Annotated in this window: 94 protein-coding genes and 2 tRNA genes; 38 read left to right on the top strand and 58 right to left on the bottom strand. The window is 68.7% G+C overall.

Translation table 11 applies throughout. The features are described 5' to 3' along the window. Nucleotides 1–143: 143 nt before the first annotated feature. Together ACZ3HL_RS13875 and ACZ3HL_RS13870 are read right to left on the bottom strand one after the other, a co-directional pair. Nucleotides 144–779: an MBL fold metallo-hydrolase gene (locus tag ACZ3HL_RS13875; protein WP_465531167.1), complete on the bottom strand. Its 636-nt coding sequence runs from the start codon at nt 777–779 to the stop codon at nt 144–146. A gap of 33 nt (nt 780–812) precedes the next feature. Further along, complete coding sequence (locus ACZ3HL_RS13870; protein WP_465531165.1) at nt 813–1,757, bottom strand: ArsR/SmtB family transcription factor; 945 nt, start codon at nt 1,755–1,757, stop codon at nt 813–815. Between the two features lie 61 nt (nt 1,758–1,818). Between ACZ3HL_RS13870 and ACZ3HL_RS13865 the strand changes: the two genes are divergently transcribed. Further along, nucleotides 1,819–2,961 carry an MFS transporter gene (locus ACZ3HL_RS13865; protein ID WP_465531163.1) on the top strand — a complete coding sequence of 381 codons (1,143 nt, stop codon included), beginning with the start codon at nt 1,819–1,821 and terminating at the stop codon, nt 2,959–2,961. Between the two features lie 33 nt (nt 2,962–2,994). Next, nucleotides 2,995–4,497 carry an aldehyde dehydrogenase family protein gene (locus ACZ3HL_RS13860; RefSeq protein WP_465410291.1) on the top strand — a complete coding sequence of 501 codons (1,503 nt, stop codon included), beginning with the start codon at nt 2,995–2,997 and terminating at the stop codon, nt 4,495–4,497. Between the two features lie 63 nt (nt 4,498–4,560). Here the strand turns inward: ACZ3HL_RS13860 and ACZ3HL_RS13855 are convergent, their stop codons facing one another. Then, complete coding sequence (locus ACZ3HL_RS13855; protein WP_465531161.1) at nt 4,561–6,141, bottom strand: GMC family oxidoreductase; 1,581 nt, start codon at nt 6,139–6,141, stop codon at nt 4,561–4,563. 102 nt (nt 6,142–6,243) lie between these two features. After that, nucleotides 6,244–7,017: a hypothetical protein gene (locus ACZ3HL_RS13850; protein WP_465410293.1), complete on the bottom strand. Its 774-nt coding sequence runs from the start codon at nt 7,015–7,017 to the stop codon at nt 6,244–6,246. Between the two features lie 66 nt (nt 7,018–7,083). On the opposite strand from ACZ3HL_RS13850, the gene purS reads away from it, so the two are divergent. Both purS and purQ read left to right on the top strand, forming a co-directional pair. Beyond that, on the top strand, nt 7,084–7,323 hold the full coding sequence (gene purS, locus ACZ3HL_RS13845; RefSeq protein ID WP_125784867.1) for a phosphoribosylformylglycinamidine synthase subunit PurS: 240 nt from the start codon (nt 7,084–7,086) through the stop codon (nt 7,321–7,323). Next, nucleotides 7,320–7,997: a phosphoribosylformylglycinamidine synthase subunit PurQ gene (gene purQ / locus ACZ3HL_RS13840; protein WP_007032539.1), complete on the top strand. Its 678-nt coding sequence runs from the start codon at nt 7,320–7,322 to the stop codon at nt 7,995–7,997. Before purS ends, purQ begins: the two co-directional genes overlap by 4 nt. A 57-nt stretch (nt 7,998–8,054) precedes the next feature. Here purQ and ACZ3HL_RS13835 read toward each other — a convergent pair whose 3' ends face one another. Both ACZ3HL_RS13835 and ACZ3HL_RS13830 read right to left on the bottom strand, forming a co-directional pair. Then, a complete protein-coding gene (locus ACZ3HL_RS13835; protein WP_465531159.1) occupies nt 8,055–9,782 on the bottom strand; it encodes an ABC transporter ATP-binding protein in 1,728 nt (575 codons plus the stop codon). Between the two features lie 61 nt (nt 9,783–9,843). Further along, nucleotides 9,844–11,469 carry an ABC transporter ATP-binding protein gene (locus ACZ3HL_RS13830; RefSeq protein ID WP_465531157.1) on the bottom strand — a complete coding sequence of 542 codons (1,626 nt, stop codon included), beginning with the start codon at nt 11,467–11,469 and terminating at the stop codon, nt 9,844–9,846. A gap of 174 nt (nt 11,470–11,643) precedes the next feature. On the opposite strand from ACZ3HL_RS13830, the gene purL reads away from it, so the two are divergent. Further along, nucleotides 11,644–13,926, top strand: coding sequence for a phosphoribosylformylglycinamidine synthase subunit PurL (gene purL, locus ACZ3HL_RS13825; protein WP_465531615.1), 2,283 nt, complete (start codon nt 11,644–11,646; stop codon nt 13,924–13,926). 301 nt (nt 13,927–14,227) lie between these two features. On the opposite strand, the gene ACZ3HL_RS13820 is transcribed toward purL, so the two are convergent. The 6 genes from ACZ3HL_RS13820 to ACZ3HL_RS13795 form a co-directional block, all read right to left on the bottom strand. Further along, nucleotides 14,228–15,064, bottom strand: a complete 837-nt coding sequence (locus ACZ3HL_RS13820; protein ID WP_465410296.1) for a hypothetical protein — start codon at nt 15,062–15,064, stop codon at nt 14,228–14,230. After that, nucleotides 15,061–16,170, bottom strand: a complete 1,110-nt coding sequence (locus ACZ3HL_RS13815; protein ID WP_465531155.1) for a pentapeptide repeat-containing protein — start codon at nt 16,168–16,170, stop codon at nt 15,061–15,063. Before ACZ3HL_RS13815 ends, ACZ3HL_RS13820 begins: the two co-directional genes overlap by 4 nt. Nucleotides 16,171–16,174: 4 nt before the next feature. Continuing rightward, a complete protein-coding gene (locus ACZ3HL_RS13810; protein WP_465531153.1) occupies nt 16,175–16,984 on the bottom strand; it encodes a Twin-arginine translocation protein TatA in 810 nt (269 codons plus the stop codon). 175 nt (nt 16,985–17,159) lie between these two features. Continuing rightward, nucleotides 17,160–18,005: a lysozyme gene (locus ACZ3HL_RS13805; RefSeq protein ID WP_465410300.1), complete on the bottom strand. Its 846-nt coding sequence runs from the start codon at nt 18,003–18,005 to the stop codon at nt 17,160–17,162. Between the two features lie 192 nt (nt 18,006–18,197). After that, a complete protein-coding gene (locus ACZ3HL_RS13800; protein ID WP_465531151.1) occupies nt 18,198–19,013 on the bottom strand; it encodes a lysozyme in 816 nt (271 codons plus the stop codon). Nucleotides 19,014–19,117: 104 nt separating this feature from the next. Further along, entirely contained in the window at nt 19,118–19,744 is a 627-nt protein-coding gene (locus ACZ3HL_RS13795; protein ID WP_465411178.1) for a type VII secretion system-associated protein, read from the bottom strand. Between the two features lie 53 nt (nt 19,745–19,797). On the opposite strand from ACZ3HL_RS13795, the gene ACZ3HL_RS13790 reads away from it, so the two are divergent. After that, nucleotides 19,798–20,178: a sterol carrier family protein gene (locus tag ACZ3HL_RS13790; protein ID WP_126736229.1), complete on the top strand. Its 381-nt coding sequence runs from the start codon at nt 19,798–19,800 to the stop codon at nt 20,176–20,178. A 69-nt stretch (nt 20,179–20,247) separates the two neighbouring features. Here ACZ3HL_RS13790 and ACZ3HL_RS13785 read toward each other — a convergent pair whose 3' ends face one another. After that, nucleotides 20,248–21,045: an SAM-dependent methyltransferase gene (locus ACZ3HL_RS13785; RefSeq protein WP_465411179.1), complete on the bottom strand. Its 798-nt coding sequence runs from the start codon at nt 21,043–21,045 to the stop codon at nt 20,248–20,250. A 201-nt stretch (nt 21,046–21,246) separates the two neighbouring features. Between ACZ3HL_RS13785 and ACZ3HL_RS13780 the strand changes: the two genes are divergently transcribed. The 6 genes from ACZ3HL_RS13780 to arfB all read left to right on the top strand — a co-directional run bounded on the left by ACZ3HL_RS13780 (nt 21,247) and on the right by arfB (nt 26,342). Next, the gene (locus ACZ3HL_RS13780; RefSeq protein WP_465410303.1) at nt 21,247–22,125 is read left to right on the top strand and encodes a helix-turn-helix domain-containing protein; all 879 of its coding nucleotides are present in this window, start codon (nt 21,247–21,249) and stop codon (nt 22,123–22,125) included. 284 nt (nt 22,126–22,409) lie between these two features. Next, entirely contained in the window at nt 22,410–22,649 is a 240-nt protein-coding gene (locus tag ACZ3HL_RS13775; protein ID WP_005152616.1) for a DUF397 domain-containing protein, read from the top strand. Further along, nucleotides 22,633–23,034 carry a hypothetical protein gene (locus ACZ3HL_RS13770; RefSeq protein WP_378440579.1) on the top strand — a complete coding sequence of 134 codons (402 nt, stop codon included), beginning with the start codon at nt 22,633–22,635 and terminating at the stop codon, nt 23,032–23,034. Before ACZ3HL_RS13775 ends, ACZ3HL_RS13770 begins: the two co-directional genes overlap by 17 nt. 204 nt (nt 23,035–23,238) lie before the next feature. Continuing rightward, nucleotides 23,239–24,777 carry an amidophosphoribosyltransferase gene (purF, locus tag ACZ3HL_RS13765; protein ID WP_007032554.1) on the top strand — a complete coding sequence of 513 codons (1,539 nt, stop codon included), beginning with the start codon at nt 23,239–23,241 and terminating at the stop codon, nt 24,775–24,777. A 30-nt stretch (nt 24,778–24,807) separates the two neighbouring features. Continuing rightward, on the top strand, nt 24,808–25,878 hold the full coding sequence (gene purM / locus ACZ3HL_RS13760) for a phosphoribosylformylglycinamidine cyclo-ligase (RefSeq protein ID WP_465531149.1): 1,071 nt from the start codon (nt 24,808–24,810) through the stop codon (nt 25,876–25,878). Nucleotides 25,879–25,910: 32 nt separating this feature from the next. Next, nucleotides 25,911–26,342: an alternative ribosome rescue aminoacyl-tRNA hydrolase ArfB gene (gene arfB, locus ACZ3HL_RS13755; protein ID WP_465531147.1), complete on the top strand. Its 432-nt coding sequence runs from the start codon at nt 25,911–25,913 to the stop codon at nt 26,340–26,342. On the opposite strand, the gene ACZ3HL_RS13750 is transcribed toward arfB, so the two are convergent. The 3 genes from ACZ3HL_RS13750 to ACZ3HL_RS13740 form a co-directional block, all read right to left on the bottom strand. Continuing rightward, on the bottom strand, nt 26,331–27,089 hold the full coding sequence (locus tag ACZ3HL_RS13750) for a GNAT family N-acetyltransferase (protein ID WP_465531145.1): 759 nt from the start codon (nt 27,087–27,089) through the stop codon (nt 26,331–26,333). The genes arfB and ACZ3HL_RS13750 overlap by 12 nt on opposite strands. A gap of 178 nt (nt 27,090–27,267) precedes the next feature. Then, on the bottom strand, nt 27,268–27,918 hold the full coding sequence (locus ACZ3HL_RS13745; protein ID WP_465531143.1) for a VanZ family protein: 651 nt from the start codon (nt 27,916–27,918) through the stop codon (nt 27,268–27,270). 222 nt (nt 27,919–28,140) lie between these two features. Further along, complete coding sequence (locus ACZ3HL_RS13740; RefSeq protein ID WP_465531141.1) at nt 28,141–29,040, bottom strand: Gfo/Idh/MocA family protein; 900 nt, start codon at nt 29,038–29,040, stop codon at nt 28,141–28,143. Nucleotides 29,041–29,162: 122 nt separating this feature from the next. On the opposite strand from ACZ3HL_RS13740, the gene ACZ3HL_RS13735 reads away from it, so the two are divergent. Both ACZ3HL_RS13735 and ACZ3HL_RS13730 read left to right on the top strand, forming a co-directional pair. Continuing rightward, nucleotides 29,163–29,618, top strand: coding sequence for an excisionase family DNA-binding protein (locus tag ACZ3HL_RS13735; RefSeq protein ID WP_465410307.1), 456 nt, complete (start codon nt 29,163–29,165; stop codon nt 29,616–29,618). A gap of 12 nt (nt 29,619–29,630) precedes the next feature. Then, entirely contained in the window at nt 29,631–30,194 is a 564-nt protein-coding gene (locus tag ACZ3HL_RS13730; protein ID WP_465410309.1) for a PIN domain-containing protein, read from the top strand. Here the strand turns inward: ACZ3HL_RS13730 and ACZ3HL_RS13725 are convergent. Both ACZ3HL_RS13725 and ACZ3HL_RS13720 read right to left on the bottom strand, forming a co-directional pair. Next, nucleotides 30,185–31,045, bottom strand: a complete 861-nt coding sequence (locus ACZ3HL_RS13725) for a 3-hydroxybutyryl-CoA dehydrogenase (protein WP_395875975.1) — start codon at nt 31,043–31,045, stop codon at nt 30,185–30,187. The two genes, ACZ3HL_RS13730 and ACZ3HL_RS13725, sit on opposite strands and share 10 nt — an antisense overlap. An 88-nt stretch (nt 31,046–31,133) precedes the next feature. After that, nucleotides 31,134–31,319 carry a DUF3073 domain-containing protein gene (locus ACZ3HL_RS13720; protein WP_007032561.1) on the bottom strand — a complete coding sequence of 62 codons (186 nt, stop codon included), beginning with the start codon at nt 31,317–31,319 and terminating at the stop codon, nt 31,134–31,136. Between the two features lie 207 nt (nt 31,320–31,526). On the opposite strand from ACZ3HL_RS13720, the gene ACZ3HL_RS13715 reads away from it, so the two are divergent. After that, nucleotides 31,527–32,426 (top strand): DUF8083 family protein, encoded by a 900-nt coding sequence (locus tag ACZ3HL_RS13715; protein ID WP_465410310.1) that lies wholly within the window; start codon nt 31,527–31,529, stop codon nt 32,424–32,426. Here ACZ3HL_RS13715 and ACZ3HL_RS13710 read toward each other — a convergent pair. From ACZ3HL_RS13710 to ygfZ, 3 genes are all read right to left on the bottom strand, one after another. Continuing rightward, the gene (locus ACZ3HL_RS13710; RefSeq protein ID WP_465531139.1) at nt 32,423–33,370 is read right to left on the bottom strand and encodes an asparaginase; all 948 of its coding nucleotides are present in this window, start codon (nt 33,368–33,370) and stop codon (nt 32,423–32,425) included. The two genes, ACZ3HL_RS13715 and ACZ3HL_RS13710, sit on opposite strands and share 4 nt — an antisense overlap. Continuing rightward, nucleotides 33,367–33,930, bottom strand: coding sequence for an RsiG family protein (locus tag ACZ3HL_RS13705; protein ID WP_465410312.1), 564 nt, complete (start codon nt 33,928–33,930; stop codon nt 33,367–33,369). The genes ACZ3HL_RS13710 and ACZ3HL_RS13705 overlap by 4 nt, the downstream gene beginning before the upstream one ends. 549 nt (nt 33,931–34,479) lie before the next feature. Further along, nucleotides 34,480–35,607 carry a CAF17-like 4Fe-4S cluster assembly/insertion protein YgfZ gene (ygfZ, locus tag ACZ3HL_RS13700; RefSeq protein ID WP_465531137.1) on the bottom strand — a complete coding sequence of 376 codons (1,128 nt, stop codon included), beginning with the start codon at nt 35,605–35,607 and terminating at the stop codon, nt 34,480–34,482. 30 nt (nt 35,608–35,637) lie between these two features. Here ygfZ and ACZ3HL_RS13695 point away from each other — a divergent pair, with 30 nt between their 5' ends. Continuing rightward, nucleotides 35,638–36,492 carry an aminodeoxychorismate lyase gene (locus ACZ3HL_RS13695; RefSeq protein WP_465531135.1) on the top strand — a complete coding sequence of 285 codons (855 nt, stop codon included), beginning with the start codon at nt 35,638–35,640 and terminating at the stop codon, nt 36,490–36,492. On the opposite strand, the gene ACZ3HL_RS13690 is transcribed toward ACZ3HL_RS13695, so the two are convergent. The 10 genes from ACZ3HL_RS13690 to ACZ3HL_RS13645 all read right to left on the bottom strand — a co-directional run bounded on the left by ACZ3HL_RS13690 (nt 36,485) and on the right by ACZ3HL_RS13645 (nt 42,837). Further along, nucleotides 36,485–36,916 carry a TFIIB-type zinc ribbon-containing protein gene (locus ACZ3HL_RS13690; RefSeq protein WP_465531133.1) on the bottom strand — a complete coding sequence of 144 codons (432 nt, stop codon included), beginning with the start codon at nt 36,914–36,916 and terminating at the stop codon, nt 36,485–36,487. The two genes, ACZ3HL_RS13695 and ACZ3HL_RS13690, sit on opposite strands and share 8 nt — an antisense overlap. After that, complete coding sequence (locus tag ACZ3HL_RS13685) at nt 36,916–37,368, bottom strand: hypothetical protein (RefSeq protein ID WP_465531131.1); 453 nt, start codon at nt 37,366–37,368, stop codon at nt 36,916–36,918. The genes ACZ3HL_RS13690 and ACZ3HL_RS13685 overlap by 1 nt, the downstream gene beginning before the upstream one ends. Further along, nucleotides 37,356–38,228, bottom strand: coding sequence for a 5-oxoprolinase subunit C family protein (locus tag ACZ3HL_RS13680; protein ID WP_465531129.1), 873 nt, complete (start codon nt 38,226–38,228; stop codon nt 37,356–37,358). The genes ACZ3HL_RS13685 and ACZ3HL_RS13680 overlap by 13 nt, the downstream gene beginning before the upstream one ends. Then, complete coding sequence (gene pxpB, locus ACZ3HL_RS13675) at nt 38,225–38,836, bottom strand: 5-oxoprolinase subunit PxpB (protein WP_465531127.1); 612 nt, start codon at nt 38,834–38,836, stop codon at nt 38,225–38,227. Before pxpB ends, ACZ3HL_RS13680 begins: the two co-directional genes overlap by 4 nt. 10 nt (nt 38,837–38,846) lie before the next feature. Then, nucleotides 38,847–39,470 carry a heme-binding beta-barrel domain-containing protein gene (locus ACZ3HL_RS13670; protein ID WP_465454203.1) on the bottom strand — a complete coding sequence of 208 codons (624 nt, stop codon included), beginning with the start codon at nt 39,468–39,470 and terminating at the stop codon, nt 38,847–38,849. A gap of 229 nt (nt 39,471–39,699) precedes the next feature. After that, nucleotides 39,700–40,008: a DUF1416 domain-containing protein gene (locus tag ACZ3HL_RS13665; protein ID WP_034312617.1), complete on the bottom strand. Its 309-nt coding sequence runs from the start codon at nt 40,006–40,008 to the stop codon at nt 39,700–39,702. Beyond that, on the bottom strand, nt 40,008–40,844 hold the full coding sequence (locus ACZ3HL_RS13660) for a sulfurtransferase (RefSeq protein WP_465410318.1): 837 nt from the start codon (nt 40,842–40,844) through the stop codon (nt 40,008–40,010). Before ACZ3HL_RS13660 ends, ACZ3HL_RS13665 begins: the two co-directional genes overlap by 1 nt. Before the next feature lie 22 nt (nt 40,845–40,866). After that, nucleotides 40,867–41,301, bottom strand: a complete 435-nt coding sequence (locus tag ACZ3HL_RS13655) for a DUF4395 domain-containing protein (protein WP_465410319.1) — start codon at nt 41,299–41,301, stop codon at nt 40,867–40,869. Nucleotides 41,302–41,495: 194 nt separating this feature from the next. Beyond that, on the bottom strand, nt 41,496–41,936 hold the full coding sequence (locus ACZ3HL_RS13650; RefSeq protein ID WP_465410320.1) for a TlpA family protein disulfide reductase: 441 nt from the start codon (nt 41,934–41,936) through the stop codon (nt 41,496–41,498). Nucleotides 41,937–41,943: 7 nt separating this feature from the next. Next, nucleotides 41,944–42,837 carry an LmeA family phospholipid-binding protein gene (locus ACZ3HL_RS13645; RefSeq protein WP_465410321.1) on the bottom strand — a complete coding sequence of 298 codons (894 nt, stop codon included), beginning with the start codon at nt 42,835–42,837 and terminating at the stop codon, nt 41,944–41,946. Between the two features lie 144 nt (nt 42,838–42,981). On the opposite strand from ACZ3HL_RS13645, the gene ACZ3HL_RS13640 reads away from it, so the two are divergent. The 6 genes from ACZ3HL_RS13640 (at nt 42,982) to pstB (ending at nt 48,869) form a co-directional block, all read left to right on the top strand. Beyond that, entirely contained in the window at nt 42,982–43,737 is a 756-nt protein-coding gene (locus ACZ3HL_RS13640; RefSeq protein ID WP_465531125.1) for a response regulator transcription factor, read from the top strand. 63 nt (nt 43,738–43,800) lie between these two features. Beyond that, nucleotides 43,801–44,676, top strand: coding sequence for a mycothiol synthase (mshD, locus tag ACZ3HL_RS13635; protein WP_465410323.1), 876 nt, complete (start codon nt 43,801–43,803; stop codon nt 44,674–44,676). 228 nt (nt 44,677–44,904) lie between these two features. After that, the gene (pstS, locus tag ACZ3HL_RS13630) at nt 44,905–46,032 is read left to right on the top strand and encodes a phosphate ABC transporter substrate-binding protein PstS (protein ID WP_465410325.1); all 1,128 of its coding nucleotides are present in this window, start codon (nt 44,905–44,907) and stop codon (nt 46,030–46,032) included. Between the two features lie 212 nt (nt 46,033–46,244). Next, a complete protein-coding gene (gene pstC, locus ACZ3HL_RS13625; protein ID WP_465531613.1) occupies nt 46,245–47,162 on the top strand; it encodes a phosphate ABC transporter permease subunit PstC in 918 nt (305 codons plus the stop codon). A gap of 2 nt (nt 47,163–47,164) precedes the next feature. Next, the gene (pstA, locus tag ACZ3HL_RS13620) at nt 47,165–48,082 is read left to right on the top strand and encodes a phosphate ABC transporter permease PstA (protein ID WP_465410326.1); all 918 of its coding nucleotides are present in this window, start codon (nt 47,165–47,167) and stop codon (nt 48,080–48,082) included. 10 nt (nt 48,083–48,092) lie between these two features. Further along, complete coding sequence (pstB, locus tag ACZ3HL_RS13615) at nt 48,093–48,869, top strand: phosphate ABC transporter ATP-binding protein PstB (RefSeq protein ID WP_016338000.1); 777 nt, start codon at nt 48,093–48,095, stop codon at nt 48,867–48,869. A 564-nt stretch (nt 48,870–49,433) separates the two neighbouring features. Here pstB and phoU read toward each other — a convergent pair. From phoU to ACZ3HL_RS13575, 8 genes are all read right to left on the bottom strand, one after another. Continuing rightward, the gene (gene phoU / locus ACZ3HL_RS13610; RefSeq protein WP_016337999.1) at nt 49,434–50,096 is read right to left on the bottom strand and encodes a phosphate signaling complex protein PhoU; all 663 of its coding nucleotides are present in this window, start codon (nt 50,094–50,096) and stop codon (nt 49,434–49,436) included. Nucleotides 50,097–50,176: 80 nt separating this feature from the next. Continuing rightward, a complete protein-coding gene (locus ACZ3HL_RS13605; RefSeq protein ID WP_465531611.1) occupies nt 50,177–51,580 on the bottom strand; it encodes an LCP family protein in 1,404 nt (467 codons plus the stop codon). Between the two features lie 796 nt (nt 51,581–52,376). Further along, on the bottom strand, nt 52,377–53,105 hold the full coding sequence (locus ACZ3HL_RS13600; RefSeq protein ID WP_465410329.1) for a GGDEF domain-containing protein: 729 nt from the start codon (nt 53,103–53,105) through the stop codon (nt 52,377–52,379). 65 nt (nt 53,106–53,170) lie between these two features. Next, nucleotides 53,171–53,782: an isopentenyl-diphosphate Delta-isomerase gene (gene idi / locus ACZ3HL_RS13595; RefSeq protein WP_465410330.1), complete on the bottom strand. Its 612-nt coding sequence runs from the start codon at nt 53,780–53,782 to the stop codon at nt 53,171–53,173. A 58-nt stretch (nt 53,783–53,840) separates the two neighbouring features. Further along, on the bottom strand, nt 53,841–54,674 hold the full coding sequence (locus ACZ3HL_RS13590) for an alpha/beta fold hydrolase (protein ID WP_465410331.1): 834 nt from the start codon (nt 54,672–54,674) through the stop codon (nt 53,841–53,843). Nucleotides 54,675–54,696: 22 nt separating this feature from the next. Further along, the gene (gene dusB, locus ACZ3HL_RS13585) at nt 54,697–55,842 is read right to left on the bottom strand and encodes a tRNA dihydrouridine synthase DusB (RefSeq protein WP_465531123.1); all 1,146 of its coding nucleotides are present in this window, start codon (nt 55,840–55,842) and stop codon (nt 54,697–54,699) included. 106 nt (nt 55,843–55,948) lie between these two features. After that, complete coding sequence (locus tag ACZ3HL_RS13580; RefSeq protein ID WP_465410332.1) at nt 55,949–56,326, bottom strand: hypothetical protein; 378 nt, start codon at nt 56,324–56,326, stop codon at nt 55,949–55,951. Further along, nucleotides 56,323–56,538, bottom strand: a complete 216-nt coding sequence (locus tag ACZ3HL_RS13575) for a hypothetical protein (protein ID WP_465410333.1) — start codon at nt 56,536–56,538, stop codon at nt 56,323–56,325. Before ACZ3HL_RS13575 ends, ACZ3HL_RS13580 begins: the two co-directional genes overlap by 4 nt. A gap of 212 nt (nt 56,539–56,750) precedes the next feature. On the opposite strand from ACZ3HL_RS13575, the gene ACZ3HL_RS13570 reads away from it, so the two are divergent. Further along, a complete protein-coding gene (locus ACZ3HL_RS13570; RefSeq protein ID WP_465531121.1) occupies nt 56,751–58,742 on the top strand; it encodes a DUF2339 domain-containing protein in 1,992 nt (663 codons plus the stop codon). Between the two features lie 43 nt (nt 58,743–58,785). Next, nucleotides 58,786–59,187: a TIGR03667 family PPOX class F420-dependent oxidoreductase gene (locus ACZ3HL_RS13565; protein WP_465531119.1), complete on the top strand. Its 402-nt coding sequence runs from the start codon at nt 58,786–58,788 to the stop codon at nt 59,185–59,187. On the opposite strand, the gene ACZ3HL_RS13560 is transcribed toward ACZ3HL_RS13565, so the two are convergent. After that, nucleotides 59,184–59,735 (bottom strand): superoxide dismutase, encoded by a 552-nt coding sequence (locus ACZ3HL_RS13560; protein ID WP_465410336.1) that lies wholly within the window; start codon nt 59,733–59,735, stop codon nt 59,184–59,186. The two genes, ACZ3HL_RS13565 and ACZ3HL_RS13560, sit on opposite strands and share 4 nt — an antisense overlap. Before the next feature lie 124 nt (nt 59,736–59,859). On the opposite strand from ACZ3HL_RS13560, the gene ACZ3HL_RS13555 reads away from it, so the two are divergent. After that, on the top strand, nt 59,860–60,834 hold the full coding sequence (locus ACZ3HL_RS13555; protein WP_465531117.1) for a DMT family transporter: 975 nt from the start codon (nt 59,860–59,862) through the stop codon (nt 60,832–60,834). Continuing rightward, nucleotides 60,779–61,243: a DUF6328 family protein gene (locus ACZ3HL_RS13550; protein ID WP_465410338.1), complete on the top strand. Its 465-nt coding sequence runs from the start codon at nt 60,779–60,781 to the stop codon at nt 61,241–61,243. The genes ACZ3HL_RS13555 and ACZ3HL_RS13550 overlap by 56 nt, the downstream gene beginning before the upstream one ends. On the opposite strand, the gene ACZ3HL_RS13545 is transcribed toward ACZ3HL_RS13550, so the two are convergent. After that, nucleotides 61,244–61,771 (bottom strand): hypothetical protein, encoded by a 528-nt coding sequence (locus tag ACZ3HL_RS13545; RefSeq protein WP_465410339.1) that lies wholly within the window; start codon nt 61,769–61,771, stop codon nt 61,244–61,246. A 77-nt stretch (nt 61,772–61,848) separates the two neighbouring features. Here ACZ3HL_RS13545 and ACZ3HL_RS13540 point away from each other — a divergent pair, with 77 nt between their 5' ends. Beyond that, the gene (locus ACZ3HL_RS13540; protein WP_465531115.1) at nt 61,849–63,663 is read left to right on the top strand and encodes a LamG-like jellyroll fold domain-containing protein; all 1,815 of its coding nucleotides are present in this window, start codon (nt 61,849–61,851) and stop codon (nt 63,661–63,663) included. A 173-nt stretch (nt 63,664–63,836) separates the two neighbouring features. After that, nucleotides 63,837–66,041 carry an RNA polymerase recycling motor ATPase HelR gene (helR, locus tag ACZ3HL_RS13535; RefSeq protein ID WP_465531113.1) on the top strand — a complete coding sequence of 735 codons (2,205 nt, stop codon included), beginning with the start codon at nt 63,837–63,839 and terminating at the stop codon, nt 66,039–66,041. 79 nt (nt 66,042–66,120) lie between these two features. Here helR and ACZ3HL_RS13530 read toward each other — a convergent pair whose 3' ends face one another. The 7 genes from ACZ3HL_RS13530 to ACZ3HL_RS13500 all read right to left on the bottom strand — a co-directional run bounded on the left by ACZ3HL_RS13530 (nt 66,121) and on the right by ACZ3HL_RS13500 (nt 72,807). Beyond that, nucleotides 66,121–66,615: an Lrp/AsnC family transcriptional regulator gene (locus ACZ3HL_RS13530; RefSeq protein WP_005167158.1), complete on the bottom strand. Its 495-nt coding sequence runs from the start codon at nt 66,613–66,615 to the stop codon at nt 66,121–66,123. Between the two features lie 168 nt (nt 66,616–66,783). After that, on the bottom strand, nt 66,784–68,127 hold the full coding sequence (lysA, locus tag ACZ3HL_RS13525; RefSeq protein WP_465531111.1) for a diaminopimelate decarboxylase: 1,344 nt from the start codon (nt 68,125–68,127) through the stop codon (nt 66,784–66,786). A gap of 141 nt (nt 68,128–68,268) precedes the next feature. Continuing rightward, nucleotides 68,269–68,427, bottom strand: coding sequence for a DUF6307 family protein (locus ACZ3HL_RS13520; protein WP_167551730.1), 159 nt, complete (start codon nt 68,425–68,427; stop codon nt 68,269–68,271). A 184-nt stretch (nt 68,428–68,611) separates the two neighbouring features. Next, the gene (locus ACZ3HL_RS13515) at nt 68,612–69,637 is read right to left on the bottom strand and encodes a fatty acid desaturase family protein (RefSeq protein ID WP_465410344.1); all 1,026 of its coding nucleotides are present in this window, start codon (nt 69,635–69,637) and stop codon (nt 68,612–68,614) included. 434 nt (nt 69,638–70,071) lie between these two features. Continuing rightward, on the bottom strand, nt 70,072–70,986 hold the full coding sequence (locus ACZ3HL_RS13510; RefSeq protein ID WP_465531109.1) for a dihydrodipicolinate synthase family protein: 915 nt from the start codon (nt 70,984–70,986) through the stop codon (nt 70,072–70,074). Nucleotides 70,987–71,073: 87 nt separating this feature from the next. Next, nucleotides 71,074–71,544, bottom strand: coding sequence for a heme-degrading domain-containing protein (locus ACZ3HL_RS13505; protein ID WP_465531107.1), 471 nt, complete (start codon nt 71,542–71,544; stop codon nt 71,074–71,076). A gap of 33 nt (nt 71,545–71,577) precedes the next feature. Next, nucleotides 71,578–72,807, bottom strand: a complete 1,230-nt coding sequence (locus ACZ3HL_RS13500) for a M20 metallopeptidase family protein (RefSeq protein WP_465531105.1) — start codon at nt 72,805–72,807, stop codon at nt 71,578–71,580. 76 nt (nt 72,808–72,883) lie between these two features. On the opposite strand from ACZ3HL_RS13500, the gene ACZ3HL_RS13495 reads away from it, so the two are divergent. From ACZ3HL_RS13495 to ACZ3HL_RS13485, 3 genes are all read left to right on the top strand, one after another. After that, on the top strand, nt 72,884–73,366 hold the full coding sequence (locus ACZ3HL_RS13495; RefSeq protein WP_200865852.1) for a tRNA adenosine deaminase-associated protein: 483 nt from the start codon (nt 72,884–72,886) through the stop codon (nt 73,364–73,366). Between the two features lie 23 nt (nt 73,367–73,389). Then, nucleotides 73,390–73,842 (top strand): nucleoside deaminase, encoded by a 453-nt coding sequence (locus ACZ3HL_RS13490; protein WP_465411182.1) that lies wholly within the window; start codon nt 73,390–73,392, stop codon nt 73,840–73,842. A gap of 85 nt (nt 73,843–73,927) precedes the next feature. Next, entirely contained in the window at nt 73,928–74,134 is a 207-nt protein-coding gene (locus ACZ3HL_RS13485; RefSeq protein ID WP_034314526.1) for a CsbD family protein, read from the top strand. Between the two features lie 46 nt (nt 74,135–74,180). On the opposite strand, the gene ACZ3HL_RS13480 is transcribed toward ACZ3HL_RS13485, so the two are convergent. Both ACZ3HL_RS13480 and ACZ3HL_RS13475 read right to left on the bottom strand, forming a co-directional pair. Continuing rightward, a tRNA-Ser gene (locus ACZ3HL_RS13480) sits at nt 74,181–74,268 on the bottom strand. Nucleotides 74,269–74,310: 42 nt separating this feature from the next. Continuing rightward, entirely contained in the window at nt 74,311–74,856 is a 546-nt protein-coding gene (locus ACZ3HL_RS13475; RefSeq protein ID WP_465531103.1) for a DUF305 domain-containing protein, read from the bottom strand. A gap of 94 nt (nt 74,857–74,950) precedes the next feature. Between ACZ3HL_RS13475 and ACZ3HL_RS13470 the strand changes: the two genes are divergently transcribed. After that, nucleotides 74,951–75,379, top strand: a complete 429-nt coding sequence (locus tag ACZ3HL_RS13470; protein WP_465531101.1) for a limonene-1,2-epoxide hydrolase family protein — start codon at nt 74,951–74,953, stop codon at nt 75,377–75,379. A gap of 267 nt (nt 75,380–75,646) precedes the next feature. On the opposite strand, the gene ACZ3HL_RS13465 is transcribed toward ACZ3HL_RS13470, so the two are convergent. Together ACZ3HL_RS13465 and ACZ3HL_RS13460 are read right to left on the bottom strand one after the other, a co-directional pair. Next, nucleotides 75,647–75,808 carry a hypothetical protein gene (locus ACZ3HL_RS13465; protein ID WP_465531099.1) on the bottom strand — a complete coding sequence of 54 codons (162 nt, stop codon included), beginning with the start codon at nt 75,806–75,808 and terminating at the stop codon, nt 75,647–75,649. 126 nt (nt 75,809–75,934) lie between these two features. Beyond that, nucleotides 75,935–77,263 (bottom strand): BNR-4 repeat-containing protein, encoded by a 1,329-nt coding sequence (locus ACZ3HL_RS13460; RefSeq protein ID WP_465531097.1) that lies wholly within the window; start codon nt 77,261–77,263, stop codon nt 75,935–75,937. Between the two features lie 173 nt (nt 77,264–77,436). Between ACZ3HL_RS13460 and ACZ3HL_RS13455 the strand changes: the two genes are divergently transcribed. Beyond that, nucleotides 77,437–79,914 (top strand): endonuclease/exonuclease/phosphatase family protein, encoded by a 2,478-nt coding sequence (locus ACZ3HL_RS13455; RefSeq protein WP_465531095.1) that lies wholly within the window; start codon nt 77,437–77,439, stop codon nt 79,912–79,914. Between the two features lie 312 nt (nt 79,915–80,226). Here the strand turns inward: ACZ3HL_RS13455 and ACZ3HL_RS13450 are convergent, their stop codons facing one another. The 6 genes from ACZ3HL_RS13450 to ACZ3HL_RS13425 form a co-directional block, all read right to left on the bottom strand. Next, nucleotides 80,227–80,598, bottom strand: coding sequence for a hypothetical protein (locus tag ACZ3HL_RS13450; protein WP_465531093.1), 372 nt, complete (start codon nt 80,596–80,598; stop codon nt 80,227–80,229). Next, nucleotides 80,591–83,332 carry an FtsK/SpoIIIE domain-containing protein gene (locus ACZ3HL_RS13445; protein WP_465531091.1) on the bottom strand — a complete coding sequence of 914 codons (2,742 nt, stop codon included), beginning with the start codon at nt 83,330–83,332 and terminating at the stop codon, nt 80,591–80,593. The genes ACZ3HL_RS13450 and ACZ3HL_RS13445 overlap by 8 nt, the downstream gene beginning before the upstream one ends. Before the next feature lie 15 nt (nt 83,333–83,347). Next, nucleotides 83,348–83,593 (bottom strand): hypothetical protein, encoded by a 246-nt coding sequence (locus ACZ3HL_RS13440; RefSeq protein WP_016337967.1) that lies wholly within the window; start codon nt 83,591–83,593, stop codon nt 83,348–83,350. A gap of 1 nt (nt 83,594) precedes the next feature. After that, nucleotides 83,595–83,855 (bottom strand): hypothetical protein, encoded by a 261-nt coding sequence (locus tag ACZ3HL_RS13435; RefSeq protein ID WP_005167132.1) that lies wholly within the window; start codon nt 83,853–83,855, stop codon nt 83,595–83,597. Nucleotides 83,856–83,995: 140 nt separating this feature from the next. Continuing rightward, a tRNA-Ser gene (locus ACZ3HL_RS13430) sits at nt 83,996–84,080 on the bottom strand. Between the two features lie 64 nt (nt 84,081–84,144). Further along, on the bottom strand, nt 84,145–84,909 hold the full coding sequence (locus tag ACZ3HL_RS13425; RefSeq protein ID WP_465531089.1) for a PP2C family protein-serine/threonine phosphatase: 765 nt from the start codon (nt 84,907–84,909) through the stop codon (nt 84,145–84,147). A gap of 77 nt (nt 84,910–84,986) precedes the next feature. On the opposite strand from ACZ3HL_RS13425, the gene ACZ3HL_RS13420 reads away from it, so the two are divergent. The 5 genes from ACZ3HL_RS13420 to ACZ3HL_RS13400 all read left to right on the top strand — a co-directional run bounded on the left by ACZ3HL_RS13420 (nt 84,987) and on the right by ACZ3HL_RS13400 (nt 94,107). Beyond that, nucleotides 84,987–86,627 carry an N-6 DNA methylase gene (locus ACZ3HL_RS13420; RefSeq protein WP_465531087.1) on the top strand — a complete coding sequence of 547 codons (1,641 nt, stop codon included), beginning with the start codon at nt 84,987–84,989 and terminating at the stop codon, nt 86,625–86,627. Between the two features lies 1 nt (nt 86,628). After that, nucleotides 86,629–87,513 carry a serine/threonine-protein kinase gene (locus ACZ3HL_RS13415; protein ID WP_465410356.1) on the top strand — a complete coding sequence of 295 codons (885 nt, stop codon included), beginning with the start codon at nt 86,629–86,631 and terminating at the stop codon, nt 87,511–87,513. Nucleotides 87,514–87,607: 94 nt separating this feature from the next. Continuing rightward, complete coding sequence (locus ACZ3HL_RS13410; RefSeq protein WP_465531085.1) at nt 87,608–88,249, top strand: L,D-transpeptidase; 642 nt, start codon at nt 87,608–87,610, stop codon at nt 88,247–88,249. 122 nt (nt 88,250–88,371) lie between these two features. After that, entirely contained in the window at nt 88,372–91,194 is a 2,823-nt protein-coding gene (locus ACZ3HL_RS13405; RefSeq protein ID WP_465531083.1) for a PQQ-dependent sugar dehydrogenase, read from the top strand. Between the two features lie 87 nt (nt 91,195–91,281). Next, nucleotides 91,282–94,107: a PQQ-dependent sugar dehydrogenase gene (locus tag ACZ3HL_RS13400; protein ID WP_465531081.1), complete on the top strand. Its 2,826-nt coding sequence runs from the start codon at nt 91,282–91,284 to the stop codon at nt 94,105–94,107. The last annotated feature ends 119 nt before the right edge of the window (nt 94,108–94,226 follow it).

Raw genomic sequence — 94,226 nt, 5'->3', positions numbered from 1 at the left:
CCTACCTGGGCTCCCCCGACCTGGGCGCCCACCCCCTCCGGCCACCGGCCGCCAAGTGGCTTTGCCAACCCCACTTCCCCAACATACACGGTTGCTAATGGGGATTCCCCAACGCCATCGGGGGCGGCGCTGGCGTACCGGAGCTAAAGCTTCACCGGCTCCCCGACGTCGAGCACCTTCACCTCGGTGCCTTCCGGCGCCAGATTCGCGAACAGGCCGTAGTGCATCTGCGGCCGCGCGAGGACGGCTTCGTGGATCGGGACGGCGAGGCGCGGCGACACCGCACGCAGGTAGTCGACCGCCTCGCCTGCCTTGAGCCACGGGGCGCCGGTGGGCAGGCCGAGCACGTCGATCTTCTGTTCCGGCACGAAGAACGAGTCGCCGGGGTGGTAGAACGCGCCGTGGTCGACGAGGTAGCCGACGTTCGGGATCACCGGGATCTCCTCGTGGATCACCGCGTGCTCACCGCCGACGACGTTGACGGCGCTGGAGCCGATTTCGAAGGCGTCGCCGGGGTTCGCGATCTGGAACTCGGTGCCGAGCTTCCCCACCGCCTCGGCGGAACCCGGGTCGACGATCAGCCGCACGCCGGGGTTCGCCGCCAGCAGCGCGGGCAGCCTGTCCAGGTCGAGGTGGTCGAAATGCTGGTGGGTGATCAGGATGGCGTCCAGTTCGCGCTCACCCTCGAAGCCCGCCGAGAAGGTGCCGGGGTCGATCAGAATCCGCGCGCCTTCGGTCTCCAGAAGGGTGCAGGCGTGTCCAAAATGGACAATACGCATCGGTGTTCTCCTTCGCGCTAGCTCGATTCCAGCCTATGCCCGGAGCAGGGCGTCGCCAAGTTCGGTGCGCCGGTAGCGGACTTCGCGGCCGCGCCGCCGGGTTTCGAGCAGGCCCGCAGCGCGCATCGCGGTCAGATGCTGCGAGACCGTCGGTGCCGCGAAGCCCAGCCTGCGCGCCAGTTCGGTGGTACTCGCGGGTTCGTTGAGCGTCGTGAGCAGCGCGGCCTTCGTCCTGCCGAGTACTCCCGCCAGCGCATCGGGCGGACGTTCGGGGTCCGACCAGAGTTCGGCCACCCCGCGGGCCGGGTACAGCAGCGACGGCTGCCACGGCTCCATCGTGATCACCCCGACCGAAGGCCACGCGAAGACGCCAGGGATGAGCAGCAGTCCGCGTCGGTCGAGGTGGACGCGGCCGCGTTCCTTCATTTCGATCACCAGGACGTCGTCGACCAGCCGCACCCGTGGGTGGATGTCTTCGAGTACCAGTGCGATCCCGCCGGCGGCCAGCCGACGTGAGCGTTCCTCGATGTCGGCGACCAGGAACCGGCGCATCCTCGGCCAATGCGGTTCGACCAGTTCGGTCCAGGCGATCTCCATCTGGCTCGCCAGCAGATCCCTCGCCTCGGCGGGATCTTCCGGCAGCCCGCTCAGGTCGGCGTCTACTTTGGACAGTTCGTGGGCGGCCTGCCCCGGCGGCGTGCGGCGGATTTCGGCGAGCTGGGCGGACGCGGTGGTCTCCGGGCCGCTCGGCGGCGGGCTGAGGAAATCGGTGATGTAGTGCCGTGCGCTCATCACCTTCGCGAAGCCGTCGATGGGCAGGTCCGGCAGTTTCGCGGCGGCCTCGCGCAGCCACGGCAGATGACTCGGGTGCCCGCGCCGTCCGAGCAGCGTCTGCATCGCGCCCATGGTCTCGTCGAGCGGGGAGATGCCGAAGCGGACGCGGTTGGCGCTCTCGGCGGTCAGGACCAGCTCGATCACTGGATTAGGTTATTCCCTAATCAATGGTCCTCGCCAGCCCGGGTTCGGCAGTGTTCGCGACATGACGTTGCTGCGTAATTCCGGGTATTGGCGCTGGTCGGCGGGGGTGCAGCTGAACCGGCTGCCCGGCATGATGGCGCCGCTGGCCTTCACCGTGCTGACCACCGCGACGACCGGCTCGTACCGGCTCGGCGGGATCATGATGGCCGTCTTCGTCGCCGCCGAGATGGTCGGCGCCGTGCCGACCGGACGGCTGCTCGACCGCGTCGGCCCCGCACGCGGCCTCGTCGTGTTGCTTCCTCTGGTCGCCGCGGGACTGTTCCTGCTGGCCGCGGTCGCTTCCGCCGGAGCCCCGGACTGGGTGCTGCTCGCGCTGGCGATCCCGCCCGGCCTGGTCGCGGGCGGGCTGAACGGCGGTTTCCGGACGCTGCTCGCCGCGACGGTGACCGAGGACGAACTGCCGAGGGCCGTTTCGGTGGACGCGATGATCCTGGAGGGCGTCATCGTCGGCGGGCCGCTGCTGGTGGCGCTCCTGGCGACGTCCGGTCCGGTCGTCCCGATCCTCGCGATGGCCGTCGTCGCCCTGCTCGCGGCGCTGCTCGTACCGCGGCGAAACGCCCCGAGCGCTCCACAAAGGACAGTCGAGCGCCAGTCGATCCCGGTCGCCGCGTGTGTGCCCTGGCTGGCGGGGCTGTTCACCGTCGGGCTCCTGCTGTCGACCATCGAGGTCGGGCTGCTGCCGCTCGTCCAGCGCCTCGGCGCGCCCGGCTCGGCGACGGCGATCGTCATCGTGGTGCTGTGCGCCGCGAGCTTCACCGGGAGCGCGCTCTACGCGGCGCGGGGCAAGGCCGGCGATCCGCGGCTGTTCCTGGCCGGTTTCGTGGTCGGCGGGGTCGTGGTTTCGGCGGGCTTCGGCTGGGCCGGGCTGGTCGGTGGGGTCGCGCTGATCGGGCTCTGCACCGGCCCGCTGATGGCCGTCTCGTCGGTCAACCTGCAGAAGCTGCTGCCCGAGCGCCGCCGGTCGGAGGGGTTCTCGCTGGCCTTCACCGTGCAGGCGTCGGGCTTCGGGCTGGGGTCGCTGGCGATCGGGATACTGCCGGTCTGGCTGGCCCCGCTTCTCGGTGTCCTTGCGGCCCTCGTCTCCTGTGCGATGCTGGTGGCACGCCCCAGGCGAGCTATTGGCACGCCGTCAGTAACGTCGTAGCCTGGGCTTTGAGCCGAGACACGGGAGAAGTCGATGACCGCAGTCCAGCCGAAGCCGACCGCGCACAGCGTGGGGGAGACCTTCGATTCCCTCAGCCCGGCGACCGACGAGGTCGTCGGCACCTACCCGGTGCACAGCAAGGAGGACGTCCGCGCCGCCATCGCCCGCGCGAAGGACGCCGCCGAATGGTGGGCCGGGCTCGGTTACGACGGTCGCGCCGAACGCTTGCGCCGGTGGAAGGGCGTCATCACCCGCAGGCTGCCCCAGCTGTGCCAGGTCGTGCGCGACGAGACCGGGAAGCCGATCGCCGACGCGCAGCTGGAGAGCGTCCTCGCCATCGAACACATCGCGTGGGCGGGCAAGCACGCGCGCAAGATCCTCGGCAAGCAGCGCCGCGCGGCCGGGCTGATGATGTCGAACCAGGCGGCGACGGTGGAGTACCAGCCGCTCGGCGTCGTGGGCGTGATCGGCCCGTGGAACTACCCCGTCTTCACGCCGCTCGGCTCCATCGCGTACGCCCTCGCCGCCGGGAACACCGTCGTCTTCAAGCCGAGCGAGTACACGCCCGGCGTCGGGAAATGGCTGGTCGACGCCTTCAACGAGGTCGTCCCGGAATGGCCGGTGCTGCAGCTGATCACCGGTTTCGGCGAGACCGGCGCTTCGCTCGTCACGGGAGGCGTCGACAAGATCGCCTTCACCGGTTCGACCGGCACGGGCAAGAAGATCATGGCCGCGGCCGCCGAGACGCTGACCCCGGTGATCATCGAGGCGGGTGGCAAGGACGCCGTCCTCGTCGACGCGGACGCCGACCTCGAAGCCGCCGCCGACGCGACCGTCTGGGGCGCGTTCTCCAACTCGGGCCAGACCTGCATCGGCGTCGAGCGCGTGTACGTCCACGAGCGCGTGCACGACGAGTTCGTCGCGAAGGTCGTCGAGAAGTCGAAGGACGTGCGGGCAGGCTCGGACGCGGCCGCGCAGTACGGCCCGGTGACGATGCCTTCGCAGCTCTCGGTGATCAAGCGCCACATCGCGGACGCCATCGAGCGCGGCGGTAAGGCGCTGGTCGGTGGCGTCGACGCGGTCGGCGACCGCTACGTGCAGCCGACGGTGCTCGTCGACGTGCCCGAGGACTCCGCGGCGGTCCAGGAGGAGACGTTCGGCCCGACCGTCACCATCGCCAAGGTCCGCGACATGGACGAGGCCGTCGAGAAGGCCAACGACACGAAGTACGGCCTCGGATCGACGGTGTTCTCGAAGTCGCGCGGCCTCGAACTCGCCGGACGGCTGCGCACCGGCATGACGTCGATCAACGCGCCGCTTTCCTTCGCCGGTATCGCTTCGCTGCCCTTCGGCGGCGTCGGCGACTCGGGCTTCGGCCGCATCCACGGCCCGGAAGGCCTGCGCGAGTTCGCCCGCCCGAAGGCCGTCGCGCGGCAGCGGTTCACCGCCCCGATCGTCCTGACGTCGTTCTCGCGCAAGGAAAAGACGGACGCTCTGGTCGCGAAGCTGATTACGGTGCTGCACGGAAAGCGGTAGCGGAGCGCGTTGGGTCTCGTGAGTGGTAAGGACGGTTAGAACCGTCCTTACCACTCACGAGCGTTACTTGCCCCGGATGAGGTCCGCGGCCTTCTCCGCCACCATGATCGTCGGCGCGTTCGTGTTCCCGCGCGGCACCACGGGCATCACCGACGCGTCGACCACGCGCAGCCCGTCCACCCCACGCACCTTCAGCGACGGATCGACGACGGCGTTCTCACCCGTCCCCATCGAGCAGGTCCCGGCGGGGTGGTACAGCGTCTGCGTCTTCTCGCGCACGTAGTCGGCAAGTTCGCTGTCGGTCAGGTCGTGCCGCTCCGGCAGGAACGGCTTGTCCAGATAGCGCGCCAGCGGGCCGGACTTCCCGATCTCCACCAGGGCGCGCATCCCGGCGAGCATCTTCTCCATGTCCACGGACTCCGCGTAGTACGCCGGGTCGATTTCCGGTTTCCACAACGGATTCGACGACTTCAACCGCAGGCGCCCCCGGCTCGCGACGTCCACCAGGGTCGCCGCCGAGGTGAAGCCCGGCACCGTCGGCTCGCGCATCCCGTTGTCGTAGAACAACGTCGGCGCGACGTGGATCTGCATGTCCGGCGGCGAGACACCGTCCGCGGCGGGGAAGAACGCGCCCGCCTCGCCGATGTTCGAAGCCAGCGGACCGCGCTTGGTGAGCTGGTAACGCACCAGCCCGCCGGGTGTCGCCGCGTCCACCAGATCGGTGGTGCCGCGGGTCGACCAGATGATCCCGCAGGCCGGGTGGTCGTGCAGGTTGTCGCCGACGCCGGGCAGTGCGGCCACGACGTCGATCCCGTGCTCACGCAGGTGTTCCGCCGGCCCGACCCCGGAAAGCATCAGCAGTTGCGGCGAGTTCACCGCGCCGCCGCTCAGCAGGACCTCCGTCGACGCGCGTACGGTCGTCTCGGCGCCCTTGTCCAAATAGGACACTCCGACGGCGCGGGTGCCTTCGAAGACCACGCGGGTGGCTTGTGCGTTGGTCCGCACGGTGAGGTTCGGCCGTGACAACGCGGGCCGCAGATACGCGTCGGCCGTCGACCAGCGGCGGCCCTTCTTGCACGTCACCTGGTAGACGCCGGCGCCTTCCTGCGACTCGCCGTTGAAGTCGTCGGTGCGTTTGAGGCCCCAGGCGACCGCGGAATCCACCCACGCGAGCGACAACTCGTGGGTGAAGCGACGGTCCTCCACGTTCAGCGGGCCATCGGTGCCGTGCAGCGGCCCGCCGAGCCGCTGGTTCCCCTCCGCGCGCTTGAAGTACGGCAGGACGTCGTCGAAGCCCCAGCCCTCGGCGCCGTGCCCGTCACGCCAGCCGTCGTAATCCGCGCGGTTGCCGCGGATGTAGATCATCGCGTTGATCGACGAGCAGCCGCCGAGCGTCTTCCCGCGCGGCCAGTACAGCGACTGGCCGGTGTGCTTCTGCTCGACCGTCTCGTAGTTCCAGTCCCATTTGGTCTTGAACAGACCGGGGAACGCGGCGGGGATGTGGATCTCGTCGGCGTCGTCCTCGCCGCCCGCTTCGAGCAGGAGCACCCGCGCCGACGGATCCTCGCTCAGCCGGTTCGCCAGTACGCATCCCGCGCTGCCCGCGCCGACGATCACGTAGTCGAAGGAGTCCTGATCGGCCACGGTGCCTCCTGCTGCTCGCCCGGTGTTGACGCCCCGCCAATGGGCTCATCTTGGCCCAGCGCCGCGCTCCGAGCATCCCCCAGACGAAGGATCGGTGCGAGCTCAGTCGGAGTCGGGTGAAAAAGAAGCCACGCAGGGGCCGCCCTCGGCGTCGTCCTCGGTCTCGATCCGGCCGGGGTTCCGCACACCGTCGACGTCGCCGCTGAGGTGCAGGATCGTCTGCTTCGCGGTGGTCAGCACGTCGGCGCTGTCGACGGTGTACCGCCCCTCGCCGTGGATGATCTGCTGCACGCCGTCGCGCGTCGTGTCCGGCACCTTCTCGCACAGCACGGACAACGCCGCCGGGATGTCGCGCGCGTTGATCGCGTCGACGAATTTGTTCCCCGCCTCTTCCCCGGTCTTGACGTCGGGCCGCGGCGACGGCTTCGTCTCGATGCCCGGCAGCGGCTCGGGCTCGCCGCCGATCTTGGCGTCGCGCACGCACCAGCCGCCCTCGCCGGGGATCATCGCGATCCCGACGGTCTGGCCGCCGGTGGTGAGCGCGGCCGAATACTCCTGCGGCGCACGCTGACGCGCGGGCGTGCTGAGCTGTGCGCCTCCGGAGGCGGCCATCAGCTGTTCGAAGGTGTAGGACCGCTTCGAGCGGATCGGGCACCAGAGCTGACTGACGCGACCCTCGCCGACACCGTTCACGAACGACTGGCCCAGCTGCTCCGGCGTCGCGCGCGAAGTGGTGTCGGCCTTCGTCTTGAAGAACCCCGGCGTCACGAACCCGGTGAACGCCACACCGCCCGCGATCAGGACGAACACCAGCGCCAGCGTGATCCAGAGCCCGGTCTTCGGCTTCTTCGGCGGTGCGTACTGCCCGTAGGTCATGCGGCAACCGTAGTGAAGTAGGCTCGGGCGGTACCCACGACCTGCGTGAATAAGGAGCAGCCTGCCGTGGCCCGAGTCGTCGTCGACGTCATGCCCAAGCCCGAAATCCTCGACCCGCAGGGCCAAGCCGCGCTCGGCGCGGCCGGTCGTCTCGGCTTCACCGGGATCACCGAGATCCGTCAGGGCAAGCACTTCGAGATCGAGGTCGACGACTCCGTCGACGACGCGACGCTCGAAAAGATCGCCGAGGGTTTCCTCGCGAACCCCGTGATCGAGCAGTGGACCATCAAGCGGGTGGACGCGTGAGCGCCCGTATCGGGGTCATCACCTTCCCCGGCACGCTCGACGACGGTGACGCGGCCCGCGCGGTCCGCTACGCCGACGCCGAAGCCGTGCCGCTGTGGCACGCGGACGAGGACCTGAAGGGTGTCGACGCGGTCGTCGTCCCCGGTGGCTTCTCCTACGGCGACTACCTGCGCGCCGGCGTCATCGCCCGGTTCGCGCCGGTGATGTCGTCGGTGATCGAGGCCGCCCACAAGGGCATGCCCGTGCTCGGCATCTGCAACGGCTTCCAGATCCTGTGCGAGGCCGGGCTGCTGCCGGGCGCGATGATCCGCAACGCGGGTCTGCACTTCATCTGCCGTGACCAGTGGCTGCGCGTCGAGAACAACGACACCGCGTGGACCACCCGGTACGACAAGGACGCCGAGATCCTCATCCCGATGAAGAACATCGACGGCTGCTTCGTCGCCGAGCAGGCCACCCTCGACGAGCTGGAGGGCGAGGGTCGCGTGGTGTTCCGCTACGTCGGCGGCAACCCGAACGGCTCGCGCAACGACATCGCCGGGATCCGCAGCGAGAACGGCCGCGTCGTCGGGCTCATGCCGCACCCCGAGCACGCCATCGACGCCCTCACCGGGCCCTCCGACGACGGTCTCGGCATGTTCTACAGCGCCGTGGACGCGCTCGTCTCCGCCTGACACCCCTCGCATTTCGTCCTCTAAATGCGCTAGACCGCATTTAGAGGACGAAATGCGTCAGGAGGCGGCGGCGACCAGGGCGGAGTAGGGGCCGCCGGCGGCCAGCAGCTCCGCGTGCGAGCCCAGCTCGGTCACCCGGCCGCCCTCGATGACGGCGACCCGGTCCGCCGCGGCCGCCGTGTGCAGCCGGTGGGCGATCGCGATCACCGTGCGCCCTTCGAGCACCGCGCTCAACGACCGCTCCAGCTCGCGCGCCGAACCCGTGTCCAGCAGCGACGTCGCCTCGTCCAGCACCAGCGTGTGCGGATCGGCCAGCACCACCCGCGCCAGCGCGAGCTGCTGCGCCATCGCCGCCGGGACGGCGACCGCCCCGGCCCCGACCTTCGTGTCCAGCCCGTCCGGCAGGCTCGCCACCCACTCCGACGCGCCGACCGAGGCCAGCGCGGCCAGCAGCCGGTCGTCCGGCCAGTCTCCGGCGGGCAGCGTGAGGTTGTCCCGCAACGTCCCCGCGAAGACGTGCTGCTCCTGGGTCAGCAGCAGGACCTCGCCGCGCAGGACGTCGTCCGGCAGCGCCGACACCTCGGCGCCGCCGATCCGCACCGAGCCCGACGTCGGCGCCGACATCCCGGCCAGCAGCCGCCCGAGGGTCGACTTGCCCGCCCCGGACGGGCCGACGATCGCCAGCCGTTCACCGGCGGGCACCCGCAGGTCGATCCCGTGCAGCACTTCGCGGTCGGCGTTGTAGCCGAAGCGCACGTCGCGGACCTCGATGTCCTGGCCGCGCGGAGTCTCCGAGGCCGTCTCCGAAGACGGAGCGGGCCGCACGCCCAGCAGCCGTCGCAACGAGGCCCCGGCGACCTGGATGTCCGCGAGCCAGAACAGCGCCTCGTTCAAGGGGCCCGTCATGACCTGCGAGTACAGGAGCATCGCGGTGATCGTGCCGAGCCCTTCCCAGCCGTTCGAGTAGGCGAGCAGGCCCAGCCCGAGCATCACCGGCACCGGCAGCACGTAGCTGATCTCCAGCGACGGGATCCACCGCATCTGCAGCGCCCGGATCTTGCGTTCGCCCAGCATCGACGCGTCGAGGCCGTCGTGTCCGGTCCGGATCCGGCGGCCGGTCAGGTTCAGCGCCTCCGCCGTCCGCGCGCCCTCCGCGGTCTCGTGCGTGGTGGACTGCAACTCGGACCACTTGTCGAGCATCCGCCGCATCACGTCGGGGATCCGCCGCTGGTACCAGATGTTCACCGGCACCAGCAGCGGCAGCGCGACCAGCAGGCCCAGCGCCAGGAACGGCGACGTGATCACCATCGCCACCACGGTGAACACCACCGTGACGGCGGCGATCAGGATCTCCGGCGCGCCGAACCGCACCGCGTGGTCGATCCGGCTGACGTCGGTGGTCGCCCGGCTGAGCAGGTCGCCGGTGCCCGCGGCCTCGACCGTCCCGAGCGGCAGGTTCAGCGCGTTCCCGACGAACTCCTCGCGGTTCTTCGCCAGGATCCGCTCACCGAACACCCTCGCGCGCAGCCGCGCCAGGCCCTTGAACCAGGCCTGTGCGCCCAGCACGACGACGAACGCGACCGCGAGGAGCGTGATCGTGGTGGTCGTCGTGCCTTCGACGACCTCGTCCACCAGCGCGCCGAGCAGCCTCGGCCCGGCCAGCCCGATCGCGGTCGCGACGCAGAACAGGCCGAGCATCACGGAGAACTCGCGCTTGTTGGCGCGCGCCGTCTCCTTGATCCAACGTCTGACGTCTTTCTTGTCTGCCAGCGGCAGCTTCTTCATGCTGTCATTTCCTTACCCCCGAGGTGGTCGTCGGCCAAAGGCGGGCACGGCAACTCCGTCGTCAGGCGACCACTTTCGTACTCACGACCACATCGGCCACATGTGTCCACAGTGGACTTTGACTGAACACGACGGTGGTCTTGCCGCGCCGCAGCTTCGCGACGCGTTCGGTTATGCGGGCTTCGGTATGCGCGTCGACGGCCGAGGTCGGCTCGTCCAGCAGCAGGACGTCCGCGCCGGTCGCCAGCGCGCGGGCCAGGTTCAGCCGCTGCCGCTGACCACCGGAGACCTCACGCCCGCGTTCGCCGATCACCTCGTCGACGCCGTTGGGCAGCGCGTCCACGATGTCCTCGGCGTCCGCCGCGTACAGCGCTTCGGTGATCTCGACGTCGCCGGGCTCGGCGGGAGCGACCTGCTCGCGCAGCACACCGGAGAACCAGATGTCCTGGTTGTGCGCGAACACGACCCGCCGCCGCAGTTCGCCGAGGGCGACCCGGTCCACCGGAACCCCGCCGACGAGGGCAGGATCACTCGGATCGGTGAACCGCGCCATCCGCGACGCCACCGCTTCGGCGTCGGCTCCGACGTCGATCACGGTCAGTTTCCCGGCCTCGGCCTTGATCCCGGACGTCTCGTCGTACAGGTCCAGCTGGCCTTCCGGCAGCGGCACCGGGCGCTCGGGCTCGGCGAGCGTGCGTTCGGTGGACAGCAGTTTGCACACCTTCCGCGCCGAAACCAGCGCGGCGCTCAGCACGCCCGCGAACTCGGTCGCCGTCGTCACCGGGATCACCAGGAACACCGAGATGCCGTAGAACGTGATCAACTCGCCGACGCGGATGGTGCCGTTCATCGTCGCCTGCGCGCCCAGCCAGGTGATGGCCACCGTGACCAGGCCCGGCAGCGCGACCTCCGCCGCCGCGAGCCACGCCTCGCTGCGCCCGACCTGGACACCGGCCGCGCGGACTTTCTGGCTGGAGCGGCGGAAGCGGTCGAGGAACTGCTTCTCGCCGCCGACACCGCGAAGGATCCGCAGGCCGGAGACGATGTCCGCGGCCAGCGCGTTGACCTCGGTCTTCTCCTCGCGCTGCTTCGTCTGGCGCTTCTCCAGCGGCTTCAGCAGCGGCCCGATGCCGACCACCGCCAGCGGGACACCGACCAGCGCGACCACGCCGAGCAGCGGCGACGTCGACAACAGCGCCGTCGCGCACACGATGAACGCGATCAGCGAACCGAAGGCCCGTCCGAGCACCTCGAAGGAGTCGCCGATCGGGTTGATGTCGCTGGTGGTGATCGCGACCACGTCACCCGTGGTGGTCGTGTCGCGCAGGTTCGCGCCCAGCTTCGCCGCGTGTTCGGTGGCGAGGCGCTGCGTCACCCCGGCGCCGTGGATCCAGCAGCCGTAGGACGCGAAGTGCTGCACCGTGCCCGCGATCGTCTGCGCGATCCCGAGCCCGGCGGCCGCGAGCCCCCACAGCCAGACGGAATCGCCGTCGCCGCGGCCGATCGCGTCGATGCCCCGGCCGATCGCGACCGGCAGCAGGGCGATCGGAAGCGACCACAGCGCACCGCTGATCGCCGAGACGGCGAGCAGTCCCGGACGCGCGAGCATCATCCTGACCAGGTACCGCCAGGCGGTCGGCTTGGCGGGCAGACGTAGTCGCGGAAGCGGATATGTGGCGGAAAGCACGATTGCCGACGTTAAGCCGATCACCGTCACGGGCGCGACCGATTTATGCGTGGGCGACCGCAAGGTGAACAACCCCCTCGCCTATCCATCCATGCCCCCGCCGCCACCCTCAACGGAGGAGCTCCGCTCCGCTGGCCTAACCTTGAGGCCGTGGCGAACCCTGATGCGGACACCGTGACCAGCACCGTTGACACCACTCAACGCGCCGAGGCGACCCCCGAGCAGACCCAGCCGTACGTCGAACTCGGCCTCGCCGACGACGAGTACGCCCGGATCAGGGAGATCCTCGGCCGCCGTCCGACCGACGCCGAACTGGCGATGTATTCGGTGATGTGGAGCGAGCACTGCTCGTACAAGTCCTCGAAGAAGCACCTGCGCTACTTCGGCGAGACCGCCACTCCCGAGATGAAGGAGAAGATGCTCGCCGGCATCGGCGAGAACGCGGGCGTCGTCGACATCGGCGAGGGCTGGGCGGTCACCTTCAAGGTCGAGAGCCACAACCACCCGTCCTACGTGGAGCCTTACCAGGGCGCCGCGACCGGTGTCGGCGGCATCGTGCGCGACATCATGGCGATGGGCGCGCGCCCGCTCGCGGTGGCGGACGCGCTGCGCTTCGGCCCGGCGGACGCCCCCGACACCCGCCGCGTGCTGCCCGGCGTGGTCGCCGGCGTCGGCGGCTACGGCAACTGCCTCGGCCTGCCGAACATCGGCGGCGAGCTGGTGTTCGATCCGAGCTACTCCGGTAACCCGCTGGTCAACGCGCTGTGCGTCGGCGCGATGCGCGTCGAGGACCTGCACCTGGCGTTCGCCTCGGGCAAGGGCAACAAGATCATCCTGTTCGGCGCGCGCACCGGCCTCGACGGCATCGGCGGCGTCTCCGTCCTCGCGAGCGACACCTTCTCGGGTGACGAAAGCTCGGGCGGCCGCAAGAAGCTCCCCAGCGTCCAGGTCGGCGACCCGTTCACCGAGAAGGTGCTCATCGAGTGCTGTCTCGAACTGTTCGCCCAGAAGCTCGTCGTCGGTATCCAGGACCTCGGCGGCGCCGGGCTCTCCTGCGCGACGTCGGAGCTCGCGGCCGCCGGTGACGGCGGTATGCACATCTACCTCGACCGGGTTCCGTTGCGCGCCACCGGGATGACCCCGGCGGAGGTGCTGTCCAGCGAGTCGCAGGAACGGATGTGCGCGGTCGTCTCGCCGGAGAACGTCGAGGCGTTCATGAAGGTCTGTGAGAAGTGGGACGTCATCGCCACCGACATCGGCGAGGTCACCGACGGCGAGCACCTGGTCATCACCTGGAACGACGAGGTCGTCGTCGACGTCCCGGCGCACACCGTGGCGCACCAGGGCCCGGTGTACGACCGCCCGATCCAGCGTCCGTCCACTCAGGACGCATTGCAGGCCGACACCTCGGCCAAACTGCCGCGTCCGTCCACTTCCGACGATCTGCGCGCCGACATCCTCAAGCTGATCTCGTCGCCGAACCAGGCGTCGAAGGAATGGGTGACCTCCCAGTACGACCGCTACGTGCGCGGCAACACCGTGCTCGCGCAGCCGTCGGACTCCGGCGTCATCCGGATCGACGAGTCCACCGGCCGCGGGGTCGCCGTCTCGACCGACTGCAACAGCAAGTTCGTCTACCTCGACCCGTACGAGGGCGCGAAGCTCGCGCTGGCCGAGGCGTACCGCAACGTCGCCACCAGCGGCGCGAAGCCGGTCGCGGTGTCGGACTGCCTGAACTTCGGCGCGCCGACCGACCCTGGCGTGATGTGGCAGTTCGAGCAGGCCGTGCACGGTCTCGCCGACGGCTGCGTCGAACTCGGCATCCCGGTCACCGGCGGCAACGTCAGCTTCTTCAACCAGACCGGTGACACTGCCATCCTGCCGACCCCGGTGGTCGGCGTGCTCGGCGTGATCGACGACGTCACCCGCCGCATCCCGACCGGAATCGGCGCCGAGGCCGGGGAAACCCTGCTGCTGCTGGGCGAGACCCACGACGAGCTGGACGGTTCGGCCTGGGCGCGCGAACTGCACGGCCACCTCGGCGGCCGCCCGCCCCGTGTGGATCTGGCGCGCGAGAAGCTGCTCGCCGACATCCTCATCGCCGGTTCCCGCGACGGCATGATCTCCGCCGCGCACGACATCTCCGACGGCGGCCTGATCCAGACGCTCGTCGAGACCGTCCTCATCGGACAGTGCGGTGCCCGTGTCTTCCTCGACGCGGAGCAGGACCCGTTCGTGCAGCTGTTCTCCGAATCCGCAGGCCGGGTGCTGGTCGCCGTGCCGCGCACCGAGGAACTGCGGTTCACCGAAATGCTCACCGCGCGCGGCCTGCCGTGGCGCAAGACCGGCGTGGTGGACCCGGAGTCGGGTTCGCTCGAACTCCAGGACATCACGGAGTTCACGCTGGACGAGCTTCGGGAGACCTGGGAGAAGACGCTCCCGGCTCTTTTCGACTAAAGGCAGTCGTGAGTGGTAAGGACGGTTCTAACCGTCCTTACCACTCACGAGGCCTGCGGTTGCGCCGCACTCGCGTGCTCGAAGCCGTAACACGCGTGATCAGCGGCGTAACTCACGAGTGCCGCTTCCAGACACGCGAGTTACGTGCCTGATCACGCGAGTTACGCCTCCACGCACGCCGCACCCCCGTTCCCAAGCCGTGAAGGCCTCCTTGAGGGACCCAGAGTCCCTCAAGGAGGCCTTCACGGACTTCGGACCAGTAGGTACTCAAGACACGGTTGGCTCTAACCGTCCTTACCACTCACGACATCTTTGAACCCTCCGGGAACTTCGCGCCCTCGATCGACGGCGGCTCCGCGAAGGTGGCCACGCTGAAGTCCACGGGTTTCCCGACGACCGTGTGGTTCAGCGACACCTTGCGTTCGAAGCTCGCCCTGGTGAGGTCGAGCGTCCCGTGGATGGTCACGTTCTTGAGCGAGAACTTCCCGGAGATCTGGGCGTCGGTGAGATCCAGGTAGCTCGCCACCTCGCACCGATCCGCGCCGAACCAGCCGACCCGTCGGCCGAGCAGCCCCAGCTTGTCGAGCCGGGCGTCACTGAGGTTGAGCCCCAGCGTCGGCCCGGTGGTCCCGGCGTGGGGAAGGATGTCGCGGATGAGCCGCTCCGCCGCGCGCCGGACCAGCCGTTCGCGTTCGGCCTCGGCCGTATTCTCTTTGTCCCATTTGGTGTCGCTGGGGAACTTCGGGTGCTCGAACGGCCGCCGCAGGTAGGCGCACAACACGTCGAGCACCGTCTGCCGGTACTCCGGACGCGTCCTGGCGAGTCCGGCGAGCGAATGCATCGCCCCGATCCGGACCTGATCGGCCTCGTTGCCCAGCAGTTCGATCGACTTGGCGAAGCGCTCGTCGGAGATCCGGCTGCGCTCGATCTCGTGCCGGTCCTCTTCGGTTCGCCTTCGCCGGTCGTTGAGCCAGAGCCCGTACAGCGCGGCGATCGCCCCGCCCGCCAGCGCGCCGGTCTTGAGCGCGTCGCCGCGGCTCGTCGCGCGGTCCATGAGCAGCCAGGCCGTGACCCCGACGAGCACCACGACCGACGACAGCAACGTCCACAGCAGCGGCGAGGAGAGCAGGCGCCTCATCGGTCCTTCACCGTGAGCCGGGCACGGCCGTCCGGCAGGGTCTCGACGGCCCAGTCCACCGGGAGTTCGTGGTCCCTCCCCGGCTCCACCGATGTGTTGTACAGCGACACCGTGCCGGGCGGCTCACGGAAACCGAGCTCCGCGAAGCCCTCGAACCGCGTGCGGCGCAGATCGAGCGTCCCCTTGAACTCGGTGTCGGCGAAGACGGCGTCCTTCGCGAAAACACTGTCCTTGAAGGAGGTTTCACCCGCGAACACGGTTCCGCGGAACTCGGCGTCCTCGGAGAACCGGACTCCGCTGAACCACGCCCGCTGTTCGAATTTGGCGTCACCGCACCGGAAGAAGCCGATGCGCTTCTCCTCTTTCGTTCCCGCGCCGGTCAGATACACCGGTCCGAGGAACACGCAGCCGGACAGGTTGGTGCTGCTGTACAAACCCGCGTAGCGGAGCAACAGCTTGCCGATCTTCCGCTCCGAAAGATCGAAGTACTCCAGTACCGCGCCGGTCAGGTCGAGGTCGTATCCCGGCGCGCCTTCGGAGTCCGCGGCCGGGAGCAGTTCCCCGATCAGCCGTTGCGCGGTCTGCCGCACTTGGAGTTCCTGATCTTCCTCCGCGGTGCCCTCTTCCGGCGCGGTGTTCCCGTCGCGTTTCGCCGTGTCCTTGTACCGCGGATGCTTGAACGGCCGCCGCAGATACGAGCACAGGATGTCCAGCACGGTCTGCCGGTAGATCTCGCGGCCGCGAGCCAGCCCCGCCAGCGCGTGCAGGGCCCCCACCCGCACCTGGTCGGCCTCGTGCCCGAGCAGTTCGACGGCCTTCGCGAACCGTTCGTCCGAGATCCGGTCCCGGTCCTGGTCGGCCCGCCGCAGCTCGAGTTCCTGCCGCTGCCGTTCGACCTCCTGCCGCCGCTCCTCGACCCGGCGCCGCCTGTCGTTGAGCCACAACGCGTACAGCGCGACGATGGCGCCCCCGGCGATGCCACCCGTCTTCAGCGCCTCGCTGCGGCTGGTCGCCGGATCCGTCAGCAACCAGCCGCCGACCGCGAGCAGCAGTACGAGCGAGACGACGAAGGTCCAGAGCAGTGGGGAGCGGAAAAACCGCTTCATCCGCTCAGAATACGAAGAAGTTGCGGACACAGAAGGACTTGTCCGGGTTGTCGTCCGAGGAGATCCCCGACCCGCTCACCTTCTTGCCCTTGACCGTGCCCTCGATGTCACCGGTGATGAACCCGTCACCGATACCGGAGGTCGAGGTGACCTCCAGCTGCGACGGCGCCGGGGCCATGATGTCGATCGAGTCGCCCATGGTCGCCTTCATGTCCGCGCACACCAGCGCCAGCGCGCCGGCCTTGTCCCCGGCGCTCACCTTGGCCAGGAAGTCCTTCAGGTTCTGGATGCCCTTCGGGTTGCCCTCGGAGCCCGTGCCACCGCTTTCGGTGCTCCTCGGGCTGCTCCTGGGCGAGCTCGACTTCGGGCTGCTCTTCGGCGCGGAGGTCGGCGCCCGCTCGGAGGAGGACACGGGCGGCGCGGCCGTGTTGTTCCCCTCGTCCTTGCTGAGGAGGAAGCCCGGCGCGACGAATCCGGTGACACCGAACGCGATCAGTACGACCAGGCCGATCACGATCCCGATGATCAGACCGGTCTTGCTCTTCGACGGCGGCGGGGGCGGGCCGCCGAAGCCCTGCTGGTAACCCTGGTTGTTCGGGTCCCAGCCCTGCTGGGGCTGCTGCGGGTACTGCTGGGTCTGGTCCCAGCCCTGTTGCGGCTGCTGCTGGTACTGCTGCGTCTGGTCCCAGCCCTGCTGCTGTCCGTACTGCTGCGGCTGACCGTATTGCTGGGTCTGGTCCCAGCCACCCTGGTACGGCTGCTGTCCCTGGGGGTCCTGGCCGTAGGGCTGGCCTGGCTGGGGTGGGTAGGTCATCGGTCTCGCCTTCCGTACTGGGGCCTGAGGCTTCAGATCAGACGACCGGCGGTCAGCGCTGGTTCCGGATCCGCCCGTGCCAGGGGTTTCAGGGGCATTCTGCTCGGAAGGTACCTCGAACGCGAAAGCGGCTCCCGGCCGAGGCCGGGAGCCGCCTGTTCACGGAATGCGCAGCTCAGCCGTTGGCCAGTGCCTGCAAGCGGTCATAGGCGCCGTTGAAGGTGTTCTGGTCGAGCGGGCTGGAGGTGTACTGCCACACGGTGTAGTAGCCCCAGCCGTAGGGCAGCGCACCCACGGTGGAGGCGTACCGCGCGATCCACAGCGGGACCGTGCCACCGAAGTTCTGCGTCGAGCCGACGCAGGTGCTCCACCAGCTCGTCGAGGTGTAGATGACGGGCCAGCGGCCGGTGCGCGCCTTGTAGCGGTCGTGGAACGCCCGGATCCACGACCCCATGGCGGACTGGCTCAGGCCGTAGCAGGTGGAGCCGTACGGGTTGTACTCCATGTCCAGGGCGCCCGGCAGGGTCTTGCCGTCCTTGGACCAGCCGCCGCCGTTGTTGATGAAGAAGTCGGCCTGCGCCGCGCCGCTCGAGACGTTCGGCAGGGCAAAGTGGTACGCGCCGCGGATGAAGCCCTGGTTGTAGGAACCGTTGTACTGCTGGGCGAAGTACGGGTTCTTGTAGCTCGTGCCTTCGGTGGCCTTCGTCCACACGAAGCGTTTGCCCTGACCCCACCAGTAGGCCCAGTCGACGTTCTTCTGGTAGCTGGCCACGTCCATGCCCGCGACGGTCGCGAGCACCCCGGCCTCCGGCTGCGGCTGCGCGGCCTTGGCCTTCGACTCCGGCGTGGAGTTGTCGCCTTCCACCCGCCGGATCTGCGATCCGATCGTGTGGTCGTTCTGCTGGAGATCCTGTTCGATCGACATGATCTCGGGGGACGGGGAGGCCGACGCCTGGACCGTGCTGCCGAGCAGGAGCAGCGCGGAGCCGACGGCGATGGTGATTCTTCGGGAAGTGCGCATCACGACAATCCCTTCACGGATAACCCTCGCTGAGGACGGCGACCTTGCAGGTGGTAGCCGTCCGGGCACGATTGTTGACGATGAGTGCCGGGTTTGTCACTAACTTCCGTGAAATTGGTACTACGCGTGGGTGATTTTCATTTCCAGGTAGCCCTGGTTATGTGATCTTGTAACGCCCACTCGGATGATCGTTCAGCCGAGGGACAGCGCGTGAACGCGGTCGATCGCGCCGTTGAACCAGTTCTGGTCGCCGGGCAGGCTGCCCCGGTCCGCGAACTGCCAGATGGTCTGGTGTTTCCAGCTCGCGGGCAGCTCGCCGATCTCCGTGTTGTAGCGCGCGAGCCACAGCGGGTTCTGCCAGAACACGTTGCTGTTGCCGGTGCAGCGCTTCCACCAGCTCGTCGACGTGTAGATCGTCGGATGCCGCCCGGTGCGGTGAAAATAGGTCGTCGCGAACGACGTCATCCACGCGACCATCTGCGCCGGCGTCTTGCCATAACAGGTTTCACCGTATGGGTTGTACTCGACGTCGAGCGCGCCCGGCAGGGTCTTGCCGTCCTTGGACCAGCCGCCGCCGTGGTCGACGAAGTAGTGCGCCTGCGCGGCGCCGTCCGAGATGTCGGGGCGCGCGAAGTGATACGCGCCGCGGATCAGGCCGACGCCGTAGGACCCGTTGTACTGCTGGGCGAATCGGGGATTGACGAAGCCGGTGCCCTCGGTCGCCTTCACGTAGACGAACTTCGCGCCGGTCCGGGCGGCGGCCGGCCAGTCGACCACGCCTTGATGACCACTCACGTCGTGGCCGAGCGTCTGCCCTTCGCCGCCGTACAGCGGCCCCACCGACACATTGACGCCTTCGTGCAGGGCGATCTGTGAACCGGCGTAGTGCTCCTCGGCCCCGTCGTATCGCGGCCCGCTTTCCCGTGCGACGGCGGGGGTCTGCGCGAGCAGCAAAACCCCCGCCGTGAGGACGGCCCCCCAGCCTTTTGAACACACTCTGCGACTCATCACATCGCCACGATCCCTCGCGGAAAGGGAATCAGCGACTCGAACATCACTCGAAAGAGTGGCGTTCGCCCTGAAGAAATTGGGCCGAGTGGGTTAACCAGGCCCTAGCGACGCTCGTCCGAAAGGGCTTTGTCGAGGTGCTCCGAGGGGATGATCGCGGTGAGCCGGTCGTGCGGATTGATCGTCACGGGGTGGCCGGCGAGCAGCGGGACCATGTCCCGGCCCAGCACCGCCCTGGCGTGCGGCCATTCGCGCGGCACCAGCGATTTGGCCGTGTACGCGGGAACGAGCACCTTGCCGTCGGTGTTGTGGAAGCCGATCACCGTGCGCTGGACCGGCGAAAGGGCGTAGACGAACAGCGTCGAGTCGAGGATGACGCGCGGCAGGTCCGCGGCGGGGCGGTGGTTCGTGCGCACCAGCTGGAGCAGCTGCTCGAGCTCGTTGCGCGGCTCGGGGAAACCGAGCGCCTTGGGCGAGGGGCGGTAGCGGTCGTTGGGGTGGAAGTCCTCGACGATCTCGCCCCCGTCGTTCACCGGGTACGCGCCGACGACCGCCCAGGACGGCACGGGGCCGTCGGGGTCGAAGGCCTCGTCGATGACGTACAGCCAGCTGTTGGGATTGGCCCTGGCGTTGGCGCGCATCTCTTCGGTGATCTTCGGCTTCGCCTGTTTCCGCTTGCCCGCCGGGCTCGACGCCAACCGATCCGCCTCGTCCCGCTGCGCCATCGCCATCCCCACGTTCCGGGTGCCTGAAGGTTTGTTCGCGCTCACTCTACTGTTCTCCCATGGCCTCTTCGCGTTCGGTCGACCCCGCTGAGTTACGAGCCGCGATCGCGGCGATTTCCCCCTGGTTGAGCGGATCCGGTCCGGATCCGGCGCGTCCGGAGCTGGCCGCGGCGGTGCGGCTGAGCCTGCGGACGCTGGCCGGGGACGCCCCGGGGAAAAGTGTCGAAGTGCGGGTGCCGCCGTTCGCGGCTGTGCAGTGTGTCGAAGGATTGCGCCATACCCGCGGGACCCCGCCGAACGTCGTCGAAACGGATCCGCGCACCTGGCTGGAACTGGCGACCGGGCTGCTCGGCTGGGCCGACGCCGTCGAGTCGGGGCGGGTCACCGCTTCCGGGAGCAGGGCCGATCTGGCCCGCTGGCTGCCGCTGGTCCGCCTCTGAAGCCCTGAACGGGCCGTTCCTCGCGGGATTCGCGAGGAACGGCCCGTTCATCGCGGCCGGAAGGCGGTCTCAGGCCTTACGGCCGATGCCGCCCGAGATCGTCCGCTGAGCCGTGTTCAGCTCCTTGATCCGCGGGCCGTCCGGCCACCAGTCGGCGCACAGCCGGACACCGGGCTCGACCATCTCGAGGTCGTGGAACAGCTCCTCGATCTCGGCCTTGGTGCGGAAGGTGCCCGAACCCATCGGGCTGTGGATGAAGAACTCCTCCATCTTGCGGGCGATCTCGGACAGCTCGTCCTCCGGGTCGGAGAAATGCGAGATCGCCACGTACGAACCAGACGGCAGCGCGTCGATGTACTTCTTCATGATCTTGGCGGGCTGGTCGTGCGGCCCGTTGTAGTGGTGCAGGGTCCCGAGCTGCAGCAACGCGATCGGCTGCGTGAAGTCGATGTGCCGCCGGATGTCCGGGTTCTCCATGATCCGGTCCGGCTCGAAGATGTCGTCCGAGACGAAGTGCGTGTTCTCGTTCTCTTCGAGCAGCGCGCGCCCGTGGGCGAGCACGACCGGGTCGTTGTCGACGTAGACGACCTTGATCTCCGGGTTGATCCGCTGCACGACCTGGTGCGTGTTCTCGGCCGTGGGCAGGCCGGATCCGAGGTCGAGGAACTGGGTGATGCCCGTCTGGCTGGCGAGGAACCGGCACGCCCGGATCAGGAAGCCGCGGTTCTCGGTCGCCAGGTCCTGTGCCTCGGGGGCCGCCTGCTGGACCTTGCGCAGCACCTCCCGGTCGATCTCGTAGTTGTCCTTGCCGAGCAGGAAGGCGTCGTACACCCGGGCGATGCTGGCCCGGGTCGGGTCGACACCCACGGGCACTCGTTCCGTCCGGGTCGGGGCGTCGGGCATCTTGAACCTCACAAAACTGTGTCGGAAGTCTCGGGCTCTACGTAGAGTAGAACCACGTACGCGAGCGGTAAACCGAGCCATCCCTGTCGTGTCGAGGTCCAAACGTGTACTTTCAGTAATCGGCTTGTTCCCCTGTGAGTGTCGTCGTGCGAAAGGTCCCGGTCGATGAACGCGGTCACCCCGCCTGGCGGTGAGCAGTCCCTGGGTCCCACCGCGCGACGGATGATCCTCGGCTCTCAGCTCCGCCGGATGCGTGAGGACGCGGGCATCACGCGCCAGGAGGCCGGCTACAGCATCCGGGGTTCCGAGTCGAAGATCAGCCGGCTCGAGCTGGGCCGCGTCGGCTTCAAGGAACGCGACGTCGCCGATCTGCTGACCATGTACGGGATGACCGATCCCGGCGAGCGGCAGCAGTTCCTCGACATGGTCAAGGAGTCGAACGAGCCGGGCTGGTGGCGCCGCTACGGCGACCTGATGCCGAGCTGGTTCAACGACCTCGTCGGGCTCGAAGAGGCCGCGGCCCGCATCCAGGTGTGGGAGCCGCTGTACGTCACGGGCCTGTTGCAGACCGAGGCCTACGCGCGGGCGATCATGAGCCACGGCCGCAAGGACATGGTCAACGAACAGGTCGACCGCCGGGTCGCGCTGCGGATGCGGCGGCAGAAGATGCTGTCGAGGCCGGACGCGCCGCGGTTGTGGCTGGTGCTCGACGAGTCGGTGCTCTACCGGCCGATCGGCGACCGCGAGGTGCTGAAGGGCCAGATCGATCACCTGCTGGAGATGATCCAGCAGCCGAACATCTCGGTGCAGGTCCTCCCGTACGACCGGAGCGGCTACTCCGCGGACAGCGCGTTCTCGCTGCTCAGGTTCGCGGAAGAGGAATTGCCGAACATCGCCTACACCGAGTACCTGACCGGCGCGCACTACATCGACAAACGCGACGAGATCGAGCGCTACAGCCGGGCATTGGACATGCTCGCGGTCGACGCGGAGACGCCGGACCGCAGCCGTCAGATGCTGATGAAGCGCCGCGCCGAAATCTGAGCCGATCACCGTTGTGGGGCTGACCGCCGTTCCGGGGACGGCCGGGGTTTCCTTGCGTGCCCTCGAAAAAGCGGCCACGAGTGGTAGTTGTTCACCCAAGAGGGGCTGTGCTCGTCACCCTTTAGTGGGACGACTGAAGGCCTGAGTCATCACCGCCCGCGAATTCTGCAAAAACTTCTGCACGTGCATTTACCGCTGCAGTCACACGTGCTAACTTTGGGATCACAGGCAAATGCACATGCAGATGCATCGCCCTAAGTCTTCTGTCGGGGAAGGTGGGGACCATGGCTGAGCAGTTCGACAACGGCATCCCGGCCGATCGTCTTACCGGCGCCCAATGGCGCAAAGCCAGCTACAGCAACGCGATCGGCAACTGCGTCGAGGTGGCGCCGCTCGCTTCCGGCGAAATCGCCATGCGCAACTCGCGCTTTCCGACCGGGCCGGCCCTGATCTACACCCAGGCCGAGATGGCCGCGTTCCTCGCGGGCGCCAAGGACGGCGAATTCGATGACGTCCTCGGGTGACACCATCACCGCGGAGATCACCGATATCGAAAGCGGCCTGCAGGAACTGATCCACCGCGGATACCAGTTCGTGCACCCGTGCGACGCGAACGGCGAGGTCCTGGCCGTGGTCGGCGTGCGAGTCCACGACAACGTGGTCGACGTGGTCCGGCTCAACGCCGAGGACGACGTCGTCGCCACCCGCATGCCCGGGACCGAGGAGGACATCCTCGAGCCCGAGGTCTGGCTGTGGCGGTTCGCCGGCGACGCGGCGACGGTGCTGACGGCACTGCTCGCGCTTCCGGACGAGCGGACCCCCGGCTCGCTGTACGTTCCGGAGACCGCGGCCAAGGGCTGCTGGGTCCCCGGCCGCGGCGGCACGTCCAAGTGGCTGGCCGCGGGCTGATCGCCTCCCAAGCACAGTCGGCCGCCTCTGTCGAGGGGGAGCGGTCGGCTGGTCGGGGGTCGTGAGTGCCGGGCCTTGACACCCGCTCGTCACTCACGGTCATCACTCGAAGCGTGTCCAGTGCCACGTCGCGCGGCGCGTTGATCTCCTGCTCACCGTTTACACTGGTGGCGGCCTGCCCTCTTTCTCCCTGGGAGCACCTCGGTGGTTTCCGACCCGTCCCTCGCCGGACAGCCCGTGACCGACCAGCCCGATCCGGAACCCCGCGAGGAATGCGGCGTCTTCGGTGTCTGGGCGCCCGGAGAAGAGGTCGCGAAGCTGACCTACTACGGGCTCTACGCACTTCAGCACCGCGGCCAGGAAGCGGCCGGCATCTCGGTCTCCGACGGCTCGCAGATCGTCGTCTTCAAGGACCTCGGCCTGGTCAGCCAGGTGTTCGACGAGCAGGTCCTGCAGTCGCTGCAGGGACATATCGCCGTCGGCCACTGCCGCTACTCGACCACCGGCGCGACCATCTGGGAGAACGCGCAGCCGATCTTCCGCACCACCGCCACCGGTAGCGGGTTGTCCTTCGCGCACAACGGGAACCTCGTCAACACCGCCGAACTGCGGGATCGCACGGTCGAAGCCGGGCTCAAACCGCACGCGGGCCTGACCGGTTCGTCCAGCGACTCCGACCTGGTGTGCGGGCTGCTCGCGGCCAACGCCGCCGACAAGGGCATCGAAGCCGCCGCGCTGGAACTGCTGCCCACCCTCAAGGGCGCCTTCTGCCTCGTCTTCGCCGACGAGTCCACGCTGTACGCCGCGCGCGACCCGCACGGTGTGCACCCGCTGGTCCTCGGCAGGCTCGAACGCGGCTGGGTGGTCGCGAGCGAGACGGCCGCGCTGGACATCTGCGGCGCGTCGTTCGTCCGCGAGGTCGAGCCCGGTGAGCTCATCGCGATCGACGCCGAGGGCCTGCGCTCCTCGCGCTTCGCGAACCCCGAGCCCAAGGGCTGCGTCTTCGAGTACGTGTACCTCGCGCGCCCCGACACCTCGATCGCCGGCCGCAGCGTGCACGCCACCCGCGTCGAGATCGGCCGCAAACTCGCCGCCGAGCACCCGGCCGACGCCGACCTGGTCATGCCGGTGCCCGAATCCGGCACCCCGGCCGCGATCGGCTACGCGCAGGGCTCCGGCATTCCCTACGGCACCGGCCTGGTGAAGAACGCCTACGTCGGCCGCACCTTCATCCAGCCGTCGCAGACCATCCGCCAGCTGGGCATCCGGCTCAAGCTGAACCCGCTGCGCGACGTCATCCGCGGCAAGCGGCTCGTCGTCGTCGACGACTCCATCGTCCGCGGCAACACCCAGCGCGCCCTGGTCCGCATGCTGCGGGAGGCCGGCGCGCTCGAGGTGCACGTCCGGATCGCGTCGCCGCCGGTGCGCTGGCCGTGTTTCTACGGGATCGACTTCGCCTCGCGCGCCGAACTGGTGGCCAACGGCGTCGACCTCGACGGCATCCGCCGCTCCATCGGCGCGGACACCCTGGGCTACATCTCCCTGGACGGGCTGGTCGCGGCTTCGGAGCAGCCGAAGTCGCGGTTGTGCACCGCGTGCTTCTCCGGCGAGTACCCGATCGCGCTGCCCGAAGACGCGTTGATCGGGAAGCACCTGCTGGAGAGCCTGGACTCGGTCAATGGCGCGGCGAAGCCCGTCAGCCCTGCCGGGTACGGTGCTGAGGACGCCATCCGGCGTCCCTAGACCTCTCTTCCAGAGTTGGAGTCCGCTTCCGTGAGCGAGTCCACGAGCGCCACGTACGCCGCCGCCGGCGTCAGCATCGACGCCGGTGACAAAGCCGTCGAGCTGCTCAAACCGCACGCCGAGAGGGCCACGAGGCCCGAGGTGATGGGCGGCGTCGGCGGTTTCGCCGGGCTGTTCTCCCTGAAGCTGGACAAGTGGAAAGAGCCGGTGCTGGCCTCGTCGACCGACGGGGTCGGCACCAAGATCGCCGTCGCGCAGGCGCTCGACAAGCACGACACGGTCGGCATCGACCTGGTCGCGATGGTCGTCGACGATCTGGTCGTCACCGGTGCCGAGCCCCTGTTCATGCAGGACTACATCGCCGTCGGCAAGGTCGTGCCGGAGAAGATCGCGGCACTGGTCGGCGGTATCGCCGAGGGCTGTGTCCGGGCGGGCTGCGCGCTGCTCGGCGGCGAGACCGCCGAGCACCCCGGCCTGATGGGCGAGCACGACTACGACCTTTCGGGTACCGGCATCGGCGTCGTCGAGGCGTCGAACGTCCTCGGCCCGGAGCGGGTCCGCCCCGGCGACGTCGTCCTCGCGCTCGGGTCGTCCGGCCTGCACTCCAACGGCTACTCGCTCGCCCGGCACGTGCTGCTGGACATCGCGCGGATGCCGCTCGACGGGCACGTCGAGGAGTTCGGCCGCTCGCTCGGCGAGGAGATGCTGGAGCCGACCAGGATCTACGCGAAGGACTGCCTCGCGCTGGCCGCCGAGGCCGACGTCCGCACGTTCGCGCACATCACCGGCGGTGGCCTGGAGCAGAACCTCGCCCGCGTCATGCCGCGCGGCCTGGTCGCCCGGCTCGAACGCGGCACCTGGACCCCGGCGCCGGTGTTCGCGCTGATCGGCCACCGCGGCAAGGTCGAGCGCGCCGAACTGGAGAAGACGTTCAACATGGGCGTCGGCATGGTCGCGATCGTCGGCGCCGACGACGTCGACCGGGCCCTGGCGATGCTGACCGCACGGCACGTGCCGGCGTGGATCCTCGGCGACGTGCAGCCCGCGGAAGACCCGGACGGCCCGCGCGCCGTGCTTTCGGGCGACCACCCGCGTTTCTAAATCTGCTTGGGCCCGGATGACACACTGGCTCCGTGGCTGATGACGTGGTGGTCGGCACCCGGTTCGTGATCCCGGGTGCCGAATTGAGCGAACGGTTCTCCCGGTCGTCGGGTCCGGGTGGGCAGGGCGTCAACACCACGGACTCGCGGGTCGAACTGTCCTTCGACGTGGCCGGTTCGGCGTCCGTCCCGGAGCATCTCCGGGCGCGGATGCTGGACCGGCTTTCGTCGCGGCTGGTCGACGGGGTCGTCACGATCACCGCGTCCGAACACCGCTCCCAGCTGATGAACCGGGAAGCCGCACGGGCGCGGCTGGTGATGCTGCTGCTGAACGCGTCGGCGCCCCCGGCCGCCAAGCGGCGTCCCACCAAACCCTCACGAGGTTCGAAGGAACGCCGCCTGGCGTCGAAGAAGCGCCGCGGCGAGGTCAAGAAGTCACGCCGCGGCGGTTATTCAGACGACTGACAGGTGCACGCATTCGGCCGCGGTCTTGAAGCCGACCCGGCCGTAGACGCGTTCCGCCTGCCCGGCGCCCGGCGTCAGGAACACCGACCGGCCGCCGCGCGCGTGGGCTTCACGCGTCAGGTACTCCGTCATCGCCGCGGCGATCCCGCGGCTCCGGTACCCCTCGACCACGCCGATCCCGGCGATCTCGGTCGCGCCGTCGAGGATCGCGGTCGCGACCCCGCCGCCGACGACCTCACCGGTTTCGGCCACGGCCATCACCGACATGGTCTCGCCGCTCAGCTGATCCGGTGACGGGTCGAGGTGCAGATCGGGATCGTCCTCCCCGAACGCCACGTTCTGCGCCCGGATCATTTGCCGGAGTTCGCCTTCGGTCTTCGGGGTGACCAGGCTGATCCCGGCCGGTTCCGGTTGCCCGACGACCTGCCCAGGGGAGCAGATCATCAGCGGGACCCGCCGCTCCAGCGTGTAACCGCACTCGGCGAGCACGGCTTCGGCGGCCGGAACCGCTTCGGTGAGGAACTCCAGACGCGGCACGAGCCCGCGCTTACGGAACGCCTCGGTGAGCGCGGCGACATCGTCCCCGGTGGGGACGGCACCGTCGTCGGGGATCGCGTAGTTGAGGAACGGACTGCTGGACTCGAGGTAGTACGTGGCCAGGAACGGCCCGATCCGCTCGGTCTCCCGGAACCTCGCCGCCGTGAGGCGGATGTAGGACTGCAAAGCACGAATCGTCTCGGAAAGCACTGGTGGAAAGCCTTTCGGGCAGAAGAAGGAGACGCACGGGAGGATCCGCGTCCGTGGTGGAGCTGGCGTGTGCGCCGGCTAGCTCGTGCCGACGCCACCGAAGGCGTCAGGCATGAGGCATCCCTCTTTCTGCGTACGTAGGGCTTTCGCGATCACTCTCGCACGACGGTCAACCCATTTACCTCCGCTGCGGATGCGCGATGCTCGAATACCGCTCGTCCCACGCCGATCTCGGTGCCCGCAGCCGGACCGGGGCCTCGCACACCCGCCGGACCTGGACCGGGATCAGTACCGGCGGCCGGACGTCCAGGCGATGCCACAGACGTTTGCTCAGCGCGGCACCCACCACGGCACCCAGCGTGTTCAGCAGGATGTCGTCGGCCGAGGTCACCCTGCCCGCCTGGATCAGATACTGCGTACCCTCCACCAGCACCGAGACGGCCAGCGCGCCCAGCGCGATCCGACCCAGCGACCGCAGACGGCGGGACCGCAAGGGGAGGAGGGCACCGAGCGGGCTCAGCATGAGGACGTTGCCCAGCGCCTGCCAGAGATTGGCGCTGTCGGTCAGGGCGAGCCGCAGGTCGGTGCCGGGTTCGAGATTCAGCCTGCTGCCCTGCACGCCGCTCACCGGCATCGTGACCAGGCACAACACCAGGAAACAGACCAGTGCGAGCGTCATGTCGACCGCGGCCGTCGCCGACGCGGAGAAGGGGTCGGCACGTCTTCGCCGCCGATGCGCCGCGAGGAGCGGCCAGCCGAGCACCGCGTAGGGAATCGCGATGATCGTCAACGGGATCATCCCGCCGAAAGCGCGGAGCAGCTCACCCATGGCCTTCCTTTCCGGAGCGCCCAAGATCACCTTCGCATCGCAAGATCGACTCGGCATGGCGGAGTCGGCGCACTAAAAGGTGATCTTTTCCGGTGGCGGAAAAGGTTTTCCCATGCTGGGGACCGTCCACAAAGGAACCTGTGGACAAACCTGTGGATGACCGCGAAGTCTTCGGAAGAAGGCGTTATCGCACAAGGAAAAGCCTTGTGGGTGACCTGTGTACTACTTGCCGTGTCCGGCGAGCTCCCGCGCGTGTTCGAGCAGCTTCTGCAGGTGGAGCCCGCGACGCACGTCACATGGGTGCGAGGTCGTCCCGCTCGCGGCCATCGCGGCGAAATCGTCCAGCAGCGCGGTGTACGACTCGCCCGCCGAGCCCGGCTTGCGGCCAAGAGTGCGGTAGCCGTGCTCGCCGTAAACGGCCACCTCGACGACCGTCGGCTGGATCGGCAGCCGCAGCGACAGCGTCGCCGTACTGGTCGCGCCACCCTCGTGGGCTAACAGCAAATGCCACAGATCGTCATCGGTCCGGTTCGCGGCGAGCACCTCGGTGATCTCGCCGAGAGCCGCGTCCAGCAGATCGAGGGCGTGCGGGCCGATGTCGGCGAGCGCGCCGGAGTCGTGCCGCCACGCCGAGGACTGGTACTGGCCGCCGAGCAGCGCGCCCGAAAGCCACCGCGCCCCGCCGCCGCGCCAGCCGCCTGCCTCCTTGATGCCGTCGAGCCATTCGCGGGTCATCGGCGAAAACCGCAGGATGAGGACCACGAGGGCCGCGACACCGGCGGCCTCCACCGCGTCCGCGAGCCGCCGCGCGCCGTCGAGGTCGGCGGCGATCGGCTTCTCCAGGATCAGATGCTTGCCAGCTTCGGCCGCCTTGACCGCCAGCTCCGCCTGGACGGCGGGCGGCACCGCGAACGCGACCGCGTCCACCTGGTCGAGCAGCTCGTCGAAACTGTCGACGGCTTGGGCGCCATGCGCCTCGGCAAGCTCCTTCGCGGCCTCGGGACGCCTGGCCCAGACCGCGCGCAACGTCGTGCCGGGGTGATCGGCGAGACCTGGCGCGTGCACCGTCTTCGCCCACGGACCGGCACCGACCAGACCCGCGCGCAGCTGTCCCTGTCCCACGCCCCCGAGTCTAGGTGTGCCGCCACGCAAGCTGAACGCACCATCGAGTTGCGTTTATTGCGTTTGTTGCGAATAATTCGTTGAGAGCCGATACTGGGACCACGTTGAACACGGGAGCAGTGATGACCGCGTTGACCATCGACCAGATCGTCCCGGGACGCCACGACATCGACGTGGCGATCGAGGCACTTCCCCACGTCGAGGCTTACCTGGCCAGACGTCATGAGCGGGACACCGTGCGCGTCGTCGTCGACGAGAACGACGAGTCCGTGGTCGTTCCCCGGGGAGTCGTCGATCTGATGGCCAGGGTGCTGGCCTTGGTGGCGGCGGGCGAGAGCGTGTCCATCGTCCCGTCACACGCGGAACTGACCACACAACAGGCGGCCGACCTGCTCAACGTTTCCCGGCCCTTCCTCATCGGGCTGCTCGAAGCGGGGCGGATCGAGTACCGCACGGTCGGTAAGCATCGGCGGGTGAAAGCCGGGTCCCTCCACGACTACCTGCGCGAAGACGACCGACGGCGCCGCGACGCCGCGGACGAGCTTTCCGCCTTGAATCAGGAGATGGGGCTGACCTAGCAAGTGGCCTTCGTGGTCCTTTTCGACGCCAACGTGCTCTACCCCAACGTTCTGCGTGATCTCCTGCTCCGGATCGCGCAGAGCGGGTTCGTGCAGGCGAAGTGGACGGACGAGATCCTCGACGAGGTCTTCCGGAACCTCCGGAAGAACCGGCCCGACCTCGACCCGCGCAAGCTCGACAGGACCCGAAACCTGATGAACGCCTCTGTCCGGGACTGCCTGGTCACCGGCTACGAACCGCTCGTCGCCACCCTCGAACTGCCGGACCTGGACGATCGGCACGTGCTCGCGGCGGCCATCAAGGCGCAGGCTCGGGTCATCGTGACCGAGAATCTGCGGGATTTCCCCGAACGTGTTCTCGGCCGCTGGAACGTCGAGGCCCAGAGTGCCGACGACTTCGTCCTCGACCGGATCGAGCTCAGTGAGCGTGTGGTCGTGGAGGCGGTGCGGCGCATCGTCGACGTGCGCCGCGCTCCGCCTACCAGCTTCGCCGAGGTTCTCGATGCTTTGGAGCGCTGCGGCCTACGCAAGTCGGTCGCAGCGCTCCGTCGCTGTGAAGAGTCCGATCAGGAGTAGCTGTAGAAACCGCGGCCGGTCTTCTTGCCGAGCAGGCCGGCGTCGACCATGCGCAGCAGCAGCGGCGGCGACGAGTACAGCGGCTCCTTGAACTCGGCGTACATCGAGTCCGCGATCGCCTTGATGGTGTCCAGGCCGATCAGGTCCGACAGCCGCAGCGGGCCCATCGGGTGCGCGGTGCCCAGCTCCATACCGCGGTCGATGTCCTCCGCGGACGCGAAACCCGACTCGATCATCCGGATCGCCGAAAGCAGATACGGCACGAGCAGCGAGTTCACGATGAAGCCGGCGCGGTCCTGCGACCGGATCACCGTCTTGCTCAACGCCGTCGTCGCGTGCTCCTCGGCACGGCGGGCCGTGTCGTCGCTGGTCAGCAGCGAGGGCACCAGCTCGACGAGCGGCAGCACCGGGACCGGGTTGAAGAAGTGGATGCCGACCACCTGCTGCGGGCGGCCGGTGGCCATCCCGAGCTTCATGATCGGGATCGAGGAGGTGTTGGACGCGAACAGCGCGTCCTCACGCTCGACGATCTTGTCCAGCGACCGGAACACCTCGACCTTGGCCTGCTCCTGTTCCAGGATGGCCTCGATGACGAGGTCGCGGTCGGCGAACTCGCCGATCTCGGTGGTGAAGCGGAGCCGTCCGAGCGCCGCGTCGGCGTCTTCCTGCGAGAGCTTCCCGTTCTTGACGCCGCGTTGCAGCGACTTCTCGATCCTCGCCCGCCCGGAGTCCAGCGCCGGCTGGTTGACCTCGGTGACGATCACGTCCAGCCCGGCCCGCGCGTGCACCTCGGCGATGCCCGAGCCCATGAGCCCGGCCCCGACGACACCTACTCGCGCTACGTCAGACATGGCACCTCCTCGTATTTTGGGCAGCACGCGACACGCGAGGGTGGTCTACCGGGCAAGCCCGGACCCACCCTCGCGTGTCACGCGTTGCTCAGCGGCGGTATTCGTCGTACCCGTCGTACGGGTCGTCGTCATACCGCTTGTCGTCCTCGTGCCTGTCTTCCGAGGAACTACTGGACAGCTCGCGCTGCAAAGCATCGAAGTCGGTTTCGTGCGAGCTGTACTTGAGCTCGCGCGCCACCTTCGTCTGCTTGGCCTTAGCCCGGCCGCGCCCCATGGCTCGACCCCCTCGCACAGGGGCGGGGCGGCCGGGGGAATCGGCGGCCCCGCATCGTCTCGACAATTCTTTCCTGCTGACACCGTACCGTGTCCCGGGGGTTGGATGCGACGTGGCACGGTGTGCCGGTGGCGACAGTGTTCACCGAACGCCGGTTACCGGCCGGTCGGTGGCGATAGTCGCAGGTCGGCGTGCCACGATGCTCGTGTGCCCCGTCCGTTCGCGGCTTATCTCCGCGTCTATGAGCCCCTGCTCGCGCTGGGGGATCCACCGGACGAACGCCTGCTCGAGGCCGTCGAAGCGGCCCGGCTCGACCGTTCGTCCGCGGGCGAGCGCGAGCAGGCATTGTGGCTCAAGTCACAGCATGTCGGACGGCTGCTACCCGCCGAGCTCGCGGACGGCAGGGCCGCGCCCAGTCTCGTCACCGACGTCCTCGTCCTGGATCCCGAAGACGTGCCCGAGGGTGAGCACGGCGACGCCGGCCCAGGGCCGCTGATCTGCCCGATGGAGATCCGCGCGCGCTCCGCCGCGGCACTGGTGACCTTCCTCGGCGACGCGCATCCCGCGTTGAAGAGCGCGGTGCTCGACGCGGGCGGCGCGTCACTCGACACGATCCGCTCGCGGGCGAAGTCCGCCATCGGCGATCTGTCCGCCTCGGCGTCGCACACGCTGTCGACGACGTGGACCGTCCCGCTTCCGTGGTTCGTGCTGTTCGACCCCGGGATGCGCCGGGTCAAACTCGGCAAGGGCCGCGACGACCCCGAACGCGAGGTGTCGTGGCGGGTTTCCATCGCCGACGCGCGGCATCGCGCCCGCGACGTCGGCGACCTGCTCGAAGCGACCTTCGGCGACTCGGGGCCGGGCCGGGTGCTGCTCGAGACGCGGCGCTGGCTCGACAGCTTCCACCCCGGCTCCGCGGTCGAGCTCGACTACGGCGGTCTCGTGCAGCTGTTCGCCGACCCGATCCTGCAGGCCGACACGACGGCCGAAGAGGTGCACGACATCCTGGACGCGCTCCGCACCGGCAACGTCGACGAGCTGGCGGAACTGTTCGCCGACCTGCGGGACTTCTGGGGCGACCTGGCCGCGCGGGAACGCGCGAACTAGCCGTAGAGGCCTTCGGCGACCCTCAGCTCGCCGACCGGTTTCCCGCCGCCCAGGACCGCGTCGCGCGCGAGGCCGCCGGCTTCGTCGCCCGGGTCGATGCCGAGGTGGCGCAGCGTCGCGAGCAGGAGCGGGATCCGGGCCCTGGCCGCTCCGTCGTCGATCTTCAGCGCCAGTGCCGTGCCGTCCGGGAGGGCGAACGCGTGCACTCCCTCGGCGCCGCCCTTCGACAGCAGGCCCTCGATGTTCCGCATCAGCACGGTGTCCTCGCGGCCGGTGCCCGCGACCTGCCACGGATGCGCGCGGACCGCGTCCGCGACCCTGCGTTCCGGTCCGCCCATGGCCGTGACCAGCCTGCCGAAGGAACGGGCGAGACCGGTGAGGGAGAACGCGAACAGGGGTGCTCCGCAGCCGTCGACGCCGACCGTCTCGATCGTCTCGCTGGTGAGGTCGGCGACGGCGGCCTGGACGACCTTCTGCAGCGGATGGATCTCGGCCTCGTAGTCCTTGGTCGGCCAGCCGAGCTGCGCACAGGTCATGAGCATCGCGGCGTGTTTGCCGGAGCAGTTCATGGCGGCGCGGCGTTTCCCGGCCGAGGCCACGGCCAGCATGCTGGGCTCGTGCAGCGGGAAGGCGGGCGGGCAGGCCAGCGCGTCTTCGGCCAGCCCCGCGCGGGAAAGCATCGCCAGCGCGCCCTCGACATGGCCGGGTTCGCCGTTGTGCGAGCCGCAACCGAGGGCGAGTTCTTCGTCGCCGATGGTGAGGCCGGCGCGGAGCATGCCGACCGCTTGCAGGGGTTTGTTGGACGAACGCGGGTACACCGGCCGCTCGATGTCGCCCGCGGAGAACCGCACCGAGCCGTCCGGGGCGGTGATCACGAGCGCGCCGCGGTGCACGCTCTCCACGAAACCGGATCGGACGACCTCGACCAGGACCGGATTCGTCACTCGGAGCCGCCGCGTTCGGTGTCGAGCAGGTCGTCGACCGAGGCCGTGCCCTTGCGGTACCGGGTCGCGATCTCGGCGTTGATCGTGTCCATCACGCTCTGGACCTCGCGCCGGTACGAGGAGACCGAAACCTCTTCGTCGGCGTACCGGTCGAGGGCGTTGACCAGCTTCTCGTCCGACAGCGTGCTGACGTCGGAAAGATCCGTGTCGCCGATGAGGGCTTCGGCGAACCGGCGGTGCTCGCCCGCGCGCGACGGCTCCAGCCGCTGGTGCCTGCCCGAACCCGTGGCCGGGCCGATCGCGTTGTCCGCCAGTATCGCGGCCAGCCGCTCGACGACGCTGCTCTCGCCGCCCGAACTCCGGCGCTCCTGCTCGGCCCGCACGATGTCGATCCGTGCGTGCAGCAGACGCCGCAGGTACGACAGGTCGGTCTCCTCCTGCGCGGCCTCGTCACGGCGCTCGCGCAGCACGGAAAGGGTCAGCTCGCCGAGGTCGCTGAGATACCCAGGGCCGAGCACGCGGTCGATACGACGGCGACCACCGGGCCGGACTTCGATCACCCGCGTAGCTTATCGCGCTCCAGCGGAAATGTTCCGCAGGGAGCGATACCACAAGGATCTCCACCCCTCACGACACCCTCCGCCGCACAGCCGCTCTTTCGGTTCCTTCCAGAGCGTGCCCCCCACCCGTCCCGGGGGCGGCCCCTGGTCCAGTCTACCGGGGGTGGGGTGGGAAAAGTGCTGGTCGGCGGAGTTGTCCACAGGTGGGCAACATTGTGGACAACTTGTGGATGGAGCCGTGGCGGCGGCAGGGGAGTACATGAAGGCCCCTTCCTGTACCTAGGCGCAAGGAAGGGGGCCTTCAGGTACTGCGGACTGGAGCGAAGGCCGAGTTCCCAGCGCTCAGCCGAGGGATGGGGGCCTTCACGCGCAGTCGCTGTGACAGGGGTCAGGTAGTGAAGGCCTCCTTGAGGGACCCAGAGTCCCTCAAGGAGGCCTTCACGGACTTAGCGCCGGGACGCCGTCGATGAGGGATTTGGGACAGTGAACGTCCCGAATCCCTCATCAACGCGACTGCGTGAACGAGATTTCACGGACGGCCACAAGAGCTCAGCCCCGCAGCCGCTGAGCCGCTTCCCGTCCGGGCGCCGGAGCCTCACCGGGCACCGAGTCCGGATCGATGGCCGCCTGCACGACGCGATCCTCGGCGCCCACCAGCAGTTCCGCGCCCGGCTGCGTCGAGCGTTTGACCAGCGCCAGCGCGATCGGTCCCAGTTCGTGGTGCTGCACCACGCTGCCCACGCGGCCGACCGTCCGCTCGCCCAGCACCACCGGATCACCGGTTTCCGGCGTGATCTCCGGCGAACCATCCAGGTGCAGCAGCGCCAGGTACCGCGGCGGCCGCCCGACGTTGTGGACCTTCGCGACGGTCTCCTGCCCGCGATAGCAGCCCTTCGCCACGTGCGCGGCCGAGTCGACCCAGTTCACTTCGTGCGGGATCGTGCGCTCGTCGGTGTCGAGGCCCAGCCTCGGCCGCAGCGACTCGACCCGCAGCGCGTCGAACGTCCAGCTGCCCGCGGGGCGCGCGCCCGCGTCGGTCAGGCGCCGCCACCAGTCGGCGAGTTCGGCGCGGGGGACGGCGAGGTCGACGCTGTGCCGCCCCGGCCACGGCATCCGCCGAGCGAAACCGCCGGGGATCGGCGCGACCGAGTACGGGTCCGAGCCCAGGGAGACATCCACGGTGGACAGCACACGGTCCGCGTCGGGACCGAGGACGGTCAGCAATGCCAGCTCGTCCGAGACATCGCGGATGTCCACTTTGGACCAGAACTTCATCGCTTCGAGGTACTCGCGCAGAGTCTGCTTGCCGCCGGTCGGCAGCGCGCTGGTGGCCACCGCGCCCCGGTCGCTGTCCAGCCACACGGTGCCGTGCGCGTGCGCGAGGACCATATGCGTGTCGACGCGGCCTTGGCTGTCGAGCACGAGCGCCTCGGTGCCGGTGCCTTCGGCGAGCCCCGTGACGTGCTGCGAGATCACCAGATGCAGCCAGGACAGCCGTTCTTCCCCGGTCACGGCCAGGATTTCGCGGTGCGAACGGTCGATCACGACCGCGCCGCGAGCAGCGGTCCGCTGCTCGGCGAAGGGGTCACCCCAATGCCACGGGACACCCTCTTCCGGATGCCCGTCGGGTGCCGCGATCGGTCCGGGAAGGTCGAGCAGGGGGGAGCGGTAGGGCATGAAACCCATGCTAGTGAGTACCGTGTCCCCATGCGCGTGCTTGCCTTCCTCGACGGGACCCTGGCCGACCCCGAAGCCGCTCACCTGCGGGTAGACGATCTCGGACTGCTTCGCGGTGACGGCGTGTTCGAGACGATCCTCGTCGTCGACGGACGGCCCCGCGAGCTCCGCCCGCACCTCGAGCGGCTGGCCCGTTCGGCGGCCATGCTCGACCTGCCGGAGCCGGACCTCGCCGCCTGGGAGCGCGCCGCGCAGGTCGTCATCGACAACTGGTCCGGCCCCGCCGAGATCGCGCTGAAACTGGTGTACACCAGGGGAATCGACGGCGATCCGGAGGCGAAGCCGTTCGGGTTCGCGCTCGGCGTGGAGATCGACGAGAAGGTCCAGCGGGCCCGTGTCGAAGGCGTCGCGGCGATCACCCTCGAACGCGGTATCGAGCCCGACCTCGCCGAGCGCGCGCCGTGGCTGCTGCTGGGCGCGAAGTCGATTTCGTACGGCGTCAACATGGCGGCGTTGCGCGAGGCGGGCCGCCGTGGCGCGAGCGATGTGATTTTCACCGCCGCCGACGGCACGGTCTTCGAAGGACCGACCTCGACGGTCGTCCTCGCGAAGGACAAGACGCTCTACACACCGCCGGCGACCATCGGCATCCTGCCGGGGACGACGCAGGCGGCGCTGTTCCGCGGCGCCGAGCGGGAGGGCTGGTCGGTCAAGGTCGAGCCGCTCAACGTCTCGGACCTCACCGAGGGCGAAGGGCTGTTCCTCGCGTCATCGGTCCGCAAGCTGACCAGGGTGCACACGCTCGACGGCGTCGCGCTCACCGACTCCAGCGCGATCCACGCCGAGCTGGCCGCCGCGTACGAGAGCGAGTACTCGATCAGCTGAGCGTCGCGCGCAGCTTGGCGATGGTGCGAAGCACCTCGTCACGATGCTTCGCGGCCGTCATCCATGCGGGCAGCCGCGCGACCAAGGTCATGCCGAGACGATCCCCGAGCCCGCGTTCGCGCAGCTTCGCCGCGACGAACCGCTCGATCAGGTCGAGGTGCCGGGCGTGGAACGCCCAGAGGGTGTGCCCGCCGCAGCAGTCGGCGCGCAGCCACAGGGGTTCGCGGAAGAACGGGTCGACCGGACGATTCCACGCGCGGTGGTCGGGGGCCGGAGGAACGCGCACCAGGGCACAGCCTGCGCAGGTCAGCCGTCCGAGGGTGACCGACGCCCGGCCGGCGCAGCGCGGGCAGACGACGAGGATCGGCTCGTCCGCGAGATCCTCGATCCTGGCCTGCGGATCACGGAACCGCGGGGTGTCCATCAGTTGAGCGGGCTGATGATCAGCAGGTGCGGCAGGATCGCTTCTTCCCGGTAGGCCGCGATCTTGTGGTGCCCGTCGAGGATCACCGCCGCGTCGGTGGTCTCCAGTACGACGGCGACCGGCCGGTGCCCGCTCTTGATCGCCGTCCGGTAGTAGCCGACGCGGGACACGTCCGCGGGCGGCCAGTCGGCGCTCGGGGTCAGGTAGCGGTCCTCGGCCAGCCGTTCGGGTCCGGCGACCTGGTATTCGCCGTCGGCGAAGAGATCGAGAAGCGGGCGGAGCGTGTCGCCGAGCGGGCGCCGCATCTGGCCGGTGGCCAGCGCGATCCGCAGCGACTGCGGAAGCTCTGGTTGGGTTGGGACCCGGTTCGAAGCATTCTTTCCCGCTGAGAACCAGTTAGCGCTGTTCGTGTCGATGACACCCGTGCCACCGTCGACCTTTACCTGTTCCACACCCTCGTGGACGAGTGAAAGCGGAGAAGGGTTCCGGGTCGGGCCTGCGCGAGTGCCGGGAGTGACGCCTGTCTCACCACGGCCGCCACCGGATAACCACCGGTAGTTGGATGATCCGCCAAGAACACCACCGGCAACCCGTTCGGCGGAACCTGGACGGCGCCGGTCAGCAGGCCTTCACTCGGTAGTTCCCGCTCCGCGTATTCAACGCCGCGAGTCAACGCGGGTCCGTCGAGCCGGAGGCCGACGCGGTTGGATTCCGCCGTCACCGTCCACGTCTTCGCGAGCCCCGGCGCCAGGTTCTCGAACCAGTGCGCCCGCGGGCCCGGGTCGATCCGCACGACCAGTTCCGCCGGGGCCGCGGTAGGCAGCACGACGTCGGCACCGCCGGCGACGGAGGGCGTGCCGAGCGGGAGGACGTCGCCCGCTTTCAGCGGCGGCGGCCCGATCTCCGAGAGGACGTCCCGCGACCGGCTGCCGAGTTCCTCCTCGACCGTGATCCCGCCGGAAACCGCCAGATAGCACCGCAATCCGGTGGCGGGAGCGCCGATCGCCAAGACCTGTCCCGCCCCCAGCCACACCGGCGCGTGCGAGCCGACGGGACGCCCGTCGACCTCGACCGAGACGGCTGGACCGGTCACCGCGATGGTGCAGGACGTCGTGGCGCGCAGCCGTAACCCGCCGAAGAGACACTCGACTCCCGCGGCGGCTTCGTCGTTGCCGACGAGCCGGTTGGCCAGCTTCAGCGCCGGGACGTCCAGCACGCCGGACGGCGGGACGCCGAGATGCGCGAAGCCGGGCCTGCCGAGGTCCTGGACCAGTGCGAGCGGACCTGTCTCGACCACTTCCACGGCCCTCATCCGGCACTCCGGAATCGCACGCGGTCGCCGGGCGCCAGCAACGCGGGCGGGTCGGCGCGCGGATCGAACAGCACGGTCCGGGTGTGGCCGATCAGCCGCCAGCCACCGGGCGAGACACGCGGGTACACCCCGGTGAACTCGCCCGCGATGCCCACCGAGCCCGGCGGCACGCGAGTGCGAGGAGCAGACAGCCGCGGCTGCCGCAGTGGCTCGGGAAGCCCTGTCAGGTAACCGAATCCGGGAGCGAAACCGGTGAAGGCCACGGTGTAGACGGCGCCGGTGTGCAGCCGGACGACGTCCTCAGTGGACACTCCGGCGTCCCGCGCGACGAGTTCGAGGTCTTCGCCGTCGTAGGTCACGTCGAGGGTGATCTCGCGGGATTCGCCTTCCGGCGGATGTCCGAGGTCGGCGTCCGCGAGCAGTTGCCGGACGGCCGCGAGGGCACCGGAACCCGGGATCTCCACCACGAGCAGGCTGCGGGCGCCGGGAACGAGTTCGGCGAGGCCGGGCGGGCGCGCGGACGTGACCGTCGCGTGCGCCGCCATCGACTCGGTGAGGGAAGCGCAGTCGAGCAGGGCGGCGTGCTCGCCGTAGGCACGCCACCGCATGGGAAGAGGCTCAGCCCACCACGCGACGCAGCAGCGCCGACGTGTGCGGCTGCAGTTCCTGGCCCATCATCGCGCGCTCCTCGACGTAGCCGAGTTCGCCGTTGACGATGCCGTAGAGCCGCTGCGAAGCCGTGACGTCCTTGGCGGTCGAAGTCCGGACGACCGCGTCGGTGCCGAGCTCCCAGGCCGGGACGGAGGCCTTGCCACGCGGCTTGCCGTAGAAGAGCTCCACGATGCCGGTGTTGTGGGTCAGCAGCAGCTCGATCGTGTCGTCGGCCTGCGGGCGCCAGAACCCGGATTCCCGCGCGGCCGGACGGATGACCTTGCCGTCCTCGTCGAGCAGCCAGGCACGTGCCTCGTGCGTGAGGAACGGGCGGCCGTCGTGCGCGATGGTCAGCTGCATGCCGAACCGGTACGGGCCCTCGATGGTCGGGTAGTCGACCTCGCCCTCACCGCGCCACACGCCGACGAGCGGCAGCAGCGCCAGGCAGGCGTCGTTGAGGTTCGCGCCCTCACGCAAGTTCGCGGTGTCGCCCGGGATGGGCATGTCGTCGAACTGCGGAAGGTTCCGGTCGCGCGTGCTTTCCGCGCGCTTCTCCGCGGCCTGGATGGCCTCGTCGCCACTAGCCGTCATCGGTCAGCGCTGGTCCGCGTAAAGCCGGTAGACGACGTACACGGCGAACCAGGTGGTCGCGACGCCGGCGAGCACCAGCAGGGTCGTAAACAGGATTTCCACGTCACGCACTTTAGTCGCTACCTGCCCGGACGGGCCTGCCGAGGTCGCGTGGCCGTGCCCACAAGTACGTGAAGGCCCCCTTCACCGCGCTAGACGCAATGAAGGGGGCCTTCACGTACTTGGGCCGTCAGGCGACCGAAATGGCCAGCTGGTGGACGCCGGGTCCCTGCGCGGTCACCGAGGCCTCACCGTTGCCGGAGCGGTGCAGCGCGCGCACCGTCCAGTCACCGGGGGCCGCGTAGAAGCGGAAATCGCCGTCGGCCGACGAGACGACCTCGCCGGTGAAGTCGCCGCCGCCGTCCAGCAACCGCACGAAGGCGCCGCCGACGGGGCCCTCCGAACCGGTCACCTTGCCGGCCAGCACGACCTGGCCGCGGGTGTCGTAATCGGCGGGCGTGGCCTCCTGGGCCGGTGCGCCGCAGCTGTCGTCTGCCATCACTTGGCTCCCAACTCGACCGGCACGCCGACGAGCGAGCCGTATTCCGTCCACGAACCGTCGTAGTTCTTCACCTGGTCGTAGCCGAGGAGCTCGTGCAGCGCGAACCACGCGATGGACGAACGCTCACCGATCCGGCAGTACGCGATGGTGGCCTTCGACTCGTCGAGGCCCTCGTCGGAGTACAGCTCCTTGATCTCTTCCTCGGTCTTGAAGGTGCCGTCCTCGTTGGCGACCTTCGCCCACGGGACGTTCAGCGCGCCCGGGATGTGGCCCGGCACCTGCGACTGCTCCTGCGGCAGGTGCGCCGGGGCCAGCAGCTTGCCGGAGAACTCGTCGGGCGAGCGCACGTCGACGTAGTTGCTCTTGCCGATCTCGGCGACGACCTCGTCGCGGAACGCGCGGATCGAGAGGTCCTGCTCCTTGGCCTTGTACTCGGTGGCCTCGCGCTTGACCTCGTCGGAGTTCAGCTCGCGGCCGTCGAGCTCCCACTTCTTGCGGCCGCCGTCGAGCAGCTGCACCTTGTCGTGGCCGTAGAGCTTGAAGTACCAGTACGCGTACGCGGCGAACCAGTTGTTGTTGCCGCCGTAGAGGATCACGCGGTCGTCGTTCGAGATGCCCTTCTCGGACAGCAGCTTCTCGAAGCCCGCCTTGTCGACGAAGTCGCGGCGGACGCCGTCCTGCAGGTCCTTGCGCCAGTCGAACTTCACCGCCCCGCGGATGTGTCCGTTGTCGTACGCGGTCGTGTCCTCGTCGACCTCGATGAACACGACACCCGGGGTGTCCAGGTTCTCCTCGGCCCACTGGGTGGTGACCAGGACGTCTTCACGGCTCATGGAGCTGACTCTCTTTCTGGGGTTAGGACGCGCGCGGGCTGGGGCTGAAACGTTTGATGAGCAGGTACATCTCGCAACCGAGACAGAAGTTGAACGCCGCGTTGAGGAACGCCGCGAGCAGCGCGAACGCCGTCGCGACGAAGCCGAGCGCGGTCAGGCCGGTGGCGAAACCGACGGTGCCGACGACGGCGAACACGAATCCGACGGCCTGCGCGAACCGCAGGGGGGCGGCGTCCTCGCGTTCGGTCGTGGGGCCGAGCCGCGGCGCGACGAGGTAGCGATAGATCAGGGAGTACGGCGCCGGCTTCAGGCCGATGAAGGCGCCGATCGCGAACACCACCGCCTGCGCCGCGAGCAGTGGCCACCACTGGGTGATGAGCACGACCGCGAGCACGATCGTCGTCAGGATGGCGGCGAAACGCGGACCACGGGGGTCGACGGCCGGTCCTGCGGACATGGTTCCTCCTGCGAACGAGAGGGAAAGAGGTGCGTGCCGGACGGACACGCGCAGGCGTGGCTCAGCGAACGCCGGGACACAGGCTGCTGCGAACGCGGCACAGGTCCACTGCGCGGCGCTGGGTCAGCAAGGTTCGGGGCAGCCGGTTCACGGGCACGAGGGTACGCAGAGCTCCCTCAGGTTGGGAACCGTGTTCACACCTTGGGACGCGTCCCGGAATCCGGGAGCAGATGGGGCTTCAGCGCTTCGAGAAGGTCCTGACCTCGGGGAACGCCGCCGACGCGGAAGACCTCACGGCCGTCCGCGGTCAAGGCCAGGGTCGTCGGGGTTCGCAACACCGACAGCGCCTGGGCGACTTCGGGGGTTTCGGTGACGTCCAGATCGACGTGCGTGAGGCCGTCGGTCTTCTCCGCGAGCGCGGACAGGATCGCGCGGGTGTGGCGGCACGGCGCGCAGAACGTGGTGGAGATCTGGACCAGCGTGACACCTTCGGGCGCGAGAGCGGCCGAAACGCGGCCGGGCAGGGTGGGCGCGCCGGACTTGGCCGCACGGATGCGGCCGTTGCGCGCCCGCAGCAGCGCGCCCGCCACCCCGCCGAGCACCAGAACGCCCAGCAGCACCCACACCCCGGTCATCCGCAAGTCACCCCTGAGGCTTCGCTCCGCTGAAGGCGACGTTCTTGCCTTCACCCTTGATGGTCACCGAGCCGCTGTTCACGCGCACCGACGTCGGAGTCACCGAGAACGGCATCGCGCCGGTGTCGATGGTCGCGTTGAAGTTCGGCAGCAGCGCGTCCTGCACTGCCTGGGGAACGACAGTGGTCTCCTTGTCATTCCCGAACTGCAGCCGCTTCGGCTCGAGACGGATCTTCTGTCCGTCCAGTTCGATCATCGCGAAGCAGAAGATCTCCACCTTCTGCCCGGCGATCTGCACGTTGCCCGAAACCCGGATCCCGGCGCTGGCGGTGTCCACCGGCTCGCCGTTCTCGTTGGTGGCCGTCGGCTTCGTCTCGCCCTGGCCGCTGTCGCCGTTGCGGACGTAGTCCTCGGTGACCGGTTCGATCTTGAGGTTCTCGATCTTGTCCAGCGGCGCCTGCCGCGCGATGTCCGCGGCCTTGATCGTCACCTCGCCCTTGAGCGTGCCGATGACGATCGACTTCGTGTTGCCGGACGTCAGGTCCGAGAGCGGCGCCGTGACGTCGCTCATGTCCGCGTTGAAGTCCACGTCACGCAGCTTCGGCGGAACGGCGACGCCCTGCGCGTTGATGGTGATGTGACTGTAGTCACCGGAAAGAGCCTGGGTCAGGAACGGGAAACCGTGCACCGTGACCGCCGGATCGTTGGCCAGGTTCAGTTGCTGGCGGGCCTTCTGGGAGATCGTGTGCTCGGCGTACGCCGCCGCCCCGAAATCGGCCCCCACCAGCAGCACCACCAGTACCGCGAGGGCGATGAGCCAGCCCCGGCCACGGCGCTTTCCTCGCTTGGCGGGCCGGCCGGAAGACGGTCGGTCGTCACGCGCCACGGGCCTGCTCACCATCGTGTCGAATCTCCTTCGTAAACCTCTTTGGCCAGGTGTGATCGATCCAGCACGGGGTAGGTCCTCGGCTGTTCACCCGCTATTCTCACTAAGCACCGGCGGTCGCCACGTTCGAGGCGGCCACGATCTGAAGGCGGTGCGGCGATGAGCCTGGACCTTCTGGTACTGACCGCGGAAGCAGATGCCACCACGGTGTTGCCCGCCCTGGATCTGCTGCCCCACACCGTACGCGTCCGTGCTCCGGAAGTGACCGCGCTGCTCGACGCCGGCCACCGCGACGTCATCGTCCTCGACGCCCGCACCGATCTCGCCTCCGCGAAGAGCCTCTGCCGTCTGCTCAAGGGCGCCGGCGAGGACGAGGCCTCCACGCCGGTCATCGCCGTCGTCGGCGAAGGCGGCCTGGTCGCGGTCAGCGCGGAATGGCGCACCGACGACATCCTCCTCCCGACGGCCGGTCCCGCCGAGGTCGACGCGCGGCTGCGGCTGGTCACCACCCGCGACGGCAGTGCCGCGCAGGTCGACGCCGAACTCCGCGTCGGCGACCTCGTCATCGACGAGGCGACCTACACCGCGAAGCTCCGCAAGCGCACCCTCGAACTGACCTACAAGGAGTTCGAGCTCCTCAAGTACCTCGCCCAGCACGCCGGCCGGGTGTTCACCCGCGCGCAGCTGCTGCAGGAGGTCTGGGGTTACGACTTCTTCGGCGGTACGCGCACGGTCGACGTCCACGTCCGGCGTCTCCGCGCGAAGCTGGGGCCGGAGCACGAGCAGATGATCGGGACCGTGCGCAACGTCGGTTACAAGTTCGAGCGGCCTTCGAAGGGCAACACCGCGGCGGCCAAGCAGGCCATCGCCCCGGACGCGAGCGTCTACGAGCCGAGCGAGCTTTCCGCGCACTGAGTCCCCTTTCCTGTCTGACAAGACGCCTCAATGCGTCCCGGGTTCCCGGGTAGGGTCGATTTCATGCTCGATCTGGCTTGGACCGGTGAACCGGACACGGAAGAGATCCACGACTTCCTTCTCGCCGTGCGCGAGGCCGACGGCCGCCCGGAGGACTCCGGGTTCGACGGTGGGCGGCACCTCCTCGGCCACGTCGACGGCGCGTTGGTCGCGTATGCGCACCTGGACACCGCGGGCGACTCGCACGGCAACCTGGTCGCCGAACTGTTCGTCCATCCCGCGCACCGCCGCTCGGGCCACGGCAGGGCGCTCACCAGGGCCCTCGTCGAAGAAACCGCGGGGAAGCCGCTGCGCGTCTGGGCGCACGGCGATCATCCGGCCGCGGTCCATCTCGCCGGGACCGAAGGTTTCGAGCGCGCCCGGGAACTGCTGATCCTGCACGCGGACGTCGAAGCGGCCGAGTGGCCGGAGCCCGTGCCGCGCGAGGGTGTCACGCTGCGCACCTTCGTCCCGGGTCAGGACGAGGAAGCGATGGTGCGGGTCAACGCGCGCGCCTTCGACTGGCATCCCGAGCAGGGCGCCCTGACCGCCGACGAGGTCCGGGCGACGGAGAAGGAAGCCTGGTTCGACCCAGAGGGCTTCTTCCTCGCGGAAGAGGACGAGAAGGTCATCGGCTTCCACTGGACGAAGGTCCACGAAGCAGTCTCCGGCCGGTTCGGCGGCGAGCCCGCGGGCGAGGTCTATGTCGTCGGCATCGATCCGGACGCCCAGGGCGGCGGTCTCGGGAAGGCGCTCACGCTCGCCGGGCTGCGGTACCTCCGTGATCGCGGGCTGGGCCAAGTGATCTTGTACGTCGAAGGTGACAACGCGCCCGCACTCGCCGTGTACTCGAAGCTCGGCTTCACTCGATACGAGGTAGACGTTCAATACGCACGGTAATCACCCTCACACGGGCGGCACTTGACCGGTCACGGAGAGCAGACGTGCAGGTCACAGGCGGGACACGGGCCACTTTCGGAGTAGTCGCGCTGCTCACATCGGCCGCCTTGTTCACTTGCCGTTCACCCTGAGACGGCCGCCTGTCCACTGTCGGTGCTTAATGTCCGGTCCGGAAGGAACGCTCCCGTTCCACCGATCCGGCGAAAGTCTCCCAGTGGAGGAAATGCAGTGAAGATCATGCGGCCCGCGGGCGCGATCGGCATCGTGGCCACCGCCGCCCTCGTGCTCGGCGCCTGTGGAACCGACCCGGCCGCGGACAAGGGCGAGAGCACCGGCGCGGCCCCCGCGCCCAGCGGCACCGCCGACGTCGCGTGCGGCGGCAAGAGCCCGCTCTCGGCCGAGGGCTCGTCCGCGCAGAAGACCGCGATCGACATCTTCGTGCAGGCCTACGCTGCCAAGTGCTCCGGCCAGAAGGTGAACTACAACCCGAGCGGTTCCGGCGCGGGCGTCAAGCAGTTCATCGGCAACCAGGTCGACTTCGCCGGTTCCGACTCGCCGCTCAAGGAGGGCGAAGAGGCCGACAAGGCCAAGGCCCGCTGTGGCGCCGACGCGTGGAACCTTCCGCTCGTCGTCGGACCGGTCGCCGTCGCCTACAAGGTTTCCGGGGTCGACAAGCTGACCCTGACCCCCGAGGTCACCGCCAAGATCTTCAACGGTGGCATCACCAAGTGGAACGACCCGGCCATCAAGGCGGTCAAGGGCAACGAGAACGTCAACCTGCCCGACAAGCCGATCCAGGTCATCTCCCGCACCGACGAGTCGGGCACCACCGACAACTTCCAGAAGTACCTGAAGGTCGCGGCCAAGGGCGCCTGGACCCAGGGCGACGGCAAGAAGTTCAACGGCGGTGTCGGCAACGGCGCGGAGAAGTCCAACGGTGTCGCCAACGCCGTGAAGACCACCGACGGCGCGATCACCTACGTCGAGGCCGCGTTCGCGAAGGACGGCCTCAGCACCGCTCTGATCGACAGCGGTTCCGGCGGTGTCGAGCTGACGCCGGAGAACGTCGCGAAGTCCCTCGACGCGGCCAAGTTCAAGAAGGAGGGCTCGAACGACCTCGCCCTCGACCTCGACGCGATCTACGGCAGCAACGTCCCGGGTGCCTACCCGCTGCTGCTGACCACCTACGAGATCGTCTGCTCGAAGTACGCCGACGCCGAGGTCGCCAAGGCCGTCAAGGCCTTCCTGACCGTCGCCGCCACGGACGGCCAGAAGCCGCTGTCGGACAAGGGCTACGTGCCGATCCCGCAGAGCCTGCAGGACAAGGTCCTGACCGCCGTCAAGGCCATCGCCTGACCCTGTTGCCAACCTTGAGGTTGATCAGTAAAAGACAGGCTGGACAGAAGTAGTCGATGAGCGATTCGTCTTCGCCCAGAACGCCCACCGGCGACCCCGGTGGGCGTTCTGGCGTCCGCGAGACCTTCACGGAGGACCCGATTTCGGAGCAACCTGCCGCGTCACCGCCCGAGAAGTCCTCGGTGCGCCTCGCGAGCCCCAATTCCAGGACGGTGCGACCCGGTGACCGCATCTTCCAGTTCCTGACCACCGGAGCCGGCATCCTCGTCGTCTCGCTGATCGGCCTGATCGGGTTGTTCCTGCTGGTGCAGGCCATTCCGGCGCTGAAGGCCGACAACGTGAACTTCCTGACCAGCCAGGTCTGGGAGACCGACCCGGACGACATGCGGTTCGGCATCATGGGCCTGCTGCTGGTCACGGTGTACTCGTCCCTGCTGGCGCTGATCATCGCGATGCCGATCTCGCTCGGAATCGCCCTCTTCCTCACCCAGTACGCGCCGAAGCGGCTGGCGCGGCCGTTCGCCTACGTGATCGATCTGCTCGCGGCGGTCCCCTCGATCATCTACGGCCTGTGGGGCCTGATGGTCTTCGCGCCGACGATCGAGCCGTTCGCCCGGTGGGTCAACGAGACGTTTTCGTGGATCCCGATCTTCGCGGCGGGCAACGTCTCACCGAACATGCGCGGCACCATCTTCACCGCGGGCATCGTGCTGGCGGTGATGATCCTGCCGATCATCACCTCGTTGTCCCGTGAGGTGTTCGAGCGGACCCCGACCCCGCATATCGAAGGCGCGCTGGCACTGGGCGCCACTCGCTGGGAAGTCATCCGCACCACGGTGCTGCCGTTCGGCAAGGCGGGCTACATCGGCGCCTCGATGCTCGGCCTCGGCCGGGCGCTGGGCGAGACGATCGCGCTCGCGATCATCCTGACCGGCACGGTGGGCCGCGAATTCACCTGGAGCCTCTTCGACGGCGGCGCCACGTTCGCCTCGAAGATCGCGGCGGACTACGCGGAACTCAACAACGAGATCTCGGCGGGCGCCTACATCTCGGCGGGTCTCGTGCTGTTCCTGCTGACGCTCGTCGTCAACTTCATCGCGCGATCCGTCATCGCCAAGAAGGGGGACTGAGCATGTCCACCACGCTCGAGAAGACCCCCGCCACCCCGCCCGCCTTCCAGCAGGTCAGCCTGGCGAGGAAAGCCAAGAACGGCGTCGCGACGGTACTGATCTGGCTGTCGTTCCTGATCGCCGTCGTGCCGCTGGTGTGGCTGCTCGCCACGGTGGTCATCAACGGTGTCAAGCGGATCCCCTACAGCAACTGGTGGACCGAAGACTTCGGCGCGGTGCTTTCGGACGAGGTCGGCGGCGGCGTCCTGCACGCGATCATCGGTTCGGTGCTGCAGGGCCTGGTCTGCGCGATCATCGCGGTCCCGATCGGCATGCTGGTCGCGATCTACCTGGTCGAGTACGGCCGCGGCAAACTCGCGAAGATCACCACGTTCATGGTGGACATCCTCTCCGGTGTCCCCTCGATCGTCGCGGCGCTGTTCATCTACGCCCTGTGGATCACGACGTTCGGCCTGCCGCGCAGCGGTTTCGCCGTGTCGCTCGCCTTGGTCCTGCTGATGATCCCGGTGGTCGTGCGCTCCTCGGAGGAGATGCTGCGGATCGTCCCGGACGACCTGCGCGAAGCCTCCTACGCGCTGGGCGTGCCGAAGTGGAAGACGATCATGAAGATCGTCCTGCCGACCGCGCTGTCCGGCATCGTCGGCGGCATCATGATGGCGCTCGCCCGGGTCATGGGCGAGACCGCGCCGCTGCTGGTCCTCGTGGGGTACTCCGCCTACGTGAACTGGGACATCTTCGGTGGCGAACAGGCCGCACTGCCGCTTCTGATGAACAACGAACGGGTCAGCAACCCGTTCGACGAAGGTACCGTCGCGTTCGACAGGATCTGGGGGGCGGCGCTCACCCTGGTACTGATCATCGCGATCGTGAACCTCCTCGCCATGCTCTTTGCCCGTCTTGTCGCCCCGAAGAAGAAGTGAGCTGTTTGAGATGGCCAAACGAATCGACGTCAAAGACGTGGACATCTACTACGGCAAATTCCACGCCGTGGACGGCGTCACCCTCTCGGTGCCGCCGCGGAACGTCACCGCGTTCATCGGCCCGTCGGGCTGCGGCAAGTCGACGGTGCTGCGCACGCTGAACCGCATGCACGAGGTCATCCCCGGCGCCCGCGTCGAGGGTGAGGTGCTGCTCGACGGCGAGGACATCTACGGCGCCGGAGTCGACCCGGTGCAGGTCCGCCGCACGATCGGCATGGTGTTCCAGCGGCCGAACCCGTTCCCGACGATGTCCATCCGCGACAACGTCGTGGCGGGCCTGCGCCTCGGCGGCACCAAGGGCAAGAAGGAACTCGACGACGTCGCCGAGCGCGCCCTGCGCGGCGCGAACCTGTGGAACGAGGTCAAGGACCGGCTGAACAAGCCGGGCGGCGGCCTCTCCGGTGGTCAGCAGCAGCGGCTCTGCATCGCGCGGGCGATCGCCGTGCGGCCCGACGTGCTGCTGATGGACGAGCCGTGCTCCGCGCTCGACCCGATCTCGACGCTCGCCATCGAGGACCTGATCGGTGAGCTCAAGAAGGAGTACACGATCGTCATCGTGACGCACAACATGCAGCAGGCGGCGCGGGTTTCGGACCAGACCGCGTTCTTCAACCTGGCGGGCGTCGGCCAGCCGGGTCGCCTGGTGGAGCTGAACGACACCGAGAAGATCTTCTCGAACCCGGACGAGAAGGCGACCGAGGACTACATCTCGGGCCGCTTCGGCTGAGTCCCCTTTTTGCGCGTGAAGGCCCCCTTCCCGCGCTTGGGGTCTGGAGGGGCGGCGGCGGGTGCGAGGTCGGCTGGGCGGACGTTGCGAAAGCCACTTTCGCAACCTTCAACGTTGCGAAAGTGGCTTTCGCAACGCGTTCCCGCGGCGGGTGCACAGGTGACGGACTCGCGCGGGCGGCTGGGCATCTGCGTGACTGAGCGGACGACACGTGTGTCTGGACGGACGACACGCGTGACTGGATGGACGGCTCACCGCGTTGCCCAGCCGCGGGAGTGTCGTCCGTCTGATCACGCGTGTCGTCCGTCTGGACACAGGTGACGGCCGGCCGGTCACGCGAGAGCGCCCGGCAAGGTACTTGAGGATCGCCAGGCACGGCCCGCGTGGGACGGCACCGTGCGCCGCGGGATGTCGCGAAAGCCACTTTCGGGACATCTGACGTCGCGAAAGTGGCTTTCGCGACATGCGCGGCGGTCGAGAGTCGTGTGAGAAGACGAAAGGGCCCTTCACCGCGTGAAATGCGGCGAAGGGCCCTTTTCGCTACGTCCTATGCGGGAAAGTCCCCTACAGCTCGTCGGGTCCGTAGCCGGGCATCTTGCCGGTCACCACGAAGATCATCCGTCGCGCGACCGAGACGGCGTGGTCGGCGAAGCGCTCGTAGAAGCGGCCCAGCAGGGTGACGTCCACGGCCGCGGCGACGCCGTGGTCCCAGTTCCGGTCCATGATGACCGTGAACAGGTGCTTGTGGATCTCGTCGACCTCGTCGTCGTCCGACTCGATCGTGCGGGCGGCCTCGACGTCCTTGGACTTGATGACCTGCTCGACCTGGCGGGCCAGGCTGACGCCGACCTCGCCCATCTTGGCGAAGTCCGCCTTCACCTCTTCGGGCAGCACGGGGTCCGGGTGACGGCGGCGCGCGGCCTTGGCCACGTGCAGCGCCAGATCGCCCATCCGCTCCAGGCTCTCCGCCGCGTGGATCGCGGCGAGGACGGTCCGCAGGTCGGTCGCGACGGGTGCCTGCAGGGCCAGCAGCGCGTACGCCTGCTCCTCGCATTCGGCGCGCGCGTCGTCGACCTTCGCGTCGTCGCTGATCACCTGCTCGGCGAGTCCGAGATCGACCTCGAGCAACGCCCGGGTCGCCCGCTCCATCGCGTCGGCGACCTGGAGCGACATGCTCGCTAGGTTCTCGGCGAGCTGTTCGAGTTCGACATGGTAAGCCTCACGCATGGCCCAACCCTACGGGCAACAGGGGCCAAAAGCCGCATCCCAGAGTGAACCTGACGTGAACCCGGACTAACGAATGTTCCTCAGCCTGAGCTGCTGCTCTTCTTGGTGCCGCCGGACTTGGCGGAGCTGGTCGGAGCGGGTGCCTTCTCGCCCGCGGGTGGCGCCGGTGCCTTCTCTTCGAGCGGGGTGTTGTTGATCAGCGCGTCGAAGACGGCCTTCGCCCGGCTCTGCACCAGCACCTCGTTGCCGCGTTTGTTCGCCTCTTCGGTGGTGGGCACGGTGAGGAACTTGACCTTGTCCGAACCCATCCCGCGCATCGACTTCGCCAGCGTCATCATCTGGTTGATGCCGAGGTTCTCGCCGAAGGTGGCCTTGGCGAACGCGTCGATGAATCCGCTGAGCTTGCCGGTGTCCAGGATGACGTCCTTCGACATCACCGTCTTCAGCAGCGCGCCGAGAAAGGCCTGCTGCCGTTTGATCCGGCCGTAGTCCGACGTCGGGTCGCCCTTGACGTGCCGCGCCCGGACGTAGTTCAGCGCCTGGTCGCCGGAGATCCGGACCTCGCCGGCCTGCGGGATGATCATGCCGAGCGTGGTGTCGTCGACCGGCTTCTCGTTGTACACGGTGACGCCCTGCACGGCGTCGACCATGGATTTGAAGCCGTTGAAGTCGATCCCGACGAAGTGGTTCATCTTCATGCCGGTGATCTGCTGGATGACCTTCGTGACGCACTGCGGGCCGCCGACCGCGTAGGCCGTGTTCAGCTTCGCGATCTTCTGCGCCGGCGCGGACTCTTCCGAGTACGACGACGTCGCCGGGTCCCACCGCTTGCATGCGGGACGGTTGATCTCGAGGTCGCGCGGGAACGACACCATGACGACACGCTGCCGGTCGGCGGGGACGTGCGCGATCATGACCGTGTCCGAACGGGCGCCCGGGGTGCCGTCGGCGTCGCCGACACCGTCTTCGGCGGCCGCGCCGTCGCGGGTGTCGGAGCCGACCATGAGGAAGTTCTCGTCACCGGTCTGGCCCGCGGCGTCCTGGATGTCGGCCGAGTCCTCATCGAGCGAAGCGACGGTGTTGAACTTCGCGTCGAACCAGGTCTGGGCGCCCCAGGCCGAACCGATGGAGAGGAACACGAGGGCGGCGACCACGGCGGCGGCGATCCGGCCCGCCTTGGCCGTCTGCCTGGTCTTGCGTTTCTTCTTCTCCTGCAGACGGGTCTGCGGGGCCGGCTCCCCGGCGGCTTCCGACGGCGCGGAATCGGTGGTCGTGACCACCCGCTGCAGTGCCGTGCGGGTCTGCTCCAGCAACGCGGCGGGGCGGGCGGCGAGCCGTTCGCGGCGCTCGCGCTTCTTGGCCTCTTCGGCTTCGAGTTCGTCGTGCGCGGCGGAGAACCGGGCCAGGGTGTGGTCGATCTTGCGCTTGGTGATCGTCGCGTCGTCGATCGCCTCGAGCTCGTCGGTCATCGTGAGCCGGTCCATCTCGGACCTCGGCGGGACCGGCGCCTGCTGCACCGGCCGCTGCACCGGGCGGCGGGGACGGCGCGGGGGCGGCGGTACCGCGGGCTGCTGCTGCGCGCCCGGGTTCACCAGCGGTGGACGGCGCTGAGTCGGGGCTTCGGGACTGGGCGCGGCCTGCGAAGTGCGGCGCGGCGGGCGCGCGCGAGGCGGACGCGGGGCCTCTGTGGGCTGTGGGTTCAGCGGTGGCGTCTGTGCCCGCGGCGTGGCGGGTTTGGCCGCGCGGGGCGCGGGCGCCGGGTTTTCGACAGGAGCGGCGGGGCGAGGACGACGCGGTGCGGGCGGCTCCGTCCGAGCGGCGCGCACGCCGGGTCTCGGAGGCTCGGGCGCCGGTTCGCTCTGCCGGAGGCGGCGCGGAGCCGGCGCCTCGGCGGCGGGATCGAAGACCGGGCGTTCCCCGGTGTGACGTGCGACGACGTCCGAAACGCTGATACCGCCGTGGGTGTCCATCGAACGGCGCCGAGCCCTGCGGCCGCGCTCGCCGGCGCTCCTGTCGGTGTGACTGTGGCGACCGGTCCCCGGGTTGTGGTGCTCGTCGGGCACTCGGTCTCCTTTCACGACTCGTCGAAGCTCTTTCGTTATCGTACGGACACCTCGGGTTCGTGACGACAACCATCCCGGAATTTTCTTCACTCAAGGTACCGAGAAGCGCCGAACGGTCCATGCGATCGGGTGAGCGGTCGTGGTTAAAGCTGCGTTAAAAGGTGTGAAACCACTACGCAGAGTGCGAAGCTCGACTGGGTGGGGTGCCGGTGAGTGGCTAGGCGCCCGCGGACTCGGCCGCGTTCATCTGCTGCGGAATCGTCCTTGACGATTCCGCGTCCTGATAGGCCACTTTGTTTCGCCCGGCCCGTTTCGCCATATACAACAAAGCGTCGGCACTGCGCAACTGCCGTTCCGGTTCCGCTCCGATATCCGGCTCGGCGCGGCTTTCGTGCGCGAGTCCGACGCTGATCGTCACCGAGAGGCCGGGGCGGATCCGGCGCCACGGATGGCGGGCGACCCGGATGCGGGCGGTGTCGGCGATGCGCACGGCGCGGGCGGCGTCGACGTCGGGGAGGACGAGCGCGAACTCCTCGCCGCCGTAGCGGGCGCAGAACGCTTCGGGTGGGAGTCCTTGCTGGAGGAGGTCGGCCACTTCGCGGAGCACGCGGTCGCCGACCAGATGTCCGAAAGTGTCGTTGACGTCCTTGAACAGGTCGAGGTCCACCAAAGCGATGGCCACACCGGGCGGGCCGCGATGGTCGACGGCCGGACCGTGCAGCCACTGATCGAGGTAACGGCGGTTGTAACTGGACGTCAGGGTGTCCCGCAGGCTGCCCGCCCTGGCGAGGTCCAAAGCGGACTTGAGGTGGTGGTACGCGCGGCGCCAATCACCCTGCGTGGCGAGAACTCGTGCGATCGACTCGTGCAGGGTGAGCAGATCGGTGCCCGGCGCGCCCGGTGGGAGCGCGGCCTCGTCGTCGGCTGCCACGCTCACCTCCGCCACGAATTGGTTTTCGTCGTATAGGAGGGATCTCTTGAGGTATGAGTACGGGCCAATGCGAATATCGCTCAAGAGGACGACGGTTCGGCGCCATTGTCACGCACCGGAGTGCCGTTCGGTAAGGACGAAAACGGCTCGATGTCTTTGAGCTGCGAAAACTGATCTTTCGCCCAGTAACTCACGTCAGTCACATCGTCATTCAGCAACAGTGCGTAATCATTCCAGCTCAGCCAGCGCCAGTCGCCGACCTCGTCCGGATGCGGTTCCGGATCTTCGTCGACCCAGGCGACGAAGACCGGGCAGAACTCGTTCTCGACCACGCCTTCGAACGGCGGCGTCGAGTAGCGATACGCCGGAAGGACGCACCTGAGCCCGTTCAGCCGGGGCAAGCCGAGCTCGAAGGCGGCCCGGCGCCGGACGGCCTCTTCGATCGGTTCACCCGGTGCGGGATGCCCGCAGACACTGTTGGTCCACACCCGGGGCCACACCTTCTTGGTGGCGGCGCGGCTGGTGATCAGGAGGGCCTGGTCGCGGCTGCGCAGCAGATAGCAGGAGAACGCCAGGTGCAGGCGGGTGTGCTCGTGGTGGGCAGCCAGCTTGGGCGCGGTTTCACCGGTCGGCTCGCCGTCCTCGGTGACGTAGACGATGCGTTCGGTGTCCACTTCGGTCATGTTGTTCATCCGCCCCACTGAACCAGCAGGCGCGCGGTAACGGGTACCGCGACCAGGGTTACCCCTGTTAGTGGGATGAAAGGTGCTCCACGAGCAACGAGGTGACGGCCTCGGGTGCCTCTTCCACCACCCAGTGCGAGACGTCCTCGATCATCTCGAAGCGGTACGGGCCGGTGACCCGGTTCGCGGTGTCGAGCGCGGCCGTCGAGCCGAAGGCGGCGTCCTCGGTGCTCCAGATGTAGAGCGTCGGTACCTCGATCGGGCCGATCTTCCCGCCGGGGCGGCCGGCGCGGTACCAGTTGAGCGCGGCGGTCAGCGCGCCCGGTTCGGACAGGCGCTGGACGTATTCGTCGACCTTGCTCGGCGGAACCTTCCAGTCGAACATGCGGCGCAGCGCGTCGGCGTCGTTCTCGAGCATCCGCCGTTCGGTGACCCTGGTCTGCCGCCATTCGGTCATGTACGCGGACCGGAGATGCTGGTCCTCGTCGGTCTTCATGGCCTCCGCCAGCGCCGCCGGATGCGGCGTCGAAATCACCGCGAGACTGCGGAGCCTGCCGGGATGCGCGTCGGCCGTCCACCATGCGACAGCGCCGCCCCAGTCGTGTCCGACGAGGTCGAATTCGTTCCACCCCAAGCGATCCGCGATCGCGATGACGTCACCGACGAGGTCGTCGATGCCGTACTCGGATGCTTGTTCCGGCCGGACGTCCGGGGAGTAGCCGCGCTGATCCGGGGCCACCGCGCGATAGCCGAGCACGCCGAGCGTCGCGACCTGGTGCTCCCATTCCACCGCGGCCTCGGGAAAGCCGTGCAGCAGCAGTACGGGGCGGCCGTCTTCGGGGCCGGCCGCGATGGCGTCGAAGGAACCGGCCGCGGTGGGGATGCTCAGCTGCTCGATCACGACGCCGACTTTACGGGGACGGCTATCCGCCCGAATGCATGTCCTCGGCCTCGGGCACGCAGTCGTCGTCCGGGTCGTCGAGCCAGCCGTGCGGCAGCGTGACCTTGCCCGGCGAACCCTGCCGCCCGCGCGGCCCGGTGGCGGCGCTGGGGAACGGGGCGTCGTGGTCGAGCTTGGCGATGAGATCGTCGAGTTCGTCCATGCTGGACAGCATCGCGAAACCGCGGCGAAGTTCGGAGCCGACCGGGAAACCCATGAAGTACCAAGCCATGTGCTTGCGGATGTCGCGCATCGCCTTGTCGTGGCCGTCGTGCTCGACGAGCAGTTCCGTGTGGCGGCGCAGCACCTTCGCGACCTCGCCGAGGTTCGGCGGCGTCGGCTGCGGGCGCCCGGCGAAGGCCGCTTCGAGTTCGCCGAACAACCACGGCCTGCCCAGGCAGCCGCGGCCGACCACGACACCGTCGCAACCGGTCTCGTCGACCATGCGCAACGCGTCTTCGGCGGAGAAGATGTCGCCGTTGCCGAGCACCGGAATGCTGGTGACCGCTTCCTTGAGGGCCGCGATCTTCGTCCAGTCGGCCTGGCCGGAGTAGCGCTGCGCGGCCGTGCGCGCGTGCAGGCTGACCGCCGCCGCGCCCTCCGCCTCGGCGATCCGCCCGGCGTCGAGGTACGTGAGGTGGTCGTCGTCGATCCCCACCCGGAACTTGACCGTGAACGGCACACCCGCCTCGGCCGCGGCCTTCGCCGACTCGCGCACGATGTCGGCGAACAGCTTGCGCTTGAACGGCAACGCCGCGCCGCCGCCCTTCCGCGTCACCTTCGCCACCGGGCAGCCGAAGTTGCTGTCGATGTGGTCGGCGAGCCCCTCACCGGTGATGATGCGGACGGCCTCGGCCATGGTCTTGGGGTCGACCCCGTAAAGCTGCATGGACCTGGGCTTTTCGTTCTCGCCGAAGGTCATCATGTGCATGGTGCCGGGGTGGCGCTCGACCACCGCGCGGGCGGTGATCATCTCGCAGACGTAGATGCCGGCGCCGTACTCCTGGCACAGCCGCCGGAACGCGACGTCGGTGATGCCCGCCATGGGAGCGAGCACGACCGGCGGATCGACCTCGTAGGGGCCGATCTTCAGGCTGGGCTTGCTCAGGGTGGCTGTCACGTCCTCCATTGTCGCCTGTGGTGTCTGTCACGCGAAGGTGGGCCGGTCGTCGCCGAGAATCGACCACGAGCGCCCGGTGCTCTCGCCGGAGAAATCCCGACGGCCGTTCGGAACGTCAGGACGACTTCGCCAACTGGCTGACACGCTGGAACGACATGCCGAGCACTTCACCGGCTTCGCGTTGTGAAACTCCAAGAGCGAGCAGTTCTTGAACCGCCGCACGGTGTTCGGCGGCCGCTTCGGCCTGCTTGCGTTGGGCCTCTTCGCGCAGGACTTCGGCGCGGGCTTGGTGATCCTTGACGGAACTTGGCAGGTGCACTTCGAGGTGCAAGTCGTACTCGTCGTTTCCGGCGCCGTCCATGATTTCGATGAGCTCGTTGGCCATCGTCACGACGTCCTTGTAGCGGAGAGCCTGGGTCGAGCGGTCGATCTCTCGGACGCGGATCAGCCAGAATCTTCCATCGCGAGTGACTTCGGCGTGGTAGGTCTTCACTTCCTCCACCATCCTTTCCCGAGGACGCCCTCGCATTCCTTGAAAATGTCGACGGCGAAGACCTCGCCCAGTTCGGTATGGCGCGGGATGGGGATCACCACACCGTTCAAGGTGTAGATGGTGTGGTTGGCGCCTTCCCGTTGCAGAATCCACGCCGCGCGTTGCCGCCTGGCGGCGACAGCGATCTTCTTGATGACCTCTCGTCGTCTCACAGCGTATGTCTAGGCAGGGCTAGACGCAAGCGTCAATAGCGCCCTAGACATCTACTGAGATGGGATGGAAAAGATCGTCTCGTTGCGACTGCGCAACACGGCGGATGCGAGCGCTCCGGGTCTGGGCCCGATCGCGATGATCTTGCAGGTCGCGACCACATCGTCATCACGATTGAGTAGTGCTACGGATCCCTCCGGGCCCTTCAGGCCGCATGCTGATCGCCATGACCACCGATGGGGATGTGCTCCTCAGGCTCGCCGGGGAGATCGACGACCTTGGGGCCCGCCTCGCGCGGGTCGGCACGGAGCTGCGGACCGTCCAGTCCGCGGCGGAACCGAAGCACGAAGAGGCCACTGAGCAGGCCGGGCAGCAGGCACCGCAAGCCGAGGAGGCCCAGGCTCGACCGCAGGTGCCCGAGCAGGCGCCGCAGCCTCAGGCTCAGCAGCCGCAAGCCGAGCAGCCCGCACCTCAGGCTCAGCAGCCGCAGCAAGCCCCGCAGCCGCAGGTCCCGCAGCAGCCGTACCCCCACGCCCAGTATCAGCACCCGCAACACGCCCACTACCAGCAGCAATACCAGCAGGCCCAGTACCAGCAAGCCCAGTACGCGCAGTGGCAGCAACAGCAGTACCGCCAGCAGTATCAGCAGCCGTACCGCCCGTACCAGCCCGCCCCGAAGGTGTCCCTCGCCGAGAAGCTGGGCAAGGAAGGCGCGGGCAGCAGGCTGCTGGCCTGGATCGGCGGCGCGGTCACGTTGCTCGGCATCGTGCTGTTCCTCGTGCTCGCGATCCAGCGTGGCTGGTTCGGCCCGGTGCCGCGGGTGATCGGCGGTGCCGTGCTCGGCGCGGCGCTGGTCGGGATCGGGCTCCGCCTGCACCGCACGCCGGCGGGCCGCACGGGCGCGTTCGCGCTCGCCGCCACCGGTATCGGCGCGCTGTACCTCGACGCCATCGCCGCGACGACGATGTACGAGTACCTCCCGGCCTACGCCGGTCTCGCGCTCGGCCTGCTGATCGCGGTCGGCGGGTTGCTGCTGGCCGTGCGGTGGAAGTCGTCGCTGCTCGCGACGGCCGTCGTGCTCGGCTGTGTGGTCTGCGCGCCGATCATCACGCAGGGGTTCACCCCGCAACTGGTCGCGTTCCTGCTCGTGGTCCAGGTCGCTTCGACGCCGGTGCAGCTGCGCCAGTCGTGGCCGTCGGTCGCGGTCGCGTCGGGGATCCCGCCGCTGGTCGCGTCGGTCTTCAGCACGGCGTTCACCGGTCTCGGCGGCAGCACCGCCAACACCGCCGCCGCGCTGGCCGTGGGTGGCGTGGGACTCGCGCTGGCCCTGATCGTCACCGCCAAGCGGCCGGGGGACGCCGCCGCGCTCGTCCTGCTCGCCTTCGCCCCCGTGCCTTCGCTGCTCGCCGCCTTGTTCCTGCCGAAGACTCCGGCCGTGCTGGTCACGGCGTCGGTCGCGCTGGTGCTGCTCGCGGTGTGGGCCGTCGGTAAGTGGCTCGACGGCTGGACCGGTGAGCTCGCGGGCGCAGCCGGGCTCGTCGCGGCCCTGCAGACGACGATGACGCTGTTCGACGGCAGTGCCCGTTCGGGGATCCTGATCGGCGAAGCGGTCCTGCTGTCTCTGGTCGCACTGTGGACGAAGAAGCACGTCGCCCTCTTCGGCGGGCTGGGCTTCGCTGTCATCGGCGGCATGATCGCGCTGGTCTTCGACGTCCCGCCGACGCTCTTCTTCCTGATCCGGAACCGTCCGGACGCCGATCTCGCCGCGGCGTTCCTGGTGGCACTCGCGATCCTGGCCGTCTCGATCACGCTTCCGTGGGTCGCGCACCGGCTCGGGCTGTTCAAGGCCGCGGCGGAGAACGTGGTGCCGTGGCTCTTCGCCGGGGTCTGCGGGCTCTACGGCGCGGGCGCGATGGTGCTGTGCGGCGCGATGCTGGCCGTTCCCGGCCGCTCGGGTTTCCTGGTCGGCCACGTGGTGATCACGGTGTCCTGGACGGTCGCCGCGCTGGTGCTGCTCGTCCGCGGCATCTCCGCGGTCAACCTGCGGGTGATCGGCTTCGTGCTGGTCGGCGCGGCGGTGCTGAAGCTGGTGCTGTTCGACCTCGCCGCGCTGGACGGCCTGGCCAGGGTCGCCGCCTTCCTCATCGCCGGGCTGGTGCTGCTCGGCGCAGGGACGCGGTACGCGAAACTCGTCGCGTCCCGCTGAGCGGACGAGGAAGAAATGCCGCCGGGTCGTGGTTGGTGGGTTCATGACCTACCAACCCGACCCGCGGCTCGCCGAGCGGGCGAAGGAGAACGTCGCCTGGCTGACCACGATCAGCCCGAAGGGCCGTCCTTCGCCGCGCCCGGTGTGGTTCGTGCTCGATGGTGACGACATCATCGTCTTCAGCCAGCCGGACACGGCGAAGACCCGGCACATCGAAGCCAACCCCGAGGTCAGCCTCCACTTCAACAGCGACGAGCACGGGGGCTCGATCCTGGTGATCGGCGGCAGGGCCGAGATCCTGCCGGACGGTCTCGCGTCGGAGCAGCCGGGCTTCCTCGGCAAGTACGAGAAGCACTACCCGGCGATCGACTACGACGTCCCGAAATTCGACCGGGAGTACCACGTCCGGATCAGGATCCGGCCCGAACGCACCTGGGGCTTCTAGAAGCCGACGGTCACGCAGGCCAGCCTGGCGCCCGCCGTCCCGGCGTGGCCCGGGTGGGTGTGGGTATGCGTTTCGTGGATCACGATGGAGTTCGCGCGCCGATCGGTGAACGTCCAGTCCACTTTGGACACGGCGGCGCCGCGGCCGGTGGCGTCGGTGGTGAGGTCGAGCCAGATCTCGTTGCGGGGGTTGGCGTAGGCCGGATCCACCGACGGCTTCACCGGGTCTTCGACGTTCTGGTAGTGCGGTCCGGCCAGATCACCGGTGGCACCGCACGGTTTCGTGTGCGCGTGGGCGCCGTATTCGCGGTTGGGCAGCAGGCCGGTCACGAGGACCGCGGTCGAGGTGCCGAGATGCCTGGACGTCAACCCGAAGACGTGCGCGCGGGCGCCGGGCGGCACCAGTTCGGGTTTGTAGCTCGTGAGACCGCTCTTGGCGGTGATCACGTGGACGCGGGAGCCGGGGACGGCGGTGGCCGGTCCGGCGCCGGCGGTCAGGGCCAGTGCGGCCGCGGACAGGACAAGCGAGAGTGCGGGGACGGGGCGCATGCCCCTTGCCTAGTCCGCACGAATCGGACACGCCAGGGTGGTCACTCGGTCGGGCGATCATTCTCAGACTATGAGCAGAGTGCGCGCGCCAGCGCGTCCGTTGAGGGCGGTGGCGGGGGCATGGATGGAAGGACAAGTGAGTAACAACCCTCCGGACCGCACCTGGCTGGTCGCGGTCGCCGCCGCTCTTTGGGGTACCGACGGGCTTTTGCGGCTGCCGCTCGCCGAGGCGCTCCCGGCGGCCACGGTCGTCTTCTGGGAGCACCTGCTGGTGGTGCTCGTGCTGAGCCCTCTCGTCCCCGGCGCCATCCGCGCGCTGCGCCGGACCGGCCCGCGGGAATGGCTGGCCGTGCTCGCCATCGGCGGCGGGTCTTCCGCGCTCGCGACGGCGATGTTCACCGCGGCCTTCAAACTGGGCGACCCCGTGACGCCGTTGGTGCTGCAGAAGCTCCAGCCGGTGTTCGCCGTGCTGGCGGCGTATTTCGTGCTCCGTGAGCGGGTCCGCCCGGGATACGCCTTGTTCGCGGTCCCGGCGCTGCTCGGTGCCTGGCTGCTGGCCTTCAAGGATCCGCTGAACATCCAGGTCGCCGCGGCGAAGGCGGCCCTGCTGGCGATCGGCGCGGCCGCGTTGTGGGCGGCGGGCACGGTGCTCGGCCGGATGCTGTCCACCGAACTCGCGCCGAAGGAGGTCACCACGCTGCGCTTCACGGTCGGCCTGCCGGTCTCGGCGGGGATCGTGGCGTACCAGGGCGGCCAGTTCGCCGTCGGCTGGGACAACGCGCTCGGGCTCGGCCTGCTCGCGCTGGTGCCCGGCCTGCTGGCGCTGAGCCTCTACTACGTGGGCCTGCGGTCGACGCCCGCGGCCAGGGCGACGCTGGCCGAGCTGGCGTTCCCCGTCACGGCCGCCGTCATCGGCGTATTGTGCTTGAACGCCGATTTGTCGGGTACTCAGTGGCTGGGCCTCGCCGTTGTGGTCGTGTCAGTGACTTCGCTCGGCTGGCACGAAAAGGTCAGGCGTCAACCGATGGTCTTGGAGCCGCTGAATGGTCGAGCACACCGGCGAGACGAAGAACGAACGCCTGACCCGCAACGTCAGTGAGCTCCTGCAGGAGCTGCGGGTCGCGCAGGCCGGTGTCCAGATCCTCTTCGGTTTCCTGCTCACGGTGGTGTTCACCGACGAATTCCACCAGGCGAGCGGGTTCGAGAAATCCGTCCATCTGACGGCGGTCCTGCTCACGGTCTGCTCGACGGTGCTGCTGACGGCGCCCGCCGCGTGGCACCGGCTGCTCTTCCGCACCGGGAACCGTGAGCGGATCCTCACCGTCGGCAATAGGTCCGTCCTGGTCGGGCTCGGTTGCCTCGCGGCCGCCATCATCACGACCGTCGCGCTCATCGCCAAGGTCGTCTTCGGCCCGATCGCGATGACGATCCTCGGCGTGTTTTCGGCCGTGCTGTTCGTCGTCATGTGGTTCGTGGTGCCGAAGAAGATCGACCGCAACGGCGACTGATCAGCGGCCCGTGCGCACCGGGGTGCTTCCGGGCAGGCCGAACGCGGCGGCCGACACGTTCCGGGGGTCGTCCGGGCTCGCGCCGTCGAGCACCCGGCGGGCGCCGACCCACGAGAACATCTCCTTGACCGAACGTGAGTAGCCGGCGCCGTCCTCCGCGAACTTCCGGTCGAGCACGCGGTATCCGCCGGGAGTGCGTTCGACGCGGTAGACCACCGGCTGACGGCGGAATCCGCCGCGCGTGACGAGCCCGTCGCCCTCTTTCGCGACCTCGTCGCAGCTCGCGACCAGGCCGATCTTGACCCGGTCGCCGTCCGGCCGGGTCTCGATCACCTTCTGCGTGCACACCCAGCGGACTCCCGCGTCCCTGGAACCGGCGAGCGCGCGCAGATGTTCGTCGATCGGCGGCAGCGCCTCCCGTGCGACGGCGTCGTCCACCGAAGGCATCTCGTCCACGATCCACCAGCCTGCCGCGGCCACCACCACGCCGACCCCGGCGAGTACGGGCCAGCGTTTGACGTTCCCCATGGGACGAAGCTACCGAGCGGGGCAAGTGTTCATCCGCGGTTCGGAGCGCGTTGCCTCCGCGACCGTAGGTTTCGGCCGTGAACGACTCATCCAGACGGACCTTCCTGCGCGGCGCGGGCCTGCTCGGCGCCGGTGCGGCGGTCTCCGCGCTACCCGCGCTAGGTGCTCCCGCCGCTTCGGCGACCTTCGGCCATCACGGCCCGGACCTCGAAGACGGCCGCTTCACCCTCGCGGTGCTGCCCGACACGCAGTACCTCTTCGACGCCGACCGCGGGGACCCCGCGCCGTTGGACGCCACCCTGCGGTACGTCACCGGCGGCGACGAGAACATCGTCTTCCTGGCGCATCTCGGCGACCTCACCGAGAACGGGCAGCCCGGCGAGTTCGAGCAGATCAGCCGCTCGTTCCAGCACCTGGACCGGCGCCGGTTCCCGTACAGCACGCTGGCGGGCAACCACGACATCAAGTCCTCCACCGACGACCAGCGCGGCCGCACGCCGTACCTGGACGCGTTCGGACCGCAGCGGCAGCGCGGTTCGCGGACCTTCCGCGGCGCGAGCCCGGACGGCTACAACAGCCACCACGTCTTCCGCGCGGGCGGACGCGAGTGGCTGCTGCTCGCGCTCGACTGGCGGCCGTCGGCGGGCGGGCTGGAGTGGGCGCGGTCGGTGCTCGCGCGGAATCCGCGGCTCCCGGCCATTCTGACCATCCATGAATTGGTATGGGCCGACGAGGCCGGACAGGCCCGGTTCTCGGAGTTCGGCCAGAAGGTGTGGGACGAGCTGATCGACGGGAACGATCAGATCTTCCTCACCCTCAACGGGCACTACTGGCCGCCGGGCCGCACGGTGAAGCGGAACAAGGCGGGCCACGACGTCCATCTGCACATCACGAACTACCAGGACCGCTACTACGGCGGCAGCGCGATGATCCGGCTCTACCGCTTCGACCTCGCGCGCGACGTGATCGACGTCCGCACCGTCTCGCCGTGGCTGGCGGACCAGGCGCCGCGGCTGAACGAGCTGCAACGGCAGGAGATCGAACGCACCGGCCCGGCGGACTACTTCAGCCTGGAGATCGACTTCGAATCGAGGTTCGCCGGGTTCGCGCCGGTCCCGGTCCCGCCCGCGCGGCCCGCCGGGCGGCAGCTGATCCGCGGGACCGTGGCCTATTGGCGGTTCGAGGGCCGTGACGGCGCGCCAGTGGACGGTGTCCGTGACCTTTCGGGCCGGGGCAACGACCTGGTCCGGGTGACCCTGCCCGGCAGCGCGCCCGAGGCGCTGCGGTTCTCCGGCGAGTTCTCCGGGCGGCAGCCGTCGAGGTCGAGCCTGCGGTTCGACGGCGGCAAGAAACCGGCTCGCGGCGGGTATCTGCGCACGGCGGACTCCGCGCCGATGAACGCGGAGACGTTCGCGCGCGGCTACACCGTCGAGGCGTTCGTGAAGCTGCCCGCGGATTTCAAGGACGGAAAGCACGCCTGGGCCGCGATCTTCGGCAGGCAGGGCTCCGGCGGCAAGGCGGGCAAGACCGGCGACGATCCCGGCGAGCCTTCGGCCACACTGTCCCTTTCGGACGGTGCGGCGGTCCAGTGGGCGGTGTTCCCGGTGAACCAGAACGGGATCTCCACCTGCTGGGGGCACGAGCTGAAGCTGGAGAAGTGGATCCACGTCGCGGCGGTCAACGACGGCAGGCGGACGACGCTCTACGTCGACGGCTGCCCGGTGCTGCGGAACCCGAAGACGCCGGCCGCGGGGATCGCGAACCCCGGCGGCTCGTGGCTGATCGGCGCCTACGCCTACGACTCGATCGTCGAGCAGGCGTTCCACGGCTGGCTCGGCGATGTCCGGGTGGTGGGGCGCGCGCTGGACCCCCGCGAGTTCATGCTCGGCTGAGCGGGTCGTGCGCGGTAATGGCGGATGTTCGTCCCCATTGTCGCGCACGATCGTTTCCGGGGGAATGCCGGGTCCCTCTTGACAAGCGGTGGACAATAAAAAATCGGCGCCCGATTCAGAATTGCTGATCGACGCGCCGAATGTGTTGTCAGTCTAACCGCTGTGAGGGGAACTTGTCAAATCAGGGGTACGACGAGGAATTGAGATCCGAACGGCAGTACGTGGCGTCGCTCTACCGGCGGTTGGACGCCGAACGCGCGCGGGTGAAGGAGGCGTATGCCGGTGCGCTGCGAGGAGAAGGCTTCGCGCTGTCCGACCGTGAGGTCTCGGCCGGTGCGAAGGCGCGAGAGATGGCCAGGCTGAAAATCGCCGACGAGGGTCTTTGTTTCGGCCGGTTGGACGCCCTTTCGGGAGAACGGTCCTACGTCGGCCGGATCGGTCTTTTCGACGAAGAGAACGACTACGAGCCTTTGGTGCTCGATTGGCGGGCGCCGGCGTCGCGCGCGTTCTACTGCGCGACGGGCGCGTCCCCGGAAGGAATGGCGCGGCGCCGTCAATTCCGCACCCTCGGCCGCGACGTCCGCGACTTCGCCGACGAGGTCTTCGGCCGTCCGGAATCGGCGGGGGAACGCGGCGACGCGGCACTGCTGGCCGCGGTCAACGCGCCACGCGGCGAAGGGATGCGGGACATCGTCGCGACGATCCAGGCCGAGCAGGACGAGATCATCCGGCTGGCGCACGCGGGTGTCGTCGTCGTGGAGGGCGGTCCGGGCACGGGGAAGACGGCGGTGGCGCTGCACCGCGTGGCGTACCTGCTGTACACCAAGCGCGAGCGCATGGAACGCCGCGGCGTGCTCGTGGTCGGGCCCAGCAGCGGTTTCCTCGACCACATCGGCCGTGTCCTGCCGTCGCTCGGCGAGACCAGCGTGGTCTTCGCGACGCCGGGTGACCTCGTGGCCGGTCTGCGCACCGAACGCGAGGACCCGCCGGCGGTCCAGCGGCTGAAGGGCTCGCTGGCGATCCTGGACGTGCTCGCGGCCGCGGTGGCGGACCGGCAGGAACTCCCCGCCGAGGCGGAGCCGATCGAACTCGACGACGTCACCGTGTCGCTGGACGCCGGGGTCGCCGCCGCCGCGCGTGCGGTCGCCAGGGAAAGCGGCCTGCTGCACAACGAGGCGAAGACCGTCTTCGAACGGGAGGTGATCGCCGCGCTCGCGACGCGGGCGGTCGACCGGCTCGGCGCGGGCTGGCTGCCGTCGGACGACGAGCACACGCGCCCGGAGATGCTGAAGAACGCCCGGCGCGACCTCGAAGCCAGCGAGCAGCTCCGCGCGGTGCTCGATCGCCTTTGGCCGTCGCTGACGCCGCAACGGTTGCTCGCCGACCTCTACGCCTCGCCGGAGCGGTTGCGGGCGGCCGGCGCCGACCCGTCGCTGTTCCGCGAGGACGCGGACGCGTGGACGGTCGCCGACGTGCCGTTGCTTGACGAAGCCGTCGAACTGCTCGGCGTCGACCGCACCGCCGAACGCCGGGCGGAGGAACGGCAGCGGCGGGCCCGGATGGAGTACGCCGAGCGAGTGCTGGAAATCGTCGAAGTCGAGGAGGACCACGACGACTACGAGTTCGCCCTGCGGCCGACGGACGTGCTGATGGCCGAGGAACTGGCGGACCGGTTCGCCGAGCGTGACGAACGGGATCTCGCCGAACGCGCCGCGGCCGACCGGGAATGGACCTATGGCCACGTCGTGGTCGACGAAGCGCAGGAGCTGTCCGAAATGGACTGGCGGGTGCTGATGCGGCGCTGTCCCAGCCGGTCGTTCACCGTCGTCGGGGATCTCGCGCAACGGCGGTCGCCGTCGGGCGCCCGGTCGTGGGACGCGATGCTCTCGCGGTACGTCGCCGATCGCTGGGTGTACCGGAAGCTGACCGTCAACTACCGGACGCCCTCGGAGATCATGGCGGTGGCGGCTTCGCTGCTGGCGAGTTTCGCGGGAGGCGCCGTTCCGCCGGAATCGGTGCGTTCGTGCGGGGTGCGTCCGTGGGCTCGTCGACTGTCCGAAGTAGACATAGAGGATGCCATCGCCGAGTTCACCCGCGAGGAATCGGGTCGCGAGGGGACGTCGGTCGTCATCGGGCCGCCGGGAGTGCCCGGCGCGATCGCGCCCTCCGCGACCAAAGGACTGGAGTACGACGCCGTCCTCGTGGTGGAACCGGAGCGGATCCTCGCGGACGGCCCGAGCGGCGAGGCGGAACTGTACGTCGCGCTCACGCGGGCGACGCAGCGGCTCGGGGTCCTGTACACCGGGACGCTGCCGAAAGTCCTCCGCGGTCTCGATTCCGGGCGGCGGACTCCCGACGCGTTCCTGCGCTGCGTCTAGCCCTCCCGTGAACGCCATGAACGGACCGTTCCTCGCGAAATTCGCGAGGAACGGTCCGTTCATGGCGCGGGACGTGCCGTCAGCGGGTCAGGTTGCCCCAGGCGTATGTCTGTTTCGCGAGTTTCAGGTAGACCAAGGTCTCCGTGCTGACGACACCCGGGATGGGCCGGATGTCGTCGTTCAGCACACTCAAGAGGTGTTCGTCGTCCCGGCAGGCGACCTCGGCGAGCAGGTCGTAGCCTCCCGCGGTCAGCACGACGTAGTGGACGTCCGGCAATCCGGAGAGCTGGTCGGAGACCGCCCGCGGATCGCCTTGGACCCTGATCCCGACCATCGCCTGACGGCCGAGCCCGACGTTCGCCGGATCCGTGACCGCGACGATCTGCATCGTCTCGTCCCGCAGCAGCCGCTGGACGCGCTGCCGCACGGCGCCCTCCGACAGTCCGACGGCCTTGGCCAAGGCCGTGAACGAGGCCCGCCCGTCGACTTGCAGTAGAGCGATCAGAGTGCGATCGGTATTGTCCAAACCCCTAGGTGTGCGCTGCTCCATCTGCGCGCGTGGTTCGTCACCCATGCCGTCCCTCCCTTTGTTTCGGCATGCGATTCTTGTCGCGCAGCGTATCGATCAATGTCCAGAATGCTACCGCCGTTAAGTTGTTTGTCGCGATTCTCTTTCCCTGCCCCTTCGGGCAAAGGATTCTGTCGCGTGACAGGCCAGGTGCCGAGGATTTCGGACGGCGGGTCAGCCGAGATCGCGTTTGAGCAGGTCTTCCTCGGTTTCGCGGCGGACGAGCAGCGTCGCCGTACCCCGGGAAACGCCGACCACCGGCGGCCTGCCGACGAGGTTGTAATTCGACGCGAGCGAGTGGTGGTACGCCCCGGTGCAGGGGACGGCGAGCAGATCGCCGGGGTGGACGTCGTCGGGGAGCGTGAGCCCGTCGGCGAGGACGTCACCCGATTCGCAGTGCCGTCCGACCACCGTCATCGGCCGCCTGGCCGCGCGGCTGCGCCTGCCGATCAGGCGCGCGGTGTACGCCGCCCCGTAGAGCGCGGGCCGCGCGTTGTCGCTCATCCCGCCGTCGACCGCGACGAAAGTGCGCGAACCGCGTTTCACCGCGCAGACCCGGTACACGGTGATACCCGCCGGGCCGACGATGGCGCGACCCGGTTCGATCGTCAGTTTCGGCAGGGGGAAGCCGTGCGAGGAGCATTCGTAGGCGAGCGCGACCCGCAGACGGCGCACATAGCCGTCGATGTCGAAACCCGGATCGCCGGGCAGATAACGCACGGCGTGCCCGCCGCCGAGATCCAGTTCGCGCAGGGTGACACCGTGGGTCTCGCGGAGTGCGACGAGCACGCCGACCATCTTGCGCGCGGCCAGTTCGTAGAAATCCACCCGCGACACCTGCGAACCGATGTGGCAGTGCAACCCGGCCAGCCGGAGCCCTGGCTGCGCGAGCACCGCGGAGACGGCCCGGCCGAGGTTGTCGCGGACCCCCTCGCGCAACGAGAAGCCGAACTTCTGTCCTTCGGTGCCGGTGGTGATCGCCGCGTGCGTGCCCGCCGCGACGTCGGGTGTCACCCGGATCAGCACCTGCTGCGCGCCGGTGGCCAGCGCGCCGAGCTGCTCGATCTCGTCGAGCGAATCCACCACGATGCGCCGGACGCCGTAGGACAACGCCGCCTTGAGGTCTTCGGGGGTTTTCGCGTTGCCGTGCAGCAGGATCCGCTCGGGGGGAAAGCCGACGGACCGCGCCACCGCGATCTCGCCCGCCGAGCAGGTGTCGAGGGAAAGCCCTTCCTCGGCGACCCAGCGCAGAACCGCGCGGGTGCACAGCGCCTTGCTCGCGTACGCCACTTCGGCGTCCGGCAGCGCCTTCCGGTACGCGCGCGCGTTCTGGCGGACTTCGTCCTCGTCGAGCAAGTACGCCGGTGTCCCGAACCTCGCGGCGAGGTGGGACACCGGCGCGCCGGCGAACAGCAGTTCCCCGCCTGGCCCGAGCCGGGTGCTCCGTGGCCAGACCCCGGGTTCGAGGTGGTCGGCGGCCTCGCAGCCGAGGCTGGGCAGGAGCTCGCTGAGCGTCACGGTTACCTCCGCGTCGATCGGTCAGTGCCTCATAAGCACAACTCCGATCGACCCGGCCCGGCCGTTCCGGCAACGTGTCCCTGACGTTTCGCGAGGGCTCGCTGACGCCTTGTTAACGCGCGGGTAACCCGGGTCACGCTTCTAGCGGACGGGCTCCGGGACGGTGTCGAGCGCCCGCACCATGTGCACGGCCAGCGCGAACGCCGCCTCGTTGTCGAGGTCGGTGTGTTCGTTGACGATCTTCTTCACGGTGTCCACCCGGATCTCGTACCGGGAGACGGGGACGGTGTCCGCGTTCATGGTGATCCTCTATTCGGTTTTTTCGGGTTCCGTGGCGCAGGTACAGCCGCGGCTGAAGCCACCGGCCGCGGTCGCGGTGCAGACCGGCGGGCGATCGCGTCGTGCTCGGACATCGGATGCGGACAGCTCGGGCACCGGTCGCCGGTGGCGGGCTCGGCGACGTCGCCGAGGGAACGGACGGAGGTCATCGGACACCCACCGGTTGAGCACGCAGCGGCGCCCCGACCTCGTGCAGATGCCGGAGCACGTAGCCGTACGACGCCGCCCAGCCGCACTGCGCGTAGTCGATGCCGTGCTTCGCGCAGAACTCCCGCACGATCACCTGCGCGTGCTTGAGGTTCGGCCGCGCCATGCTCGGGAAGAGGTGGTGCTCGATCTGGTAGTTGAGCCCGCCGAGCGCGAAGTCCACGACCGGGCCGCCGCGCACGTTGCGCGAGGTGAGGACCTGCTTGCGCAGGAAGTCGAGCTTGTGCCCGGCCGACAGCGTCGGCATGCCCTTGTGGTTCGGTGCGAACGAGCAGCCCATGTACACGCCCCACAGGCACTGGTGCACGGCGATGAAGACGAAACCGACACCGGGCGAGAGGACCACGAACACCGCTGTCAGGTACGCGGCGACGTGGGCCAGCATCAGCGCCGCTTCGAGTTTTCGCCGCTTGAACCCGCGCTGGAACATCGCCGTCACGCTCGAAACGTGCAGGTTCAGGCCTTCCAGCAACAGCAGCGGGAAGAACAGGAACGCCTGGTATTTCGCCATCCAGCGCAGGAAACCACGCCGTTCGGTGCCCTGCGCCTTGGTGAAGATGAGCGCGGCGAGGTTGACGTCCGGGTCCTCGTCCTCGTGGTTGGGGTTGGCGTGGTGGCGGGTATGCGTGCCGATCCACCAGCCGTAGCTCAGCCCGGTCAGTCCACCGTGGACGAAACCGGTGACGTCGTTCGCCCTGCGGCCGCGGAAGATCTGCTTGTGTCCCGCGTCGTGGCCGATGAAGGACAGCTGCGTGAACATCATCGCGAAGAAGGCGGCGAGGAACAGCTGCCACCAAGAATCCCCGAGGTGCGCGAAGGCGACCCAACCGCCCGCGAAAGCGAGCAGATTCAAGGAGATCTTCACCGCGTAGAACTTTCGGCGCCGGTCGAGGAGACCGGCGTCTTTGACCAATTTGGACAGTTCGGCGAAGTCGCTGCCCTGCCGCGTCTGGGTGGAGGTCATGGTGGATCACACCGTTCCGGTTCTCGTGAAAGTGGGCAATCCAGCAACGGGTTCACAACACCGAAGGGGCTGGTGCGGCCGAGAAGAGGCACTGGTACCACAACACGCCACGGACGCTCCGTGGTCTTGGTCCAGCGTCGCACGACAGCGGTGCGGAAGCAATTCACCAAAGCCGCACGATCTGGCGTACAGTCGAAGACATCGAGGGAAATTTCCCCCGGTTCCGTCCGGTCGCGAGAATCGATCGGAGACAGGAGCACCGGCCAGACATCGTTCTTCGCGCTCTTGGTCCCGCCGGCTTCGCCGGTGAGCAGCCGCCCGCCGCGCCCTAGGCGCGCCCCGAGGCGCCCAACAGGGCCACGCCGCGATCGTCGATGGCCACGACCTCTGACCTGTCACCGTGTCCGCATCCGCCCCAGTGGGTGCGGGCACGGTCAGAAAAAGGCCAGCGCCGCGGAGACCTGCTCCCGTTCCCCGTCGCTCAGCACGCGGCTCGGCGGGCGGACGTCGGAGCGGCACAAACCCAGCTGTGCCAACGCTTCCTTCACCACGCTCACGTTGTTGGCGTGGCCATCGGCGGCCCGAAGCTCCTCGAACGGCCGGACGCGTTCCCAGCAGGCCATCGCGCCGCGGAAGTCGCCGTCGCGCAGCGCGTGGAACATTTCCAGCGAGAGCGACGGCGCGACGTTCACCAGGCCCGATGTGAACCCGGTCGCGCCGACGGCGAAGTAGCCCGGTGCCGACAGCTCCGCCAGCCCGGCGATCCACGTGAAGCGATCGATCCCCGCGTCCCGCGCCACCGCGGCGAACCGCACCGGATCCGGCACCGCGTACTTCACCCCGATGACGTTCTCCGCGGCGTCGGCGAGCCTGGCCAGCCGCTCGCCGTCGATCCGCGCGTCGCGCACGTACGGCACGACACCCAGCTCCGGGACCGCCGCGGCGATGGCCCGGTGGTACTCGACCCAGCCCTCCGCCGAGACGTACGGATGCACCGGCTGATGGATCATGACGAGATCCGCGCCCGCCTCACCGGCGTGCCGCGCCGCGCCGATCGCCGTCCGGACGTTGTGCCCCACTCCGGCGACCACACTCGCCCGGCCCGCTGCGGCCGCGACCGTCAGTTCGAGACAGAGCCGGGTCTCGGCCTCGTCCAGCGCGTAGAACTCGCCGGTGTTCCCGTTCGGTGTCACGACGCCGACCCCGCCGTCGATCGCCCTGTCCACCAGTTTCGCGTAGGCGTCCGGAGCCACGGCGCCGTCGGCGTCGAACGGGGTCACCGGGACGGCCACGACCCCGGACAGCCGCTGTTTCCACTCGTCGAAGCGCGAAGAGGAGGTCACTGGCATGCCCTATCTGATATATGATGTGACATCTCACGGTAGCACGATGGGTGATTGGGCCGGATGTCCTGAAACTTGGGGCGGGCGGTCCGGTCAGGGCAGCTCGGCGAGGAAGAGCTCCAGCTGCTCGACGACGAACGCGTGATCAGCGGCCTGCGGCAGTCCCGAGACACCCACGGTGCCGACCGGGCCGACGCCCTCGACGATCACCGGGAAGACGCCGCCGTGCGCGGCGTAGAGATCAGGGTCGAGCCGGGAATCGGCTTCGAACGTCGTGCCCTTCGCGCGGAACCGCTCGCCGACGAGGAACGAGCTGTGCCCGTAGCGGTCGACGACGCGGCTCTTGCGGTCGATCCACGCGTCGTTGTCGGCCGAGGTGCCCGGCAACGCCGCGTGGAACAGCCGCTGCCCGCCGCGGCGCACGGAGACCGTCACCGGGAGGGCGCGGTCCCGTGCCGCCGCGAGCAGGCGGGCGCCCAGCTCCAGCGCGGTCTCGTTGTCGAACCGGCGGAAGACCAGGCGCTCCTCCTGCGCGGCCAGGACGGCCAGGGTGTCATCGCTCATGCCACCCATTAAATCAACGCTGTTGTGTAATAGCTAGCGAAGGGCGTCCAGCGCGAAGGCGGCGTACATCGCGACGCCGTTGGCCATCGCGTCCTCGTCGAAGATCACGCGGTTCGAGTGGTTCGCCTCGACCGTGGCCAGGTCCGCGCCGGGCGGGCAGGCGCCGAGGAACGCGAAGGCGCCCGGAATCCGCTGAAGGACGTAGGAGAAGTCCTCCGCGCCCATCACCGGGTTCTCCATGACCTCGGAGTTGCGGGCGCCGAGGACCTCGGCCGCCAGGTCCAGCACGCGCGCCGCGACCTGGGGGTCGTTCACCGTGACCGGGTAACCGGGGAGGACCTCGGCGCTCACGCGGACGCCGTGCGCCGCGCCGACCGCCTCGCACACCTTCGGCAGCTCCTCGCGGACGAACGCCTGCGTCCGCTCGGACAGCGTGCGGATCGTGCCCTCCAGGAACGCCGTCTCGGGGATGATGTTCGTCGTCGTCCCCGCCTCGATCCGGGTGACCGAGACCACCGCGGGCTCGAACACGCTGACCTTGCGGGTCACCATCGTCTGCAGCGCGCTCACCATCGCGGCCGCCGCCGGCACCGGGTCGATCGCCTGGTGCGGCGCCGAGCCGTGCCCGCCACGGCCGGTGACGGTGACGTGGAAGCTGTTGGCCGACGCCATGATCGGCCCCGGGCGCGTCTGCACGACGCCGGACGCGGCCGAGGTGAAGATGTGCAGGCCGAACGCCTTCTCGACGCGCTCGCCAGAGGCGTCGAGCACACCCTCGTGGATCATGTGGCGCGCGCCGTGCTCGCCCTCCTCGCCCGGCTGGAACATGAACACCACCGACCCGGCCAGCTCGTCGACGTGCTCGCTGAGCAGCCGCGCCGCCGAAGCCAGCATCGCGACATGGGTGTCGTGCCCGCAGGCGTGCATCGCGCCGTCGTCCTCGGAGGCGAAGTCGAGGCCGGTGTCCTCGTGCAGCGGCAGCGCGTCCATGTCACCGCGGAGCAGGATCGCCGGGCCCGGCTTCCCGCCGCGGAGCACAGCGGTCAGTGACGTGGTCGATTTGCCCTCGATGATCTCGAGCGGCAGGCCTTCGAGGGCCGCTTTGATCGAGGCCTGGGTCTTCGGCAGCTGGAGCCCGATCTCCGGATTCCGGTGGAGCTCCCGGCGGAGCTCTACGGTTTTCGTCTGGAGCGCGCGGGCTTCCTCCAGCAATCCGGCGAAGCGCGCGTCGGGGAGGGTGGGCAGGTCGGTGGGTCCGGTCATGTCTCGATAGTGGCGCATGCGGCGCTTCGGGCGCACCGTGCGTGCGTTCCGAATGCGGGCGGAATACGGTGTGCGCATGGCGGTGCAAGAGCCGATCACGGGGTTCGCGGTGGCCGTGGTGCGGGAGGACGGTCGGTGGCGGTGCAGCTCTCTTGATCCGGGGGCGCTCGCCGAACTCGACGCTGCGATCACCGAGCTGGGGAAACTGCGTTCGACGGGTGCCGCTTTCGGGCTGCTGGCGGTCGACGACGAGTTCTTCGTGATCGTCCGGCCGAGCCCCAGAGGCCCCTCGCTGCTGTTGTCCGACGCCGCCGCGGCGCTCGACTACGACATCGCCGCGGACGTCCTCGACGTGCTGAGAGTCGACCCCCCGGACGAGGACGACGACGCGGTCTGGCCGGAAGGCGATCTGGAGATCCTGTCCGACCTCGGACTGCCGGGGGCCGAACTGCAGGTGATCGTCGGCGAGGTCGACCTCTATCCGGACGAACAACTCCAGATGGTCGCGCAGCGGTGCGGATTCGCCGCCGAGTTCACGAAGATCCTGGACGAGATCTGAGCCCCGCAGCCTCCGCCGCCGACATCGCCGCCGTCCGGGCGGCGATCGCGGCGGCGCGAGGTGCGGGCGACGACGTGCCGATCGGTGCCGTCGTCCTGTCGCCGGACGGGACCCCCCTCGCTTCCGCGCGCAACGCCCGCGAAGAGCTCGGAGACCCGACGGCGCACGCGGAGATCCTCGCGCTGCGGGCCGCGTCGGAGCGCTACGGCGACGGCTGGCGGCTCGAAGGCTGCACGCTCGCCGTGACGCTGGAGCCGTGCACGATGTGCGCCGGCGCCCTCGTGATGGCCCGGGTCGCCAAGGTCGTCTTCGGCGCCTGGGAGCCCAAGACCGGGGCCGTGGGGTCGCTGTGGGACGTCGTCCGCGACCGGCGGCTCAGCCACCGCGCGGAAGTCGTCGGCGGGGTCCTGGAGGTCGAATGCGCGGCCCTGCTCGAAGAGTTCTTCCACGGGCAACGGGGTAACCGCATCGGGTGAGGAGATGTGTCGGATCCCGTGGCCCGGGTAACCCGGAGGCAGGCGGTCGCACACGGTGGCCGCAGTCGAAGGAGGAACATCCGCCATGAGCGTTTTCGACAAGGCGAAGGACAAGGCCGAACAGGCCATCGGCGCCGCCAAGGAGAAGCTCGGCGAGAAGACCGACAACCAGGACCTCGCGAACTCCGGCCGGGCCGACCAGACCGAAGGCCAGGTGAAGGAGACCGGGCACGACCTGCGCGACCGTGCGGAAGGCGGCGTGCAGGACCTCAAGGACAAGTTCAACAAGTAGCCCGGACGCAGAAGAGCCGGTCTCCGTGGAGACCGGCTCTTCGCTGCGGTGGCGGTGGGATTTGAACCCACGGACGGGTATTAACCGTCACACGATTTCGAGTCGTGCTCCTTCGGCCGCTCGGACACGCCACCGCCGAGAACAATACCGGAGGGTCTTCGGGGGCCTTCAGGGGGTCAAGGAAGCTGCGCGGTGATCTCGTCGATCGCCGCCGTCTGGTTCTCCACGATCTCCTGTGCCAGCGCCTTCGTCTCGGCGTGCTCGCCCGACGACAGCACGGTCTTGGCCATCGCGACGCCGTTGCGCAGATGCTCGGCCATCAGCGGGAGCCACACCTTGTCGAACTCGGCGCCGGACAGGTTCTGCAGCGAGGCGACCTGCCCTTCGGTGATCATCCCCGGCATCGCGTGCCCGGCGTGACCCGCCGCCGGGAGGACGGCCGCGTTCCAGGATTGCAGCCAGCCGGTCATCGTCTGGACCTCCGCCGACTCGGCCTTGACGATCTTGGCGGCGGTGGCCTTCACGTACTCCGAGGCCGACCGTGCCGAGGCCAGGTTCGCGACCTGGATCGACTGCTGATGGTGCGGGACCATCTGCTGGGAGAAGGTGATGTCGGCCTGGTTGGCGCCCGGTGTCGCCGGGGCGGCGCCCGTGGCCGTCGAACAGCCCGCGAGCACCCAGACGAGCAGCGCGAACAGTGCCATCGGCAGTCGCCGTCGCATCGATACCTCCGTAGTCAGGGGAAAACCGGCCCCTCCGCCCTGTGATACGGCTGTGACCTTCCGGCGGTTCAAAATCGGATTAGCCTTGGCTGGCATGACGGATCCGAAGACAGTGGTGACCGGTTTCCTTCAGGCCCTCGAAGAGTTCGACATCGATCGGGCGCTCGGCTTCGTGGCGATCGACATCGTCTATCAGAACGTCCCGCTGCCCCCGGCCCGCGGCCTTTCCGCGGTGGAGAAGCAGTTGCGCGCCATGGCCCGCTACGGCAGCGGGTTCGAGGCACGCACCCATCACATCGCCGCCGACGGGCCGATCGTGCTGACCGAGCGCACCGACGTCCTGCGGCGTGGTTCGTGGGAGGCCGAGTTCTGGGTGTGCGGCACCTTCGAAGTACGCGACGGCCGGATCGTGCTGTGGCGCGACTTCTTCGACTGGACCACGTTCCTGGCCGCGAGCGCGAAGGGTGCGGGCAAGGCGGCGGTCGCCGGGGTCAAAAAACTCGTGAGTGGTAAGGACGGTTAGAACCGTCCTTACCACTCACGAGGTCAGGCGGCCCGGGGGTTCTGCTGGGTGCTGGGCTTGGCCGGCGGGTTGCGAAAGCCACTTTCGCAACGTTGAAGGTTGCGAAAGTGGCTTTCGCAACGTCGGCCGTGGCCGGGCCGGTACCGTCCTTACCACTCACGAGCGGAAATGACGCACCGCCGGTGTACGGGCTCCGTCCTCCCCCGACGGATCCCGTGCACCGGCGGTGCGCCCCCAGTTCCCCCTGCTCGCCCTCCCCGGCGAGCGTCAGAAGTTCGTGCGCCGGTCGGCTTCGCGCAGGACGGCGTCGAGCCGCGCCCCGCCGAACGGGGTCATCGGCCGTTCGCCGCGTTCCCGGTCGCGCAGATCGACGGCCAGTGCGATGCTCAGCAGCAGAACCAGTGCCGTACCGACGATGAGCCAGTTCATCGGACACCTCCTCCGGCGACGTGAGCCGAGGATTTGTGTCCTCGCTCACGTCGCCAAAGGTAGCTCCGGAAAAGCCGGGTTGTACCCGGACTTGAGGTTCATTTAAGGCAGCGGAACACCAATGGGCTATTTGCGCGGGGCTCCCGCGACATAAATGTCACCGTCGGCCACGGAGACGTCACGCGCACTGGACGCGCCGGTCGCCAGAATGCGGGCCGGGTCCCGGAAACCGGTGATCACTTCGACCCGCTGGACCGGTTTCGGTGTGGTGATCAAGGTTTCCGGCTTCCACGTACGTCCGTTCCCGAGCAGGAACGTTTCGATGCCCGGCTTTCCGTCACGGGTTCCGTAAACGCGCCAAGTACCGCCATTGAGCGGTTCGATCTCGCGCAATCGGAGCCCGTTCGCGACTTCGCGCACTTCCCAGTCCCGGCCGTTCCACGCACCCGCGAAATCGCGTGGCGAGCCCGCGGCGTCGAACTGGAACCAGGTGACGAACGGTTTGCCGTCGCGCTGGGTGCCGACCTGAAGGATGTAGTCCGGCGACTTGAGCCCGCCGGGGAGTTCGAGCGGCGTTTCGACGACCTTGAGATACCGCTCCTGCTCGGCGTCGTCGACCTGCGTGCCGAGATCGTGGCCCGCCGCGGAGAAGAAACGCAGGGTGCGGACGTCGAACGACACGTAGTAGACGTTCCGGTGGTAGACGTCGTGCTTGTGCTGCGCGGGTCCGCCGCCCGCGAGCGTGTAGACGAACTGGATCCGCCCGGACGACGGCAGGTAGCGCAGCTGCCCGACGTAGACCTCGTCCATGTGGTCGGCCCGGCCCAGCGAGCCGAACGCCCACTGCTTCCCGGTCAGCCGCACGGAGTTCTTCCACGTCTTCCCGTGGTCGCGGGAGACGAGGTACTTCATCGGGCGGAAATCGGAGTTCGCCGCCGGATCCAGTTCCTTCGTGGTCTCCCGGTAGAACAGGAACAGCGTGCCGTCGACGGTCTTCACCGGCATCGGGTAGCTCGCCGCGGCCCCCTCGGGAACATCGAGGTCGGTCCAGGTGCCGTCGAGGGAATGCGCGAGCGGCGCGCGGCTGATCACGGTCCGCTTGTTGTGCATACCGCGGAAGATCAGCAGATGCCCGTCGCCCGCCAGCAGCATCGTGGGGTAGTTGTGCGGATCGGACTCGCCGTCGGCGATCTTCTTCGGCGGAGTCCAGACGCCGGTCCGGTGGTCGTAGGCCTGGACGTAGGTGTCCGCGGCCTTGCCGGACCACGAAATGAAGGTCTTGCGCGCGACCGGATCGAAGATCCCGCCCGCGTTCGGCCGCCGGTCGGTGCGCGACGCGACCGTGCTCGCCGGGGTCATCACTTCGAATGCGGCCTTCTCCGGTGGCTTGGCGGCCGCCGGGGGAACCGGGATCACGAGACCGGCCGCGACGATCGCGCAAAGCAGTCTGCGCATGAAGACGCCTCCTGGTGCGTAACAGGCGGCGGAGCTCGATCTTCGCACGAGGGGGTTCGGCGCGACCAGGGTCCGAACGGGCTAGCGGTGACGAATCGTTGTCTTGTCGTCTTCCTCATTTCACTTGTTCGGGGGAGTATGCCTCGACCGATCTTGCGAAAAGGGGACTCAGCGTGACCACATCCCGACGTGCCGCCCGGAGACGGGCCCTGACCGTGGCCGTCGCCTCCGGCCTGGTCGTGAGCGGCATCACCGCTCCGGCCGCGCTCGCCGCGCCCAGCACCGACGCCGTGATCGCCGAGGTCTACGGCGGTGGCGGCAACTCGGGCGCCACGCTGACCAACGACTTCGTCGAACTCGCCAACCGCGGCACGACCGCCGTGAGCCTCGACGGCTTCAGCGTCCAGTACGCGCCAGCGTCGGGGAACAGCTGGCAGGTCACGCCGCTGACCGGCGGTGTCGCTCCGGGCGCGCGGTACCTCATCGCGCAGGCGAAGGGCTCGGGCGGCACCGTCTCGCTGCCGACGCCGGACGCCACCGGCTCGCTGGCCCTGTCCGCGACCGCCGGCACCATCGCGCTCGTCCAAGGCACCACGGCGCTCACCTGCAAGACCGCCGCCGACTGCGCGGCCGACACCCGGATCAAGGATCTGGTGGGTTTCGGCTCCACCGCCGTCATCCGTGAGGGGGCCGCGGCGCCGGCGCCGTCCAACACCGCCTCCGTCGCCCGGGGGACGACGCTCGCCGACACCGACGACAACGCCGCCGACTTCACCTCCGGCGCGCCCACCCCGACCAACGCCAAGGGTGAGACGCCGGGCGAGACCGGGCCGCCGCCGGTCGACGCGAAGATCCACGACATCCAGGGCACTACCCGGATTTCGCCCTTCAAGGACCGGAAGGTCGCCGGGGTCACCGGCGTCGTGACCGCGATCCGGAGCTTCGGTTCGGCGCGCGGGTTCTGGATCACCGACAGCGCGCCCGACGCCGACCCGCGCACCAGCGAGGGCCTGTTCGTCTTCACCGGCTCGACGACGCCCGCCGTGGCCGTCGGAGACGCGGTGACCGCCTCCGGCACCGTCCGCGAGTTCTACCCGGACGCTCCCGCGACCTCGCCGTACCAGTCGCTCACCGAGCTGACGAGTGCACAGTGGACGGTTCAGTCGAGCGGGAACGCTTTGCCCGCGCCGACCGTCGTCTCGCCGGACACGGTCCCGGACACCGTCGCTCCCGCGCCGGGCGGCAGCATCGAGCCGTTGCCGCTGGAGCCCGCGAAGTACTCGCTGGACTTCTGGGAGACGCACGAGAGCGAGATCGTCAGCGTCTCCGACGCGCGCGTCGTCGGCCCGACGTCGCGGTTCAACGAGCTTTACGTGACCACCAAACCGAAGCAGAACCCGAGCGTCCGCGGTGGCGCGGTGTACCTGGACTACGACCGGCTCAACACCGGTGTGCTCAAGGTCGCGTCGCTGATCCCGTTCGCGGAGCGGCCGTTCCCGAAGGTCAACACCGGCGACGTCCTCACCGGCGAGACCTCCGGACCGGTCGAGTACAGCAACTTCGGCGGTTACACGCTGTTCGCGACGAAGCTCGGTGCCGCCAAGGACAACGGATTGCAGCGTGAGAGCACCCGCGCTCAGCGCAGCGGTGAGCTCGCCGTGGCGACCTACAACGTCGAGAACCTGTCCGCTTTGGACAGTGCGGAGAAGTTCGGGGAGCTGGCCAAGGCCGTCGTCGGCAACCTGGCGAAGCCGGACATCCTGAACCTGGAAGAGATCCAGGACAACAACGGGCCGGCGAACGACGGCACTGTCGCCGCCGACCAGACGTTGCGGAAGTTCGTCGACGCGATCGCCGCGGCCGGTGGCCCGCGTTACGAGTGGCGTCAGATCGACCCGGAGAACGGCAAGGACGGCGGCCAGCCGGGCGGCAACATCCGCGTCGGCTTCCTGTTCAACCCGGCGCGAGTGTCCTTTGTGGACCGCAAGGGCGGCGACGCGACCACTCCGGTCGGCGTGGTCGAGGAGCGCGGAAAGACCCACCTGACCGTCTCGCCCGGACGGGTCGAGCCCGGGAACGAGGCGTGGGAAGACAGCCGCAAACCGCTGGCCGGCGAGTTCGTCTTCAAGGGCCGCACCGTGTTCGTCATCGCGAACCACTTCAACTCCAAGGGCGGCGACCAGCCGACGCACGGCCGCAACCAGCCGCCGGTCCGGAGTTCCGAGGTGCAGCGGGTCAAGCAGGCGACCGTGCTTCGCGGCTTCGTCGACAAGCTGCTCGCGTCGGACAAGAACGCGAACATCGTGGTCGCCGGTGACATCAACGACTACCCGTTCTCGCCCGCCGTCGAGACGCTGACCGCCGGTGGCGCGCTGAAGGACCTCATCGCGTCGCTGCCCGAGAACGAGCGGTACAGCTACGTTTTCGAGGGCCAGTCGCAGGTGCTGGACCACATCCTGGCGTCGAAGGCGCCGCGCGGGCTCGACTACGACGTCGTCCACCTGAACGCCGAGTTCGCGAAGCAGGCGAGCGACCACGACCCGCAGGTGCTGCGGTTCCGGCCGAGCGCGGGCAACCCCGTCGAGGACGCGTTCCATGACCTGGCGGACTACCTGGAGAAGGTGCTCGGCCCTTACCTGCCGAAGCCGTAGTAACGCGCGTGAAGGCCCCCTTCCCTCGGCTGAGCCGAGGGAAGGGGGCCTTCACGCGAGTCGCGGCCCCAAGCACGCGAGTCACGTCCCCAAGCACGTGAGTTGCGCCCCCAAGCACGTGAGTTGCGCCCCCAAGCACGCGAGTCGTCCGTCCGATCACGCGTGTCGTCCGCCCAGTCACGCGAGTCGTCCATCCAGTCACGAGTCCCCGCCATCGAGTGCGCGTGCTCGAAGGCGTAACTCGCGTGACTGGAAGGCGAACTCGCGTGATCAGGAGGCGAACTCGCGTGATTGGACGGCGAACTCGCCTGGTCAGGAGCGTTTGGCGCGCCACCCCAACGAAAGCACCGCCTGCACGAGTTCCTGGTAGCTCGGCTTGACCTCTTCCAGGTACTTCTCCAGGTACCTGGGCCGCGCGGTCGGGACCGGGCGAGGGTCCTCGTCGTCGGGCAGCCACGAGAGGCCTTCGACGTTGTGCTGCGCCATCTTCCACCAGCGGGTGCACCGGTCGACGGCGCGCTGCTCGCGTTCGGCGGCGTCCGCGACGGCTTGGTGCGCCTCGGCGAGCCGCGCCTCCAGTTCGTCCGCGCGGCCGATCTCCCAGTTGCGCAGGTTCTCCGCCGAAGCGCGCGCGAGGCCGACGATCTCCTTGTACCGCATGGCCGCGGTGATGCCGTCATCCATCGAGAAGCCCTTCCGGACGCTGGAACGGGATGATCACCTCAGGCGCACCGTGGGTGGTGCGGTCGAAGAACAGCGCCCGGCCCGGTCGCGGTGACCAGTGCACGACCTGCCCGGCGGCGAACGGCGACAGTTCGTTGCCCTGGACATCAAGCGCCGCCCAGGTCCCGATGTCGTCCGTGCCCGCGAAACCGAGCGTGTCCTTCAGCCGCGCGATGCTGCGCCACCAGCCGATGGTGTGGACGCCGTGCGTCGGGCCCTGTTTCAGCAGCACTCGCAGCTGATCCAGGCCGCTCTTGAGCTGTCCGGGCGCCTTCGCCTCCAGCGCGGGGATCGACGCGTCGACGCCGTACAGCAGCAACACCCGCGCTTTGTCCAAAGAGGACAGATTCTCCGCGATATCGATTACCCGGGCGGGCAGATCGTCGACCAGGGTGGCCTCGTGTCCTTCCGCGCGCAGGCGTTCGGCCAGCTCCGCCACGGCGGGGACGGACGCCTCGATGGGGCACGAGAGCACGAACTCCACCGACTCGTAGGGATACTGGCGGGCGAGCGATCGGGCGGCCGAGTCCATGATGGACAGTGCTTCCGCGGTGGCCGCGCCGAGGACGGCGACGTTGCGTCCCGGTGCCTTCGGCAGCTCGACCCCGCAGGCGGCCTCGTCGACGTCGATGGACTGGCCGAGCAGCGCCCGCGGCCGGTCCGTCGGCTTCAGATCCGCGAACGCCGGGAACTGTTCCAGCACAGGGGAATGCGCCCCGTCGAACAGCCGTGGCCGTTTGAACGACTCCGAGTACTGCTCCCAGAGCCGGTGCTGCAGTTTGTTGAAGACGTCCTTGGTGCTCGCGTCGGGCACGTGGGCGAGCTGGTTCCCGTGCGCCACCCCGGAATCGTGGTTGATCACCGCGTGCCACTTCGGCGCCGAGACCGCCGCGTTGTTGGTCTCGGCCAGCACGCGCCGCGCCTTCGGCATCGCGATCCGCAGCGTGCACTGCTCGAACACCGCCGGTTTGCCCCAGAAAGCCTCGATCCCGGCGACGTCCTGGCTCGCCAGCACCAGGTGGATGCCCTGAGACCGGCCTCGCCGCGCGATGTCCTCCAGCAGCTGGGTCGCGGTCGCGGTCACGCCGTCGCGGCCGGCGAACAGGTACTGGAATTCGTCGATCACCGCGACGATCCGCGGCCAGTGCCCGCCGGGATCCTGCTCGCGCAGGTCCGAGAGGTTGGTGACCTCGTGCAGTTTCGCCGCGGCGGACCGGCGGCGCAGCTCGTCGGCGAGGAACCGCAGCAGCGCCAGGCCGAACTCGCGGTCGGTGTTGACGTTGACCCCGATGAGTTTGGCGTGCGGCAGCCAGCTGGCGTCCCGCCGTCCCGGCGCTAGCCCGGCGAACGACACGCCCTCCTTGAAGTCCAGCAGGTACAGCGCGAGCTCGTCCGGCGAGTACCGTGCCGCGAGGCTGCCGAGCAGCGAGTACAGGAAGTTCGTCTTCCCCGAACCGCTCGGCCCGCCGATGAGCACGTGCGGGCTGGCGTCGCCGATGACGACCTCCACCGGCTCGCCCTCGAAGAACCCGACCGGCGCCCGCAGCTCGCGCGCCGAGCTCTCCTTGCCCAGCTCGGTCGGCAGGAGGTCGGCGAACGCACGGGGCCCGCCCTGTTTGGCGATCAGCGCCTCGGCGATCCGCCCGGCGGCCCGGATGACCTGACCGGACGGCATCGGCGGGTCCAGGTCGACGACCAGGTCGGGGCCGGTCATGCTGCTCATCGCGTGCCGCTCGTCGTGCAGGCTCAGCGATTCGACCGACGTCGACAGCATGGTCGGCACGTCGATCAGGATCAGGCAGATCCCGGCCGCGAGCGCCCCGGTGGCGACTCGTTTCAGTTCGCGGGCGCGTTCCGGTTCGAGGGTTTCGCCGTTGCCGTAGAGCACCGCGACGCGGAACGGTTCGACCCGCTGGCCGCTCGCCCGCCGGATCTCCCGCAGCGACGTGTGCCCCGCCTGCATCCCGGTCGCGTGGATGCGGCGGATGTGGCCCGCCAGTTCGTCGAGGAGGTCTTCGAGCCGTCCCGGGTCGTACAGCGTGAGCGCGCTCGTGCGGCTCAGCGGATACAGGTCGGGCAGGATCGCGGTCAGCTGCCCGACGTCCCACAGGTGGACGCGTACCGCGCCGGGCTCGAACGTGCTCAGGATCCGCATCAGCAGGTTCTGCACGATGCCGTCCACCGCGGCCCTGGTCTTGGGCGCCGACGTGATGGACAGATGCGACTCGTCGAGCAGGGGCACCGCGACGTCGAACGTACGCGGGACGTCCTTGCCCGAAACGGTCGCCGAGCCGACGCGCCACAGCCCCGGCGCGGTGATGCCGGGATTCCCGCCGACGCGGCCGAGCCAGTTGCCCGGCGGCTGGCTCGCGGGCCCCGGCGCGTTGTGCGCGACGAGCTCGCGCAACGCGTTCGGGCCCGCTTCCCAGTCGGCGTAGAACTGGCCGCGCACGCTGCCGAGCAGGCCGAACACCTCGTTCGCGGCGGGATGCCGGGACCATTCGGCGTACTGGTCCGAAGTGGAGTGGTTCATCCCCACCCGGACTATGTGCTGTTCCAGTTCGAGTTTGGCCAGCTCCGCCTCGGCGGACTGGCGGGCGCCGGCGGCGGCGCCGAGGACGAGCCCGATCTGGTGCCGGACCCGCTCCAGCGCCGTAACGACGCGATTGCGCTGTTCACTCGCTTTGCTGCCCATACCGGCTCGCCGATCTCAGAGGCGGGATTGGTAACCGCTGACCAGGTCGTCAGCGGCGGAAAGGCGCGTCAGGAGGTTTTCCATTCCCTCGTCGGCCTGCGCCAGCTGCGGCGGCACCCACGGCACGGCTTGGGCCTGGGGTTCCACGATGGCGCGCCGGGACTCTTCGAGCAGGCTTCTGGCCCGCTCCGCATGGGCGCGCCCGTCGGCGAGGCCGGTTTGCACGGCCGTCAGCAGCTGGTGCAGCTCCTCGAGGTACATGTCAGAGACGGGTCGAGTACGACTCGGCCGACGAGATGCCCGCCTGGATGGTGCTCTGCATCCCGGTGATGCCCTGCAGGGCCTCGGCGAGGAGCCCGTGCGCCTGGCTCACCTCGTGCTGGGTGCTGCCCTGGGTGGCCTGGGAAAGCGAAAGCTGGGCTTCTTCGAGAGACTGCGCTGCCTGCTGAAGTGCGGCGATGCTCGCGGATGCCTTCTCGTTCGCGAGCGCGATACCAGCGCGGATCTCTTCGACTCCGGCCATTTTGGCGGACTCCTTGGGACGTCGGGGGCTGGAACGACCACTATTAAACTTAGCGTGATCAACTGACTCTGTTAAGTGAAGGTCCTGCTAACTAATCAACAAGGCCCCGGACGTCGGAACGTCCGGGGCCTTGCTGACTGCGGAGGATACAGGATTCGAACCTGCGAGGGCGTGAACCCAACACGCTTTCCAAGCGTGCGCCTTAGGCCGCTCGGCCAATCCTCCGTGGGGAACTTTACCGGATGCCCTTTCGTCCCCTCGAAGGCGGGTCTGACCTGCGTTCGCGCCCTTAAGCGGTCGCGGGTGCAGTGGTGTCGGCAGTGTCGACTACGTCGGCCACGACGCAGGTGATGTTGTCCGGTCCGCCGCCTTCGTTGGCCAGGTCGATCAGCCGTGGGACGGTCTGCGCGGGATCTTGGAAGGCCCCCAGGACGTCTTTGATAACGGTTTCGACAACCGTTGCCGTTAACCCGTCCGAGCACAGCAGGAGACGGTCCCCGGGTGCGGCGTCGAAGGTCCAGATGTCCGCTTCGCCGCTGCCGGTGCTCAACAGCGCCTTCATCAACAGTGATCCGCGAGGGTGTCCCTCGACCTCCGAAGGGTCGATACGCCCGTCGTCGGCGAGGGCCTGTGCGAGCGTGTGGTCGCGGGTGAAGCGCTGAAGCGTGCCGCCGCGCAGGAGGTAGCCCTTCGAGTCCCCGATGTGGGCGGCCGTGAAGTGGGAGCCGTCGAACAGCAGCATGGTCAGCGTGGTGCCCATGCCTCGCGTCTCGGGCTCCTGCTCGGCCGTCGCGGCGAGCCGGTCGTCGATGGCGCGAAGGCCGCCGGAGAGCACCTCGACCAGGTCGACGTCCGCGAGGTCGAAGCCGTGGAGGTCCTTGTCGAGCCGGGACAGGACGCCCACGGCCTCGGCGCTGGCCACCTCGCCGTGCGGCTGGCCGCCGATACCGTCGGCGACGGCCAGCATCCTGGTGCTGGCGTAGACCGAGTCCTGGTTGACCTGGCGGCGCCGCCCGACGTCCGAGCCGGCGGCGTACCGAAGGGTGTACCTCATGGGACCCAGTAAAGCAGTTGTGTACTGAGTTCACAAATAAAGGGTTGGAATAGTCAACTGTCGGTTACGATGCGGCGATGGAGGAGCAAGCCACCGTCACCGCGGCGGACATCGCGCGGATCGCCGGCGTCGGCCGCGCCGCCGTCAGCAACTGGCGCCGACGTTACGGCGATTTTCCGCCGCCCGTCGGCGGAACGGCGTCGAGCCCCTGCTTTTCCCTGGTCGCCGTCGAAAAGTGGCTGCGTGAGCGGGGTAAACCGGTCGAGATCTCGCTGGGGGACCGGATCTGGCAGCGGCTGCGGAACCTCGGCGACGACCTGGCGCTCGGCGACCGGGTCGGCCGGGTGGGGTCGTACCTGTCACGGCGGCACGCGTGGACTTTCTCGCCGCGTTACGACGACGCCGAGCTGCTCGAACTGCTGGACCGCTTCGCCGCCGAGCGGGGCGCGCGTGAGGCCTTCGAGTTCCTGTGCGAGCGCTACGTCGAGGCGCACTCCCGTCAGCTGTCCGTCACCCCGGGGCCGGTGGCCGAGTTGATGTCCCGGCTTATCGGTCCCGCTCCCAGCGTGGTGCTCGACCCCGCGTGCGGGCTCGGGACGCTGCTGCTCGCCTCCGGCGGGTCCCGGCTGCTCGGCCAGACCGACGATCCGGCGACCTCGTGTATCGCGGCGCACCGGCTGCTGCTCGCGGGCGCGGACATGGAGATGTACGGCGCGGACGCCTTGTCGATGGACTCCTTCGAAGGGGTGCTCGCGGACGCCGTCGTCTGCGATCCACCGTTCAACGAACGGGAATGGGGCTACGACGAACTCGTCGGCGACCCGCGCTGGGTGTACGGCCAGCCGCCGCGCGGCGAACCGGAACTGGCGTGGGTGCAGCACTGTCTCGCGCACGTGAAACCCGGCGGGCTGGTCGCGATCCGCATGCCGCCCGCCGCCGCCGGACGCCGCACCGGGCGTCGGATCCGCGGGAACCTGCTGCGGGCCGGGGCTTTGCGTGCCGTGGTCACGGTCGGCGGGGCGGATCTCTGGCTGCTGCGGCGACCGGAACCCGGGAAACGGCCGCCGTCCCGGCTGCTTCTGGCGACCGATCCGTCCACTGTGGAGGAATACCTGCGGGGCGCCGACGTACCGGGCACGGTCCGGATCATCGATCTGCTCGACGAGGAGATCGACCTTTCGCCGGCTCGTCACCAGGCGCGCGACGAACACGTGGGTAAGGCGTTCCTCGAAGTTCTCGGGCGTTTCAACGACATTCGCCCTGAATTGCCGTCGCTGGTGATGTCCGACGAGATGCCCTCGTACGTCACGCTCGGAGAACTGCTGAAGTCGGGGGTGCTCACCGTGCCGGAATCGGTGGAAGATGGCGACGTCGTCGCGTCGCCGGCCGTGCCCGCGTATGTCCACAATGGAGAGACGTTCACGGCGGAGCCGACGATGTCGAAGTACCGCACCGATCCGGAACGGCTGGACGCCGCGTTCCTCGCCGGTTGCCTGCGCGCGGCCGGGCAGCTCGTGCCGACGACCTCGACCAGGATCGACCTCAAACGCACCCGGATCCCGTGGCTGCCGATCGAGGCGCAGCGCGCGCACGGGGAGGCGTTCACCCGGCTCGCCGCCTTCGAGGCCGCCCTGCGCGAGGCGGCGGAATCGGGCCTGGAGCTGGTGAGGCTAGGCTTGGCCGGGCTCACCGAAGGACAGCTCAAGCCGGAGAAATAGGTTGCTGATCGCGGACCGTTACGAACTCGACGAGCTGCCGCTCGGCCGGGGTGGGATGGGCGCGGTCTACGCCGGCCACGACCGGCATCTCGGCCGTCGCGTGGCGGTGAAGTTCCTCGGGCTTCCCGGCGGCCCCGACGCCGAACTCGAACAGCGGTTCATCCGCGAGGCGCGGATCCTCGCGACCTTGGAACACGCGGGCGCGCCGACGCTGTACGACTTCGGCACTTACGACGAGCGGCTTTACCAGGTCATGCAGTTCATCGAAGGCGTGACCGTCGCCGACCTCGCCGCCGAACACGGCCCGCTGCCGGTGCCGTGGGCGGCCGCGATAGCCGCGCAGGCGTGCGCCGTGCTGTCCGCCGCACACGCGCTGTCCATCTGCCACCGCGATCTCAAACCCACCAACCTGATGCTGTGTCCGGACGGCAGTGTGAAGGTGCTCGACTTCGGGCTCGCGATGCTGCGCGAGACCGACGTCGCCCAGTTCACCCGCGCCGGGCAGATCCTCGGCACTCCCGCGTACATGGCGCCCGAGCAGATCCAGCGCGGGATCGCCGGGCCGCGCAGCGATCTGTACGCGCTGGGCTGCGTCCTGCACGAAATGCTGACCGGCAGGCAGCTGTTCACCGGGCCGACGGCGTACGCGGTGTTCGAAAAACAGGTCAAGAAGAGTCCGGCCGCAGTGGACGGTGTCCCGCGTGGACTGAACGACCTGCTCGCGGATCTGCTGGAGAAGGACCCGGAACGGCGCCCCGCCGACGCGAACGAACTGTTCGGCAGGCTGGCCGGGTTCGTGCGGGATCTGCCGCCGCTGCCCGGATATCTGGACGAGGGCGCCAATCCGGGCCGGATGTACGCACGGGTCGTCGGCCGCGTGCCCTGAGACGCGATCGTGACCATCCGATCAACAACCCCGGACGGGTGAGCTCCGTCTTTACCCATGTCAGACGGATCACGGGCAAACGGGGGTACGGGTCATGAAGAAGTTCCTGGTGGGGGTGACCGCACTGGCCACCGCGCTGGTGCTGACCGCGTGTTCCGGCAACACCGGCGGCGGTGCGCCCGGTGGTGGCGGCGTCGCTCAGGGCGGGACCACGACCACGTCCGCGCCTTCTTCGGCACCGGCCACCTCATCCGCGACGCCGACACCGACGCCGAGCAGCAGCAGTTCCACGCCGAAGCCGACGTCCTCGAAGCCCAAGCCGACGCCGAAACCCACGCCGAAGCCGGCGCCCAAGCCCGCCGCGAACGCCGCCGACGTCCCCTGCAAGGCCGCGCTGGCCTCGCCGGGCGTGAGCGCCTGCGTGGACCTTTCCGCGCTGAAGACGTGGCTGCTGCAGGACGGCAAGGTCATCTACGGCCCGGTCAAGCAGCTGCCCGGCAAGAAGGGATACGCCACGCCGACCGGTGTCTTCCACGTTTCGGCCAAGGTCAAGAACTACCACTCGAAGCAGTTCGACGCGCCGATGCCGAACTCCGTGTTCTTCCTGCCGGGTATCGCTTTCCACACCGGCAGCCTCTCGGTGTATTCGCACGGCTGCATCCACCTGTCCGCGGCGGCTTCGCAGAAGTACTTCACGTTGCTGCAGAAGGGCGGCGTCGTACAGGTCGTGCCCTGATCGCTCCATCGCGTGACGATCATTGCGGTTCGATTGCTTTGAGATAAAGGAAAGCCTCCGACGGCAATGACTTCCCCGCCTCCGGCGACGTGCCATGACACGCCGGAAGCAGGGAAGCGCAGATGATCAGAAGCCGGGCATTGGTTCGCCTGTTCGCCGCGTTGTCGGTTTCAATCCTGCTTCTCCCGGGATGGGTGGGCGCGCCGGAAGCGACCGCGGCGCCCACCCTGCCGTCGGGTTTCGTGCTGCGTGACCAGCCGAGCGGTCAAGCCGCCTTCGATCTGACCGATTTCGCCTATCTGCCAGACGGTTCGGTACTCAGTATCGGCAAGAGCGGCAAGGTCGTCTGGGTGCCCACCGCCGGGCAGCCGCGGACGATCGCGCGTCTTCCCGTCCACGACGACGGGGACCTCGGCCTCGTCGGTCTGGCCGTCGCCCCGGATTTCGCCACCTCCCGCCAGATCTACCTCACGTGGTCGTTCGACACCTCCGGTGGCGCGTTCACCATGCGGGTGGCGCGCTGGACGGTGACCGGCACGGACGTCCCGACGGGTCTCGCGAACGAACGGGTGCTCGTCGACCTTCCCGGGTTTTACGACGTCCACGGCATCAGCGGGCTCGTCGCGGCGCCCGACGGGACCTTGTGGATCTCCATCGGCGACGCCGCCGACTTCACCCGGATGGATGCCGGCGCGCTGCGCTCGCTCGACCTCGATCAGCTCTACGGCAAGATCCTGCACGTCACCGCGGACGGCGCCGGTGTCCCCGGCAACCCGTACTACTCCGCCGCGGCGCCGAACGCCAACCGTTCCAAGGTCTTCTCCAGCGGCTACCGCAGCCCGTTCCGGTTCTCCCTCGACCCGCGGCTCGGCCTTCCGGTCGTCGGTGACGTCGGCTGGAACACCTGGGAAGAGGTGGACGTCGTGCGGCCCGGGGCGAACCACGGCTGGCCCTGCTGGGAAGGAAACGCGCCGACGCCGGGGTATTCCGGCCTCGCCGGTTGCGCGGGTGTGGTCAACACGGCGCCGGTCACCGCGTACCACCACGGTTCCGGTGCCGACGAAGGGAACAGCGTCACCGCCGGGATCGTCTACAGTGGATCGTCCTATCCGGACGAATACCGGGGCGCGTTCTTCTTCGGGGACTACGTCACGCAGAAGATCTGGACGATGACGTACGACAGCCAGGGCAGGCTCGTCCGCGCGCCCGAACGGCCGCCGAAATTCACCGGCGTCGGCGGCCCGGTCAAGTTCGCGGCCGCGGCCAACGGGGACATCGTCTTCGCCGACATCCACACCGGGAACCTGCGGCGGCTCAGCTATCCGGGGACGAACGCCGAGCCGGTGGCGGTGGCGGCGTCGAGCACCGAGCCGTCGACGAGGACGGTGACCTTCGACGGCGCCGGTTCCTACGATTTCGACGGCGATCCGCTGACGTACCACTGGGATTTCGGGGACGGCACGAGCCAGACCGGTGCCCGCGTGACTCATGCGTACGGCGCCGAAGTCGAACGGGCGTCGGCGCGCCTCACCGTCACCGATCGGCTCGGCGCGTCCGCGAGCGCCGACCTCGTCGTGGTGCCCGGCAACCATTCGCCGGAACCGGTGATGACGGATCCCGGCTCGCGGACGTTCGCCGTCGGGGAGCCGGTCGTCGTCGAGGGGACGGCCACCGACGCCGAGGACGGCGCGCTGCCGGTCTCGTGGACCACGCTGATCCGCCATTGCCCGGAGGAGTCGACCTGCCACGCGCATCCCGGTTCGCCGGGCGACGGGCCGGTTTTCACCGTGCCCTTCACCGATCACCAGGATTCCCGGGTCGAGATCACCGCGACGGTGACCGACAGCGCCGGCGTGACGGCGAGCAAAACCTACGTCGCCATGCCGCGTGAGCACCGGTTGTTCCTGGCCGCCAACGTCCCGGCGGCGGTGAGCATCCCGGCGGAAGGCGGGGTCAACACCGCGATGGTGACCGAGGGCGCGACGTTCGAGGTCGTGGCGGACGAGATCGCCGCTGACGGCGTTTCGAAGTTCGCGAACTGGTCCGACGGGAGGACCACGCGCACGGTGACCGTCACCGTCCCGGCGGGCGACCTGACCCTGACCGCGAACTACCTCACCCCGATCGACCAGCGCTACCAGGCGGAACCCGCGCTGCGGCAACGGCTCGGCGTGCCCGTCGGGCCGGAGGCCGCCGACGGCACCGTGCGCTACCGGCCGTACACGAACGGCAGGCTCTACTGGAGCGCCGAGACCGGAGTGAAGCAGATCGAGGGCGAAATCCTGGCGAGGTACCTCGCGCTGGGCGGGCACCGGACGTTCGGGCCGCCCGCGACCGACGAGACCGCCACGCCGGACGGCACCGGCCGGTACAACCACTTCCCGCACCGGCCGGGCCCGGGGCAGTCGTCGATCTACTGGACCCCGTCGACCGGCGCGCACGTGGTGTACGGGCGGATCCGGGTCAAGTGGGCGGCGCTGGGCTGGGAGCGCGGGCCGATGGGATACCCGACCACCGACGAGACGGGAACCCCGGACGGTGTCGGCCGCTACAACCACTTCAGCAAGAAGGCGTCCATCTACTGGACGGCGCAGACCGACGCCTACGGGATCTGGGGCCGTAACCGCGCGAAATGGGAGCAGCTCGACTGGGAGAGGAGTCCCCTCGGGTACCCGACGACCGACGAGACCTCGACCCCGGACGGCGCCGGCCGCTACAACCACTTCACCAAAGGCGGCTCGATCTACTGGACGCCGGCCACCGACTCGCACGCGATCTACGGGGCGATCCGGCAGCGCTGGGCCGCGCTCGGCTGGGAACGGTCGTACCTGCGCTATCCGACGACGGACGAGTTCGGCATCCCCATCGGACGGCAGAACAGCTTCCAGGGCGGCTACGTCACCTGGAACCGGAGCACGGGGCAGGTGATCGACCGGCGGTGGTGATCACGGTTCGATTAAGCCACTCGAAAGTGTGAAATGCCCACGTGGGCCCCTTCGATGGGATGTTCGACTGGGGAAAGGGGCCCTCGCATGCCTTCGAGATTCCGCACGCTCTGTCACGCAGTCGTGACATTGCTGATAGTGACCTTGCTGGTGCCGTTGACGTCCACGGTGGCGTCCGCGGCACCCGTGCTGCCCTCCGGCTTCGTCCTGCGTGACCAGCAGAGCGGGCAGGCTCCATACGACCTGACCGACTTCGCCTACCTGCCCGACGGCTCGATCCTGACCACCGGCAAGGCCGGCAAGGTCGCTTGGGTGTCCCCCACCGGGCAGATCCGGGAAATCGCGAAGCTGACCGACGTCCGGACCGCCGGTGACCTCGGCCTGACCGGGATCGCGGTCGCGCCCGACTACGCGACTTCGCGCAAGATCTACACCACCCGCTCGGTGATCCGGCCCGGTGGCGGGTTCCTCATGCGGGCGTCGCGCTGGACGGTGTCCGGTACCGCGGAGCCCACCGGTCTGACCGGCGAGAAGGTCCTGATCGAAAGCCCCGGCAACACCGACTTCCACGGCATCACCGGCGTCATGGCGGCCCCCGACGGCACGGTGTGGGTCTCGACCGGTGACAGCGCCCAGTTCCAGGGCGCGGCGGACCCGTTCGCGCTCAACGTGTACGACCTCGACAAGATCTTCGGCAAGATCTTCCACATCACCACCGACGGCGCCGGTGTGCCGGACAACCCGTACTACGTCGCCTCGAACCCGAACTCGCTGCGCTCCAAGGTGTTCGCGAGCGGTTTCCGTAGCCCGTTCCGGTTCAGCCTCGACGCCAGCACCGGTCTGCCGGTGGTCGGCGACGTCGGCTGGGGCACCTGGGAAGAGGTCAACTTCGTCCAGAAGGGGTCGAACCACGGCTGGCCGTGTTTCGAAGCCGACCGGCCGTCCGACGGTTTCTCCACGATGCCGCAGTGCTCCTCGGTCGTGTACACCTCGCCGATGCTGGCGATCCTGCACGGCCAGGGCCCCGACAACGGCAACAGCGTCACCGGTGGAATCGTCTACAATGGAGAGTCGTATCCGGAGGAATACCGGGGCGCGTACTTCTTCGGCGACTACGCCACGCAGAAGTTTTGGACGGCCAAGTACGACACGCAGGGCCGCGTCGTACGCCCGCAGGAGACGCCGCCGAAGTTCACCGGTATCGGCGGTCCGGTCAAATTCGCCGCCGCGGCGAACGGCGACATCGTCTACGCGGACATCTACACCGGCCTGTTGCGGCGGCTCAGCTACACCACCGGGAACAAGGCGCCCGTCGCGGTCGCCACTTCCGAGACGAACCCCGAAACCCGCACGGTCTCCTTCGACGGCAGCGGCTCGTACGACTTCGACGGTGACCAGCTGACCTACGAGTGGGACTTCGGCGACGGCACCACCGGCACCGGGGCGAAGGTCAGCCACACCTACGCGGCCGGGACCGAGAAGTTCACCGCCAAACTGACGGTGAAGGACGGCCTGCAGGCGTCCGGGAGCACGGATATCGCCGTGGCGCCAGGGAACCACTCGCCGAAGCTGACCATGACCGACCCCGGCGGCAGCCTGTTCGCGGTCGGCGAGGAGGTCAAGGTTGGCGCGACCGTCACCGACACCGAGGACGGTGCCCTCCCGGTCACCTGGACCACCCTGGTCCGGCACTGCCCGGAGAACGCGGTCTGCCACGCACATCCGGCCGAAAGCGGCACCGGCCCCGAGTTCGTCATGCCGTTCACCGACCACACGGACTCCACCTTGGAGTTCACCGCGTCGGCGACGGACAGCGCCGGTGTCAAGGTCACGAAGACCTACGTCGCGAAGCCGCGCGAACACCGCCTGACCTTGACCAGCAACGTCGCCGCGGCGCTCGGCATCACGCCGGAAGGCGGGGCCGCTTCGGCGATGGTGGTCGAAGGCGCGACCGTGGAGATCCAGGCGGCCGAGGTCGCTTCGGACGGCGCGTCGACCTTCACCGGCTGGTCCAACGGGGCCACCGGGCGGCTGACCACCATCACCATGGGCGCCACCGACCAGACCGTCACGGCGAACTACATCACCCCGATCGACAAGCGCTACCGCGACGAACCCGCGCTGGCGCAACGAATCGGCGCGCCGACCGGGCCGGAGGCCGTCGACGGCACGGTCCGTTTCCGCACCTACGAGCGGGCACGGCTGTACTGGTCGAAGGAAACGGGCGTGAAGCACATCGAGGGCGAGATCCTCAAGAAGTACCTCGCCGCCGGCGGGCACGTGAAGTTCGGCCCGCCCTCGACCGATGAACTGTCCACTCCGGACGGTATCGGCCGGTACAACCACTTCCCGCCGTGGCCCGGCATCCTGCAGGCGTCGATCTATTACACGGTCCCGACCGGGGCGCATCCGGTCTACGGCAGGATCAGGCAGAAGTGGGCCGCGCTCGACTGGGAGAAGGGTCCCCTCGGGTATCCGTCGACCGACGAAGAAGGCACTCCGGACGGATACGCCCGGTACAACCACTTCAGCAAGGCCGCGTCGGTCTACTGGACGCCGGAGACCGACGCCAAGGCGATCTGGGGCCGTAACCGCGCGAAGTGGCAGGAGCTCGACTGGGAGAAGGGGCCGCTCGGGTATCCGGCGACCGATGAGTCCGCGACCCCGGACGGGATCGGCCGGTACAACCACTTCACCAAGGCCGCGTCGGTCTACTGGACGCCGCAAACCGACGCGCACGCCGTCTACGGCGCCATCCGGCGACGGTGGGAAGCGCTCGGCTGGGAGAAGTCCTACCTGAGGTACCCGACGACGGACGAGTTCTCCGTCACCGGTGGCCGACAGGAAAACTTCCAGGGCGGCTATGTGTTCTGGAACAGCAGCAACGAGGTGGTGATCGACCGCCGCTGGTGATCCGCGCGTGAAGGCCCCCTTCCCCTTGGGTTCTAGTGGTGGTTGCAACACCTGGCTTGTTCAGGGGTTGTGTTGTTCGAGATCCGTGGAGATCGGTCGCCGCAAGGGCCGAGGAAGCT

The organism is Amycolatopsis sp. NPDC000009, assembly GCF_055563465.1.
This window is presented reverse-complemented; position numbering and strand designations above follow the sequence as displayed.

What these genes read in the sequence shown, in the direction of transcription:
- ACZ3HL_RS13695 (WP_465531135.1), top strand. Translation starts at nt 35,638, where the DNA reads ATGCGCGTGCTTGCCTTCCTCGACGGGACCCTGGCCGACCCCGAAGCC.
- ACZ3HL_RS13670 (WP_465454203.1), bottom strand. Translation starts at nt 39,470, where the DNA reads ATGACGGCTAGTGGCGACGAGGCCATCCAGGCCGCGGAGAAGCGCGCG.
- ACZ3HL_RS13555 (WP_465531117.1), top strand. Translation starts at nt 59,860, where the DNA reads ATGGAAGGACAAGTGAGTAACAACCCTCCGGACCGCACCTGGCTGGTC.
- ACZ3HL_RS13465 (WP_465531099.1), bottom strand. Translation starts at nt 75,808, where the DNA reads ATGAACTGGCTCATCGTCGGTACGGCACTGGTTCTGCTGCTGAGCATC.
- ACZ3HL_RS13405 (WP_465531083.1), top strand. Translation starts at nt 88,372, where the DNA reads ATGATCAGAAGCCGGGCATTGGTTCGCCTGTTCGCCGCGTTGTCGGTT.
- idi (WP_465410330.1), bottom strand. Translation starts at nt 53,782, where the DNA reads ATGAACAACATGACCGAAGTGGACACCGAACGCATCGTCTACGTCACC.
- ACZ3HL_RS13720 (WP_007032561.1), bottom strand. Translation starts at nt 31,319, where the DNA reads ATGGGGCGCGGCCGGGCTAAGGCCAAGCAGACGAAGGTGGCGCGCGAG.
- pstB (WP_016338000.1), top strand. Translation starts at nt 48,093, where the DNA reads ATGGCCAAACGAATCGACGTCAAAGACGTGGACATCTACTACGGCAAA.
- ACZ3HL_RS13420 (WP_465531087.1), top strand. Translation starts at nt 84,987, where the DNA reads ATGGAGGAGCAAGCCACCGTCACCGCGGCGGACATCGCGCGGATCGCC.
- ACZ3HL_RS13835 (WP_465531159.1), bottom strand. Translation starts at nt 9,782, where the DNA reads ATGAAGAAGCTGCCGCTGGCAGACAAGAAAGACGTCAGACGTTGGATC.
- ACZ3HL_RS13640 (WP_465531125.1), top strand. Translation starts at nt 42,982, where the DNA reads ATGAGCCTGGACCTTCTGGTACTGACCGCGGAAGCAGATGCCACCACG.
- ACZ3HL_RS13400 (WP_465531081.1), top strand. Translation starts at nt 91,282, where the DNA reads ATGCCTTCGAGATTCCGCACGCTCTGTCACGCAGTCGTGACATTGCTG.
- ACZ3HL_RS13460 (WP_465531097.1), bottom strand. Translation starts at nt 77,263, where the DNA reads ATGCGCAGACTGCTTTGCGCGATCGTCGCGGCCGGTCTCGTGATCCCG.
- ACZ3HL_RS13510 (WP_465531109.1), bottom strand. Translation starts at nt 70,986, where the DNA reads ATGCCAGTGACCTCCTCTTCGCGCTTCGACGAGTGGAAACAGCGGCTG.
- ACZ3HL_RS13865 (WP_465531163.1), top strand. Translation starts at nt 1,819, where the DNA reads ATGACGTTGCTGCGTAATTCCGGGTATTGGCGCTGGTCGGCGGGGGTG.
- ACZ3HL_RS13410 (WP_465531085.1), top strand. Translation starts at nt 87,608, where the DNA reads ATGAAGAAGTTCCTGGTGGGGGTGACCGCACTGGCCACCGCGCTGGTG.
- ACZ3HL_RS13665 (WP_034312617.1), bottom strand. Translation starts at nt 40,008, where the DNA reads ATGGCAGACGACAGCTGCGGCGCACCGGCCCAGGAGGCCACGCCCGCC.
- dusB (WP_465531123.1), bottom strand. Translation starts at nt 55,842, where the DNA reads ATGGAGGACGTGACAGCCACCCTGAGCAAGCCCAGCCTGAAGATCGGC.
- ACZ3HL_RS13475 (WP_465531103.1), bottom strand. Translation starts at nt 74,856, where the DNA reads ATGCGACGGCGACTGCCGATGGCACTGTTCGCGCTGCTCGTCTGGGTG.
- ACZ3HL_RS13775 (WP_005152616.1), top strand. Translation starts at nt 22,410, where the DNA reads ATGGCTGAGCAGTTCGACAACGGCATCCCGGCCGATCGTCTTACCGGC.
- ACZ3HL_RS13735 (WP_465410307.1), top strand. Translation starts at nt 29,163, where the DNA reads ATGACCGCGTTGACCATCGACCAGATCGTCCCGGGACGCCACGACATC.
- ACZ3HL_RS13570 (WP_465531121.1), top strand. Translation starts at nt 56,751, where the DNA reads ATGCTGATCGCCATGACCACCGATGGGGATGTGCTCCTCAGGCTCGCC.
- phoU (WP_016337999.1), bottom strand. Translation starts at nt 50,096, where the DNA reads ATGCGTGAGGCTTACCATGTCGAACTCGAACAGCTCGCCGAGAACCTA.
- ACZ3HL_RS13520 (WP_167551730.1), bottom strand. Translation starts at nt 68,427, where the DNA reads ATGAACGCGGACACCGTCCCCGTCTCCCGGTACGAGATCCGGGTGGAC.
- ACZ3HL_RS13445 (WP_465531091.1), bottom strand. Translation starts at nt 83,332, where the DNA reads ATGGGCAGCAAAGCGAGTGAACAGCGCAATCGCGTCGTTACGGCGCTG.
- ACZ3HL_RS13660 (WP_465410318.1), bottom strand. Translation starts at nt 40,844, where the DNA reads ATGAGCCGTGAAGACGTCCTGGTCACCACCCAGTGGGCCGAGGAGAAC.
- ACZ3HL_RS13560 (WP_465410336.1), bottom strand. Translation starts at nt 59,735, where the DNA reads ATGCGCCCCGTCCCCGCACTCTCGCTTGTCCTGTCCGCGGCCGCACTG.
- ACZ3HL_RS13850 (WP_465410293.1), bottom strand. Translation starts at nt 7,017, where the DNA reads ATGACCTACGGGCAGTACGCACCGCCGAAGAAGCCGAAGACCGGGCTC.
- ACZ3HL_RS13435 (WP_005167132.1), bottom strand. Translation starts at nt 83,855, where the DNA reads ATGGCCGGAGTCGAAGAGATCCGCGCTGGTATCGCGCTCGCGAACGAG.
- ACZ3HL_RS13680 (WP_465531129.1), bottom strand. Translation starts at nt 38,228, where the DNA reads ATGAGGGCCGTGGAAGTGGTCGAGACAGGTCCGCTCGCACTGGTCCAG.
- ACZ3HL_RS13515 (WP_465410344.1), bottom strand. Translation starts at nt 69,637, where the DNA reads ATGACCTCCACCCAGACGCGGCAGGGCAGCGACTTCGCCGAACTGTCC.
- ACZ3HL_RS13550 (WP_465410338.1), top strand. Translation starts at nt 60,779, where the DNA reads ATGGTCGAGCACACCGGCGAGACGAAGAACGAACGCCTGACCCGCAAC.
- ACZ3HL_RS13530 (WP_005167158.1), bottom strand. Translation starts at nt 66,615, where the DNA reads ATGGGTGACGAACCACGCGCGCAGATGGAGCAGCGCACACCTAGGGGT.
- ACZ3HL_RS13545 (WP_465410339.1), bottom strand. Translation starts at nt 61,771, where the DNA reads ATGGGGAACGTCAAACGCTGGCCCGTACTCGCCGGGGTCGGCGTGGTG.
- pstA (WP_465410326.1), top strand. Translation starts at nt 47,165, where the DNA reads ATGTCCACCACGCTCGAGAAGACCCCCGCCACCCCGCCCGCCTTCCAG.
- ACZ3HL_RS13450 (WP_465531093.1), bottom strand. Translation starts at nt 80,598, where the DNA reads ATGGATGACGGCATCACCGCGGCCATGCGGTACAAGGAGATCGTCGGC.
- ACZ3HL_RS13495 (WP_200865852.1), top strand. Translation starts at nt 72,884, where the DNA reads ATGGCGGTGCAAGAGCCGATCACGGGGTTCGCGGTGGCCGTGGTGCGG.
- ACZ3HL_RS13500 (WP_465531105.1), bottom strand. Translation starts at nt 72,807, where the DNA reads ATGACCGGACCCACCGACCTGCCCACCCTCCCCGACGCGCGCTTCGCC.
- ACZ3HL_RS13790 (WP_126736229.1), top strand. Translation starts at nt 19,798, where the DNA reads ATGGCCTCTTCGCGTTCGGTCGACCCCGCTGAGTTACGAGCCGCGATC.
- ACZ3HL_RS13505 (WP_465531107.1), bottom strand. Translation starts at nt 71,544, where the DNA reads ATGAGCGATGACACCCTGGCCGTCCTGGCCGCGCAGGAGGAGCGCCTG.
- ACZ3HL_RS13565 (WP_465531119.1), top strand. Translation starts at nt 58,786, where the DNA reads ATGACCTACCAACCCGACCCGCGGCTCGCCGAGCGGGCGAAGGAGAAC.
- ACZ3HL_RS13655 (WP_465410319.1), bottom strand. Translation starts at nt 41,301, where the DNA reads ATGTCCGCAGGACCGGCCGTCGACCCCCGTGGTCCGCGTTTCGCCGCC.
- ACZ3HL_RS13875 (WP_465531167.1), bottom strand. Translation starts at nt 779, where the DNA reads ATGCGTATTGTCCATTTTGGACACGCCTGCACCCTTCTGGAGACCGAA.
- ACZ3HL_RS13805 (WP_465410300.1), bottom strand. Translation starts at nt 18,005, where the DNA reads ATGCGCACTTCCCGAAGAATCACCATCGCCGTCGGCTCCGCGCTGCTC.
- pxpB (WP_465531127.1), bottom strand. Translation starts at nt 38,836, where the DNA reads ATGCGGTGGCGTGCCTACGGCGAGCACGCCGCCCTGCTCGACTGCGCT.
- ACZ3HL_RS13815 (WP_465531155.1), bottom strand. Translation starts at nt 16,170, where the DNA reads ATGAAGCGGTTTTTCCGCTCCCCACTGCTCTGGACCTTCGTCGTCTCG.
- ACZ3HL_RS13820 (WP_465410296.1), bottom strand. Translation starts at nt 15,064, where the DNA reads ATGAGGCGCCTGCTCTCCTCGCCGCTGCTGTGGACGTTGCTGTCGTCG.
- ACZ3HL_RS13770 (WP_378440579.1), top strand. Translation starts at nt 22,633, where the DNA reads ATGACGTCCTCGGGTGACACCATCACCGCGGAGATCACCGATATCGAA.
- mshD (WP_465410323.1), top strand. Translation starts at nt 43,801, where the DNA reads ATGCTCGATCTGGCTTGGACCGGTGAACCGGACACGGAAGAGATCCAC.
- ACZ3HL_RS13425 (WP_465531089.1), bottom strand. Translation starts at nt 84,909, where the DNA reads ATGAGGTACACCCTTCGGTACGCCGCCGGCTCGGACGTCGGGCGGCGC.
- ACZ3HL_RS13810 (WP_465531153.1), bottom strand. Translation starts at nt 16,984, where the DNA reads ATGACCTACCCACCCCAGCCAGGCCAGCCCTACGGCCAGGACCCCCAG.
- ACZ3HL_RS13440 (WP_016337967.1), bottom strand. Translation starts at nt 83,593, where the DNA reads ATGTACCTCGAGGAGCTGCACCAGCTGCTGACGGCCGTGCAAACCGGC.
- ACZ3HL_RS13650 (WP_465410320.1), bottom strand. Translation starts at nt 41,936, where the DNA reads ATGACCGGGGTGTGGGTGCTGCTGGGCGTTCTGGTGCTCGGCGGGGTG.
- ACZ3HL_RS13725 (WP_395875975.1), bottom strand. Translation starts at nt 31,045, where the DNA reads ATGTCTGACGTAGCGCGAGTAGGTGTCGTCGGGGCCGGGCTCATGGGC.
- ACZ3HL_RS13470 (WP_465531101.1), top strand. Translation starts at nt 74,951, where the DNA reads ATGACGGATCCGAAGACAGTGGTGACCGGTTTCCTTCAGGCCCTCGAA.
- ygfZ (WP_465531137.1), bottom strand. Translation starts at nt 35,607, where the DNA reads ATGCCCTACCGCTCCCCCCTGCTCGACCTTCCCGGACCGATCGCGGCA.
- ACZ3HL_RS13645 (WP_465410321.1), bottom strand. Translation starts at nt 42,837, where the DNA reads ATGGTGAGCAGGCCCGTGGCGCGTGACGACCGACCGTCTTCCGGCCGG.
- ACZ3HL_RS13485 (WP_034314526.1), top strand. Translation starts at nt 73,928, where the DNA reads ATGAGCGTTTTCGACAAGGCGAAGGACAAGGCCGAACAGGCCATCGGC.
- ACZ3HL_RS13690 (WP_465531133.1), bottom strand. Translation starts at nt 36,916, where the DNA reads ATGGACACCCCGCGGTTCCGTGATCCGCAGGCCAGGATCGAGGATCTC.
- ACZ3HL_RS13800 (WP_465531151.1), bottom strand. Translation starts at nt 19,013, where the DNA reads ATGAGTCGCAGAGTGTGTTCAAAAGGCTGGGGGGCCGTCCTCACGGCG.
- ACZ3HL_RS13780 (WP_465410303.1), top strand. Translation starts at nt 21,247, where the DNA reads ATGAACGCGGTCACCCCGCCTGGCGGTGAGCAGTCCCTGGGTCCCACC.
- ACZ3HL_RS13605 (WP_465531611.1), bottom strand. Translation starts at nt 51,580, where the DNA reads ATGGACCGGCTCACGATGACCGACGAGCTCGAGGCGATCGACGACGCG.
- ACZ3HL_RS13745 (WP_465531143.1), bottom strand. Translation starts at nt 27,918, where the DNA reads ATGGGTGAGCTGCTCCGCGCTTTCGGCGGGATGATCCCGTTGACGATC.
- ACZ3HL_RS13860 (WP_465410291.1), top strand. Translation starts at nt 2,995, where the DNA reads ATGACCGCAGTCCAGCCGAAGCCGACCGCGCACAGCGTGGGGGAGACC.
- ACZ3HL_RS13795 (WP_465411178.1), bottom strand. Translation starts at nt 19,744, where the DNA reads ATGGCGATGGCGCAGCGGGACGAGGCGGATCGGTTGGCGTCGAGCCCG.